The organism is Nicoliella spurrieriana (genome assembly GCF_023380205.1).
Taxonomy (GTDB): domain Bacteria; phylum Bacillota; class Bacilli; order Lactobacillales; family Lactobacillaceae; genus Nicoliella; species Nicoliella spurrieriana.
This window is the reverse complement of record NZ_CP093360.1, coordinates 115,343-230,685: the sequence shown is the minus strand read 5'-3', so window position 1 is coordinate 230,685 and position 115,343 is coordinate 115,343. Positions and strand designations below refer to the sequence as shown.

The 115,343-nt window shown below is 39.2% G+C and carries 112 protein-coding genes, 1 pseudogene and 2 other annotated features (2 of these 115 running past the window's edge); of the genes and pseudogenes, 43 read left to right on the top strand and 70 right to left on the bottom strand.

Going from position 1 to position 115,343, the window contains the following annotated elements; genetic code table 11:
- The 12 genes from MOO44_RS01145 to MOO44_RS01090 form a co-directional block, all read left to right on the top strand.
- Positions 1-477, top strand: the 3' portion of a protein-coding gene (locus MOO44_RS01145) for a PhzF family phenazine biosynthesis protein (RefSeq protein WP_260115765.1). The gene continues 312 nt to the left of window position 1, outside the view; only the last 477 of its 789 coding nucleotides appear in the window; its start codon lies off the left edge, out of view; it ends in the stop codon at positions 475-477.
- 307 nt (positions 478-784) lie between these two features.
- On the top strand, positions 785-1,285 hold the full coding sequence (locus MOO44_RS01140; protein ID WP_260115764.1) for a hypothetical protein: 501 nt from the start codon (positions 785-787) through the stop codon (positions 1,283-1,285).
- 108 nt (positions 1,286-1,393) lie between these two features.
- A complete protein-coding gene (locus MOO44_RS01135; protein WP_260115763.1) occupies positions 1,394-2,374 on the top strand; it encodes an ABC transporter ATP-binding protein in 981 nt (326 codons plus the stop codon).
- Positions 2,374-3,165 carry an ABC transporter permease gene (locus tag MOO44_RS01130; RefSeq protein ID WP_260115762.1) on the top strand — a complete coding sequence of 264 codons (792 nt, stop codon included), beginning with the start codon at positions 2,374-2,376 and terminating at the stop codon, positions 3,163-3,165. The genes MOO44_RS01135 and MOO44_RS01130 overlap by 1 nt, the downstream gene beginning before the upstream one ends.
- The gene (locus MOO44_RS01125) at positions 3,155-3,928 is read left to right on the top strand and encodes an ABC transporter permease (RefSeq protein ID WP_260115761.1); all 774 of its coding nucleotides are present in this window, start codon (positions 3,155-3,157) and stop codon (positions 3,926-3,928) included. Before MOO44_RS01130 ends, MOO44_RS01125 begins: the two co-directional genes overlap by 11 nt.
- Positions 3,929-4,335: 407 nt before the next feature.
- Complete coding sequence (locus tag MOO44_RS01120; RefSeq protein ID WP_260115760.1) at positions 4,336-5,229, top strand: hypothetical protein; 894 nt, start codon at positions 4,336-4,338, stop codon at positions 5,227-5,229.
- 489 nt (positions 5,230-5,718) lie between these two features.
- The gene (locus MOO44_RS01115; RefSeq protein WP_260115759.1) at positions 5,719-6,291 is read left to right on the top strand and encodes an isocitrate lyase/phosphoenolpyruvate mutase family protein; all 573 of its coding nucleotides are present in this window, start codon (positions 5,719-5,721) and stop codon (positions 6,289-6,291) included.
- 20 nt (positions 6,292-6,311) lie between these two features.
- Positions 6,312-7,241, top strand: coding sequence for an isocitrate lyase/PEP mutase family protein (locus MOO44_RS01110; RefSeq protein WP_260115758.1), 930 nt, complete (start codon positions 6,312-6,314; stop codon positions 7,239-7,241).
- Positions 7,242-7,257: 16 nt separating this feature from the next.
- On the top strand, positions 7,258-8,547 hold the full coding sequence (locus tag MOO44_RS01105) for an MFS transporter (RefSeq protein ID WP_260115757.1): 1,290 nt from the start codon (positions 7,258-7,260) through the stop codon (positions 8,545-8,547).
- A gap of 120 nt (positions 8,548-8,667) precedes the next feature.
- Positions 8,668-8,991, top strand: a complete 324-nt coding sequence (locus tag MOO44_RS01100; protein ID WP_260115756.1) for a hypothetical protein — start codon at positions 8,668-8,670, stop codon at positions 8,989-8,991.
- Positions 8,982-9,221: a hypothetical protein gene (locus tag MOO44_RS01095; protein ID WP_260115755.1), complete on the top strand. Its 240-nt coding sequence runs from the start codon at positions 8,982-8,984 to the stop codon at positions 9,219-9,221. The genes MOO44_RS01100 and MOO44_RS01095 overlap by 10 nt, the downstream gene beginning before the upstream one ends.
- 120 nt (positions 9,222-9,341) lie before the next feature.
- Positions 9,342-11,063, top strand: coding sequence for a glycosyltransferase family 2 protein (locus MOO44_RS01090; RefSeq protein ID WP_260115754.1), 1,722 nt, complete (start codon positions 9,342-9,344; stop codon positions 11,061-11,063).
- A gap of 69 nt (positions 11,064-11,132) precedes the next feature.
- Here MOO44_RS01090 and MOO44_RS01085 read toward each other — a convergent pair whose 3' ends face one another.
- From MOO44_RS01085 to MOO44_RS01050, 8 genes are all read right to left on the bottom strand, one after another.
- Positions 11,133-19,268 carry a DUF5776 domain-containing protein gene (locus MOO44_RS01085; protein ID WP_260115753.1) on the bottom strand — a complete coding sequence of 2,712 codons (8,136 nt, stop codon included), beginning with the start codon at positions 19,266-19,268 and terminating at the stop codon, positions 11,133-11,135.
- A gap of 12 nt (positions 19,269-19,280) precedes the next feature.
- Positions 19,281-20,951, bottom strand: coding sequence for a hypothetical protein (locus tag MOO44_RS01080; protein ID WP_260115752.1), 1,671 nt, complete (start codon positions 20,949-20,951; stop codon positions 19,281-19,283).
- 213 nt (positions 20,952-21,164) lie between these two features.
- Positions 21,165-23,111, bottom strand: coding sequence for a S53 family peptidase (locus tag MOO44_RS01075; protein WP_260115751.1), 1,947 nt, complete (start codon positions 23,109-23,111; stop codon positions 21,165-21,167).
- A 174-nt stretch (positions 23,112-23,285) separates the two neighbouring features.
- Positions 23,286-24,521 (bottom strand): ABC transporter permease, encoded by a 1,236-nt coding sequence (locus tag MOO44_RS01070; protein ID WP_260115750.1) that lies wholly within the window; start codon positions 24,519-24,521, stop codon positions 23,286-23,288.
- The gene (locus tag MOO44_RS01065) at positions 24,514-25,410 is read right to left on the bottom strand and encodes an ABC transporter ATP-binding protein (RefSeq protein ID WP_260116042.1); all 897 of its coding nucleotides are present in this window, start codon (positions 25,408-25,410) and stop codon (positions 24,514-24,516) included. The genes MOO44_RS01070 and MOO44_RS01065 overlap by 8 nt, the downstream gene beginning before the upstream one ends.
- Positions 25,411-25,431: 21 nt before the next feature.
- On the bottom strand, positions 25,432-25,974 hold the full coding sequence (locus tag MOO44_RS01060) for a DUF3278 domain-containing protein (RefSeq protein ID WP_260115749.1): 543 nt from the start codon (positions 25,972-25,974) through the stop codon (positions 25,432-25,434).
- On the bottom strand, positions 25,971-26,171 hold the full coding sequence (locus MOO44_RS01055) for a helix-turn-helix transcriptional regulator (RefSeq protein ID WP_260115748.1): 201 nt from the start codon (positions 26,169-26,171) through the stop codon (positions 25,971-25,973). Before MOO44_RS01055 ends, MOO44_RS01060 begins: the two co-directional genes overlap by 4 nt.
- Positions 26,172-26,273: 102 nt before the next feature.
- On the bottom strand, positions 26,274-27,674 hold the full coding sequence (locus MOO44_RS01050) for an aminotransferase-like domain-containing protein (RefSeq protein ID WP_260115747.1): 1,401 nt from the start codon (positions 27,672-27,674) through the stop codon (positions 26,274-26,276).
- A 107-nt stretch (positions 27,675-27,781) separates the two neighbouring features.
- Between MOO44_RS01050 and MOO44_RS01045 the strand changes: the two genes are divergently transcribed.
- Positions 27,782-28,465, top strand: a complete 684-nt coding sequence (locus MOO44_RS01045) for an AzlC family ABC transporter permease (RefSeq protein ID WP_260115746.1) — start codon at positions 27,782-27,784, stop codon at positions 28,463-28,465.
- Positions 28,462-28,785 (top strand): branched-chain amino acid transporter permease, encoded by a 324-nt coding sequence (locus MOO44_RS01040; RefSeq protein ID WP_260115745.1) that lies wholly within the window; start codon positions 28,462-28,464, stop codon positions 28,783-28,785. Before MOO44_RS01045 ends, MOO44_RS01040 begins: the two co-directional genes overlap by 4 nt.
- A gap of 41 nt (positions 28,786-28,826) precedes the next feature.
- Here MOO44_RS01040 and MOO44_RS01035 read toward each other — a convergent pair whose 3' ends face one another.
- The 13 genes from MOO44_RS01035 to hisJ form a co-directional block, all read right to left on the bottom strand.
- Positions 28,827-29,426, bottom strand: coding sequence for an NAD(P)H-binding protein (locus MOO44_RS01035; protein WP_260115744.1), 600 nt, complete (start codon positions 29,424-29,426; stop codon positions 28,827-28,829).
- 124 nt (positions 29,427-29,550) lie between these two features.
- Positions 29,551-30,951 carry an amino acid permease gene (locus MOO44_RS01030; RefSeq protein WP_260115743.1) on the bottom strand — a complete coding sequence of 467 codons (1,401 nt, stop codon included), beginning with the start codon at positions 30,949-30,951 and terminating at the stop codon, positions 29,551-29,553.
- A gap of 264 nt (positions 30,952-31,215) precedes the next feature.
- A complete protein-coding gene (gene hisC, locus MOO44_RS01025; RefSeq protein WP_260115742.1) occupies positions 31,216-32,295 on the bottom strand; it encodes a histidinol-phosphate transaminase in 1,080 nt (359 codons plus the stop codon).
- Positions 32,296-32,305: 10 nt separating this feature from the next.
- The gene (gene hisE, locus MOO44_RS01020) at positions 32,306-32,632 is read right to left on the bottom strand and encodes a phosphoribosyl-ATP diphosphatase (RefSeq protein ID WP_260115741.1); all 327 of its coding nucleotides are present in this window, start codon (positions 32,630-32,632) and stop codon (positions 32,306-32,308) included.
- The gene (gene hisI / locus MOO44_RS01015) at positions 32,632-32,964 is read right to left on the bottom strand and encodes a phosphoribosyl-AMP cyclohydrolase (protein WP_260115740.1); all 333 of its coding nucleotides are present in this window, start codon (positions 32,962-32,964) and stop codon (positions 32,632-32,634) included. The genes hisE and hisI overlap by 1 nt, the downstream gene beginning before the upstream one ends.
- On the bottom strand, positions 32,961-33,722 hold the full coding sequence (gene hisF / locus MOO44_RS01010; protein ID WP_260115739.1) for an imidazole glycerol phosphate synthase subunit HisF: 762 nt from the start codon (positions 33,720-33,722) through the stop codon (positions 32,961-32,963). The genes hisI and hisF overlap by 4 nt, the downstream gene beginning before the upstream one ends.
- Positions 33,716-34,435 carry a HisA/HisF-related TIM barrel protein gene (locus tag MOO44_RS01005; protein ID WP_260115738.1) on the bottom strand — a complete coding sequence of 240 codons (720 nt, stop codon included), beginning with the start codon at positions 34,433-34,435 and terminating at the stop codon, positions 33,716-33,718. The genes hisF and MOO44_RS01005 overlap by 7 nt, the downstream gene beginning before the upstream one ends.
- Positions 34,432-35,046: an imidazole glycerol phosphate synthase subunit HisH gene (gene hisH, locus MOO44_RS01000; protein WP_260115737.1), complete on the bottom strand. Its 615-nt coding sequence runs from the start codon at positions 35,044-35,046 to the stop codon at positions 34,432-34,434. Before hisH ends, MOO44_RS01005 begins: the two co-directional genes overlap by 4 nt.
- Entirely contained in the window at positions 35,046-35,630 is a 585-nt protein-coding gene (gene hisB / locus MOO44_RS00995; RefSeq protein ID WP_260115736.1) for an imidazoleglycerol-phosphate dehydratase HisB, read from the bottom strand. The genes hisH and hisB overlap by 1 nt, the downstream gene beginning before the upstream one ends.
- Positions 35,631-35,633: 3 nt before the next feature.
- Positions 35,634-36,920: a histidinol dehydrogenase gene (hisD, locus tag MOO44_RS00990; RefSeq protein WP_260115735.1), complete on the bottom strand. Its 1,287-nt coding sequence runs from the start codon at positions 36,918-36,920 to the stop codon at positions 35,634-35,636.
- Positions 36,907-37,551 carry an ATP phosphoribosyltransferase gene (gene hisG / locus MOO44_RS00985; RefSeq protein WP_260115734.1) on the bottom strand — a complete coding sequence of 215 codons (645 nt, stop codon included), beginning with the start codon at positions 37,549-37,551 and terminating at the stop codon, positions 36,907-36,909. Before hisG ends, hisD begins: the two co-directional genes overlap by 14 nt.
- Entirely contained in the window at positions 37,545-38,699 is a 1,155-nt protein-coding gene (locus tag MOO44_RS00980) for an ATP phosphoribosyltransferase regulatory subunit (RefSeq protein WP_260115733.1), read from the bottom strand. The genes hisG and MOO44_RS00980 overlap by 7 nt, the downstream gene beginning before the upstream one ends.
- 64 nt (positions 38,700-38,763) lie before the next feature.
- Positions 38,764-38,994 (bottom strand) — a binding site (T-box leader).
- A 39-nt stretch (positions 38,995-39,033) separates the two neighbouring features.
- Positions 39,034-39,891: a histidinol-phosphatase HisJ gene (hisJ, locus tag MOO44_RS00975; RefSeq protein ID WP_260115732.1), complete on the bottom strand. Its 858-nt coding sequence runs from the start codon at positions 39,889-39,891 to the stop codon at positions 39,034-39,036.
- Positions 39,892-40,045: 154 nt separating this feature from the next.
- Between hisJ and MOO44_RS00970 the strand changes: the two genes are divergently transcribed.
- Entirely contained in the window at positions 40,046-41,404 is a 1,359-nt protein-coding gene (locus MOO44_RS00970; RefSeq protein ID WP_260115731.1) for a glutamate--cysteine ligase, read from the top strand.
- 82 nt (positions 41,405-41,486) lie between these two features.
- Positions 41,487-42,437: an alpha/beta hydrolase gene (locus tag MOO44_RS00965; RefSeq protein ID WP_260115730.1), complete on the top strand. Its 951-nt coding sequence runs from the start codon at positions 41,487-41,489 to the stop codon at positions 42,435-42,437.
- Positions 42,438-42,480: 43 nt separating this feature from the next.
- Here the strand turns inward: MOO44_RS00965 and MOO44_RS00960 are convergent, their stop codons facing one another.
- Positions 42,481-43,056: a TetR/AcrR family transcriptional regulator gene (locus MOO44_RS00960; protein WP_260115729.1), complete on the bottom strand. Its 576-nt coding sequence runs from the start codon at positions 43,054-43,056 to the stop codon at positions 42,481-42,483.
- A 102-nt stretch (positions 43,057-43,158) separates the two neighbouring features.
- On the opposite strand from MOO44_RS00960, the gene budA reads away from it, so the two are divergent.
- Positions 43,159-43,878 (top strand): acetolactate decarboxylase, encoded by a 720-nt coding sequence (gene budA, locus MOO44_RS00955; protein WP_260115728.1) that lies wholly within the window; start codon positions 43,159-43,161, stop codon positions 43,876-43,878.
- Between the two features lie 73 nt (positions 43,879-43,951).
- Here budA and MOO44_RS00950 read toward each other — a convergent pair whose 3' ends face one another.
- From MOO44_RS00950 to MOO44_RS00915, 8 genes are all read right to left on the bottom strand, one after another.
- A complete protein-coding gene (locus MOO44_RS00950) occupies positions 43,952-45,871 on the bottom strand; it encodes a copper-translocating P-type ATPase (protein ID WP_260115727.1) in 1,920 nt (639 codons plus the stop codon).
- Positions 45,871-46,143 carry a cupredoxin domain-containing protein gene (locus MOO44_RS00945; protein ID WP_260115726.1) on the bottom strand — a complete coding sequence of 91 codons (273 nt, stop codon included), beginning with the start codon at positions 46,141-46,143 and terminating at the stop codon, positions 45,871-45,873. The genes MOO44_RS00950 and MOO44_RS00945 overlap by 1 nt, the downstream gene beginning before the upstream one ends.
- Before the next feature lie 15 nt (positions 46,144-46,158).
- On the bottom strand, positions 46,159-46,512 hold the full coding sequence (locus tag MOO44_RS00940; RefSeq protein WP_260115725.1) for a cupredoxin domain-containing protein: 354 nt from the start codon (positions 46,510-46,512) through the stop codon (positions 46,159-46,161).
- Between the two features lie 153 nt (positions 46,513-46,665).
- Positions 46,666-47,823, bottom strand: coding sequence for an aminotransferase class V-fold PLP-dependent enzyme (locus tag MOO44_RS00935; RefSeq protein ID WP_260115724.1), 1,158 nt, complete (start codon positions 47,821-47,823; stop codon positions 46,666-46,668).
- Positions 47,813-48,961, bottom strand: a complete 1,149-nt coding sequence (locus MOO44_RS00930; RefSeq protein ID WP_260115723.1) for a PLP-dependent transferase — start codon at positions 48,959-48,961, stop codon at positions 47,813-47,815. Before MOO44_RS00930 ends, MOO44_RS00935 begins: the two co-directional genes overlap by 11 nt.
- Before the next feature lie 30 nt (positions 48,962-48,991).
- Positions 48,992-50,269, bottom strand: coding sequence for an O-acetylhomoserine aminocarboxypropyltransferase/cysteine synthase family protein (locus MOO44_RS00925; protein WP_260115722.1), 1,278 nt, complete (start codon positions 50,267-50,269; stop codon positions 48,992-48,994).
- A complete protein-coding gene (locus MOO44_RS00920) occupies positions 50,244-51,119 on the bottom strand; it encodes a homoserine O-acetyltransferase/O-succinyltransferase family protein (RefSeq protein ID WP_260115721.1) in 876 nt (291 codons plus the stop codon). The genes MOO44_RS00925 and MOO44_RS00920 overlap by 26 nt, the downstream gene beginning before the upstream one ends.
- 1,519 nt (positions 51,120-52,638) lie before the next feature.
- Complete coding sequence (locus MOO44_RS00915) at positions 52,639-52,995, bottom strand: winged helix-turn-helix transcriptional regulator (protein ID WP_260115720.1); 357 nt, start codon at positions 52,993-52,995, stop codon at positions 52,639-52,641.
- A gap of 679 nt (positions 52,996-53,674) precedes the next feature.
- Here MOO44_RS00915 and MOO44_RS00910 point away from each other — a divergent pair.
- The 4 genes from MOO44_RS00910 to MOO44_RS00895 all read left to right on the top strand — a co-directional run bounded on the left by MOO44_RS00910 (position 53,675) and on the right by MOO44_RS00895 (position 58,034).
- On the top strand, positions 53,675-54,835 hold the full coding sequence (locus MOO44_RS00910; RefSeq protein ID WP_260115719.1) for an MFS transporter: 1,161 nt from the start codon (positions 53,675-53,677) through the stop codon (positions 54,833-54,835).
- Positions 54,836-54,969: 134 nt separating this feature from the next.
- Positions 54,970-55,182, top strand: coding sequence for a transposase (locus MOO44_RS00905; RefSeq protein ID WP_260116041.1), 213 nt, complete (start codon positions 54,970-54,972; stop codon positions 55,180-55,182).
- A gap of 726 nt (positions 55,183-55,908) precedes the next feature.
- Positions 55,909-56,244, top strand: coding sequence for a hypothetical protein (locus MOO44_RS00900; RefSeq protein ID WP_260115718.1), 336 nt, complete (start codon positions 55,909-55,911; stop codon positions 56,242-56,244).
- 497 nt (positions 56,245-56,741) lie between these two features.
- The gene (locus MOO44_RS00895) at positions 56,742-58,034 is read left to right on the top strand and encodes an IS3 family transposase (RefSeq protein WP_260115717.1); all 1,293 of its coding nucleotides are present in this window, start codon (positions 56,742-56,744) and stop codon (positions 58,032-58,034) included.
- A gap of 168 nt (positions 58,035-58,202) precedes the next feature.
- Here MOO44_RS00895 and MOO44_RS00890 read toward each other — a convergent pair whose 3' ends face one another.
- The 7 genes from MOO44_RS00890 to MOO44_RS00860 form a co-directional block, all read right to left on the bottom strand.
- Positions 58,203-58,868 (bottom strand): hypothetical protein, encoded by a 666-nt coding sequence (locus MOO44_RS00890; protein ID WP_260116036.1) that lies wholly within the window; start codon positions 58,866-58,868, stop codon positions 58,203-58,205.
- A gap of 1,683 nt (positions 58,869-60,551) precedes the next feature.
- Positions 60,552-60,809, bottom strand: a complete 258-nt coding sequence (locus MOO44_RS00885; protein WP_260116035.1) for a hypothetical protein — start codon at positions 60,807-60,809, stop codon at positions 60,552-60,554.
- A gap of 15 nt (positions 60,810-60,824) precedes the next feature.
- A complete protein-coding gene (locus MOO44_RS00880; protein WP_260116034.1) occupies positions 60,825-61,043 on the bottom strand; it encodes a hypothetical protein in 219 nt (72 codons plus the stop codon).
- Positions 61,044-61,645: 602 nt separating this feature from the next.
- A complete protein-coding gene (locus MOO44_RS00875; protein ID WP_260116033.1) occupies positions 61,646-61,975 on the bottom strand; it encodes a hypothetical protein in 330 nt (109 codons plus the stop codon).
- 663 nt (positions 61,976-62,638) lie between these two features.
- A complete protein-coding gene (locus MOO44_RS00870; RefSeq protein ID WP_260116032.1) occupies positions 62,639-62,950 on the bottom strand; it encodes a hypothetical protein in 312 nt (103 codons plus the stop codon).
- Complete coding sequence (locus tag MOO44_RS00865) at positions 62,943-63,716, bottom strand: lantibiotic ABC transporter permease (protein ID WP_260116031.1); 774 nt, start codon at positions 63,714-63,716, stop codon at positions 62,943-62,945. The genes MOO44_RS00870 and MOO44_RS00865 overlap by 8 nt, the downstream gene beginning before the upstream one ends.
- Positions 63,717-63,725: 9 nt before the next feature.
- Entirely contained in the window at positions 63,726-64,607 is an 882-nt protein-coding gene (locus MOO44_RS00860; protein WP_260116030.1) for an XRE family transcriptional regulator, read from the bottom strand.
- Between the two features lie 638 nt (positions 64,608-65,245).
- On the opposite strand from MOO44_RS00860, the gene MOO44_RS00855 reads away from it, so the two are divergent.
- Together MOO44_RS00855 and MOO44_RS00850 are read left to right on the top strand one after the other, a co-directional pair.
- Positions 65,246-65,530, top strand: a complete 285-nt coding sequence (locus MOO44_RS00855; protein WP_260116029.1) for a type II toxin-antitoxin system RelB/DinJ family antitoxin — start codon at positions 65,246-65,248, stop codon at positions 65,528-65,530.
- The gene (locus tag MOO44_RS00850) at positions 65,520-65,684 is read left to right on the top strand and encodes a type II toxin-antitoxin system YafQ family toxin (RefSeq protein WP_260116028.1); all 165 of its coding nucleotides are present in this window, start codon (positions 65,520-65,522) and stop codon (positions 65,682-65,684) included. Before MOO44_RS00855 ends, MOO44_RS00850 begins: the two co-directional genes overlap by 11 nt.
- 506 nt (positions 65,685-66,190) lie before the next feature.
- Here the strand turns inward: MOO44_RS00850 and MOO44_RS00845 are convergent.
- The 14 genes and pseudogenes from MOO44_RS00845 to MOO44_RS00780 all read right to left on the bottom strand — a co-directional run bounded on the left by MOO44_RS00845 (position 66,191) and on the right by MOO44_RS00780 (position 83,830).
- A complete protein-coding gene (locus tag MOO44_RS00845; RefSeq protein WP_260116027.1) occupies positions 66,191-67,156 on the bottom strand; it encodes a ketopantoate reductase family protein in 966 nt (321 codons plus the stop codon).
- A 355-nt stretch (positions 67,157-67,511) separates the two neighbouring features.
- Positions 67,512-68,357 carry an oxidoreductase gene (locus MOO44_RS00840; RefSeq protein WP_260116026.1) on the bottom strand — a complete coding sequence of 282 codons (846 nt, stop codon included), beginning with the start codon at positions 68,355-68,357 and terminating at the stop codon, positions 67,512-67,514.
- Between the two features lie 145 nt (positions 68,358-68,502).
- Positions 68,503-69,405 carry a methylenetetrahydrofolate reductase [NAD(P)H] gene (gene metF / locus MOO44_RS00835; RefSeq protein ID WP_260116025.1) on the bottom strand — a complete coding sequence of 301 codons (903 nt, stop codon included), beginning with the start codon at positions 69,403-69,405 and terminating at the stop codon, positions 68,503-68,505.
- Positions 69,392-71,668, bottom strand: coding sequence for a 5-methyltetrahydropteroyltriglutamate--homocysteine S-methyltransferase (metE, locus tag MOO44_RS00830; RefSeq protein ID WP_260116024.1), 2,277 nt, complete (start codon positions 71,666-71,668; stop codon positions 69,392-69,394). The genes metF and metE overlap by 14 nt, the downstream gene beginning before the upstream one ends.
- Before the next feature lie 91 nt (positions 71,669-71,759).
- Positions 71,760-72,015: a binding site (T-box leader), on the bottom strand.
- Positions 72,016-72,122: 107 nt separating this feature from the next.
- Complete coding sequence (locus tag MOO44_RS00825) at positions 72,123-73,262, bottom strand: PTS sugar transporter subunit IIC (RefSeq protein WP_260116023.1); 1,140 nt, start codon at positions 73,260-73,262, stop codon at positions 72,123-72,125.
- Positions 73,263-73,514: 252 nt separating this feature from the next.
- A pseudogene (locus MOO44_RS00820) lies at positions 73,515-74,405 on the bottom strand (DNA/RNA non-specific endonuclease); the annotation flags it as partial.
- Positions 74,406-74,527: 122 nt separating this feature from the next.
- Entirely contained in the window at positions 74,528-75,553 is a 1,026-nt protein-coding gene (locus MOO44_RS00815; protein WP_260116022.1) for a hypothetical protein, read from the bottom strand.
- 182 nt (positions 75,554-75,735) lie between these two features.
- Entirely contained in the window at positions 75,736-76,512 is a 777-nt protein-coding gene (locus tag MOO44_RS00810; protein WP_260116021.1) for a (S)-acetoin forming diacetyl reductase, read from the bottom strand.
- Positions 76,513-76,578: 66 nt separating this feature from the next.
- On the bottom strand, positions 76,579-77,145 hold the full coding sequence (locus tag MOO44_RS00805; protein ID WP_260116020.1) for an NAD(P)H-dependent oxidoreductase: 567 nt from the start codon (positions 77,143-77,145) through the stop codon (positions 76,579-76,581).
- Between the two features lie 47 nt (positions 77,146-77,192).
- A complete protein-coding gene (locus MOO44_RS00800) occupies positions 77,193-77,513 on the bottom strand; it encodes a hypothetical protein (RefSeq protein ID WP_260116019.1) in 321 nt (106 codons plus the stop codon).
- A gap of 84 nt (positions 77,514-77,597) precedes the next feature.
- Positions 77,598-80,129, bottom strand: coding sequence for a M1 family metallopeptidase (locus MOO44_RS00795; RefSeq protein WP_260116018.1), 2,532 nt, complete (start codon positions 80,127-80,129; stop codon positions 77,598-77,600).
- Between the two features lie 82 nt (positions 80,130-80,211).
- A complete protein-coding gene (locus MOO44_RS00790) occupies positions 80,212-81,042 on the bottom strand; it encodes a methylenetetrahydrofolate reductase (protein WP_260116017.1) in 831 nt (276 codons plus the stop codon).
- Between the two features lie 272 nt (positions 81,043-81,314).
- Positions 81,315-82,652 carry an aspartate kinase gene (locus MOO44_RS00785; RefSeq protein ID WP_260116016.1) on the bottom strand — a complete coding sequence of 446 codons (1,338 nt, stop codon included), beginning with the start codon at positions 82,650-82,652 and terminating at the stop codon, positions 81,315-81,317.
- The gene (locus MOO44_RS00780) at positions 82,652-83,830 is read right to left on the bottom strand and encodes a homoserine dehydrogenase (RefSeq protein WP_260116015.1); all 1,179 of its coding nucleotides are present in this window, start codon (positions 83,828-83,830) and stop codon (positions 82,652-82,654) included. Before MOO44_RS00780 ends, MOO44_RS00785 begins: the two co-directional genes overlap by 1 nt.
- 121 nt (positions 83,831-83,951) lie before the next feature.
- On the opposite strand from MOO44_RS00780, the gene thrC reads away from it, so the two are divergent.
- Genes thrC through MOO44_RS00765 form a run of 3 tightly spaced genes read left to right on the top strand, consistent with a single transcriptional unit; the run spans position 83,952 to position 86,752 of the window.
- A complete protein-coding gene (thrC, locus tag MOO44_RS00775; RefSeq protein WP_260116014.1) occupies positions 83,952-85,439 on the top strand; it encodes a threonine synthase in 1,488 nt (495 codons plus the stop codon).
- A complete protein-coding gene (thrB, locus tag MOO44_RS00770) occupies positions 85,432-86,340 on the top strand; it encodes a homoserine kinase (RefSeq protein WP_260116013.1) in 909 nt (302 codons plus the stop codon). The genes thrC and thrB overlap by 8 nt, the downstream gene beginning before the upstream one ends.
- The gene (locus MOO44_RS00765) at positions 86,318-86,752 is read left to right on the top strand and encodes an ACT domain-containing protein (RefSeq protein ID WP_260116040.1); all 435 of its coding nucleotides are present in this window, start codon (positions 86,318-86,320) and stop codon (positions 86,750-86,752) included. The genes thrB and MOO44_RS00765 overlap by 23 nt, the downstream gene beginning before the upstream one ends.
- Before the next feature lie 35 nt (positions 86,753-86,787).
- Here the strand turns inward: MOO44_RS00765 and MOO44_RS00760 are convergent, their stop codons facing one another.
- The 4 genes from MOO44_RS00760 to MOO44_RS00745 form a co-directional block, all read right to left on the bottom strand.
- A complete protein-coding gene (locus MOO44_RS00760; protein WP_260116012.1) occupies positions 86,788-87,360 on the bottom strand; it encodes a metal-dependent hydrolase in 573 nt (190 codons plus the stop codon).
- A 17-nt stretch (positions 87,361-87,377) separates the two neighbouring features.
- Positions 87,378-87,854 (bottom strand): glutathione peroxidase, encoded by a 477-nt coding sequence (locus MOO44_RS00755; protein ID WP_260116011.1) that lies wholly within the window; start codon positions 87,852-87,854, stop codon positions 87,378-87,380.
- Positions 87,855-87,987: 133 nt separating this feature from the next.
- Positions 87,988-89,331, bottom strand: coding sequence for an FAD-dependent oxidoreductase (locus tag MOO44_RS00750; RefSeq protein ID WP_260116010.1), 1,344 nt, complete (start codon positions 89,329-89,331; stop codon positions 87,988-87,990).
- A gap of 188 nt (positions 89,332-89,519) precedes the next feature.
- The gene (locus MOO44_RS00745; RefSeq protein WP_260116009.1) at positions 89,520-90,881 is read right to left on the bottom strand and encodes an FAD-dependent oxidoreductase; all 1,362 of its coding nucleotides are present in this window, start codon (positions 90,879-90,881) and stop codon (positions 89,520-89,522) included.
- Positions 90,882-91,152: 271 nt separating this feature from the next.
- Between MOO44_RS00745 and MOO44_RS00740 the strand changes: the two genes are divergently transcribed.
- Complete coding sequence (locus MOO44_RS00740; protein ID WP_341482919.1) at positions 91,153-91,536, top strand: tautomerase family protein; 384 nt, start codon at positions 91,153-91,155, stop codon at positions 91,534-91,536.
- A 44-nt stretch (positions 91,537-91,580) separates the two neighbouring features.
- The gene (locus MOO44_RS00735) at positions 91,581-92,141 is read left to right on the top strand and encodes a hypothetical protein (protein WP_260116007.1); all 561 of its coding nucleotides are present in this window, start codon (positions 91,581-91,583) and stop codon (positions 92,139-92,141) included.
- A gap of 8 nt (positions 92,142-92,149) precedes the next feature.
- On the opposite strand, the gene MOO44_RS00730 is transcribed toward MOO44_RS00735, so the two are convergent.
- Positions 92,150-92,779: a carbonic anhydrase family protein gene (locus tag MOO44_RS00730; RefSeq protein ID WP_260116006.1), complete on the bottom strand. Its 630-nt coding sequence runs from the start codon at positions 92,777-92,779 to the stop codon at positions 92,150-92,152.
- A gap of 171 nt (positions 92,780-92,950) precedes the next feature.
- Here MOO44_RS00730 and MOO44_RS00725 point away from each other — a divergent pair, with 171 nt between their 5' ends.
- The 3 genes from MOO44_RS00725 to MOO44_RS00715 all read left to right on the top strand — a co-directional run bounded on the left by MOO44_RS00725 (position 92,951) and on the right by MOO44_RS00715 (position 94,967).
- A complete protein-coding gene (locus MOO44_RS00725; RefSeq protein WP_260116005.1) occupies positions 92,951-93,529 on the top strand; it encodes a TetR/AcrR family transcriptional regulator in 579 nt (192 codons plus the stop codon).
- Positions 93,530-93,568: 39 nt separating this feature from the next.
- Positions 93,569-94,531, top strand: coding sequence for an ADP-ribosyltransferase (locus tag MOO44_RS00720; RefSeq protein ID WP_260116004.1), 963 nt, complete (start codon positions 93,569-93,571; stop codon positions 94,529-94,531).
- Positions 94,532-94,688: 157 nt separating this feature from the next.
- Positions 94,689-94,967 carry a hypothetical protein gene (locus MOO44_RS00715; RefSeq protein ID WP_260116003.1) on the top strand — a complete coding sequence of 93 codons (279 nt, stop codon included), beginning with the start codon at positions 94,689-94,691 and terminating at the stop codon, positions 94,965-94,967.
- Here the strand turns inward: MOO44_RS00715 and MOO44_RS00710 are convergent, their stop codons facing one another.
- The 4 genes from MOO44_RS00710 to MOO44_RS00695 form a co-directional block, all read right to left on the bottom strand.
- On the bottom strand, positions 94,968-95,459 hold the full coding sequence (locus MOO44_RS00710; RefSeq protein ID WP_260116002.1) for an O-acetyl-ADP-ribose deacetylase: 492 nt from the start codon (positions 95,457-95,459) through the stop codon (positions 94,968-94,970).
- A 23-nt stretch (positions 95,460-95,482) separates the two neighbouring features.
- Positions 95,483-96,352: a LysR family transcriptional regulator gene (locus tag MOO44_RS00705; protein WP_260116001.1), complete on the bottom strand. Its 870-nt coding sequence runs from the start codon at positions 96,350-96,352 to the stop codon at positions 95,483-95,485.
- Between the two features lie 218 nt (positions 96,353-96,570).
- Complete coding sequence (locus MOO44_RS00700; protein ID WP_260116000.1) at positions 96,571-98,211, bottom strand: peptide ABC transporter substrate-binding protein; 1,641 nt, start codon at positions 98,209-98,211, stop codon at positions 96,571-96,573.
- A 40-nt stretch (positions 98,212-98,251) separates the two neighbouring features.
- The gene (locus MOO44_RS00695) at positions 98,252-98,974 is read right to left on the bottom strand and encodes a gamma-glutamyl-gamma-aminobutyrate hydrolase family protein (RefSeq protein WP_260115999.1); all 723 of its coding nucleotides are present in this window, start codon (positions 98,972-98,974) and stop codon (positions 98,252-98,254) included.
- A 365-nt stretch (positions 98,975-99,339) separates the two neighbouring features.
- Between MOO44_RS00695 and MOO44_RS00690 the strand changes: the two genes are divergently transcribed.
- Both MOO44_RS00690 and MOO44_RS00685 read left to right on the top strand, forming a co-directional pair.
- Positions 99,340-100,677: a dihydrolipoyl dehydrogenase family protein gene (locus tag MOO44_RS00690; protein WP_260115998.1), complete on the top strand. Its 1,338-nt coding sequence runs from the start codon at positions 99,340-99,342 to the stop codon at positions 100,675-100,677.
- Between the two features lie 104 nt (positions 100,678-100,781).
- A complete protein-coding gene (locus MOO44_RS00685) occupies positions 100,782-101,270 on the top strand; it encodes a hypothetical protein (RefSeq protein ID WP_260115997.1) in 489 nt (162 codons plus the stop codon).
- Between the two features lie 29 nt (positions 101,271-101,299).
- Here MOO44_RS00685 and MOO44_RS00680 read toward each other — a convergent pair whose 3' ends face one another.
- Positions 101,300-101,830, bottom strand: a complete 531-nt coding sequence (locus MOO44_RS00680; protein ID WP_260115996.1) for a hypothetical protein — start codon at positions 101,828-101,830, stop codon at positions 101,300-101,302.
- A 677-nt stretch (positions 101,831-102,507) separates the two neighbouring features.
- On the opposite strand from MOO44_RS00680, the gene nhaC reads away from it, so the two are divergent.
- Positions 102,508-103,908 (top strand): Na+/H+ antiporter NhaC, encoded by a 1,401-nt coding sequence (gene nhaC, locus MOO44_RS00675; RefSeq protein WP_260115995.1) that lies wholly within the window; start codon positions 102,508-102,510, stop codon positions 103,906-103,908.
- Between the two features lie 52 nt (positions 103,909-103,960).
- Here nhaC and MOO44_RS00670 read toward each other — a convergent pair whose 3' ends face one another.
- Positions 103,961-104,896 carry an L-lactate dehydrogenase gene (locus MOO44_RS00670; protein ID WP_260115994.1) on the bottom strand — a complete coding sequence of 312 codons (936 nt, stop codon included), beginning with the start codon at positions 104,894-104,896 and terminating at the stop codon, positions 103,961-103,963.
- Between the two features lie 177 nt (positions 104,897-105,073).
- On the bottom strand, positions 105,074-105,520 hold the full coding sequence (locus MOO44_RS00665; RefSeq protein ID WP_260115993.1) for a hypothetical protein: 447 nt from the start codon (positions 105,518-105,520) through the stop codon (positions 105,074-105,076).
- Between the two features lie 184 nt (positions 105,521-105,704).
- Between MOO44_RS00665 and MOO44_RS00660 the strand changes: the two genes are divergently transcribed.
- The gene (locus MOO44_RS00660) at positions 105,705-106,163 is read left to right on the top strand and encodes a hypothetical protein (protein WP_260115992.1); all 459 of its coding nucleotides are present in this window, start codon (positions 105,705-105,707) and stop codon (positions 106,161-106,163) included.
- 74 nt (positions 106,164-106,237) lie between these two features.
- On the opposite strand, the gene MOO44_RS00655 is transcribed toward MOO44_RS00660, so the two are convergent.
- From MOO44_RS00655 to MOO44_RS00640, 4 genes are all read right to left on the bottom strand, one after another.
- Complete coding sequence (locus tag MOO44_RS00655) at positions 106,238-106,705, bottom strand: Lreu_0056 family protein (protein WP_260115991.1); 468 nt, start codon at positions 106,703-106,705, stop codon at positions 106,238-106,240.
- A 65-nt stretch (positions 106,706-106,770) separates the two neighbouring features.
- Positions 106,771-107,259 carry a DsbA family protein gene (locus MOO44_RS00650; RefSeq protein ID WP_260115990.1) on the bottom strand — a complete coding sequence of 163 codons (489 nt, stop codon included), beginning with the start codon at positions 107,257-107,259 and terminating at the stop codon, positions 106,771-106,773.
- Positions 107,260-107,271: 12 nt separating this feature from the next.
- Complete coding sequence (locus MOO44_RS00645) at positions 107,272-107,919, bottom strand: NAD(P)-dependent oxidoreductase (protein WP_260115989.1); 648 nt, start codon at positions 107,917-107,919, stop codon at positions 107,272-107,274.
- 131 nt (positions 107,920-108,050) lie between these two features.
- Entirely contained in the window at positions 108,051-109,085 is a 1,035-nt protein-coding gene (locus tag MOO44_RS00640) for an NADH:flavin oxidoreductase/NADH oxidase (protein ID WP_260115988.1), read from the bottom strand.
- Between the two features lie 550 nt (positions 109,086-109,635).
- Here MOO44_RS00640 and MOO44_RS08700 point away from each other — a divergent pair.
- Genes MOO44_RS08700 through MOO44_RS08690 form a run of 3 tightly spaced genes read left to right on the top strand, consistent with a single transcriptional unit; the run spans position 109,636 to position 110,375 of the window.
- The gene (locus tag MOO44_RS08700; RefSeq protein ID WP_423802896.1) at positions 109,636-109,926 is read left to right on the top strand and encodes an IS3 family transposase; all 291 of its coding nucleotides are present in this window, start codon (positions 109,636-109,638) and stop codon (positions 109,924-109,926) included.
- Positions 109,910-110,272: a DDE-type integrase/transposase/recombinase gene (locus tag MOO44_RS08695; RefSeq protein ID WP_423802897.1), complete on the top strand. Its 363-nt coding sequence runs from the start codon at positions 109,910-109,912 to the stop codon at positions 110,270-110,272. Before MOO44_RS08700 ends, MOO44_RS08695 begins: the two co-directional genes overlap by 17 nt.
- Positions 110,241-110,375 carry an IS3 family transposase gene (locus tag MOO44_RS08690; protein WP_423802895.1) on the top strand — a complete coding sequence of 45 codons (135 nt, stop codon included), beginning with the start codon at positions 110,241-110,243 and terminating at the stop codon, positions 110,373-110,375. Before MOO44_RS08695 ends, MOO44_RS08690 begins: the two co-directional genes overlap by 32 nt.
- Here MOO44_RS08690 and MOO44_RS00630 read toward each other — a convergent pair whose 3' ends face one another.
- On the bottom strand, positions 110,376-110,540 hold the full coding sequence (locus tag MOO44_RS00630) for a hypothetical protein (RefSeq protein ID WP_260115987.1): 165 nt from the start codon (positions 110,538-110,540) through the stop codon (positions 110,376-110,378).
- Between the two features lie 58 nt (positions 110,541-110,598).
- On the opposite strand from MOO44_RS00630, the gene MOO44_RS00625 reads away from it, so the two are divergent.
- Positions 110,599-110,742, top strand: coding sequence for a hypothetical protein (locus tag MOO44_RS00625; RefSeq protein WP_260115986.1), 144 nt, complete (start codon positions 110,599-110,601; stop codon positions 110,740-110,742).
- A 118-nt stretch (positions 110,743-110,860) separates the two neighbouring features.
- On the opposite strand, the gene MOO44_RS00620 is transcribed toward MOO44_RS00625, so the two are convergent.
- Together MOO44_RS00620 and MOO44_RS00615 are read right to left on the bottom strand one after the other, a co-directional pair.
- The gene (locus MOO44_RS00620; protein WP_260115985.1) at positions 110,861-111,064 is read right to left on the bottom strand and encodes a hypothetical protein; all 204 of its coding nucleotides are present in this window, start codon (positions 111,062-111,064) and stop codon (positions 110,861-110,863) included.
- A 63-nt stretch (positions 111,065-111,127) separates the two neighbouring features.
- Positions 111,128-111,388 carry a helix-turn-helix domain-containing protein gene (locus MOO44_RS00615; protein ID WP_260115984.1) on the bottom strand — a complete coding sequence of 87 codons (261 nt, stop codon included), beginning with the start codon at positions 111,386-111,388 and terminating at the stop codon, positions 111,128-111,130.
- A gap of 150 nt (positions 111,389-111,538) precedes the next feature.
- On the opposite strand from MOO44_RS00615, the gene MOO44_RS00610 reads away from it, so the two are divergent.
- The 4 genes from MOO44_RS00610 to MOO44_RS00595 form a co-directional block, all read left to right on the top strand.
- Positions 111,539-111,880, top strand: coding sequence for a helix-turn-helix domain-containing protein (locus tag MOO44_RS00610; RefSeq protein WP_260115983.1), 342 nt, complete (start codon positions 111,539-111,541; stop codon positions 111,878-111,880).
- A gap of 436 nt (positions 111,881-112,316) precedes the next feature.
- A complete protein-coding gene (locus tag MOO44_RS00605; RefSeq protein ID WP_260115982.1) occupies positions 112,317-114,098 on the top strand; it encodes an AAA family ATPase in 1,782 nt (593 codons plus the stop codon).
- Between the two features lie 52 nt (positions 114,099-114,150).
- Positions 114,151-115,056 (top strand): DNA adenine methylase, encoded by a 906-nt coding sequence (locus MOO44_RS00600; RefSeq protein WP_260115981.1) that lies wholly within the window; start codon positions 114,151-114,153, stop codon positions 115,054-115,056.
- A 55-nt stretch (positions 115,057-115,111) separates the two neighbouring features.
- A protein-coding gene (locus MOO44_RS00595; protein ID WP_260115980.1) for a PH domain-containing protein crosses the window boundary here: on the top strand, positions 115,112-115,343 show its 5' portion. Its footprint extends 362 nt past the window's final position; only the first 232 of its 594 coding nucleotides appear in the window; the start codon lies at positions 115,112-115,114; the stop codon falls past the right edge of the window.

Here is a 115,343-nt window from a genome sequence, read left to right as displayed (position 1 = left end):
ACGAAAAAAGATGATTTATATGAAATGGAATTTCCTTCGTATGAACTCAAATCAGTCCCAGTAACCGACCAAATGACAGCAGCTTTCGGCGTAAGGCCAACGGAAGCTTACCTAGGGCGGGATTTATTAGCAGTCTTTGAAAATGAAGAACAGATAAGGGCGATGCAACCCGACTTAGAGAAGTTAAAGAGCTTAGATGGTCTATTGCAAAACGTAACTGCTCTTGGAAAGGACTATGATTGCGTCTCACGCTCCTTTGCCCCTAAGCTAAACGTCCCCGAGGACCCGGTTTGCGGAAGTGGTCATTGTCATATCATTCCATATTGGGCCAAGCGACTCGGTAAGGATGAATTAACTGCTTTTCAAGCATCACAACGCTCCGGAGTACTGTATTGTAACTACCAGGGCACTACCACTAAGTTGGCTGGTAAGGCGGTAATTTACTCGACCGGTGATTTAAATTCAAGTTTAAATTAGTGGACAGTTGATATTAATATGTTAAAAAGCTCCCCCTAAGTTGTTTGCTTAGGGGGATTTTAGTATCTTTAAGAAACATAACTTTTTTAAATTTTTTCTTAGCTAGTTAAAATCTGCTTTGATTAAATTATGTACAAAATTTTTAAATTCGGTATAATCTAATCAGATCCTATGTTAAATAATGAAACAGCAAATCTATTGGATTTATGAGACAGCATGTTAATATGCACAATAACAAAGTGCTAGCTTACGGAATTTTTAGGTCAATATACTACTTCTCATCTTAATAATATTGGGGGGATTTTATATGAAAATAAGTAAATTAATGACCGCATCAATGGTCGGAGTGATGATATTAACTACCGAAGCTTCATTTGCATCTGCAAATGCTAGTAAATGGTATAAGGGGATACCAAGTTTTGCCAAGGTAAACCCATATAAGCCATGGATGAGTACGAAAAAATTTGATAAAAAGAATGGATATTATTATAGACAAATTATATTTGCTGATAATAATGGAGTTGGTAACGGATTTTATAAATTTCATAATAATGGTAAAGGCGTTGTTACCATTGGTGGTGGAGCACCAATTATTGGTTATCCTTATTACAAAAAAATTGGTAGTAATACTTATGAGGTTAAATCCACTAAAAATATCCAAGATACGGGTAAAAATCTAGTTAAATTTCAAAAAAGTGGTAAAAAGGTCAAGGCATGGGTCAAGTATAGTGATAAATCTTGGGAATACGTTGGTCCACTCAAACGTGTTAAATTGGAAAATGTATACAAGACGGATCCTCTAAAGTAAAAATTTATACAACAAAGCGATTTCCATCCCTCAATCATCCTTATGCGAAGTAGAAGATTTCAATCTGGATGCATATATGCTGAAGTTTACAAAATGGAGTGTCTGTAAATGGATAATATTCAGTTAAAAAGTATCTCAAAGAAATATAAACGCAATGTTGTTTCAGGTAATTCATTAGAATATATAAAATCGTTATTCAAACGAAAATATGAAACAGTTACAGCTGTAAGCAAAGTTTCTCTAACGATTCATAGTGGAGAAATTATTGGGTTATTAGGTGAAAATGGTGCAGGAAAATCAACATTAATCAAACTTATGAATGGAACAATTAAACCAACAAATGGAAGTGTAAATGTACTTGGTTATAATCCATTTTTGAAAGATAAACAATTTTTAAGTCAAATTGGAGTCGTTATGGGACAAAAAAGTCAATTATGGTGGGATTTATCCCCTCGTGAAACTTTTATACTGTATAAATCAATTTATAATTTATCAGATGTAGATTTTAATAATTCTTTAAACAGATTATTAAAAACTTTGAAGATTAATAATATCATTGATTCTCCTACTAGAAATTTATCTTTAGGAGAACGTATGAAATGCGAACTTATTTGTGCATTAATTCATCACCCAAAAATTCTTTTTTTAGATGAGCCTACAATTGGTTTAGATTTTATTGCGCAAAATGATATTCACAGATTCCTATTGCAGTATAAGCAAAAGCATGACACTACAATCATATTAACCAGTCATTATATGAATGATATTTCGTATCTTGCTGATCGCGTTGTAATTATGTCACACGGTAATAAAATATATGATAATCCAATTGACGATTTAGAAAAAATTACTAAAGAAAACATTTATTTGAATTTTGAATTAAATAATGTTAAAGCAGTTGTCAAAGATTTCAATAAAAACGTATATAGTTCCAGTAACCATCGCTTATCATTAAAAGTTCCTACTAATGAAGTAAATAAATACATTCAACTAGTAGGTAAATTAAATAATATTCATAGTTATGCATTAAAAGAACTAACAATCCAAGATATCTTAGAAGAAATTTATGTAAGTGGTGTTAAGAAATAATGAAAGTATATAATGATTTTTTTCAATTAAAATTAAAAACTAATATACAATATCGAGGTGCTCTAATATTGAATATTTTATTTGGAGTTATTCCCTTAATAGGTTATATAATCTTGTGGAATTCCATTTATAATACTAAGAACACCTTTGGTGGTTTTACAGAAAATCAAATGATTACATATTACCTAATTAGTCGTATTATGATCATTTGCATTACTCCAGATTTTCAGTGGGAGATGAATTCTGATATTAGAAATGGAGATATTATTAAATTTTTAGTTATGCCTATCTCATACTTCTTTTATCGTTTTTCTTCCCATTTAGCAGATGTTTTAATAAAACTATTAATGACAATACCAGTAATATTAATCGTTTATCTTTTTATGTTCAAACGCTTATTTTTCAGTAGTTGGAGTTGTGTTTTAATGTTTGTGATTTTTCTTTCTATAGCAATTATTTTATCATTTCTATCTTTTTACCTAATAATGATTGCTTCGTTTTTCATTGTTGAAATTGCTTCATTATCTTATACGTTTGATATGATCGTTCAATTTTTATCAGGCGCTATTTTACCAATTAGTATTTTTCCAAACTCAATTTATAATATTATTCAATACACTCCTTTTCCTTATATTGCATACTTTCCATTAAAGGTATTTCTAAAACCACTACCATCATTCGAATATATTACTGCATTTATTATCTCAATTATTTGGATATTCATTTTTCTGATTTTAATAAGATTATTTTGGTTGCTAGGATTAAAGAGGTTTGAAGGTAATGAATCATAATTTAAAAATACTAAAATCTATTTGGAAAATCAATATAGCAAAATTCTTAATTTATCGTACAGAATTTTTTTTGAATCTATTTGATAATCTTGTGTGGTTCGTTATAACAATTTATTTTTATAAATACATCTATGCTAGTGCGTATAGCATTCCAGGCGTCTCTATTAAACAAATCTATTTAATTATTTGTACTAGTGAAATTATAAAGTCACTATTATTTACTTTTTGTATTAATAATTTAGCGGCAATTCCAAGTCTGGTTCGCAATGGTACATTAGACGGATTGCTACTAAAACCGATAAATAGTCAACTATTAGTTTCTTTCCGTGAGATTAGTTTTGGGAATTTAGCTGGTATTGTTCCTTCAATTATTTTGTTAATGATTAATACTAAATTCTCAGTAATTAACGGGTTACTTTATATCCTTTTGGTTTTGTTCAGCTTTGTTTTAGGTTATAGTTTATGGTTCATAATTATGACAATTTCAATTTGGTTAGTTAACCTTAATGAAATTCATGAATTATTTTTATCATTATTGACTTTAAATCAATTTCCAGCAAAATCATTTAAAATTAGTAGTAAATTTTTTTATTATTTATTTTTACCAATTATTATTACTACCAGTGTTCCAACTGAAGCTTTATTAAGAAGTGGAGTAAGCTTAACTGATATATTATTACTATCTGTAGGATCAATTATTGCATTAATTGCCAGCAAAATTTTTTGGAATATCAGCATAAATTATTATTCTAGCACTAATTAGAAAGGGAGATTTTTATGAATGAAGATTCAGCATTAGTTGTTTTTAGTGGGGGGGCAAGATAGTACCACTTGTTTATTTGCTCTTATGTCAATAACTTGGACTAATTTTATGTAGTTTGGATCAAGCTGATTCTGTCATGATTGTACCATCTTACATATCATTCAATGCTGGCAATCATTTCTTCTGAACATATTTTTCATATAAAATCTGATTTTCATCAACACTAATGGAAGAAATTTGCTTCAAAAAATGACTGATTATGTTAGATTAAATAATTTAATTTTTAGTTATGACTTAATCCTATGGCCTTGCTTAGCTAATTAAATAATAGCAGTGGACTTGATCCACATTTATCTATATCATAAACATTGATATCAATTATTAAAAAAGCAAAGGGATGATATTCTATGAAAAAAACACTTTTATATCTTGCGACCCTAGCCACCCTAACTACATGTGGTGCCGTTGCATTAAACACCGTTAATAATAATTTCTTTGGAGCTACTATTGCGCATGCTAATGGGACATGGGTTTTGCTGCATCCTTTAGATCCAAATACTGCTCAATATGTAAAATATGATCCAGTTGAGGGCGTCATTCTAACTGATGCTGGAGATAAACTATATAATGCAGGTATAGGTACTAAGAGCCAGTACATATTCACTACTGCCCCATACATAAGGGATGAAAGCCAGGTAACTCAAACCGGTCCTAATGCGGGTGGTTGGTTCGGTCAACTTGATACGATTACATTCACCCCTAAGGATAGCTCGGTGCAACCAATCAGTGTTCAAATCGCTAGTCCATTTGGTGACGCCGATGTCAAAATTGGAACTAGCTTACTATCAGACAGTATTTCACAGATTGAAGACTACTACAACCGTGACCCTCAGACTGTAGATGTTGATTATACCGCAATGCAAGCGGCATTGGGGCTTGAACGAGCCGGGCTCATCCCCAAAGATAGTAAAATTCAAGCCACCGTTGATGCAATGAGAAATGGTTTGGGCAAAATAAATCATAGTGATTCCTCAACGAACAGCGCTAGTACCCCAGATTCAAGCACAGCTACAAGTAGTCCTACTGCAAACACTAATGGATCCAATCCTTCTAATCAGGTTTCTGATGCAAAGCATCATGTGCAGTTAGCTCAAACAGCCGTTAAAAAAGCGGCCCAAAATGTAAAGGCTAATAAACATAAATCCAAGCAGGCTCTAAAACATGCGAAGAAGCAATATAAGCAGGCTAAAGCAGCCCTAAAAAAGGCCAATGCAGCACTAAAGAAGCTAACAGATAAATAACTAATTCAATATCAAAACTGACCTATCTTTTGTAATTAGTTAACCTGGATTTAACTACTGATTAACCACAGTTAAATCGGTCACCTTTAAATTGTAAATAACGTTAATTAAAAATATTTTTTATAATTATCTTGCAATTCATTTCTAACCGTAATATAATTTAAAACATCAAATCAAGAAGGAGATTGATCTTATGATAAAAGCTAATTATATGTTAACTACTAATAATTATCCTACCTCACTACTAGTGAGCTCAGTCGCAGTTCAAGTCGTCGTGACGAACGAATTGTGATCTGAGCGCAATGATAGTAAGGTCCTTTTATCGTACCTGAATCTCATCCGCATGGGTCATCAAGTGAGCCTGTGCGGAGTAAATCTAATATTGAAATGAATTCATATTAAAACTCCATTAGAGAATCCGCACAGTCATTGTTATGACTTGTGCGGATTTTTTGTTTTTATTAATCACCATTGAAAGGATGTTGCCCCATGCAAATTAAAACGATCTTATCCGCTCCCGAATTACAGGAAGCTAATCCCCCCGCTGGCTACTTTCTATCCGGAAATGCATTATCATACCAGCTAATTGGTAAACATAATGAGGGACTCCTCTCATTATCCGAATACCTTCACTACTTCGATTACCTTAGAATGTTGACTGACCAACCATTTATTTTAGATGGACAAGCCGGCTTTGGTAATCCGCTGAACACATATTATTCAATCACCGAAATGGAAAATCATGGTGCTGACGTTATTTTACTAAATGACCAGACGCACCCATCACATAGCAACAAGGAACAACAAACACCGGCAGCATTAACTGAATTTGCGGGCCGTTTAAAATCAGCAATGGATGCCCACCACGAAGAATATTCACAGATTTGGTTAAAGCTAGACTGCATTAACACATATGATGCCAAGCAAATGCAAGCAAGACTAATGATTGCAAAGCAACTGGGAATCACTGATATCATCATTGATCAAAACCATTCAATTCCGGACATCCCCGATTTAAAATTTCACCGTTTTAACTACGAAGATCAATCCATTTTAGACTAACCCTTAGGAGGCGCGTTACTATGCGTAATTACAATCAACAACGAAATGAGTTCCAACGATTAATTAATGACCACCAGATTTTAAGCATGGCGGTGGCCCCAGATGCATTATCAGCCAAGATTGCTGAACAAGTCGGTTTTAAAGCCATCTTTGTGGCGGGATATGCCACCGCAGCGAGTAGTCGCTCACTCCCAGACCGTGGCATTCTAGACTTCGGTGAAATGCTTAGCAAGCTCCGTGAGATCATTGCAGCAGTTAACATCCCCGTCTTCGTGGATGGTGACACTGGCTACGGTGATTGCGAAAACGTTGCCCGCACCATTCGCGCATATGAATCCGCTGGTGCCGCCGGCATTTTCTTAGAAGATCAGGTCTGGCCTAAGCGATGTGGCCATATGGCTGGCAAGAGCGTGGTGCCCGCTAGTGAATTGATTGCCAAAATTGAAACGGCAGTGGCCACTAGACGGCATGCTAACTTTACGATTATGTCCAGAACGGATGCGCGTCAGGTATACGGACTGGAAAATGCAATTGAGCGCAGTCGGAGTTATCAAGCCGCTGGTGCGGACATGATTTTCATTGAGGCCCCTAAGAGCACTGCGGAATTAGAAACGATTGCTAAGGCGTTTCCCAATACCCCACTAATGGCGAACATGATCGAAGATGGTGCAACGCCAATGACCTCAGTAAATGAATTAGAGGAAATGGGCTATAGCATGGTCGTTCACCCAACCGCCCTTACATATGCTCATGCATACGCTGACCGGGATTTTTTAACCGAACTATATCAACTAGGCAAGACTGAACAAACTAAGGAGCACATGGTCACATTCAATGATTTTAATCAATTTGTGGGGCTGGATAAGTTGAACCAGATTGAACATGAGTATTCAAAGGCCCCCATGCAAGCAATGATTGATCAAATGTTGAACCAACAAATCAAATTATAATAAGGATGTGGCTAATATGATGAATAATAAATCAATCTCATTAAGTCAACGAATGGATACCGCTAAGGAATCACCACTCTTTTATAATATTTTCATGCTCGTGGGAGCAGGATTATTATTAGACAGTTCCGATGTCTACATGGCGAGTAATGTTAACTCCAGTATGATTGCAACTAAGTTTGCGACCCTGTCACAGGGCTCCGCATTCTTATCAGCTGGTTTTTTGGGCCTCTTTTTAGGCTCAATCATTGCCGGATACCTAGGTGATTTCTACGGGCGTAGTAAAACGTTCCAATGGAACCTACTCATCTTTGGTATCGCAACCCTAATTGCTGCGTTCGCTCCTAACATTTACTTCTTAATCGCAATGCGCTTCATTGCTGCGATTGGACTAGGGGCTGAAGTCGTAACCGGCTTTTCAATGATCAATGAATTTGCTCCAGTCCAAAACCGGGGAAAGTGGAGCGGCACGATTTCCGTATTTGCTAACCTAGGGGCGCCATTCGGGTTCTTACTATCCACCCTTTTAATTACCAATACTGGCTGGCGGTCCATGTTTTTAGTTCTCGGCTTTTTAGCCATTATTCTCTGGTTCGCTAGAAGACACCTTCCAGAATCTCCACGGTGGTTAATGATTCACGGCCAAGAGGAACAAGCGCAAATGATCATTGAAAAACTAGAAACAATTGGCCACTACGACGCGCAAAACATTTCAAAGGAAGCAAAACCAATGGTCAGCCGTAAGCGCGGCCTAATGATTGCCATAATTGCAATTTCTGCAACGTTACTCTGTCAATACATGTTTACGTCATGGGTCCCCACCCTATTGCTCGGAAAGGGGCTAAACATCATTCACTCCATGTGGTTCTCAACCATTATGATGATTGGTGCTCCATTCGGTGCCTTCATCGGAATGCTGTTAGTTGATCGAATCGGCCGTAAAAAAACAATCGTTCCTAGCTTTATTTTAATTGCTATCGCTGGGATTGCATACGCTTTTGAAACCACCAGCAATGGAATTCTCATCAATGGATTCATCCTAACCGCATTAATGTATGTATCCATGGCTAGTACGATTTCCGTATACGCTCCCGAACTATTTTCAACTGACTTCCGTTTCCGTGGCACCGGCTACGCGAACGGCATCGCCAAGCTACTAATTACCATTTCACCATACTTAGTTTTATTTACGGTCTCAGCATTTGGCCAAACAACGCTATTCATTATGATTGCCGCAATTGCCATCATCGCTGCAATTATCATTGCCATCTTTGGACCAGAAACTAAAAACCAACGAATTGAATAGTCATTTTAGAGCCATTCTGATGTAAAAATCAGGATGGCTCTTGCTTTTTAAATCCGTAATCATGGTATAATTTATGATAGTTATTATACATAATTATTTTTATAATTGGAGTTGAGTAAAATGAAAAAAGTAATAATTGGACTATTAACCACCATCACTATTGCACTAAGTGGCGTTGCTATGATTAATCATTCCTGGAATTCAGTGACGGTGCATGCAGACACCGCTGGACTACCGGTGCAAAGCACTGATAAGGCCATTTACTTGGGATTTGATAAGCATCCCGAAAAATTAACGTCGCTTAAGAAGGTCATTAACCAAGTTAAAAATGCCCCCGCGCGGAATGAAGTCAAAATACGGGCTTCAATGTTGATAGCTATCACATGGTTTGGTTCCGGAATTACAATATTAATGAGTCCAAAGACCGGGTCATTTTGGACTTAAAGGAGGAGTTTGCGTTATTCGATAAGTTAAAAAAGAGCCCCATCCAACAAAAATACGGCCAGACCGCAAACAAACTTAGTCGCAAAATCTTTAAATTACAACAGGCCCACGGTAGTCAGACTGAAATTGACGCCCTTCAGAAACAGTTAGATCCAATTACTAAAAAAATGGATGCTAATTTGACCCGCCTAGTCAAACAGGTCCGCAAACAATTTAATGATAACGTTTAAATAATCCAAATCCATTAATAGCCACAACTAGATACGAACCTAGTTGTGGCTATTAATTTAAAATTAGGTCCACATTTGTAGTATACTAATTATAATTGAGTGAATAGAGGTGAATTAAGCTTGCAAAAATCAAATCATTTAAATTCTAATCAATTAGGTTCATCCCCTAAGCCCATTAATTTATCTTTAATTGTAATCGCCATCTGGAGCATTACCATGATCATGTTTGAATACTATACCATCACGGGTGGCATCATCCCTGACTTTAGAAATCATAAAGTATTCACCGGATCATTATTAATTTTTAACCAGGTATTTGTGGGTTTGTTTTTTTATTATGGCATTATTAACTATGTGATTCCATTTGCATATTTAAAAATCAGGGCCCGGGCCATTGAACGTGAAAAAAAGATTCAAGCGATTTCCCTCCCAAAGAACTTTCAACCACGAGTCCAATTGCTATACACAACTTATAATGATTTTATTCCATATGCATTTAATGAATGCCTCCAACAAACGTATCAAAACGTTCAGGGGGTGATCTTAGATAATTCGACCGATCAAAAATATATTGATATGATCGTTCAATTCGTTAAGGTCCATCCCGATGTTAAGTTGGTCCGTGACGTCCCTAATTATCATGCCAAGGCGGGGAATTTAGATAATTACCTATGTAAAAGCGGTAAGGATACTTATGATTATTTTGTGATTTTAGATAGCGATGAGCTATTAGAACCCGACTTTGTCGAAAAGGCATTAAAGTATTTTATTAATAACCCTAATCTAGGGGTGTTACAAGCTAATCACATTAGTGGCTGTAATACAAATGCATTTATGCGTTTATTTTCTGGGACTGGAAATACCTTTTGGCCCGTTCAAAACACCGTTAGAAGCTTAGGCGCTGGATTTCGTTTACCGGGCCGCTTTAGTAAGGATGGCCAGCCGAAGTTACTCCATCCGGGTGACTCCGTCTGCATTGAACTAGGCCATGGCGTCATGTTTAAACGGGAGTGTTTTGATGATATTGGGAAGATGCCATTCATGGTTGCCGAAGATCTATGCACCTCCGTTGAAGTATTACTACGGGGATGGGATATTGAATTTGGCATTAGTATCTATGGTAATGAACAGTTTCCAGTGAACGCAATTGCCCTATTAATTCGTTCATCCAAATTTTGTTCTGCTAATTTTGAATTTATCAAGGTATATTGGGAACGGTTATTCAAAACGGACCTATTGACCAAGCGGCAAAAATTAGATTTATTAACCTTTACCATGTCGACGCCCATTTTTGCATTCGAATACATTAGTTTATTGATCTGTGGAATTATCTTACCCATTAGTAACACTCAAATGGGTTATGAATGGTTTATGGCATTTCCCGCACTGCTATGTTATTTTAGTCAAACCTTTCCGGATGCGATTTTTCAATTTCAAGAGGGTAAATCCATTCGCTACATCATTAGCTATGAAGTCCAAATTTCCATTTTATATGGTTCTCAATACTATGCTAGCGTTAAATGTACATTATTCGCACTAATCGGCATTCCAGCTAAATTCAATGTTACTCCCAAAAGTGACACCCATGTTACGTTTTTAGAAGCATTACATACATGTGCAGGTAGCGTTGTTTTTTCAACGATTACCATTTTAGCTTGTATAATTGCTTCTGGCAGTTCTTGGGTCTTACTATCATTTTTCCCTGGGTGTATCGGATATCTAATGATTCCAATGGCAAACCGGGTTAATAGTACGGACCTGCAAAAAAGGCACCTCTTAAAGCAAGCCAACTTAGACGCCTTAACCGATGGTAGTTTAAAGGCCATTGACTGGCGAACATAATATATAAAAAAGCAATTCTAATCGTGTTTCATAGCGATTAGAATTGCTTTTTTTAATGGTGCATTAATTTTAGATGAACTTCACAAACCGTTTGTTTGCAGTAATGTACTTATGAGCACCCAAGTAGAAACGGGTGTGCCCACGGTAATTAACGATTCGACTTACATTGAACTTAGCTCCAATGCGGTAGTAATGTTTACGATCACTGAATTTCGCATTACTATGGGTCCAAATCCCCTTCGAACTAACTACCCGCACTTGCGAATGGCTTTTGACATCCTTGTTTTGATAGTAAACATTCGCAACATACTTCGGATCGCTAGTTACGTAGCCTCGATAAGCCTTCCCCTTAATTTTAGCGGTGACGTAATACCTTACTAAGCCGTTTTTAGCGACCCGCACCCGAGTTGCCAATAACTTGGTCTTATCACCAGTTGAGTGGCGCTCAAATCGGATTCGCCGGTTGGCAGTATTAAAGGTTGCTGATTTAGCATAGAGGTAAATCGGCTTCAAGTTATATAAGTACTGTGGCTGCTTAGCCAACTTTTGATCATACGCACTTACATAGCCATCCACGTAGCCACTGGAACGACCCTTTAATGATGCCACAGCTAAGCTAGTCTTATCCGCACGCTTAGCCCCTAGCTTAAACTCGCTTTGATATTGCTTATCAGTTGCTGTTGGCTTCGTGACGGTGGTCGTCGTGCTCCGTGCCAAACTAGTCACCGTACTATCCGATGCACTCGTTGCCAGTGAATCAGTGGAGCTACTGGATTGACTGGTAACGCTACTACTATCGCTTGAAACCTGGCTCGCAGTCGAAGTGACTGCCGAGCTAGTGGTCGATGAACTAGCCGAAGTCACTGCCGATTGACTAGCGCTAACGCTGGTTGCACTCACCGAACTGACTGCGCTTGAGATTACAGTTGCGGCTCCACTAATCTTTGCCAACACTGAATTGGCTTGTCCGACCAGTGAGTTAACCGTCGTGGCAGCACTTTGGTTGTTTGCAGCAGCGCTACTTGCTGTTGATAGCATTTGACTGACCCCGTTAGCATCCGAATTAGCTAAACTGACGTTCGCACTGGCTGCAGACTGATCGCCCTGTTGAATAGCAAGAATTGCGGCACTCATTGCTAGACTAGCATTAGAACTGATCAGACTGGCCTGACTTTGGGCGCCATGGACTAAGTTGGCATTCGAAATGGCCACTTGATTAACAGAATTAATCGTCGTAACCAAACTAGCATAACTACTCCGGTCAGTGTTCATCCCAGAAGCAATGCTGCTAACTAGTGAATTAACGCTACTATTAGTGCTGTTTTGGTTCAAAATCAAATTAGCACTACTAATGGCAGCATCAGCATTGGATAAAACGGCGTTTTGATTCGTTGAAACTGAACTCATGGTAGCGATGATTGCATTTGTAGCACTATCAACCCTAGTTGCAGTACTGTTCAGTGCACTCATGGATTGACTGATTGAAGCATTAATGCGATTTGTAACAACGGACCCACTAACTACGGCTGAAACAGCTGTTGATAATGAATTTGCACTTGTGGCCAACGAATCGATCTGCGAACCATTAACAGCGGCAGCGCTAACTACGGCAATGTTGCTGCTGCCCGTCGTTGCTAGCGTTTGCAGTTGGTCAATCGATTCCACAAGTGCGTTTACCATTGAATTAGCAAGTGAAGCGGTTGCGCTGAGTGTATCGACCGTCCCATTCTGGGCAGCAGCACTAACAGTTGCGTTCACGCTAGCAATTTGAGTAACCGTAGCACTCGTCATTGATGCAGCCTGATCAGCCACCGCGCTCCCATTGTCAGCCACTTGGTTCGCTGAGCTTGCCATGCTAACTAATGATTGGAATTGCTGGTGGTTAGCCACCGCAGCAGAAAGGATGGTTTGGGCACTATTAGATAGTGAAAGCAACGCCGCATTGGAAGGCGTAGTTGCCAACAATGACGTTAACGAATTAACGTTCGCACTGGCTAATTGAACGGTGGCACTGGCGGTCATTGATTGTTGGTCAACCCGTTGGCTAAGTGAACTAAGCATTGAACGATTGGCTTGCAAACTGGCTGCCAATGATTGGGCAGTGCTTGCGTTGATTGCTGCTGAACTGGTCAATTGCTGGATTTGAGCAGCGCTACTAGTGGCCTGGGCTACCCGCGCCCCCACTGATAATTGTTGTTCGATCATGCTACCTAGGGATTGAATTGCATCCGAACTTAAATCAGTAGTTTGGAATTGCGCCGGCAAGTTAGCAATCGAATCATTAGTGGCTGCAATACCAGCATTAATTGCCGCTACGGCACTTAGGGCATCGTTAGCTTGGCTAATCTCCCCCTGGACGGCTTGATTCAACTGGCTGCCGCTAACGTAATTCCGTGCTGAAATGGCTGCTGCCACTTGACTTGCATTCGCCAATGCTGATGCATGATTAGCACTGGCCGTCGTTGTTGCTGCTTGAGCAGACTGTGCTTGTGCACTAACTACGGCTGAGGCAGAATCAACCCCCTGTAATGCCGCGGTAATACTATTAACCACCGTTGTAAACTGGCTAGTGACGCTATTCAAATTAGCGCTGGCACTTTCAAGCGCTGAATTACTTGGGAATTGGCTAACGTAACTATGCATGGTGGCTTGGGCTTTTGCAACGCTACTTGAAACGCTATTTACCGATGTGCTGACATCACCCGCAAGTGAATTGAACATGGCAAAACTAGCTAAGTTAGCGCTAAGAGCAGTCGATTGGTGATCGATGGCCGAACTGATGGCCACAATTGCATGACTATTTATGCTAGCTGCACTGGCGGCAACGCTTCCCTCACGACTAATAATGGAATCAATCGTTGTTGCAATGCTTTGTGCATCATTGCTAATTGAATTCATTGAATTAACGTTCTCGTTTAGCTGACCAGCGGCAACGCTGACTGTAGCTACTAAGCTAGCTAAGCTGAGTGCTGCTGCACTAGCGCTGGATTGGTACTGTGCTGCCATTGATCCAGCGGATTGAACACTAGTGCTATATTGATTTCCACTGTCATTATCACCGATTAGGTAGGCCGCACTGGCGGCACTCGCAGCACTAGTAACTAGTTGGTTAATCTGCGCTAGAGAGGTTGCCAAATGACTTAAGGTCGTAGATTGGGTCCCCATTTCGGTATTAGCGCTCGTTAAAGTCCTTGCATTGCTCTGTGCAGTGGCATTCGCACTCGCAATTAAACTGTTTAGCCCACTAGTTATACTGTTGACACTACTGATTTCTTGAGCATCCGCATCAAATTGACTGAGCGTAGCCACTGAGCTTGAAAGCAATTGACCACTTTGTAAATTAGCATTCGCAATTGCACTTACTGATGCAATTAACGATTGGCCACTATCGGTATTTACATTCTCCCCGGATAACGCACTGGCAATTGCTGCACTCGCCTTAGCCACTAGCTCAATGGCAGTGCTGTTGTTAGCATTACCAGTCTGAGCGGCACTCAACATGGTGTTTGCAGTGTTCACCGCACTGTTAATTTGTGCAGCAGTTGCATTAATTTGTTGTTGCGCATTAGTAGCCTGGCTAACTTGATCACTAGTCGTTGCTGCGATTGAGCTAAGTTGACCCGCCCCCTGTGAAAGCGATTGTAAATCACTCTGGAGGGCATTTAATGCATCGGTTACACTACTTTGGTAAGTACTACCGGCACTATTGGAACCAGCTTGGTATGCAGAGCTTGCCAATTGATTATTAGCGCTGACCTGACTAGCAGCTGATTGAACCGCATTGTTTAAGGCTGCATTTGATGATTGGATTTGGCGCGCATTAGTCAATGAACTAACGGTCTCATTAATCGCTGTATTGACAGTAGCAATCGCACTCACATTATTATTAACGCTATTTGCAAGGGAGTTAAGCGTAGTGTTCTTAGGGTTAGTCCTTGCTAAACTAGCAACCATAGCAACCAGTGATCCGGCAACTTGGGATGCGGAACTAGCTTGGCTGGCAATGGCGTTGACACTATTGACAGCCTCCCCAATCGTCTGAGCATTGCTCATAGCTGAACTAAACAACGTTGCTGCTGAGCTTAACCCCTGGCTAGCAGCAGTATTCGTGGCGCTAATTGTCGCTGCAACTGAGTTAGCATTATCATTTTCAGCAGCTGCACTAGCTTCATTGGTTAACTGCACAATCATGGTTGCCAATTGGTTCGCATTAATTTGAATTGCACTCGCCGTTGAGACCGCTTGGCTAGCACTGTTCAATTGGTCACTTCCAGTGGTTACTTGATTTGCAACCGCAGATGATGCCTGTTGCAGACTTTGTAATAAGCCAGTGGCCTGTTGACGATTGCCATCCTCAGCACTTTGATCACCCTTTTGGTTGGCACTAGCAAATAGACTCACTAGCGAGCTAATTGAATCCGCAGTAGCGTGGGCCGAACTTTGGTTTTGGACTGCCGTACTAGCAGCTTGACTCACTGCTTGAACCGCCTGACTAAAAATGGTGGCCTGTGATTGTAGATTGGCACTGGTCATGCTTAAAGTGGCAGCTGCACTAGTGGCCCTTTGATTAGCAGAACGAATCAACTGATTGTTCGGATTAGCACTTAGTAACTGGGCTAATTGATCAACATCAGCGCTTGCAGCGCTAGTTGCTAATATCGAATTCATCTGCGCTACTAACGGTGCCACTTGGCTATTGATTCCCGTTAAGTTAGCTACTTGTGATGCAATCGCATTGGTAAGTGCCACTGCTGAACTCTGAAGGTTATCAATGTTCTCACTGGATGGACTATTAAGTGCGGCAGTAGATTGAACGGTCCCGGCCATTGAGTTCAATTGAGCGGTGGCACTTGTGACCGTGTTCATTGCACTATCGAGGGCGTTGCTAGTAGCGCTTACGTCCCCAGCTAAATTAGCCATGTCCGCAATCGTTGCATTTGCCTGCGTCCGTTGCGTGTTCACGGCCGATTGATTAGCTAGCATGCTGTTAAGGGCGTCACTTGCGGTCGATGCATCATTGGCATTCACCGCACTGTCAACATTCTGATAGGCATGTTGATTAACGGCACCTAGTGATTGAATGGTGGTTACTAATCCACTAAACATCGTGGCGTTAGCGCTAATCGATTGCACTGTAGTTTGAGCACTTTGGTAGTTACTTGAAGCAACGCTGCCGACTTGCGATAGATTGGTAGTGATACTTTGGACTGATTGAACCACCCCACTATCCGCATGGTTTTGCGCTGCGAGTGATAAAATCGTCTGCGCAATTTGATCAGCCTCACTAACGGCGGTCGCAATCGAATCGTTCGTACTGGTCAATTGTCCATTCACGACCGCAGTGGAACTGACCATCCCAGTAATCGAATCGGCCTTAGCAGCCACTGAGGTAACGGTGGCACTAACCGCTGCGCTTACGGATGCCGCAACGCTTGCTACCCCGCTAGTGTTACTAGTGCTGCGGTTATTATTTACCAATCCTGCAGCAGCATTTAGCGCAGTGGTCATGGAATCACTAGCCGTATCTAATTGATTTTTTAATGATAACGCCGTTTTCAATGCAAACTGAATTCCTGCATTAGCATTGGTAGCAATGGTACTGGTTGTTTGGGTCGCACTCGCTAAACTATTACTAAGGGCCGCAGTACTAGCTACTGCTGAAGTGTACTGACCCGTAAGCGTATAATTTTGCATCTGACTAGCAGCCTGCGCCTGAGCAATATTAGTTGCAACCAAACTAGCGTTAATGCTAGTCAAGGCACTATTTTGCACTGTGTTACTCATCGCAACGCTCACGGTCGTGCTTTGGCCGCTAGCCTCTTGGAAGACCACCGCGATTTTGGAAACTAAATCATTGAACGTCGCACTGGCACTCGTAAAGTCACTATTCAATGCCACCATGGAGGCATTGGACTGATTCTGGGGGGCACTCGAGTAGCTATTAAATAAAGTCGTTTGTTGATCAGCACTATTGACGGCAGCTGCTAGTTCCGCACTAACGCTAGCTAGTTGTTGATTATTTTGTGAAGCAGCCATAATCGTTTGGTTAGCATAGCTAACTGCCGAACTGGCGGTTGCGTTTGCTTGGGTGGCAACTTGGCTGTTGGTGTTAATATCATTAGCAATGGACTGGTTCGTCTGGGCATTATTAGCAACGACACTGGATAATAAAGTACTCATCACCGCACTAGCGGAAGCCGTGCTTTGTTGATCATCATTTGCCATCGAAACGGCCGCACTAGCGGAACTTAGTAGTGCCGGAAGGGCTGAAATCGCACTTGCCATGATACTCGTTTGCATGCTTGCGAAGCTAACGGCAGATTGGGCATATGCGGTGTGCACGCCACCAGTTTGTAAATCGCCAGTTTGATAAGCTGAGTTAGCCAATTGGGTATTGTCACTTGCGGCCGAATTAGCAGATTGAATGGCGGCGGCAGCGGAATTAATCACGTCATTTTGGGTGCTGACCATGGTGTTGGCGCTATTAGCAGTTGATAGTTGATTACTTGCATCGACGTTCAACATGTTAATGTTAGCTATTTGATCACTTGCGGTACTCATTGCATCCGCAAAGTTACTATTTAACTGGTCATTACTTTGGTAACTAGAAATGACATTTGCGATCGAGTTAACAAATGCGGTCTCATTAGTTACCGCTTGATTAGCTAGCGTTGCTGCACTTTGGTACCCAGTGGCGGCGGTAACGGCCGAACTGCCCTGAGCAGTGTTAGCAGCAATCGAAGCAGTCATGGCACTAACGGCAGTACTGGCGGCTTGGGCACTTTGGATGCCGACACTAGCTACATTGTAATTAGCACTGGCAGCCACAAACGACTTGGCGACGTTGGAAGCAGTATTACTAGTGGATTGCAATACTAAATAGGCGCTAAATGCCGCTTGACTCACAACTGCCGTTTCGGATTGAATCGAATTAGCGTTATTTTGAATTGCAGATACTAATTCGCTAACGTTGCTAAGTGCGGAATTGGCATTACTGGTAAATTGATCCCCAGTTGTTTGATTGCCAGCGGAATATGCAGAATTTGCCGACTGCTCATTAGCAGTTACGATGCTAACTGCACCTTGAAAGCTGGTATATAATTCAGCATTATTACTAGATTGAATGGCGTTGATCGAGTTAGCAAAATTGGAGGCAACGCTGGTTTCAGCATTGGTAACACTAGCTGCACTGCTAAAGGAGGTATTCAATGAATTTGCAGATGCTGCCAAGCTAGCAATCGTCGTGTTCAATGAATTAGCACTAGCTAACTGGTTCAGCTGCTGATTAAGGCTGTTGATGGTGCCCACTAATCCGACGGTTACTTGGTTCGTGTTTGCAGCATCGCTAACGTAAGAATTAGCGCGACTAAGATTAGTCGTGGCTGATGCCATTAAACTATTTACGGCTGATGAATAGCCACTTAAAATAGCTTGCTTCTGGGTAGTCGTATCCCGATTACTAGCTGCGGATAGCCCTAGTGTTTGGAGCTGTTGGAGCGTTGCCATCGCTGAACTAGCGGCGCTTTGATCCGTTGCAATCTGACTAGCTGCACTACTGACCCCACTAATTGCAGTGTCCAATCCGCTTGATTGGTTACTGGTGTTGGCTGCAGCCTGTTTAAACTGCTCATTGACTTGGCTAGCGAGTTGACTATAAGCAGCTCCGGCAGCTAAATCCCCATTCGTAAGGGCGGTGTTTGCCGATGATGATAGTAATGAAAAGATTTGATTATTTAAGTTACCAGCAGTTACATATTCATTTGATACGGCTGAAGCTGCAAACACAGCAGCCAGACTGTTTTGGCCAAGCGTACTAAAGTGTTGGTTAGCATCATTAAGCAAGCTTGTGACCTGTTCTGCAGTTTGAGTGGCCTGATTAGCAGCAGAACTAACCGTCGCGTTATTCCCATTAATTGCCAATAACCCGCTAAGCAGGTTCGCAATTGAATTTGCGACGTCATTGGTGCTACTGATCATTGATACCGTGTTCGATGCTGTAATTGCATTTGAAGCAGCAGCACTCGCATTTGATTCAGCGGCACTACTAGTGGCAATTACCTGGCTCATTTCACTAGTCACCAAACTCAGGACTGCATTATTAGAATTGAAACTACTTGCGGCAAGGTTGATGTTAGATTGCATATCCACCACTGCTTGGCTGGCCACTTGGTTGGCAGAACTAGCCGTCCGCAATGCTGACTGCACATTTGCAGTGATTTAATCCGCACCGATGCTAGTCGCATTTGCACTATCATTAGCCGCACTCGCAATCTCTTGGGCTGAAATGGCCACACTAGCGGTGGAGCTGGCTAGTAATTGTGCAGAAGACGCCGATTCATTATCACCAGCATTTGCATAACTACTTGCTAAGGCAAAGTAACTATTTGCACTAACGGTTGCATTAGAAGCTAAAAAGTCGGCGTGGCTAACTAAATCATTGTAAGAACTAGTTACCGAAAATGCAGTACTGGTCTGTAAATATTCTACACTAGCAACACTTGAGGCCGAACTCATGGTCGATAGTGCCTGAAAAACAACGTTAGCCATTGAATACACAGCCGAGTTACTAGGCACTGCAAATTCCATTGAAGTGGTGGCCGTTTTAAAATCGCTGGCACTGGAGCTTTGTAAGTCCACTTGTTGCGATGCTAATCCCGCTGTTAATTGATCGTCGTTAGTTCCAGCAACCGCAGACTGCGTATTGGTATAGTAATCATTATCAATGATGTTAAATGCAGAAGCAGCTTGATTGGCATGGTCGTTCGCAAGCACTGCATTGATCACAGCCTGACTAGCCGTCACAGCGGCTGCAATCGCCGATGTCATCATTTGATTGACCTGGTTAGCCTGATCGCGAGCACTAATGACATTGCTAATGGCACTGGCAGTTGATTGACTAGCGGTGCTAGCACTCTGTTGGGCAGCAGCTGCTGCACTCGTTAATTGATTGGCAACGGAGGTATAGTGATCAGCAATCGATTGGTACTGACTCTGTTGGGCCGAATCCTTTGCCTGAGCAGCAGAATTAGCCAGACTAGTATTAACGGTAGCCAAACTAGCGTTTAACGTCGCCATTGCACTTGCGTGGTCAGCAACTGATGATTGACTCATTACGACCTGGTTTTGTGAATTGGTAACCGTCAACGCATCACTGGCAACGGATTGCAGCGATGATAGTGCCGAACTAGCGGCATGAAATGAATCGTGGGCGGTGCTCATGGCAGCGTTCCCAGAGTTATTCGGGCTATTAACATAGTCATTCATAACGTAACTTTGTTGATTAGTATTATTTACATAGCTGTCAATATCAGAACTAGCACTATTGGCAGAATCGACATCCGATTGGTTAGCGGTACTGTTAGCATCATTGCCATCCCTAAATAATAATTGTAAATTATCTGAGTCTGACTTTGATAGTGCGCCCCAGTTAATGGTTTGCGACGAACTGCTGGTACTAGTTTCCGATGCAGAGGTCCCCGTTGAAGCTGATTGAGCGGTACTGCTGACTGACTGTTCGCTACTAGTGGAACTCGATTGATTGGATCCACTGCTGGCTGTCGATTCGCTACTAGTAACACCACTACTAGCGGTGTTTAGATCCTGGCTAGCACTATTGGTACCCGTAGCAGCAGTAGTTTCACCACTAGCAACGCTTTGGTTCGTGTCACTTTGATATGTACCATTACTATCAGAGCTACTAGCTGAACTAGTTGAACTTAAAAGCGAGTGGTTTGCTGACGTATCAGCATTGACTGACTGCTGTGAAATAACAGCGGCGCCACCTAACACACTAAGCATCGATATTGATGCTACCACCCATTGTTTCTTAACTTTTTTAAGCACCTTTTTTTCATTTGCTTTATTATATTTATATTTATTGTATATCATTGAATTAGTATCCCCCATCTTAAAATAGCATGCAATTAAGTTCCGCAATCAATTACTAATTCAACGTTGTTAACTACATATTACTAATATTATGCTACTCCTGTATTACAATATCAATACCATATGGGATTAGCTGTTTCATTGATTCAAAAATCAATTAAAAAAACGGTTTCCTCAATAAATTGAAGAAACCGACTTTTAATTATTTCATCACTATTTAGCACGTTTAAATGCCGCGTTTAATTTGGTAAAGTTAACCGTTCCTAAACCCGTAGCCTGGTTATAAAGTTTTCCTGGTTGGCCTACGTAGTATAGGTTGTTATCGGTCGTCTTATCTAACGGTGTGAATGGTGAGTTTGAAAGCTTGGCAAAGCGGTAAATTTGCGGATTCCAAAAGCCCATTCGCTTGCCCTGCGCGCTATTAATGACTGCCGCCATTGCTGCGATTTGGGGTGTGATCACACTCGTTCCGTTTCCATCAAAGGGATGGTTTTTGCCATCCATATAAATGTTGTAGCCGGTAAATGGATCAGCATTCCCAGAAATATCAGGAACGTTTCGCCCGCTGGCATGCCCCTTAATCAGCTGCGGCGCTTGATTTAGCCGACCCGTTTTAAAATTAATATATTGTCTAGCGTAGTAGCTACCCACTCCGCTAACGTTCTTTTGATAATCAGGAAGTGCAAAGTAGGTGCTAAACCCACCACCGCCGGAACCATAAATGTCATTAAGCGTTGCTGGATTGACCGTTAACTTCTTATCCACGCTTTGTTTAAAAGCAGTGGCAATCTTTTGCTTATCCTGTTCATTTTGCGCCTTTGATTCTAGATAATTTAAATATTGCGTACTAACGTAATCATTTCCGAATAGGTAGTTCAAACTAGTCGTAACACTCCAAGGCGCCTCATGATTCAAGGATACGGTCTTATCAGTGGTGGGGGTAAAGTTCGCCACCTCAGCAAAGGTTAAATTCTTAAATGGTAACGTGGTCCCGCCGACCGCAGTAATGTAAGGTGACGCAGCTGGTAAGCCCACCGACTTATCCAAACTGCCATTCGCAAATGCATATGCACCGCTATCACCAGTAGCATTAAAGGTGCTAATTCCCTGAGCAGCAGCCTGTTTTAGGAGTAAATTCATTAATTTAGTTTCACCCTTATTTACCGGGCTGCCCTTCTTAAAGGCAGCTTCCACCGCACCAAAACTACTGCTGATTACGTCCACGTTATCGCGGCCGATGGCAGTTGCAAACGACGGGATAAAGTAATCAGCATCATAATCGTTTCCAATGTAGACGTTGATTTTTGCCTTAGGCGCAATTGCACTTGCCTGTTCGGTATCCATCGTGACCTCTTCTCGATCACCCTTATCCGTTGAGCGGGTTTTACTAACGTAGATTTTTTTAATCCGGCTAGTATCAGCATTGACCCCGGATTGTTTCAAATATGCTTGCACATCGCTCAGCTTAAAATCACCACTAGCCATAATTCCAATCGTCTGCCCCTGACCATAATGACCCTTTCGGTATAGCGAACCGGTCTGATAAGCCCGGCCAAATTTACGATAAGAACGATCACTCACGTTGGCATCCTTAATTTTACTAAGGTCACTTACTTGATTTCCACTGGCATTCACCCGGTCAGAAGTGAGGTGGAGTTTAAGGCCTAATTGATCAATAAATTGAATGTAATTATTAACGCCACCCCGCAACCTGGCATTGCCGGTCGCGACCTGATGATTGGTCTTTTGATTCGTAGTTTGTTTAATTTTAATTCCAAAGGTCTTTTCAATATGCTTAGTTTGCCCAGTTACCGTCATCACGATATTTCCCGGGTACACAGTCGTCTTAAGATGGTGCTTTGCCATGTATTGCTTAACCACTTTGACGTTTTGATTTGAAAGCCCGTATTTCAAACCAAATTGTTTGGGCGTTAAGTACTTACGATAACTCTTGCTCTTGGGATTAACCGTGTTATTAATAAATCGATCCAATTGCTTTTGATTTCGACTCTTTAACCCAAGCGTTAATGTTTGTTCTTTGTCTGCAGCAACCGCTTTGTACTTGATCTTGCTGGCGTTAACATTCGATATTCCTAATGAAAGTGATGCCATGCCCAGCGTTGCTACCGATGCAATTAGCATTCTTTTTAAGTGTTGCATATTTAACCCCACCCATCTGCTTATAATTAAATTACAAGATTATTTATTTTCGTTAGTGAAAGCCCGGTTTAACGGAGTAAACGGTGACCGATCAACAGCAACCGTTTTTCCTTCCCCGTACTAGCATAGGTAATCGAAGCCACGCTAGTCATTAAAAGCACCTATCCATTATCATCATCGGTATCTCAAACCACTCAATAGATTTTTGAACCATCCCTGATCATCAGTTTGTAACATCAATCCCTTATATTTTTTAGCGATCCAATAAGTAATCCCAATTGTAAAGCCAATCAAAATCATTAACGAGATTGTAATCGCCAACCCATTGACCTGGTGATTGATGATTCGAATCGGCATAAAGAACGCCGATGAAACCGGAAAATATGACAAAATAATTGAAGCAATGCCGTTGCTGTTATTTTGCAGCGTAACGGCAGCAAAAAACATAATCATAACTAAAATGGCTACCGGTTGGGCCGCCTTAGAAGCATCTTCTGCTTTACTAACCAAGGCTCCACACATTGCCGATAGAATAATTCCGATCACTAATCCTAGAATAATGAACACTGAATTGATGTTCACAAAATTTGCAAGGACTTTGCCAATGACGGCCTGCCCACCACTATGTTGCATAAATTGTTCAAGAAACGGCGCCGTTTTTAGATAATGATACCCACCGATAAGGATAATGACGTAAAATAGCATCTGCGTTAACATCATCAAAATAACGCCCACCACCTTGCCGATAAAGTAATTCACGGACGAGGTGCTACTAAAGATAATTTCAGTGATTTTGGAACCCTTTTCCTTAGCAATCACACTAGCGGTAATTGTTGAATACATTAGTAAAAATAAGTATAGGACAAAAATCAATGCGTACAATGAAACAAATTTAGCGATATTATTATAACTACCACTACTTTTAGTTACATTGCTCCGATATGTTGGTTGAACTGAAAGCATTTGCAACTGCTCTTTTGTCAAATGGCTATTTTGAATGTTAATTTGATTCTGAATAACCGTGGCCGCTTTGAGAACATCGGTTTTAATATCACTATCAAGTGCAGATGTCCCAACGTAGTTCACCTTAACTTGACCGTTCTTAGCTTGATTGATCTTCACGTAACCATCAAGCTTTCCTGATTTCAAACCATGCTTAGCTTGTTGCTCGGTGTGAATAGAAGGGTCAATCGAATCGCCATCTAATTTATCGACCGCCTTACGCACTGCAGCATTATTAACAATGGCAAAGTGACTATTCCCAGAATTTGCAGCATTATTCCCAGAAATAAACCCAATGCCACCCGTTAATAAAATGAAGATAAACGGCATCAAAAGCATTGCAATAAAACTCTTGGACTTAACTTGACTAGCATAAGTTTCTGAAGCAATCACCATTAATTTATTCATTTTCATCTCCTACCTTTTCCCTGAAAATTTCATCCAACGATGGCGGTTGTTGACTAAATTCTTCAATATACTCACCGTGACTAATTAGATTAAATAATTCCTTTCCAGCAGCCGGATCGGTTAATATTAATTTATATTGATGAATGCCGCGTGTAAAGACATTCTTGACTCCCGGTAGCGCACCTAACTCATCGCTAGTCATCTCGGTAGTCACAAATAGTTCATTTTTACCAAATTGATTACGAACATCTTGCACCGCACCATTTAAGACCACTTGGCCGTTACGCAGCATTACCAAATCATCGCAAATCTCTTCCACGTTTGCCATATTGTGACTAGAAAATATGATTGCGGCACCAGCCTGCTTTGCTGATAAGATGGCTTTTTTCAACAGGTCAGCATTAACGGGGTCAAGCCCACTAAACGGTTCATCCAGGATAATCAGCTGCGGTTCATGAATTAACGTACAAATCAACTGGATCTTTTGTTGATTTCCCTTTGAGAGGGTCTTAATTTTATCCTTGCGGCTCCCCTTAACTTCAAATTGTTGTAACCACTGCTCAATTCGCGGGGTGGTCCACTTAGTGGGCTTCCCCTTTAACCGGGCAAAGTAGGTAATTTGTTTTTGGACCGTTAAATCCGTCATCAAACTCCGTTCTTCCGGTAGGTACCCAATTTGATCAAACGTAGCCTGGGTCACTGGCTGACCGTTCCAATTGATGGTGCCAGTGTAATTGATAAAATTTAAAATACTATGAAACGTTGTTGACTTGCCTGCACCATTTTGGCCAATCAACCCCAAAATGCGTCCGGGAAGAACGTTGAACGACACATTCTGTAATGCTTGCACGTTATTGAAGCGTTTACTTAACTGATTAATTTTTAAAATTACTACCATCCCCTAATAAATTTATTTTTCACGATCAATCTTGCGTTTTAACCCCCGATAAGTTCCAACTGCAAACCCAATTGTAATTACTAACGCTACAGAATTATCATAAATAGAGGTTACATTTTGCCAAAGCGCCCCGTGGTAATCACTAGTGACCGTCTCAAAGATAGTGCTAAAGCCGCGTTCAACCACAAAAAACAAAAGTGCTAACCGAAGCGTTTTTCGTCTAAGGTGCTTCAATGTGATTGCATAATCATTATTACTATCCACATCAATGCGGTCTAGCCGTAAGGACTGCACTTTAAAAGAAGCGTAAAATACAATTATCATAATCACCACCGCATTTGCTATGATCAACCACATCAAAGCATTGAACGAATTACCGTTAAAAGCAAAAATGATAATTAAAAGCGTGGACACCACATTGTAATTAAACAACACTAAAAATAAATGATTGCCAATTTTATTAATTTCATTTTCACGGTATTCATCTAACGGGCCGTTAATGCCATAAAAATACTTTAGGTAGCGTACATACAACGATTCCCTTTCATTTTTCATTGATCTAACTCCTTCCAAAACAACTGGTTTAAATCCGACCCCAATGCGTGGGCAATGTTAATGCAGAGCTTTAACGACGGATTATACTGCCCCTTTTCAATTAAACTGAGGGTCTGGCGCGAAATGCCGACTAGCTTGGCTAGCTCATTTTGCTGCAACCCCCTTGCCATTCGAGTGGCTTTCACATTATTTTGCATTCTAACCGTCCTCATTAAGTAATATATATATTCCATAATGTAATTTATATATTACATTAATTTGATGGAAAGTCAACTGGCAATTTAATCCTTCACAATTCATTACAACCAAAAGTGCTCTTGAATCAGGACTGCTTTTAGGTGCTGTAGGGCCAATTTAAGTGCTGTAAAGTCATCGATCGATGTTAATGAAATCCGTAAAAATGAATCATCTGCAGGTCGCCCCACCAAGAAGCGATCAGAATGAAAGACCCGGATGCCATTTTGCATTAAGATCCGTTCCATTTGGGTTCCATTGATGCTGGAATCGACCCGCACGGTCCTAAAAAAGCGATAATCGTGCTTATGATTTGGCAGTCCAAACACCCGATTAAAAATTCGGTTAGCTTTAATCACCATTTGCAGCTTGCTGTGCATAATTTTGTTCGCAGTTCCATTCTGTAACGCCCTAGTCACAATTTCAGCATCAAGAGCGGATGTTTTGACGTTCGTATTAAACATAGTGTTTTCAATTGCATCCCGAAATTGCGTCGCCATCCGAATAAACCCAATCCGCAATCCAGACACCAACGACTTAGACATACTACAAATGTAAAAACTATGGTCTGGCACCAAATCACTAATCCGGTTTCGCTTGGGGTTTTGATATAGATTTAAAAAATTAAGGTAGCCGTCTTCAATCAAAATCAGTTGGTAACGGTCAATGATTGTTGCTAATTGGTGCTTCCGATGTTCCGTCAGCACGGTGGCAGTCGGATTATTGATGTCCGGCATTAGGTAAATTCCCTTGATCAGTTTATGAATACAGTTAAACTCTAAGTCAGTCGCAAGCATCCCCTGCTCATCACCATTAATCGGGATCAATTCAATCCCGGTCATCTTTGCCAATTCAATAAAATTAGCGTATGTAAACCGGTCTACCGCAATCTTATCGCCATTTTTAAATAGCCCTAGCATTGCGATCATCAATGCATTTTGACTGCCAGAAACAATCATCGTATTTTGGGCATTGGCCCGCATCCCCACTTTGTCAATATAGCTACTAGCAACCATTCGTTGCTTTGCTAACCCGGTCGGTTCGTCATAATTCAAAAATTTAGTGAAATTAACACTAGTGGCCACTTCTTCAATCGTTGCTTTTAAAAGGTGGTTATTAACCTCAAACGAGGAATTAAAACCTAATTCTTGAACGTTGGTCATCCGCTGACTGGAAATCGTTTGTGACCCATTCGCATTCTTAGCAACGTAGGTGCCCCGCCCAACGATTCCATAGGTTAAACCCAACTGTTGGCTTAACTGATAGGCCCTAGTTACCGTTGCAAATCCCAAATCCAAAAAATCCGCCAATTCCCGTTGGGGCGGTAACTTTGTATCTGGGAGAATTTCACCATTATTAATTGCATTTTGGAGTTGCGCGACTAATGAACGATAGTACGGTCGTTTTAATTGGCTGCGATCAGGACGCCAACTTAACGGATAGTTCGTGAATAAATTAACTGACATTGAATTTCCTCCTAATGTTAAAATTGTAATGAGTACAATTATTGTGTTGATTGTACTCATTTTTGACCATATAATCAAATTAACATCAATTCAAGGAGTGATTTAAAATGCAGCGACGCGCTTTTAAACTTGCATTTCAAAAAACCCTACCAATAATGGCGGGGTTTATCTTTTTAGCGGGTACATACGGAATCTACATGCACCAAAATGGGTTCAATTTTTTATACCCAACCCTAATGGCCGCAACCATTTTTGGCGGTTCGGTTGAATTTGTAATCGCGAACCTACTGCTGGGTAAATTCGACCCATGGTTAGTATTATTTCTCACGTTAATCATTAATTCCCGCCACCTGTTCTATGGGATTTCAATGCTAGATAAGTATCGCGGGGCTGGGCTTAAAAAAATATTCCTCATGTTTGGGATGTGCGACGAAACATTCGTTCTAAATTATTCAATCGAGGTGCCTAACTCAGTTGATCGGCGAGCCTTCATGTTTTATGTGACCCTATTAGACTATGCTTACTGGGTATTTGGTGCGTTCTTAGGTGGCGTATTAGGCGGCTTAATTCCATTTAAAATTCCGGGAATTGAATTTGTAATGACCGCATTATTCTTAGTCCTATTCGCCAATCAATTCATGAATGAAAAAAACCACTTTAGTTCCATTGTAGGCATCATTTGGGCCATCCTAGCATTATTCGTATTTGGGGGCCAGTTATTCTTGGTCATCAGTATGACCCTAATGGTGATTACCCTTGCAATTAAGTTCAGACGGGAGGCAGCCAAATGACTTTAACCCAACAAATTATTACGATTGCCATTGCATCAATTGCAACGATGGCAACTCGATTTACCCCGTTTCTTATCTTTCCAGAAAATAGAGAAACACCAGCATTCATTAAGTATTTAGGCGACTACCTCCCACCCGCAATTTTAGGGATTTTAGTGGTGTATTGTTATAAAGATCAAATTTTAACCATTAATCACAACACCCTCATCAGTGTCATTGCCGGAATAATTACACTCGGGCTGCATTTTTGGCGTAAAAACATGATGCTATCCATTTTAGCAGGAACTGCTTCATACGTTTTAATGGTTATCTATATGTAAAAAACACCCCCATTTAATTCATAAATGGGGATGCATTAGTTCTACGGACGATTAATTCCAACACTCGTATTTGAATATAATTTGGGATCATCAATCAACCTAGTTACAAAGTGACCAATTGCGGCTCTAGCAACATCGTGGCCTCCGAATGGTTCATTGCGGCCGGTAATTTCATAATCATCACTGCCGTTATCGAACCACCCTGGCCGAATGACCGTTCCGTTTACATCACTTGCGGTAACGATATCAGCCGCGTCCCGATATTTCTGCATCATTGGTTTTACACTTAAGTTACCCTCAGCCCCCACGGCGGCCGGAATTTCATCATAAATGCCCATTGAAGCAATGAACGCTAATCGTTGAACGTGGGTGGCATCCATCCCTTGAACGATGGCGGTTGCCATTTGGGGAAGGGCCCCGCTAAGGGCAGCAAAAACGAAATCCTGGCCCGCTAATGCGGGGACTAAATCAGCTTGATTTAACACATCCCCATCAATGACCTTCACGTTTGACCCCTGCACATCCAGTTGGGATGCGTGCCGGGCAAACAGCGTTAGTTGATAATCATCATGATTCAACAATTGGTTCGTTAGGGTCCGGCCCAGTGAACCGGTAGCACCAATAATTAATACGTTTTTCATTTATATCACCTCATTATAATTCATAATAACTATTGAAGTGGGCTTTAAGTCAAGCCATTAGCTATAATAACCACTAAAAAAACCATTCATCATCGAACGATGCTAGAATGGTTTTTTAATATAATTAGTTAGATGATGCGTGTGTTTGATCTAATTTCTTTTGGGTTAATACAACGTAACCACCGAAGACTACGGCCCAGATAATTGCACCAACTGCACCAATGATATCTTCTTGGATAAAGAATAAACTAATGAAGATTACCAGGAAGAATGCAATCGTTAATGGACTACTTACGTTGTACCATGGCATCTTGAATCCATTTTCTAGGTAGTCACTAGATTTACGGTACTTGCGGTGTGCAAGCATCGTTAATGCGTATACCAAGATGTACATATCACTAGAAACCCCGGTCACAATCGTAAATACTGATCCAGTAGCGGCACTTAAACTCATAATTGGCGTTACTAATACTAATGCTGCGGTCAATAGAATTGAAGTTGCTGGGACCCCAGTCTTTGAAATCTTAGCAAAGTGCTTCTTAAGCACACCACCTTCACGTGCTTCAGTTGCTAGTTGGTAGAAATGCCGACCGGCTGAGAAAATGGCACTGTTCAATGCGGATGCAGCTGAAGTCAATACCACGAAGTTAATTACGGCAGCAGCGGCTGGTAAGCCAGCTAGTTCGAACACTTGAACGAATGGACTGTTGTCAGGAGTAACCGAAGTCCATGGAATGATTGCCATGATTACGATCAATGCACCAACGTAGAAGAGTAAAATTCTAAGCAACGTTTCGTTAACGGCCTTCTTGATCACGTTCCGTGGGTCCTTAGCTTCACCAATCGTAATACTTACAAATTCAATTCCTTGAAAGGCAAAGAATACCATTGGGAATGATGAGATAAAGTTAAACGCCCCGTGAGGGAATAATTGGTAGTTATGCGAAATGTTCGTAAGTGAAGCATGTCCTAGCGGTGTTGAGGTTTGTCTAAGCACCATGAAGATTCCAGTTACGATCAATGCCACAATTGCAATAATCTTAATCAATGCGAACCAGAATTCTGCTTCACCGAAGAACCGAGCAGCAATTAAGTTCACTCCCGCAAGAACGACCAAGAAAATTAATTCAACGATCCATGACGGGAAATTAGGAAACCAGAACTTAACATAGGTGGCGACCGCTGTTAATTCGGCCATACAAACGAACACTAATCCAATCCAGTATGTCCAGCCGGTAAACCGTCCCGCTGCATTTCCTAAGTACTTAGTAATAAATGAAACGAAGGTATGGTGGGACGGATCCGAATAAAACATTTCACCGATTCCACGCATCATTAGGAAGAAAAATAATCCTAATACTAAGTAAACAATTAACACTGAGGGTCCGGTCTTGGAAATGGTGCTTCCTGAACCTAAGAACAACCCGGTCCCAATCGTTCCACCAATCGCAATCATTTGCACATGCCGGTTACTAAGTGAACGGTAAGTTCCATCTTGGTTTTCCTTAAAATCTGATTTTGCCATTTTAAACACGTCCTTTTTTAAATGTTAGCTAATTTAACGTGATCCCTAATTAAAAGTTATTAGCCCTCCTTTATGCTTGAGTGTTATTAAAACTAAATTAGGTTTCTCATTTAATTTTAACTTATTTTACCATAGTTAATTGGGAAATCAAATCTTTTTTTCAAAAAAGTCGGTTTTTATTCGGTTTTCATCGATAAAAAAGGCTAATTATTCAAGTTTTAAGGGGATTTATGCATGTAATAAAAAATTACAATTTTCTCATTTTTAATTATCATTTAAGCATCGTTCGATAATGGTTTGAATTGCTTGATTATCCTTCGGGGTCCCAATTGTGACCCGCAACCAATTGGGTTCTTGGTGCAAACGGACCTGATAGCCACTTTGAATTAGTTGATCAGTAATTAATTCAGCGTTAGGAACTTGAAAGTAAATAAAATTAGCTGCCGATGGATAATATTTCAAATCGTGTTGATCAAGAAATTGCGCCCAGCGATTCCGCTCGGTGGCATTTTTGGCAACCACATCATTAATAAACGCTTGATCTTGAATTGCAGCCACTGCTGCCACTTGGGACAGCTGGTTTAAATTGTACGGCAGGCGTACCGCTTGCATGTATTTAGCACGGACTGTATCCATTATGATATAGCCAACCCGAAAACTAGCTAGTCCATACGCCTTAGAAAGGGTCCGCATCAACGCTAGGTTATCAAATTGCTTCAATAGTCCTACCGCAGAGGCAGGCCGCTGGTCAGTAACGTAGTCGATATAAGCTTCATCTACGACCACTAACACGTCATTTGGGACTTGCTTCATAAATTGGCTAATCGCATCCACTTCGTTATACCCACCAGTCGGGTTATTCGGATTACAAATCCAGATTAACTTGGTCCGGGACGTTAGCTGCTTTAAAAAGCCATTTAAATCATTTTGCCCCGTTTTGCCATCCACCGGCACCGTCTTTACAACGGCACCTTCAATTTCAGCATTTAACTGGTATTCTGAAAACGTTGGTCCAGCGACTAGCACCTCATCTCCCGGAGTTAGAAAAATCCTTGAAACCATCGTAATGATTTCATCCAATCCACAACCAAAGATGATATTCTGCCCATTTACAGCAAGCTGCTTTACAACCGCCGCCCTTAGTTCAGTTGCGTTCGCATCCGGATAAAAGTTTTCCGCAAGCGGCACCGCCTTACTGACTGCAGTGGCCACTTTTTTAGATGTGCCATACGGATTTTCGTTTGCGGATAATCGAACGATTCGACTTAATCCGTACTTTTGTTTTAGCTGGTCCTCAGGAGTGGGTGGGACATAGCTTGCTAAGTTTTTAACTGAATCCTTCATAGGCATCCCCCTATCGTTTTGTAATCGGTGCACGGTCTTTAAATTGACTCATTTGGCCAACCCGTGAGCCTAATTCAACTTTGATCTGTTCAAATGAGACCCCACTTTCCACTAATAAGACCATTAAGTGGTATAACATATCAGCAGTTTCATACTGCAGTTCCTTTGGATCATTGTTCTTAGCTGCCACAATTACCTCGGTGGTTTCTTCGCCCACTTTCTTTAAAATTTTATCCAACCCCTTAGTGAACAGGTAGTCAGTATACGACCCCTTGACCGGTTCTTGTTTGCGTTGTTTGACCATTTCGTATAGTTGTTCTAAATTTTGTTCTTCCATTATAATTCCCCCGTTTTCTTCATTGGTACTGGATTAAAAAAGCAGCTCCGTGCTCCGGTATGACACGCCGGTCCGTTTGGAATTACGGAGACCAACAGCGTATCACCATCACAATCTAACGTCATTTGCACTACTTGTTGGGTATTTCCACTGGTAGCGCCCTTGTGCCATAATTCCCGTCGTGAACGGGACCAAAACCACGTTTGTCCACTGCTTAACGTTTTTTGATAACTTTGCTCATTCATCCAAGCGACCATTAAGACCTGCTTAGTGTTAGCATCCACGACCACCGTGGTTAGTAGTCCAGCTAATTTCTTAAAATCTGGTTTCATATTCTCACGCTCACTCCTTGCTTTTGCAGTGCTCGTTTTACCTCTGGGATTAATAATTCCCGATAGTGAAACACGGACGCTGCTAAGGCCCCGGTTACCGGGGTGCTTTGAAATAGTTGACTAAAGTCGTCAATGCTGCCAGCCCCACCCGAGGCAATCAACGGCACCGAAACCAGCTGAGCAATTTGATTATATAAGCGAATGTCAAAGCCGTTTTTGGTGCCATCTTGATCCATACTGGTAATCAACAACTCACCAGCTCCCTTGGCAACGGCAGTTTGAGCCCATTGCAATGCTGAAAGACCGGTATTCTTAGTCCCCCCATGGGTATAGACTAAGTATGCATTTGCATCCGGGTGCCATTTGACATCGATTGCCACCACGATTGCCTGACTACCAAACCGTTTGGCCCCACTAGTGATTAAATTGGGATCAGCAATTGCGGCGGAGTTAATCGCAATTTTATCAGCGCCCGCATGTAATAGCGTTTCCATATCAGCTATCGATTGAATACCGCCCCCCACCGTCAGGGGCATAAAGACCTGTTGGGAGACATCTTCGACCACCGTGGCCATTGTTTTACGGTGTTCATTGGTCGCGGTAATGTCCAAAAAAACCAGTTCGTCGGCTCCTTGTTGCTCATAAGCAGCGGCAATCGTAACCGGATCGCCAACGTCCTTTAAGTTTAAAAAATTAACGCCCTTTTTGACCCGCCCATTGGCAATGTCTAGGCATGGAATAATTCGTTTTGCTAACATTGATTCACCTCCGCAATCTCTTGTAATGTCACATTTCCAACAGCTAACGCCTTGCCAACGATGACATCCAATAGCCCCGCTTGCTGCAAGGCCGTGATGTCTGTGGCGTTACTAATCCCACCGGATGCAACGAACGTTAAGGCTGGAAACCGGCTTTGTAAAGCGCTTAGCAGGGGAATGTTGGGCCCCGCTAAGGTGCCATCAGTGGCTGTATCAGTAACGATAAACCGGGTAGCTCCCCCCTGAGCCATCGCATTAATTAACTTCACCATTGGGACTTTCGATTGATTTAACCACCCATCAGTAGCCACCATACCATCACGACCGTCAATGCCAATCGTAATGCGATCACTGCCATACTGATTAATCATCGCAACCGTTAATTCAGGATCATTTAATGCCACGGACCCTAAAATGACCCTAGTTAGGCCATTGCTTAAATATTGGTCAATGGTGGCTGCGTTCCGGATGCCCCCACCGACCTCAGTAACCCTATTAATTCGTTGTGCAATTTGAATCCCTAGTTGTTGATTAACTGGGCGCCCCGCCTTAGCACCATCTAGGTCGACTAAGTGGAGGTAATTAATGCCGGCAGCAGCAATTGCTCGCGCCTGTTCCAGTGGGTCCGCAGCCACCACAGTGGAACGCTTGAAATCACCCTGATACAAACGAACACTATTGCCTGCTTGTAAATCAATTGCTGGATAGATCATGCTCTCACCGCCCGTTCAAAAAATGTTTGTAATAGCTTTAAGCCCACCGGACCACTTTTTTCCGGATGGAATTGAAAACCGTAAATATTATCACGTTGTACAATTGCAGGAATCGAGACCCCGTAATCCACACTCGATACTACGTATTGAGGGTCGCATTGCGCATAATAGGAGTGGGTAAAGTAAGTGTATTGACCGTTAACCCCGTTAAAAATAGAATTTAGTTTAGCCACTTCATTTTGGTTCCACCCTGCTTCGGGGACGATGCGCTTGCCATCATCGTCCGGGATTTTAATGATTTCACCTGGAATCAAGCCTAATCCATTAGCGTTCCCAAATTCATTGGAAGAATCAAACAGTAATTGCATCCCCAAACAGATGCCTAAAAACGGGGTCCCGTTGTTGACCGTTTGTTTAATTACCTCCACTAAGCCCCGGTCCTGCAGTGTATCCATGGCATCCTTAAAGGCACCGACGCCTGGAAACAGGACTGCATCAGCGGTCTTAATTTCTGCTGGATCAGCAGTAAGTTTTGCATCCACTCCGATGCGTTGGCACGCCTTTAACACGTTGTAAACATTGCCAGCATTATAGTCGATGATTGCAATCATTAGATGACCCCCTTAGTTGAGTTAACGCCCTTAATTGCCGGGTTAATCGTTACCGCCTTGCGTAGTGCCCGGCCGGTCGCCTTGAACAGTGCTTCGATTTGGTGGTGCGTGTTTCTTCCATATAATACCCGGGCGTGCAGGTTCATGAAGCCGTTAAATGCAAACGCTTGGAAAAAGTCTTCGGTCACTTCCGTCTCAAAATTACCCAATCGGGGATTAGTTAAATCTGCATTAAAGACAAGGTATGAACGACCGCTTAAATCAATCACGACCTGCGCCAGGGTTTCATCCATCGGTACGAATGCATCCCCGTACCGTTCAATTTGTTTTTTATCGCCTAGCGCTTCACAAAGGGCCGCACCCAGCGCAATTCCCGCATCTTCAACCGAGTGGTGCGAATCGACTTCTAAGTCGCCATTGACCTGAACCACTAACCCGAACCGTCCGTGCTTAGCAAACAGGGTGAGCATGTGATCGATAAAGCCGACCCCCGTGTTGATTTCGATGCCCGTTTGTTCATCCAGGTTCAATTCCACCGTAATATCAGTTTCATTTGTTTTTCTAACAACCTTAGCGCTCCGCATTCTTTATTCCCCCTTTGAACTAAATCGTGCTTCAACCGCACGCGCATGTGCTTCTAATCCTTCAGTCCGTGCTAACTTCGTGATTGCTTTAACGTCGGCCTTTAAGCTAGGCTCGTCAAATTGAATGAACTGGGTCCGCTTCACAAAATCATAAACCCCAAGCGGTGATGCAAATCGAGCGGTCCCACCGGTTGGCAACACATGGTTTGGTCCAGCAACATAATCACCCAGTGGTTCACTGGCGTAACGGCCCAAAAAGACTGAACCAGCGTTTTTAATCATCCCCAGGTATTGAGTGGGATTCGCCAATTGCACCTCCAAGTGTTCCGGAGCAACCGTGTTCATTAGCTCAAACATATCGGCAACGTCATCCATCACGGCAATGAAGCCACGGTCTGAGACGGCCACTGATGCAATCTCCTTCCGGGGTAGTGTAGCTAATTGGCGATCGACCTCATTTGAGACGGCCGTTGCTAACGATTGGCTATCTGTGATCAACATTGGCCGGGCCCGCTTGTCGTGTTCAGCTTGTGACAACAAATCAGCAGCGACTTCGCGTGCATCAGCACTATCATCAGCTAAGATGCCAATTTCAGATGGTCCCGCTACCATATCGATGGCCACCTTCCCAAAGACCTGCTTCTTCGCAGTTGCGACAAAAATATTCCCGGGTCCCATAATCTTATCAACTGGTGCGATCGTTTCAGTCCCGTATGCTAAAGCTGCAATGGCCTGGGCCCCGCCAATTTGATAAACTTCGTCCACGCCCGCCAGCTTAGCAGCTGCTAACACCGCGGGATTCACCCCATCTGGTTGTGGTGGCGTTACCATTACTACCCGTTTGACTCCGGCTAACTTAGCGGGAATTCCACACATCATAATCGTCGATGGGTAAGCAGCGGTCCCACCGGGGACATAGAGGCCCACGCTTGCCATCGGGGTAATTTTTTCTCCCCGCATGATGCCGGGAGTGCTTACGTCAACGAAGCTATTTTCAATTTCTTGTTTGTGGAAACTAGTAATGTTGCGTTTGGCTAATTCGAGCGCCGCCCTTAAGTCAGCATCGATTTCATCCAATGCCTGTTCTAATTGGAACTCTGGAATTGAAAAATCGGCTAGATTAACGTTATCAAATTTGCGTTCATAGTCGCGTAACGCTTCATCACCATCTTTCGCAACGTTTTGAATGATCGTACTAACCGTTTTTTCAATTTCCAAATCAATCGTTTGGCTTGTGTAAGTATCAACAATTTGCTTCATTTTAGCTAAAGATTCATTATATATTTTCATATTCATTTTCCTCCACTACTTGGTTTAATTGATCAACTAATTGAAAAATCTCCCGCCGTTTTTGTTTTAACGCCACCGGGTTAGCGACTAAGCGGCTCGTAATGACATCTAACCAGTCATGAACCACCAGGTGATTGACCCGCAACGTTGTACCGGTCTCAGTCAAGTCCACGATGGCATCCGCTAATCCAGTCAACGGCGCCAATTCCACCGATCCTGAAATTTTAATAATTTCAACATCTTCCCCCAATTGGGTGAAGTAGCGACGTGCAACTTCCGGATACTTAGTCCCAATCACCTTGCGTTGTGGTTGGTTCCAGTCGAAGCCCTGTTTGGAAGCCACGATAAACTGGCAGCGGCCAGTGCCTAGGTCCAATAACTCATCGACTTGTTCTAGGGCATCTTGTTCAGCAAGAATGTCACTGCCCACGACCCCTAGATCAGCGGTCCCGGTTCTTAAATAGGTACAAACATCCTCACCCTTGACCAAGATAAATTGATATTGATCAGCCAGGGTGATAATCAATTTTCGTTTTTTATTGATTAAGGGGGTGCAATCAATCCCGCATTTTTCCAACAATGGGATCAATTTGTCTTCCACCCGGCCCTTAGTCAATGCAATTTTTAACATTCCACTAACCCCTTTCCTGCTTGCCAAACCATCAGCGTTGCGCCAGCAGCCTGTGCCTGTTGCTTAGCCTCCTGCAAACTATCCGCTAATGCTAATGAATAGTTCGAGCGTTGCTCAATTAAATGCGTCACTTGTTGCATTTTATCTAAATTTGCGTATACAAAAACCGGTCGCTGGTTCAGTAATTCTACATCTGCGATTGATACAAGTGCATCGACGTTAATTCCTAATCCAACGGCCGGTTCAGTCTTAGCTGTGAAGTTAGCCAGTAGGTCGTCATAGCGACCGCCGCTAATCACATAAGTACTTGAACGGGCTGTATAGCCCTTAAAAGTAATGCCAGTATAGTATTTTTGCGGAACCGCACTACTGAGATCAATGATGACCTGTTGGTCAGGTAAGCTACTGGCAAATTCTGCCAGGGTCACTAGTTGATCAATCATTGGGCGGGCCGCTTTGGGCACCTTGATTTCAAGAAGCATTTGTCTTAACTCATCAAGGGTTCCAAACATCCTGGGCCACTTTCGAAGGAACGGAAGTTCATCACATGCATCAATTTTACCTAGCAATGAATTGTATGCTGGAAAATTCTTATGGTACAATGCTTGGGCCATTTGCGTATGCAATTGATGGTCGATATCCAGTGAATCTAGTACTTGATCGACCAACTTAGCATGCCCTAATTCAATCGTTAATTGATGTTGATGTAAAAAATGCTGGTTCAATTGATGCATAATGATCACCTCCTCCATTTCTGCCTTTAATGTGTCATAGCCAATCAATTCCACTCCCAATTGAGTTTGTTGATTTTGGCCCCCGGATAACTCCGGTGAAATTTCAAATTTAGTGCCTAAGTAATATAGTCTGCGTGGCAATTCAATATTAGCATTCGATAAGAACCGTGCAACCGGCAGTGTTAAATCCGGTCTTAATACCAGATCATCACCAGCGGGATCAAATACCCGATACGGTGGGTTGGTACTGGTAAAATCATTAAATAGATTGCGTTGTTCGACAATCGGGGTATTGATTCTAGTATAACAACGGTCCCGAAAGTACTTTAACAACCAGTTACTAACGATGTCCTTACGCTCCGCTACAATGCCGACCTCATCTCTTAATCCCGTCGGTAATTTAATTTGGTCCATCTTGCTACCTCCCTTGAACACCATTAATTCTAAATAAAAAAGGCGCCCCCTCTGTCCATTGGACAAAGAGGACGCCTTAGCGTGGTTCCACCTCGATTTAAATTTCCCTCACGAGAAATTCCTCAAGTTGAAGTTTAACTTCAACCCTGGTAACGGGTGGTCCCGAAATCGCCTACTTAAGATTCAACAATTCTGTTCAACGGTGTGGTTCACTAGCAATTCTTTATCCCTTCACAACTTCAGCGGGACTCTCTCAAAAATCATTTCTAGCTACTCTCCGTTTCAAAACAATTAGATTTAGATTAGACTTAAATGATGTTGTCACAATAATATTCTAATTAATTTCATTTGTCAACACTTTTTGAAAAGAATTTAGCATGTGCCAGCCGTGACCGACCTCATCAATTGAATGCGCGTCAGAACCGAATTGAATTGGAATCTTGGCTGCTAATGCGCGTTTTAAGATTTGAACTCCGGGATAAAAATCATTGCCAAATTTTTTATATAGTCCGGCCGCATTGTAGTCTAAGCTTAAATCGTGTTTCTGCATTGCATTAATAATTTGATCAATCAAGTGTTGATTATGTTGATCAAATGCAGCTGGAAATTGAAAATAATCCTGAAATTTTTTAATTAAACTAATGTGGCCTAGTGCTAAGGGCTGTGAACGGTGCCAATCAATTTGGGCACTAGCTAATACTGCTTTTAAATAGCGTTCGTATAGTTGTTGAGGAGCCCGCATCTCCGTGGCAAAACCCGCAAGTAATTCGGCTGGATCATAGTCAATCCCAAAATACTTCCCATTAGCAGCCTTTAAATAGTGAACTGATAGGATGTTACTCTGGGTCTCTTGGCCGTACTGGTCAAAAAAGGCCTGGGTTTGATCGACAAAGTCAGCCAAAAATTCGATTTCAAACCCGACGCTAATTTTAATTTGACCACAATATTCACGTTGTAAGTCAGTGGCTAATTTTAGATACCGCTCTACATCAGCGGGGGCTAGTCCTTCCGACTCAATATCAGCTAATGGTCCCCCGAAGGCGCTCGCAAAGTTCGTCGGCATTGGCGCGTGTTCGGTAATATGATATTCAGAAAAGCCCAGTTGAATCGCACGTTCAACCATTTTTCGAGTGGATTCACCACTGCCATGTGGGCAGAGGTGCGTATGGGTATGGGCATCAATTTTAAGCATTCAAATTCCCCCTTTAAATTTGTAATTTCAGTTTTTAAAATAATAATTAAAGTAAATCATTATACCATCTTTACAAACTTGCTTAAAAATATTATAATAATTTAACCAGATTTTAATTATAACATTGTCTGCAATCTATCGAGGAGGAATGCTTATGTTTAGTAAAATTGGTAACCTCCTATTTGAAAAAGAAGCAGTCGCAAGAACTTCAGACTTTCGAATGGGATTAGAAATTGAAATGGACCGGGCTGATGAAACCGGTCACTTAAGTAAGGAACCATACCCGGACACCATTGGGGATGCCCATAGTAATCCATGGATTACCGAGGACTTTTTAATTGCAATGTCTGAAGTGGTCACACCACCAGCTGATAGCCCATTAGATGCAATGCATTATTTATATCGAATCAATAATGCGTTAAGAAATGCGTTAGCCCCTGGTGAAATCTTATGGCCATTATCAATGCCACCAATCATGCCCAAGAACAAAACTAACGATTTAATTACCGATGCAACCCCTGAAAAACGCGAGTTTTTAGTTAATTGGGTTAAGCTACACCATGGAATGGAAAAGGCCCTTCCGTGTGGCGCTCACATTAATTTAAGTATTCATAACCACGTTATCAAGTTGATTCAGTCTGAGATGAGTGATCAATTCAAGACTGAACAAGATGTAAAGGACTATCTTTACATGCGACTTGGACAAGGATTCGTAAGATATAGATGGATTATTACATACTTATTCGGTGCTAGTCCAATTGCCGAAGCAAACTATTATGACCATGATAAGGGCCCTGATCAACCAATTAGAAGTTTAAGACAGACCAATCGTTACGGATACGGCGCTAAGTTCTTAGTTGATTATACCAGTATCGATAAATACATCGCTTCTATTCACGACGCAGTTAAAAAGAAACTATTAGTTCGCGCTTCTGAGGGACAGGGCCCAATCCGGTTCCGGGGTGGGAAAGACCTTGACGACCTAAGAAACACTGGAATTCAATATCTTGAGTTACGGATGTTAGATCTTGATCCAACCAGTGAAATTGGAATCAAGACCAACACCATCCGCTTTATTCGGGTAATGGCCAGTTACTTTATCATGAACCCACCATTAAAGCAATCCACGGTCAATGAAGCATTAACCGAGGCCAATCGGGTAAATGATGAAGTCGCTAGTGAACATCCAAACCACTTTAACCATCAGGTCCAAGCCCGTTCGTTCCTAAGAAGACTCCAGTTATTTGTGGACCAAATTCAAGCTGGTCCCGAATACGATGAAGTCTTACAGGAAATGGAAATGCGGGTCGAACATCCTGAATTAACGCCTAGTGCCCAGCTAGTCAAACAAATTAAGAATGGTTCACTAGTTGATTATGCTGTCAAAACGGGAATGAAGTACCAACAAAGTGCATTAGTGGCCCTCCGGCCATTCGATGGTTTTGATACCACTAAGCAACCCACGAGTGAGGAATTAAAGAAGTACCTATTTAGAAATTCATTTAAGTCATAATTTAAAGCGAATGCCGAAAACGACATTCGCTTTTTTAATTTGTGTTAAAATAGACATTAAAAATAATGGAAAGTGATGCAAAATGTCTACTAAACGAAAAGTTACCATTGCGATTACCACCATCATCAGTATTATTGTGATCGTTCTTTGTGCGGCGAGTGCTTACCTGTACACCGTTATCTCAGTGCCCGCCAAAAAATCATTTTTATCAAATGCCACCATTTCAAGAAACAACCCGCTCTACCAAAACCAACAGTGGTTTTTACACACTAAAAAGGACCGCTGGTTCGAAACTGCTGCGGGCACGAATTTAAAACTAGATGCATACTACATTCCAGCCCAGACACGCACCAACAAAACCGCAATTATTGCCCATGGTTATATGGGGAATAAAGATACGATGGGCGTATATGCTAGTTTATTCCATCAGCTAGGGTATAACGTATTGATCCCTGATGATCGTGGACAGGGACAAAGTCAGGGTGATTACATCGGTTACGGTTGGCCAGACCGGCGTGACTATGTTAAGTGGATGCACCAGGTGGTCCGTCGTAACAGTAAGCAATCTAAAATTATTATGTTTGGGGTCAGCATGGGGGGCGCCACCACCATGATGACAAGTGGCGAATCAGACGTTCCTAAGCAGGTCAAGGCCTTTATCGAGGATTGCGGCTATGATAGTATTACAAACGAATTAAAGCATGAAGCCAAGCAACTCTACCACATGCCCACGATTCCATTTTATCCAATCGAACCAATGGTCAGCGTCATCAATAAGGTTAAGAACGGCTTCTTTTACGGGGATGGTAACTCAGTCAAACAGGTTGCTAAAAACCATCGGCCCATGCTATTCATCCACGGCAGTAATGATCATTTTGTCCCGACTAAGATGGTCTATCCAGTCTACCGTGCAAGCAAGGGGCCCAAGCAGTTATTAATTGTTAAGGGGGCTGGGCACGCATCATCCTACCAACATAATAAGCGCCTTTACGAAAAAACGGTTCAACAATTTTTAAATCGATATGTAAAATAACCAACAAAGCGGCTAGTGAGTTAATCACCAGCCGCTTGTTTGATTACAGTTTGTGAATTAAATTATCACGAATTAATTCATAACTAGCTTTTGCAATATCATCAGCTGTATAGTCTTTGGGATGAAAAAGGGACAGTTTTAGTAAATTTAGGACTGCACCGGTTAAAAAAGTTGCGATCATCATTTTCTGCTTTTTATTGATGGTGAAGTTTAACTTGCCAATCGTTTTATAATTCATCTGGGTAAAGAAAAATTCTAGCTTATTGTTAAAATTAATATCACCCTTGTCACTTAACAAAAGGGTAAGCACTTCCCGATGCATATCAAAAAGTTGCAAAATATAATTAATAAATGCACCTGAAATAATTTGCTTTCTAATTGCATGGATATTCATATTCATTAATCGGGATTGAAACTTATCAATATGATTTAAAATTTGATTTTCAACCGTCTCAATCACATCATTTTTATCATTAAAATAGCGATAAAAGGTGCCACGATTAATGCCCACTTCATTTACAATTTGACTAACGGTTACTCTGTTAAATCCATGGGTTTTAGATAAAGTGAGCGTGCCATTAACAATTCGCTTAATCGTTTCATTTCGTTTTGCATACATTTAAGCATCCCCTTAAAATTGAACAATTCTGCCATTTTGTTCATTTAATATTGGTAACTTTACCTTAATATTATCATTATTAACAAATTAGGAGGATTTTAAATGACAAGCAAAATAACTTTATTTCAACATGGCACCGGTGCAATGATCGTCCCGGGATTATTCGATGGGACCATCGACATTCAAGAATTATTAACGCATGGTGATACTGGGATTGGTAGTGGAGACGGCCTTGATGGTGAATCAATCATCAACAACGGAACCCCGCTTTTAATCCGGGGCGACGGTAGTGTTACAATTGCTGATGATCACTTCACAGTTCCGTTCGTTAACGCTCACTTCGCAGCCTATTCAACTATTAATAATATACAAATTAACGATTTCCAATCACTAGGGAATTATATTTTCAAGCACCACCAATACCAAAACATCTTATTTTCTGTCAAACTGCATGGTCAATTCGAATGGGTTAAAACCAGATCCGTATTTAAACAAAGCAAGCCTTATCCATCATTAGTCGCAACTGCTAAATCAGAGAAACGATTTGAAAGTCAGCATCTTTCTGGGACCGTTATTGCATACTATTATCCAGATGCATTCAGTAAGTTTGCAGTCGGTGGCTTTCACGCTCACTTTATCTCAGATGATCAAAGCATTGGTGGACACTTGATGAACTTTTCAGGGTTCAATGGTGATTTAGGGATTCAAAAGTTTAAAAAGCTTGATTTGGAACTGCCGATTGATAATGCAGACTATCTAAACCATGACTTTAAAAATGATGATATTGAAGCTGCAATCAATCAAGCTGAACGAGAATCATAAAATCATTACTAATAAATAAAAATAAATAAAAACACGCACCCGATTGGACAATTGCCAACCGGGTGCGTATTTTTTATGATTTAAGGTGATGCGGCGTGACGTTCACGTAGTTCAGCATTAATGAACTCGCTACCACTGAGACCGAGCTCAACGCCATTGCTAGCCCAGCCAGTTCAGGACTTAACATTAATCCCACTCCGGAAAATAAACCCGCGGCAATTGGAATGCCAATCAAGTTATAAATAAATGCCCAAAATAGGTTTAATTTAATTCGATTAAACGTTTTACCACTTAGTAATAACGCCCGATTCACATCTTGAAGATCATTACGCATTAGCACAATTCCACCAGCTTCAATTGCAACGTCGGTTCCAGAACCCATTGCAATGCCCACATCAGCAGTGGATAGCGCCGGTGCATCATTAATTCCGTCGCCCACAAATGCAACTTGATTGGTTTGCTTAATCTGCTGAACGTAATCCGCCTTTTGCTCTGGCAACACATTGGCAATGACCGCATCGATTCCCACTTGGTTTCCGATGGCATTAGCAACCTGTTGATTATCACCAGTCAGCATTACCGTTGTTAACCCCCGCTTCCTTAATTCAGTAATTGCAGCTCGCGAGGTCGGCTTAGGGCCATCCTGAATGCCAATTAAACCAAACACATTGTGAGCATCCCCCACGTAAACGACCGTTTGGGCAGCTTGTTGCATCGCATTTGCTTGTTGCTGTAAATCCGGACTGATGCTGCGTGAGCCCAACTTACCAACCACAAACTGTTGGGCATTGAGTTGAGCAGTCACCCCATAACCATCCAGTGATTTAAATTGACTTACCGGCAATGGTTCAATCCCCCGTTGATTGCCGAATTGGACAATTGCACTTGCCAACGGATGTTGTGAGTCGGCTTCTAAACTAGCGGCGATTCTCACCACCCGGTGTAAATCACCCCGAACGCTAGTCACTTGTGGCTTTCCTACGGTAATCGTTCCGGTCTTATCAAACACAACGGTTTGGACGCCATTGACGGCTTCAAGAACCTCACCATTCTTAATTAAAATCCCTAACTTAGCACCACGACCAATTCCAACCATTAGTGCAGTGGGGGTTGCTAACCCCAGTGCACACGGGCATGCAATCACGACTACCGACACTGCAAAGATTAACGCTTGGGCCACGGTGGCATTTAATCCCACGTACCAGATCAAAAACGTAATGATTGCAATTATCAAAACCACCGGTACGAACAGATTAGAGACCTGATCCGTTAGACTTTGAATCGGGGCATGGCTATTTTGCGCTCGCTTGACCATTGCCACAATTTGGGAGAGCATGGTATCATTGCCGACCTTTTGAGCCCGGTATTCCATGGTCCCGTCAACGTTAATGGTCGCACCGATCACTGAATCACCAGCTCCCTTTTCAACCGGGATGCTTTCACCAGTTACCATCGACTCATCAACTGTGGATTGACCCTTTACAATCACGCCATCCACCGCAATTTTTGCACCCGGTTTAACCTTAATGATGTCGCCCGTGACCACTTCATCAATTGCTAATTTTTGAAAGTGGCCATTTCTGAACACGATTGCATCCTTAGCCTGTAAATTAAGTAACTTTTCAATTGCATTTGATGCCTGCTTACGCATTTTGACTTCCAACACCTGACCCAACAGGATGAACGTCGTTACGAACGCTGCGGTTTCAAAGAACACTGGTTGGTGGTTAAACATCGCATATAGACTAAATCCATACGCAGTCATGGTCCCAATCGCAACGAGCGTATCCATGTTGGAATGGTGCTTTTTAAATGATGCCCACGCACTTTGTAAAAACGGCCGTGCTGAAACGATCATTATTAGGGTTGCTAAAACTAACGATGTCAAATCACCACCGGGTAACATCCACCCGGTCATTGGCATTAAAATCATTTGAACTAACATTGGTACTGATAGCACCAGTGAAATCCAAAAGCGCTGGGACGTGGTCATTATTTAACGACGACCTTTCCGCTCACCATGTTCATCCCACAACTAAACGTAAATTCACCAGCTTGGGCAGTATCCACACTAACCGTCTTCGTTTGATTTAGTGGCAATTCAGTATTAAATCCTAAATCCGTAGACTGAACGGTATCTAGGCATCCCTGCTCACTCTTTCGTACGAACGCTAATTTAGCTGGTACCCCCTGCTTTAAATTTACAACGGCTGGTTGATAGCCACCATCAACAGTTACAGTTACCACTTGTTCTTTTTCACTCATTTTTAATGCCCCCAATTATGCTTTAATAATGACCTTTCCGTGAAACATATCCATTCCACAAGCCCACTGATAAACCCCCGGCTTGCTAGTATCAATATCAATTGACTCGGTTTTGCCCTTCGGTAACTCCTGATTAATCCCAAAATCATTGAACACTACGTGGTCTAAACACCCCGATGGATCCCGTCTGGTAAAATTCAGGGTTGCTGGCACTCCCGCCTGCAATTCTACGGTTTCCGGAGCATAACCACCGTTAACATCAATTGCTACCGTTTGATGGTTTGCGACCACTGCCGATTGCTTGCGATCTTCAGGGCGCGGTGCAAAAAACCACCACCCAATGAATGCAATCAAGCCAATTCCAATCATTAATCCGATTATTCTAATCAGCGTTCTCAGCTCCCTTCATGGCTGTGTTTACATATGTAAACTTTACAACTAACATCCTAAACCGTCTGTTTACGTTTGTCAACACAAAGCATAAAAAAAGAGTGAATTCTAAAAATTCACCCGATTGATGGATTATTTAATTTGCTCAAAGGCTTGCTTTAAATCCGCTTTTAAATCTTCAACATCCTCAAGCCCAACGGAATAGCGGAGTAATCCGTCGGTAATGCCACGAGCATGCCGTTCTGCCGGATTCATTTCAGCATGTGACATTTTAGGTGGGTAGGAGAGGATCGATTCGACCGCCCCTAGTGAAACGGAAAAGACGGGAATTTTGACTAATTCGACCAGCTTTCTGACGTTATCCTCACTGCCAATGTCAAAAGACAGAACTGCACCACCGGAAGCTGCCTGCTTCGATTGAACTGGGTAGTCCGGTGAATCTGATAGCCCCGGATAGTTCACCTTGGTCACCAGTGGTTGTTGCTCTAGCCAGGTCGCTAATGCTAATGCATTCGCTGATTCCTTTTCCATGCGAACGGCTAGCGTCTTGATGCCCCGTAGTAATAACCAGCAATCAGAAACCCCTAACGTTGCCCCCATTGCATTTTGCAAGAAGTACACCTGATCACCTAAGTCCTGGTCCTTAGTGACAATTAACCCGGCTAAGATATCACTGTGCCCGGCCAAAAACTTGGTCCCACTATGCAGCACTAAATCAGCGCCTAAATCGAGTGGTTTTTGAAGGATTGGGGTCATGAACGTATTATCAACGAAGGCTAACGCCCCATGGGCATGCGCAATTTGGGCAACGTCTGCAATGTTGGTTACTTGGAGGGTGGGGTTGGAAGGCGTTTCGATGTAGACGACCTTTGTATTTGACTGAAAGGCCTGCTTTAAAGCCGCTTCATCGCCCAGGTCAACGAAGGTGTATTCAATCCCGTATTTAACCAACACCTGAGTCACTAGGCGAAACGTGCCGCCGTAGACATTTTTAGTTAAAATCACGTGATCGCCTTGGTTTAAAGTCAACAGGGCCGTGGAAATCGCCGCCATCCCAGTGGCGAATGCAAATCCGCGGGTCCCGTGCTCAAGGGTGGCGATGCTGGCTTCTAAAACGTCCCGGGTTGGATTACCACTCCGCGAGTAGTCCCACTTACCAAAGTGATCAAAATCACGTTGTTCAAACGTTGACGATAATTGAATTGGTGGGTTAATCGCGCCAGTGGCTGGGTCCGGTTTAGTGGTACTTTTAATGACCTTTGTCCAATCTGAAAACTGATTATTTGCCATCGTGATCCACCCCCACTTTATCACTAGCAGCCAGTAGTGACTGTTTTAAATCCCTTAATAAATCGTCAGAATCCTCAATTCCGCATGAAATTCGGAGGAGATTATTAGTAATGCCTGCCCGTTGCCGTTCCGCTTCACTAAGGTTGGCATGGGTCTGAATAGCAGGGACGGTGACTAAACTTTCGGTCCCCCCAAGGCTTTCAGCGAAGGAAATGACCTGCAGGTGCTGAAGGAATTGATCCACATTGACCGCGTCCTTAACGTAGACGCTGACCATCCCACCGCGACCGGGATACCGGACGGAATCCACCAGGTCGGATTTTTGCAATGCAGCTACAATCGCTTGCGCATTGGCTTCTTGTTTGCGTAACCGTAGTGGTAACGTCTTCAAGCTGCGGATTAATAACCATGAATCAAATGGTGCCAAATTCGACCCGATCGTAATTAGGTTGTTCCCAATTTCAGTTGCGGTGGCTTCGTCCTTACAAATTACGACGCCCGCTAATAAATCATTATGCCCGGATAGGTACTTAGTAGCACTGTGAACGACAATGTCGGCACCGTGGTTCAACGGTTGTTGAATTAACGGCGTGAAAAAGGTATTATCAACGATTAATTGGGCATCCACTTGGTGGGCATGCTTAGCAGTGGCATCGATATCGATCACCTTCATGGTTGGATTCGATGGGGTTTCAATCCACACCGCCTTTGCATCATCTGCTAATAGGCGGTCCAATTCAGCGTAATCCTTGCCATCCCACTTACTAAATCTAAGGTGGTAATGTTGTTCTAATAAATCAAAGAAGCGAAACGAACCGCCATATAAATCATCTGAAACCACAATGTGATCATTAGTGTTGAACTGGGTAAAGACTAGTTGAATCGCAGCCATCCCCGATGAGACAGCAAATGCTTTACAGCCATTTTCCAATTGTGCTAAGACATCTTCTAAAACGTCCCGCGTCGGTTCGGTCATCCGTGAATAATCATACCCCGTCGACTTGCCCAACCCTTCGTGTCGATAAGCCGTTGAAAAGTAAAGCGGCATTGAAATTGCACCCGTTACATTATCAACGCGGTTCCCCGCTTGTGCTAAAATCGTATCAATCTTTTTTTGCCATTTACAATCACTACTCATACCTATCACTCCACTTTCTAATTAATCGTTTTAAATTTGATCAAGAGCCTGCTTTAAATCAGCAATCAAGTCGTCAGCGTTTTCCACCCCGATTGAAATCCGAATTAAGTCTGGGGTGACTCCCGCTTCACGTAACTGTTCATCGTTCAACTGCGCGTGGGTCGTCGAAGCAGGATGGATAATCAATGATTTTGCATCAGCCACGTTGGCTAGCAACGAAAATAGTTGTAAGTGACTAATCAATTCCTTTCCAGCCTTTTCACCACCGGTCAAGCCCAGCGTAAAGATCGAACCCACGCCCTTAGGGAAGTACTTTTCCGCTAACGCATGGTACGGGCTATCCTTTAGGCCTGGATATTTAATCCAAGCTACCTTAGGATGGTGTGATAAGAATTCGACAATTTTTTGGGTGTTTTCAACGTGGCGTTGGACCCGTAATGACAATGATTCTAATCCCTGTAATAGGAGGAAGGAGTTAAATGGACTGATGGTCGCCCCTAAGTCACGCAGCGTTTCTGCACGCACCTTAGTGGTAAAGGCAGCACCCTTTAAGTCAGCAAACACTAATCCGTCGTATTGGTCGTTCGGTTCGGTAAAGCCCGGGTATTTGCCACTCGCCTTGTAGTCGAACTTGCCATTTTCCACGATGACCCCACCCATTGTGGTCCCATGACCGCCAATGAACTTAGTTGCGGAATGAACGACAACGTCTGCACCGTGGTCTAGTGGTTGAACTAGGTATGGAGTCCCAAAGGTGTTATCAACGATGAACAAAATGTTATTAGCATGGGCCACCTTCGCAATCGCTTCAAAATCAACGAGGTTAATGTTAGGATTCCCAATACTTTCAACGTACACCGCCTTAGTTTTAGGTGTAATCGCCTTTGCAAAGTTTTCGGGATCATCGGGATCAACAAAGTGGGTCGTAATCCCCAACTTAGGCAGAGTCACCGCGAATAAATCATAGGTTCCACCATAAAGGGTACTAGCAGCCACAATTTCGTCACCCTGACCAGCAATGTTCAAGATGGCGGCAGTAATGGCAGCAGACCCAGTGGCAAGGGTTACCCCGGCGGTCCCATCTTCCAGGGCTGCGACCCGCTTGTCCACAACGTCGGTCGTTGGGTTTGTTAACCGGGTATAAATATTACCGGGATCCTTTAAGCCAAACCGATTGGCTGCTTGTTTGGCATCCTTAAATACATATGAAGTCGTTTGATAAATTGGGACCGCCCGAGCGCCAGTTTCATCAACAACTTGGCCTGCGTGGACCTGAAGGGTTTCAAAGTGCAATTTGTTTTTTGTCATAATTAAGTTCCTCACTTTCAATTAAATCAATCCAATTTTGGTACAACTGAATGCTGCTAGCTTGCCAAGTGTTTTCAACCTGGTGTTCACGGTTGTAGTAGTTTGCTGGAGCAGCCACCCCTTCATTTTTGACTAGATCACGATGGTATTCTAAGTCCAAGGTGTCAGCATCATATTCAGGGTGTCCGGTAAAGTATGTTTGGCGTTTTGTTCCGGAATGCAAAACTAATGGACCGGTGAACAAATTATCAGCAACGATCGATAACCCACTTGGTAGTGCACTCCGGTTAATTACCGATTGTGAATGCCGTGATTGTGGATTAGTAAACCGTGGTAACTTGAAGCTTAACTGACAATTTGAATCAATCCAACTGGCTTGATAAATGCCAAATAATTTATGTTTGAGCACCACCTTTGGAATCGCAAAGTCAGTGTACAGCGCTGCTTGGGCAGCCCAACATTCATTGACTGTTTGTCCCACATGGGTGGTCGCCCAATCCTTAATTGCTAAGAACTCATCCCAATAATCAACGGCTGAAAAATCAATTTGTTCAACCGGGGCCCCGGTAATGATCAATCCATCATAGTAGTTGTCATAAATCTGCTGCAGACTACAGTAACACTTGGCAACCTGATCTTGATCAGTAGTTTTAAAATGGTGGGTCTTAGTATATAAGAACGTTATTTCAACGTCTTGATGGACTTGACTCAAAAGGTTAATAAATTGTTGTTCCGTCGTTTGTTTAGTTGGCATTAAATTTAAAATTAAAATTTTAACTGGGTTCAGCAGCTTTTGAGCTGGTAATTGATGCTGACTCTTTACAAACCCGTTCTTAACGTTTACTGTCATTGCGATGTCCTCCTTGGTTCCAAAAGATTGAAAAATAAAAAAGCGCCCCTAGAAATGGAAAAATTAATTCCAATTCTAGGGGCGCTCTATGTACGCGGTACCACCCTATCTTAGCCGTCAATATCTTAACGGCCATCTCCGGACACTCACTTAGCTATCCTTCAACACGGTAACGGGTGTTAATTCGTAAACGGCTCATCTGACGACTCACCATTTAAAATTACTCCAAGACCATCTTCAGCACCAACCAAAATACCCGTTCTCATCAGCTCAGGCTCTCTGTTAAAATCAGCTTAATGCTTACTCATCTTTTCTCAGTAACTTCTAATTAATATGTTATGGATATAATAATCCGTTTCATTTTGAATGTCAACACAAAATTGATCAAATTTATGCTTTTTCTGTTTATAAATGAAGTTAACTGAATGATGAAATGAAACGAATGCAAAATTAGGCGCGCTGTTAAGTAATAATTAAGAATGCATACTCCTATGATTAAATCTGATGTAATTTTAATCATAGGAGCAGATCATCGTGCAATAGCCAGGACGCAAATTAATTAAAATTTTTTGTCTGGAATTTAATCATAGGAACAATTCTATTATTTCATTATCTAAGCAAGACCACAGTATTAAATCTCTAGCTAAGGACTACGATGTTTCAACTAACACAATCAGTTGCTGGTTAAAACAGAGTTCTTCCATTAATGTTAATGGAAAGCAGATTTCATATGAAAAATACGTTCAAATGGAAAAAAATTAGCTCAAGTTAATGAGGAAATGGAAATTTTAAAACGAGCTACGAAGTTACCTAGTAAACGTTAACCGTTAAAGAAGACTTGGGTTTTATCAAGAGTTTATAACATGGAAAACTGCTTAGCGATTACGCTACATGCTTTTAAAATACCAAAAAAACTACCATTACCGAATCAAACACGAACCAACAGTTCGAGACTAGCAAAATATTATTTTAAAACAGACCATTTTAGTTGCTTGACAGCAGAGTCGTATGTCTATGGGTATCCAAAAATTTACCAAGTCCTTTTGAATCAAGGCCTTAAAGTTAGTTCCAGAGCGATTTAGCAGTTAATTCCATCATGAATAAAAAATACAGAAAGCCAACTACGCACAACGATTATTAACAACGAGCCAATTTAGTTAATAAAGCTTGGCACATCAAATGGTAGGCAATGAAATGACTGACGAACTAGTGACTAAAACGATGCAAGCAGCAGTAGCTGATAAGCCAGTCTTCTTACTCATTAAAGGGCCATCCTTATGATAATACCCACATCGAAAACTTTCATTCGATGCTGAAACGATAGATTGTTCATCAAACAAAGTTGGAAACAATTGAAGAAGTAATCGCAAGCATTGACTGGTATATAAGATGTTAAATCATGACAGAATTAGTCTGGTCAAAACTACATAAAATTAGTTCAAGTTATTGACATAGAAACAGGTGAAAATTTTCTGCCCTCCCTATGGGGATTCTTCATCGATTTAATTTTAAATTTAAGTTAATTATTTTTTTGTTCTTCTTCTATATATTTTTCTCCCCATTTATCCATTTCTTTAATTAACGGTACCAATGATCTACCTAAATGTGTCAGTGAATAACAAATAATTACATTTGTGTGATTTTTAATCATAATGTTTTTTTTAACTACATCATCATTAATTAATTGCCTTAATTGTATTGCTAGCATTCTACGTGAACATTGATTAATACTGCGACTCAATTCATTAAAATGAAAATTTTTATTCATTAACCTACATAATATGATAGATTTCCATTTTCCAGATAGTATTGATAATGTGCTATCTAATGGACAAATTTCATTGTGCCTAAATTCACTTTTAGTAGCGTTATTCATTAAAAACACCTCCTCAAGTTAGAATTTATATTAATATAATTAATTATAATATGTCAAGAATCCAGACAAAAATTTATAACTAATTCTAATTTTATCTATATCGTGGTAGCTAGCTGATATATTGACTAAAAATATCACTATTGATAATTAAAATACTAGGTAAAGCCCAGTGGGTCTGAACAATCGGTTCAGTTGCTAGTTGACCAATCACTTTTGCATGATACTATATGAAATAATTTAATTAAGTTTATCATCAAAGCCACTAGCTAAATAAGCTCATTGATGTTCATTGATGGGACCGTAAGGAATATCATTATAGAGCAACAGTTTAATCCAAGTCTGAGGTATGATAATTAGGTGATGTGCACCTTTATACTTGTACATTAATTGTTTTGTCACACTCATCAAAATTTATGCTATTTTCAGATTCATGATTTCAGTAAAGAATATTTTGATAGCGAGAACTATCGAAAGGTAGTAAGCGTTAGCTCCATCCCTCATTCCTTCATCATTTTGATAATTTAGCCTTAAATTCTTTTATCGACATAGGAACATCTTTATTTTTAGATTTTATAGTTATTCTTAATAGACAATAAAATGTTACCTAGTAATTGTTTATTCAATTGAATGAATTTTATTTAAGATTTAAACTTTAGGAAATGAAGGGAGAATCATCAGTATGTTAGAAAAGAAAAAATTTTTGACTATTTTGGGATTATTTTTCGGAGTATTTGTAACTGGAGCTGATTCTTTTATTATCTCACCAATACTTCCAGAAATTGCTCGAAGTTTTAATGCATCAATTGCGCTTTCTGCTTATGGAGTCACTATATATGCAATTTTTTTTGCAGTTGGATCTCCATTATTTGGTCCATTAGGTGATAGATATAATAAAAAAACATTGTTGATTATAGGTATTTTAATATTTTTTGTAGGGTCTCTTCTATGTGGATTTTCTCATACCTTAATAGAGTTTTATATATATCGTACAATTGCTGGAATTGGAGCTTCATTGTTTGTTCCTAATGTTTGGGCATTTATTGGAAGTAACTTTAATGGTAAAAAGTTGAATCAAGTTATGGGAATTGTAATGTCGGGATTATCACTTTCAATTGCAATTGGAGTTCCATTAGGGACCCTATTAGCGCAACTAAGCAATTGGCATATGGCATTTTGGGGATCAGCAGTATTAACCTTAGTAGCCCTTTTGTTTATTTTATTCGCTCCAAAACAAAATATTATTAATAGTAAATCAGTTTCTTATTTAGCTTCATTCAAAAATGTATTTTTAACAAAAAACGCTGTCCCGGCATTAATGATTACTTTAAGTTGGATGATTGGATTTTACGGAATTTACACTTTCTTAGGAACTTATATTCAAAATAATTTTAAGTTTAACGTTGCCATGACAGGATATGTTTTCATTGCTTATGGTTTATCCAATTTTATTGCTAGTTTTTTTGGTGGAAAAGTAATGAATATTACAGGTAAGAAAAGATCTATTAATTTAAATGCTATTTTTTCTATCGTATTTATTTTAGGTTTCATTATTTCTAAAAATAATATTTGGGGAATTATTATTTTACTTATTTTATTAGCTTTTGCTCAAGGTTTTGGAGTTACGTCTTTGAATTCGTATATCGTTAATGTCGTTCCATCAAATAGATCAACTTTAATGTCATTTAATAGTTCGTTTTTGTATTTGGGATTAACAATTGGTTCCGGAATTGGTGGAATTATCTATGATTCATTTGGATTTGCAGGGGTATGTTTAATGGCTTCGTTAGGATTATTTTTTGCAATTATTATTACAAATTTACTAAAGGGGGAAACACAATAATAAATAACTCCCCTTAATATAAAATTCCAACACAAAATGCTCCTATACTAAATAATGGCACAGCAAAGCCTACGGTTTTGTGAGATAATATTATTTAAGATGGGAGTTTTTAATTTGTCCAATTATTCAAAAAGATATTCAAAGGTAGCATTGTGAAGATGCATAATGACGAAAATCGTTCTATGATCTCACTTTCAAGAGAACATGGCATGACTGTAGCCTCTATCTCTAAGTGGGTCAAGGATCGAGAAGTAATTTCAACTGAAGACGGTAATGTCACGAATTCAGAATTTAGAGCCCTTAAAAAGAAATTAGCGCAAGTTGAAGATAAACATGATATTTTATAATTCTTGGCAAAAAATAACCAGAGTTAAAGGGTTGAAGCTCATTGAACAGCTCCAAAAGAAGGATTATCGCATTACTAGCATTTTAAGAGCAATTGGGTTGCCTAGGCGAACCTACTATAACTGGAAGCATTATCAGGCAAGTAGTCTCCGCAAGCAAGACGAAATAATTAAGCCTAAAATTAATGCAATTTGGCAAAACAACTATAAAGTTTATGGCGCACCGCGTTTAAGGGTTGCCCTAATGGCAACTTGTTGAATCAAGATTTGGATGCGGAGAGTAAAACGATTGATGAATGAATTAAATATTAACTCATTAATGATCAGACGATTTAAGAAACCAGGTACGTACGTGTATGCCCAACGGCCTAATTTAATCAAAAGTTAACCCGTTTCAATAGTTATGAAGATCTAGTAGTTAAAAAGCGAACTATATTCATTGGTACAATCCGAATTGAATCAGTATGAAAGTTTAATTATTTTTGTGCCATAGCTTTACATAGGAGCAGTTTATAAAAAAGGGATTCTATTTAACAGATTGGCTAAAATTAATAAAAATAAAGTTGATTTATTTTCAATATTTCCTCTTTATTAATTTTTATTTTATGCTAGTATGGTACCATACTCATTGGTCAATTGTTTAAGACGCTGCTTATAAGAGCAGAATTATAGGTTAGAATCCTGCACGGGTAATTTTTTAAAATGTGTGTTGCTTAAGGAGTTGTATGTATGAATTTACTGAATTTACATGACTTTGTCAAAAAAAATTATGAAAACGGAAACTATGATTTTGCAAAGAAAAATTATGAGAATTATAATTTTTCTGGCGGAATCCCCCAAAGTGTAAACTACAACATGTTTCGCCGTCAAAGTAAAGATTTCCAATTAGGATATAATCAAGCATTAAATGATTATAAAATTCGTAACAAATTTAAGCACTACCCTGTAAAACTAATTTATTTAATTAATATGTTATTCAATAACAGAGCAATAGAAATTTATAATTTTGTAAAAGGATACTCGCTAGCAAAAAATACATTAAGAAGAAAAAAAGCTCACTTATAATGTTTAAATAATTTTGATTCCAATTATTTAATAAACGATTATAACCAAATACAACACACCTGATAAAAGAAGAACTTCATCACAACTAATCATAAAAAAGCCCACAGAGGAGAGAACACTAATGTTCAATTCTGTGGGCTTTAAATTCATCCAAAGGATTGTCAGATCATTCAACTTTATCTAACCATATATAACCACTCCTACCAATATAGTTAGACATCCTCTTATATGGATTCTTTGCGTCTTATTCAATCTAATTATTTAACCGATTCAACAAACACTAATGTAATTATAGATCATTTTGATATAGACAACAGCGACGTTACAACTGATGCTAGACTATATTTAACATGGTATTGTGATATTACAATTCCTTCAAACAGAATTATATCTAACTATAAGTTCTAAAAAGGCAAAACAAAAAGGACACTCTAGCGAGTGTTGAAGAGACCCCCATAGGTTGGACAAAAAATGTTCAGTCTATGGGGGTCTTTATTTTGGCAAAATATAGTAGTGCATTGAAATTAAAAGTGGTTTTAGAGTATCTCTCTGGAATTGGCTCAACTACGTTGAACCGTAAATATGATATCAAAGGATCAGCAACAATTTATTCATGGGTAACTGCTTATAAAAACTTTGGTAAATCAGGACTTATTGCAAAACATTTTGATCAAGAATATTCTTATATGTATAAATTAAAAGTGCTGAAATGGATGCACCTCTACCAAAAGTCGTATCCAGAAACAGCACTTCATTTTAATATTGCATCTCCGTCAAGCATCTTCACATGGCAACGGAGATTAGAGAATGGAAGCCTATATTTAATGAATAAACATAAGTCCCATCAAAAGAATGTTCTCACAAATAGTGTTGTAAAGCAAATCAAAATATTGAAAAAGCAAAATTTAACCTTATCAATTAAACTTGAATACGAAAAGTTACTTAGGAATAATGATCGATACGAAAGTGTTGAATTATTAATACAGAAATTCAGTAATGTTGCACTTTCTAAGATATTATCATCAATTTCATTTCCTAAAAGTAGTTATTATTACCACAAGAAAGCTTCGCTTTCTAAAAGAAACAATGAACTTGATAATAAGGTTAAACAAGCAGTTAAATCCCATCCGGCTTATGGATATAGAAGAATAACCGCCCTGTTCAATAACAATGGGAATCATGTTAACCATAAAAGAATTCAAAGAATTATGCAGAAATATAGCTTACAGTGTCAGTTATTTGGAAAGCGAAAACGTAAATATAATTCTTACAGAGGTCAAGTAGGCCATATTGCTGATAACGTTTTAAATGGCGTTTTTTCATCTAACAATTTTGGTGAAAAGATAACAACAGATGTAAGTGAATTTAGATATGGCAATGAAGATATAAACCATCGGGTTTATTTATCACCAGTGATGGACTTATATTCTGATAAAATCATTGCATATGGAATCAATAGCCACCCAACGGTAGCATTAACATTAAAGCCATTAATTCGAACTTTAGATAACATTCAAGACACTTTTGATCATCCGATTGTGCATAGTGATCAAGGCATTCAATACCAGAGTCATGTTTGGGTTCAAACGTTGAAGAAATATGGAGCTATTCAATCAATGTCCCGTAAGGGAACGTGTTTAGATAATGCTCAAATGGAATCATTCTTTCATATTATGAAAATTGAAATGATGAATAAGCATTATGATACCAAAAAATCCTTAATCCATGCGATGAAATCATGGATTAAGGATTACAATGATAATAGAATAAAAGCAAAACTAGGATATTAATCACCAAATCAATATTTGGGATTGATATCCTAGCAAAAATTACTAGTCCAACTTATTGGGGTCAGATCATATGAGATGAAAAAATCTCATAAGCTAGATAATTACCTAATATTTATTTACAAATTAGCTTTGTGGTTATAAAAAAGAATGCAGTTAATGAAAATAATATTATTGCCATCCATATCTAGTAATTTTATGAGTGAAAACATTATAATCAACATAAGTACCGTTCTTGATATGAATATGGTTACCCACAACAGCAGAAACCGCAGATACAACAGCAGCAGCTCCAGGGCCACTAGCTATATAGCTAAGATATCCAGCAACACCAGAAACACCAGCCGTAACAATATCTTTAGTTAGTCCAGCATCAAAACCAATCCTAGCATAATTCCAACCATATTTTATTACCCCATTTTTTCCATAAGAACGAAAAGATATACCATCATCATCATTTGAATTATTATCATCAACAGTGAAGTTATCAGTAGCAATAAGCGTTTTAGGATCAATTTTTAAATTTTGATTTTTAATTATACTATTTGTAACAGATATTTCAGATAAGGCTTTGTTTTTTAAATCATTGGAAATTTTAAGATTAGTAGGTAATTTTAAAACAAATTGGTTATTTTCAACACTTATATATTTATTTAAAACGCTAGTATCTAAATCTTGACTAATAGATGGAGACATGCCATCATTATTATTTGTAGATTTAGATTCAACATAATTCACATTAGAATCTGAATTAGCTCTAACTACAATAGGAGACAATGTAGCCCCTAAAAGTGATAAAGACAGTGTGATTAAACTTAATTTATTAATTAATCGCATAATATATAACATCCTTAAAAATTATTTATTATAGATTGAGGTAGATGATATGAAAAAAATAATCAATTGAAAAGCATATTAGTGGGAATAATTAGTGCAATTACAGTACTAATAGTTTTAAAATTAAATTTAAATATATATTTATCCTCAATATTAATTGCAATAATAATATTTATAATCTCAAAAATTATAGACAACTATCACAAATAAATATAATTTTTAATTATACAGATAAAATATATAAATGTCTATACTTTTATAAAATAATCTTAAGTATCATACCTATAGTGGCTTTTATTCTAGACTTAATAATAAAACTAAAGTTTATCAAAAAAATTTAAAAAAATGCCTTCTACTTTGTTTAATTGTCATTATCTCTAACATTATTTGACTTGATGCTATATTTATTATTTTCTTTAACTTTTGTTTTTCTTTTTGTAATTCATTTTGTTGAGTGAGATGTAGTTGTTTTGATTGATCTAGTAATTTATGTAGTTCTTCAATCTGTCTATCGTTCGCCTTTAATTGTTCTACAAAAAATGAATAATTCTCTTTTTCTTTTTTTTCATGTTTATAATCATGTGTATTAGAGCTTAGTAACGATACACCTTAATCATTAGTTATAAAGTTTCTTTTCTTTTTTGTTGTATAGTTTTCCCGAAAATTTGTGATTAAATTCATTCTAGCACGATAACAGTGAGATATCCCGAATTCTATTTATTGATTTATCAATTTAAAGTAAAAAATTTTCTAAAAGTTATGTTGATACCCATTAATATAATAAAATTAATTAATACTGCTTTGGCTTATTCTTCTAATTATAATATTAATGCCATAAGTTTTGTATAATTCCATCTATACCACCTAGTACAGCAGCAATTCGTGGATAACCATAAATAATAAAATTATCGCGGCTGATTTTAAAATATCATTTTCACGTTTTAAAGCCATTAATTGTTTTTGTAATTTTTTGATGTATCGCTCATTAGGATTGATAACTCTTTCATCTTAACTATACCAGCGAATAATAGTTTGATAGTTGGGCCCGTATTCATCCGAAAGATCACGAGCGTTAGCTCCGTCTCTCATTCGTATTATCATTTATAGTGATTTATTATTAATACATAATATGTCTATTTGCTAACATAGATGCATACGTTCTTTCTGCCTCGCAGAGCGCCGTATTTTTGCGCAAGCGCAAAAATACTTAAGGCGCTAGCTCTTTCTGCGCGTAACTCAGCGCTCCGCTCTTTCTTATTTTAAATGGATTTAATTACAAAGGAGAAGTAATATGAAACCACTCGGAGCTACAGACACAGTTGACCTTCAAAATGGTAAACCATGGTGTGCTATGTATAGACATGCTAAGCATAACAAAGATATAAAACATTCCAACAAAGATATTAATTTCGACCTCAGTTATCTAAATAGCAAGGGTCATCCGATTAATTATGATAATGGAAATCTGTCTCAACAAACTACTAATAATTTTAGCTGAAACATCATAGTATTTAGCTAAAGATTTAGTAATGTGGCCCTTCTTTAATAGTGAAATAATTAAATCTATAAATTCTTTTGAATAATTAGACAAAATAAAAACTCCCATCTTAAATAACATTATCTCACAAAACCGTAGGCTTTGCTGTTCCATTATTTAGTATAGGAGCATTTTCATTATAATAATTAATCATCAGTTGATAACTTATATGTTTTATCATCAACTTGTTCAATACATACATTCCATAGAGGATGAAACTTAATATAACTATCGCATTTCTGAATAATTATATTAGCACCATCATAAAAATTTATTTTATTTTTTTTAATATGATTATTATTAATCTTTTTGACAAATAGAATATTCTGATATCTTTCATCTAAAAAATACGTCAGGCTGTCTTCGTAGAGAAATGTGTAATTATTAAAAAACATTTTTTGCATATTAATTCCCCAATTTTAATAAAACGATTCAATTCGATATGAATTATCATCAATTTCATAAATATTCACCCTAACATCAGGGTGAAAAACAACTTCATGATCAACCAAATCAATAATTAATTGAATTTCATCACCCCTGATAAAAGCTGCCCGTTTATTACCATTATCAAAAAAACAAGTCATATCATCCTCGTTATATTCAAAATTTGTTTTTTCTATTTTAATTTTTTTCAATTTATAAACCTCTATAATCTACAACGAGATTATTTTGTATTTTAAATCTGACTGTGCAACAATTTTAATGTTCTGTAAATCTAAATGTTCTGTCGGGATAAAACTAACCTCATTATTGGATGATACAATAATTTTTAAAAGGATATTAGAATAATCATCATCAAGAAATAACAATGTCCATTTGTTATCTGTCATTAGGTGAATTTTTTTTTCATCATACGAAAATGAATATTTACCTACATTTATACTATTCATTAATTCCTCCATAATTTTCATTTGATAATAACATATACACTTTATTTCTAACTTTTTGGATCGTAATGCCATTTCTTGGCCTGAATATGAGTATATTATTATTTATTGAAATATTAACCCTAACATCATTATTACTTTTAACTAAGGTAATGCTGTTATTATCCATAATGCAGTCAGATAGTGAAGGGTCATAATAAAATACGTACTGTTTAAATTTTATTTTTTTCATAATATAAATTACCAAACATTAATTAGATAAAATTTTACCATCATCAGAAAGCGAAGCTTTTCTTTTACCATCATTATCTTTTAGTTTCCATTTTCTCCCACCATGATTACTCATATCCTTATCTATTGAATATCCAGTTTTTTGGGTCCTTATAAGCAGTTTTTCCTTTAATTTTTTGAGAAAAACTACCAATTTTCACATTTCCATCACTATCTATTAACTTTTTAGGAATATCATACTTTTTAGAATAGTATGTAGATATGCTCTCTTTAGGAGTACTATGTGATGATATATATGATACTATTTTATCATATAACCAATTTCCTGCAATAATCGTTCCAACACTAGCTAGCGTAATTACACCACCAGCAATTACAACTTCACCGATTCCAGGAATTAAAAAAACTCCTGCTGCTGGAGCGAATCTATAAGATAAATCATCATTCATTTGATTATCTTGAACTAATTGAACAGTATTTTGAAGAGATTTATCAATTTCATCTTTGCTAAAAGTTTTCCATTGATATTTATAGAATTATTTGTTGTACTTAAATATTCATTATTATCAGTAGAATCCCCCTTTACTACCAAATTATCAACAGATATACTAAATATTGATAGTATAAATATTAGTAAAACAATAGGTATAATTTTCTTAATAATAATTAACTACTTTATAATTAATTTAAAAGCTAGTTATATTAAATAATAATGAGAGTGTCAAATATATTATGTAAATTAAAAACTCCCATCTTAAATAATATTATCTCACAAAACCGTAGGCTTTGCTGTGCCATTATTTAGTATAGGAGCAGTGCAATTGATAACAACAAACGTGCCTTAAAAGATCGATAATCAATCTGTTTTAGATAAGGAAAATAAATATTAAAACGACTAACAAATGATTTTAAATTGTTTTTTGAGTATTTTGGGAATAATAAAATGATATAATTATTCCTCCAAAAAGGATAATTGCTAATCTTATGTAACTAATTATTAATCCAGCAATGTGAATCTCCCCCTATGTATTTCTATATTTGGTATTATATCATACTAAAACAACATCCCCTAAGTTAAGGTTAATTACCAGCTTAAGGGATGTTTTGCGTTTTTAATTATTTTTATATTTCCTTTTCTCATCATTATAACCATGGATAAAGTTTACAACCTCTGCAGCTCTTCCATGAAATACAATATTAATTATTTCAAGACTTATTTTAGGATATTTTCTGAAGTGCTTACCTGTTTTAAAATCATTTATTGCCTGTAATCTTCCTCTTTCATAATCACCAATATTTTTTGCATTATCATTATGATTAGCATACGGTCCATTATATTCATATTTTCCGTTTCGGTAATTGCCATATTTTCCATGTTCATAATTTTGTTTAATCTGATCATGGATCAATTTAAAATTAATCATCTGAATCCCCCGTTTTCATCATATTTCGATTATTAGGTAGTTTCAAAGCTAAAATAATCAGAAATGGTAATGCTGTAAGTACCATGCTCACAAAGAATGCCATCACATCACCATTATTTACAGCGATGGTATCCGATAAGTGCGAAAGAATGTTATAGGTATAATAACCTGGAAATACTTTTTGGGCTAAAGTTATCCAATCAACGAATGATCCAGTCGTAAAATGATTGAATGGAATTAGTAAAAAGGCCATCAAAATCATAATTGGAAAACCACTAGCATCTAATGTTTTACCATCAACTAAAATTCCGAGGGCAAAACCAATCAAACTTAGGTAAATTCCAACTATATTGATCAATAGCATTAGCATTAAGATTGTCCAATTGAATGTCGTCACATGGAGGAATATCCCCACAATAAATAGTATGATACTAATCATCAGGTTCAAAATCAACTGGGTTAATAGAGAATCAGTTAGCCAATTCCATACCGAATAATGTGAAATTTTAAATTGAAGTAAATAGTATTCTCTAGATGTATTAATTCTTTTACTAAAGGTAACTAAAGAATTACCAGCAATCCCCGTCAAACAACAAGTAGCGAAGATAATATATTTATAGCTGATTTTAGAACCAAAATAATCATGAGTCCCAGTATGAAAAAGCATCATATCAAGAGAAATTAACCAAAAGCTCGGGATAAGGATTGTGAAAAAGATAAAGTTTTTATTTCTGAGGACCGGTTTAATCTGTAATAATTTAATCATGTTTTCCTCCTAATCATTGAAGTGGCGATACCACTGTTCAATCGTTTGATTATGGCTATGGATAGTGTCAACCGATACGTTTTGATCAATTATGCCATTCTTTAATAGAACGACACGTGAAAAGAATTTATCAATTTGGTTAAAATCATGGGTCACGGTAACGACGCTTCCGCTGACATGGTCTAAATAGTTCCAAAAGAAATCAATTGTTTCTAAATCCATCCCCACCGTGGGTTCATCCAACAATAATAATTTAGACGGTCTAAGTAGACTCAACAATAAGGATAACCGTCGTTTTTGGCCACCAGATAATTTACTAACATTGGTGTTGATATATGGTGTCAAACTAAATTTCTTAATCATATCTTGAATAAACGTTTTCGATGTGATTTTATTGATGGCTGCGGTCAATTGTACCTGCTCGTTTAATTTGAAACTATCGATCAAAACGTTATCTTGAGGCATAACGTTCAATGAATCCAAATTATTAATATGATTTTCGATCCTGCCGCTATCTGCTTTCATTAAACCAATGATAATTTTAAACAATGTTGATTTACCGGAACCGTTACTTCCTAATAGTGCAATCCGGTCGCGACTATATATTTCTAAATCAACACCTTTTAAAACCGGTTGATAGAATGATTTTTGGATTTGACTCAATTTAAGAACTAAATTATCGGCATTATTTGTACCAAATACCAAATAGTCTAAATCCACATTGAAGATTTCTGCTAAGTTAATTAAATTTTCAATACTAGGGTCTGAATCACCGTTTTCCCATTTTGAAATGGATTGTCTTGCTACATATAATTTATTTGCTAGTGAACTTTGTGATAATTTCTTTTGTCTTCTCAGTGTAATTAACTGATGGCTAAAAATATTTTTCATAAGTCCGCCTCCCGTCGTTTGATTTAATTTCATTATCCGAATTGGCTTAATAGTTGTAAATATAATTCGATTAAAAAGCCGCTCTATATACTAACATAGCCCGCACCCTATGGTTGCATCGTTGATATATCAATGTTTTAAATGGTTAATCAAAGCATAAGCTAATGTCAGAGTAAATTCAATGATGATTATATTTTGATAAATGAGGACAAAATAAATAGCACCTTGTTGATTTGAAGGTGCTATTTTATCCAATCATCTTAAGTTACGTTAAAACTATATTGAAATATGATAAAATTAATTATAGAAGGTGTTTAAAATGAAAAGTAACTCTGAAAAGATTATTGAACTAAGAATCCTAGAAGTTTTCTTGGCAGTTATACTAGACATGGTATTTTATAGTTTTACAAATATAGAAAATCGACTACTAAATGTGGTTATATATGCCTTTATTTTTTGTATCTATGAATATATATTTGAAAAAATTGAGACTATGTAAAGAATCCAGATAAAAAAATTTAACTTAATCCTTTTTAACTATAAAGATGTTATCAGTGACAGTTATTTCTTTTGCTCCTATAATTTGCCTATGAATAATTGTATGACAAGAGTCATACGTAATTAAGGAGGAAGTTATTATGCCTAAAAGTTCAGTTCAAAAACAAGATCGCATCAGTGTACGTATTGCACCAGATATAAAACGTGCTGCTACATCTGAATTAGAAAAGCGCGGTCTTAGCCTTTCAAATTATATCCAATTTGCATTAGCTAATATCGCTAGTGGAGAAAGTGATTATTTAAACACCCCTTCAGCACTAGCTGCTAAGGAAGCTGCAGAACATGACCAAAATAAACAAATCGGTGATGGGACTATTCAATCTTTCAACAAATATCTAGAAACAATCAAACGTAATGAAAATTAAGCAAACTCAACAATTTGAACGGAGTTTAAAGAAACTATCTAAAAAACACTATCCAATCGAATTAATCTCAACCGTCTTATCAGCAATCATTAACCTTGATAAGGTCATCTTGTTAAAATCTAAGGACCACTCGCTATCAAATAACTGGCAATGATATCGATTTTTTCATCCTGGCAGACTTTCTAAACGTGGTAACAAAAGCTTAGACAATTGGATCGTGATTTATAAAATCGATCAAGATGAGCTAGTCTTAACATTAATTGATACTGGTGACCACGATAAACTATATAGGCACTAATAACGATAATGTTAATTATCGTTATTACTGTTCCAAAAATAAATTTATTATATGTCATCGACTTCAAATATTATTAAAATTTGAATCACTTACTCAATCATCCAACAATTAAACCCCTTAAAAGGTATGCTTATCGGTTAAGCATACAAAATAACCTCCAAACAGATATAATCTGATCGGAGGTTATTTATTACAACTAATTATTTATAATCTTAAACATACGGTGGTAATCATTATCCTTATCAATTTCAATCAAGCTATGTGGGTATTGCTATGGGTTAATCGTTAACTGACGATTAGTTCAATCATTATGTGGGTTATGTGGGTAAAACTATGTGTTGTTACTATGGATGAGGATTAAATTAATTATTATGTTTGTACTTCCGCATTAATTCAACCATGTGGACTTCGTTTACTATAAACTCGTGGGTCCGACAAACGTAGTCGTGTTCACGACCGATTTTAGCAATGTAGCCGTTAATGTAGTCCACTTCAGTTGGCCGGCCCTTCGAGAAGTCTTGATACATTGAAGGGTAGTGATACTTAAATTGATGGCTCGTGGTGGTAACGGAATCAATTTGTTCCTGGCGAGTCTCGATCATTTCGATTCCAGCCCGTTCACAGGCATCGAAGGATTCGTTAAATAATTGGGTCGCCATTTCAGGGACCTTGGGATATTCGATGAATTGACCCATTTGTAATTCAAACATGGTACAAAGGGTGTTCACCACGGCGTTGTAAACGACCTTGGACATGCACATGCCCTTCCATTCCTTTGCCATTACTGGGCCTAACTTAGCCTGCTTAAAATCTGCAAAGACTTGCTTAGTCACTTCATCGGCGGGCTTATTATTGTATGGGGCCATATGCATGACTTCACCATTTTCAGCTCCCATGAAGTCAACGTCAGCGGGGCCATCCATCCGGGTCGCAATCATTGCGGTCCCACAAATGATTTTATCTGGATCAAAGTATTTTTCGATCTTTTCAAAGTGCCCCATTCCATTCATTGCAGAAAAGGCATATTGATCAGGATGAAAAATCCCTGCTGCTTTATCCCGCTCTAATTCATCTGCTAACTGCATCTGCTTTTTGAAGATAATCCAAACATCTGGATGCCCAGTGTATTCTTCAGGGTAGTAAATATTAATTGGTACAATGTGTTGGTTTTTATGATCCCGTGCGACTTTGACCCCGCCTTGTTCACGGACTTTTTCAACGTTGGGTTCCCAGGTATCGATAAAATCAACATCGATTCCAGCATTTTCCTGCATCATAACTCCGTAACGATAACCCATTGCACCTGCACCGATAAATCCATATTTCATATCTCATCAATCCCCTTTATTATGTATGAACCAAAAAACGCCCCCCAGCAAAATGCTGAAGGACGTTTATAACGTGGTACCACCTATTTTCGGGTCACAAGGACCCCTCTTTACGGACTATCATCATAGTCCTTATCACAGTAATGGGTGATCACCAGGTGGCCTCGAATAGCACACCGTGTTATCAATTCAATCTTTAAGGACTTAGCATTTAATGCCCTTGCATCTAACGGCACTCGCTTAGTAAATCTAAACCCCGACTCCATCGAATCGATTCAGTTCATTTATTGAATGACATTAGTATACATGATGCTAAATTAGAATGTCAACGTTTTTTTTCATAATTTTCTAATTATTATTTTGCGGGCCGATCAGCAGACCGGGCTAAATCCGCATTCTTTTGGTATTCAGCTAGGGTCGCCTTTAACTCTTTTTCACCAGAATCAATGGCAGCATTCCCTAGTGGCAAGTGGAACGGTAGTTCGTTCCCATGATTTTCCACCTGGTCAATGATGATCTCGGCTGCCGCCTTTGGATCTCCTGATTGACCGTGGTCACTATCACTCCGCCCAGCAATTCGTTGGTCAGATAGCTGCTGATAATCATTAATTTGACTAACCGCCTTTAATGATGAACGGCCTGCCCAGTCGGTTCTAAATGCGCTGGGTTCAACTAACATCAATTTAATGCCAAATGGAGCTACTTCTAATTGTAATCCCTTGCTAACCCCTTCTACGGCATGCTTAGTTGCATTGTAAAACGATAGTGCGGTCGTTCCCTTAATTCCAGCAATCGATGATAGATTCACAATAATGCCAGACCGTTGCTTCCGCATTGTTGGTAACACTGCTTTGGTCATATCAACCAGCCCCCAGAAGTTCACATCGAACATGGCGCGGGTCTGGTGTTCATCACTTTCCTCAAAGGTTGCAAAATATCCAAACCCGGCATTATTGACCAATACATCAATTGATCCAAATTTATTAACTGCCTGATCCACGGTCGCTTTAATTTCAGATTCATTGGTCACGTCTAATTGCGTTTTTAGGATTTGTCCATGGTCATATTGATCCAGGTAATCTAATTCGGCTGGTTTCCTTGCGCTCGCTACCAAGTTAACGCGTCCCTGTGTAGCCAACTGCACTGCTAGTTCACGGCCAAAGCCAGTCGAGGTTCCGGTAATTAACCAAGTTTTTGTCATTTGAATCCTCCTAATTATAAATAATTTGTTATTAATAATTTATTTTTTAAAATATCTAACTAATATTATCGTAATTATTTTTAAGTGGGAATGCAACTATCTTGCCCCACTAAAAAATGGGTCCATTAGCGACCCATTTTTAAGCTTATTTTATCGTTAGCCGACCGTCATCATGCAGTTCGGTAGCCCCAAAGATGTTTTTGGTGGCATCCCAAATGCGTTGTGCCACTTCCGGCTTATTCATTGTGTAGAGATGAATCCCGTCGACCCCCTGTGATACTAAATCCACAATTTGATCAATGGCGTAGGCAATTCCAGCATCACGAAGTGCGATTTTATTGTCTGCGTACCGATTCATCATCTTTTTAAATTTATCCGGCACCGGAATCCCAGAAATTTCGGTAATCCGCTCAATTTGCTTTTTACTCGTGCATGGCATAATTCCAGCTTCCACCGGCACGTTAATCCCAGCCAGAGCTAATTTTTCTTGGAAGTCATAGAAGTGACGATTATCAAAAAATAGTTGCGAAATCAAGTGGTCACTGCCGGCATCAATTTTTTGCTTCAAATGTTCAATGTCATCAACAAATGAAGTCGCTTCCTGGTGGCATTCTGGATAACATGCACTGGCGATGTGGACGTCTGGATACTTGGAATGCACGTAGGTAATTAAATCACTGGCGTGGTTAAACACACCCCGTGGCGCTAATCCAGGAATCCGGTCTCCACGAAGGGCTAAGATATTATCTACATTAATTGATTGGAGGCGTTGAATTAACTGATCTACTTGTTCCTCGTCTTGATACAGACCGGGCACGTGGGCCACTGCAGGAATCTTAAGATGATTTTGGATTAAGTTAACTACCGCCACCGTTCCATCGCTTTGTGCAGAGCCCCCGGCACCTAACGTGACCGATATAAAATCTGGGTTCACGTTCTTTAAGGCCGTCAAGGTCGGTAGAATCGTTTCCACCGATGAATACTTCTTTGGTGGAAAGACTTCAAGTGAAAACACTGTTTTGTGTTTAAAAAGATCAGCTATGTTCATAAATGCTCCCCCTTACTACTTTCGTGGCTTCAACCATGTTCTTTAGGCTATCGAACGATTCTTGTTCAGAACGAGTCTTAAGCCCACAATCTGGGTTGATCCAGATCTTATCAACTGGTAATTTACTAATAATTTGTTGGATTAAATCTTGAATTTCGGCTTCTGATGGAATCCGTGGTGAATGAATATCGTACACTCCGGGGCCCACTTCGGTCTGGAAGTGATCATCAACTAGTTCGTCGATTAAGGTAAAGTCCGCCCGTGATGCTTCGAATGAAATGACATCGGCATCCAAGTTATCAATCGCCTTTAGAATGTCGCCGAATTCGCTATAACACATGTGCGTATGAATTTGGGTCGATTCTTGGACACCACTGTGGACCAATCTAAATGCTGGCACTGCCCAATCCAGGTATTCCTTGTACCAATCAGACTTCCGCAGTGGTAGGTTTTCGCGGAGTGCTGGTTCATCAATTTGAATGATCTTAATGTCATTCTTTTCCAAATCAAGTACTTCATCGCGGAGTGCCAATGAAATCTGCGTAACGGTTTCCTTTCTAGCAATATCTTCACGTGGGAAGGACCAGTTGAAGATGGTCACCGGACCGGTCAGCATTCCCTTGACCCACTTATCAGTTAGGTTGTTAGCGTAAACCGATGCATCAACGGTGATGGGTGCGGTTCTACTAATGTCCCCCCAGATAATTGGTGGCTTCACGCCCCGGGTTCCGTATGATTGAACCCAACCATTTTGGGTGAAGACAAATCCATCTAACTTTTCACCGAAGTATTCGACCATGTCGTTGCGTTCGTATTCACCATGCACCAATACGTCCAAGCCCAAATCTTCTTGAATCTTAATGATGCGCGCAATCTTTTCACGGTTAAACTCATCATATTGGTCGCGGGTAATTTCATGGTGTCTAAACTTCCGCCGGTTAGCACGAACATCAGCGGTTTGTGGGAATGATCCAATCGTAGTGGTTGGTAATGTTGGTAACTTAAATTCATCTTTTTGGACCTTTTCACGTTCGCTGCGTTCTGGTAAGCGGGTGTAATCAGCATCGGTCAATGCATTGATGCGATTATGAACAGTTGAGTTAACGGGATGCTTAACGTTCTTAAATAGCGCTTCGTTCTTTGCTAATAAGTCGGCTCCTGCATCATCATGATTGACGATGTGGTCTAGATCAACTAACTCACCTAATTTTTCAATTGCAAATGCTAAGTGTTGCTTAACGTCACTAGCCAATCCATCTTCATTGGCTGCTGAATATGGCACATGGAGGAGTGAACAGGAAGTGCTCAGCACGATTGGTGCATCCGTCTTAATTTTTGCTAATAAGTTTAGCGTATGGTCATATTCATTCCGCCAGATATTTTTACCATTAACGACGCCGGCAAAGAGGTGCTTATCTGCTGGGAAGCCCTTTTCGTTGATTAACTCAAGGTTGTGTGCACCTTCCAAGAAGTCTAATCCAATTCCATAAAATGGCTTGTTAGTAACGTCTTCATACACATCCCGAATGTCACCAAAGTAACTTTGTAAGATGACCTTTACCCCGTGATCATTAGCCAAGATGGCATCATATAGTTGATCAAAGATTGCTTTTTCATTCCCGTCAACATCGAATGATAACGCTGGTTCGTCAATTTGGAGGTATTCAACTCCCGCTTGGTTCAACTTAGCAAGTAGTTCTTGGTAGGCCGCAATGAGTGGTTGTACAAATTTGGCTGGCTTAGTACCATCTAAGAAGCGTGATAGTTTTAGCAGCGTGTATGGTCCAACGATGACCGCCTTTGGATCAACTCCAGCATTCTGGGCTTCCTTGATTTCATCAAATAACTTGTGACCAATCAACTTAACGTCGGTCTCATTAGTAAATTCTGGAACGATGTAGTGGTAGTTCGTATTGAACCACTTCTTCATTGGTAGTGCACGCACGGTTTCACCATCTGCTTGATACCCCCGGGCTTGTGCAAAATATTCATCTAATTCTGAAACGTTCAAGTCACGGTAACGCTTGGAAACAACGTTTAATGCAACTGCGGTATCCAATAGGTTATCAAAGAATGAAAAATCACCGACGGGAATTAAATCAATTCCGGCATCCTTTTGAGCTTGCCAATGGGCAACCTTAATGTCATGTGCGTTTGCTAATAGTTCTGATTGATCGATTTGGTGCTTCCAGTAATGTTCAGTTGCAAATTTTAATTCACGATGTTCACCAATTCTTGGAAATCCGATAATTGTCTTTGTCATATGCTAAAACCCCTTAAATTATTATTTGCATAAATTAATTAGAATGAGGGTACAAAAAAACGCCCCTAGATGACAACTTTAATGTTGTTCATCTAGGGGCGCATTATGTACGCGGTACCACCCTAATTCAGTTAGCCAAAAATCGGACCAACTCTCATAAGTACACTCATGATAGCTATACTCAAACGCAGTAACGGGCGTTAATCGTAGCCGGCTAATTATTTCTAACTCACCCACTATGTGGTTACTCCAAGACCATCTTCACCAATTGCGTACATACCATTTCTCAACAACCATGGCTTTCTGTGATGCTTACAATAGGTTACTCATCTTTTCTCAGTAACTTCTAATAATTTATGTTGACACTATCATATTCCATTTATTTTGATTTGTCAAACTAAATTTCAAAAAAAATAAAAAAAGTCACGAATTTAATCGTAACTTCAATTGAACCCTATTTAATTTCCTGTTGTAAATCGCTTGGTTGATATAATTTCAAGACCTTAGTAAAGATAAAATTAACGATTACCCCGGCAATAATTGGAATCACTAACCAGGTGATTAAGGACGGGAATATCCCAACCGTATGGGTAATAAATTTACGTTCACTTTCATTTACAATCATCGATTGAATTGGCGAAACTAATCCAATCCATCCAAATCCAGCTGAAGTGGGGGTTCCCTGAACATTAAAGAGCGCGACTGGCACTGCAGAAATGGCGGCCGTTACCATAAACGCCAAAATCATGATTGGCTTCTTGAAAACGGAGGGCATCATCCCCTTCATTGCCCCTAATAAGATGGCAACGGAAGTTCCGCGTTTATTCACGATCATCGAATTAATCAATAAGACCACGGTGGTAGCAACGACGCCCACCCCAGCAGCTCCGGATCCCAACCCAGATAGTGCGATCGCTAGTGAAATTCCAACGGTCGACACCGGCGTAATGATGATGAAGGAATACGCCATTGCAATGAGAATACTCATCAACAGCGGTTGCAGGGTGGTAAACGTTTCGACCATCACACCCAATTCATTGGTAATCAGAGCAACTCCCGGTGCGATGTTTAAACCGATCAAGCCGACTAAACCACCCACTAGCAATGGCGTAAAGATAATTGCCACCGCCCCGAACCCGGCGAGGTATTTATCCACTAATTGAATAATGATCACCGCAAGTGCTGAAACGATCATTGCATTAATCACATCCCCAGCTCCGTTGGCAATGTAGATGGTACTAGCGACCGTATTTTTAACGTCGGAAATGGGATTCACAAATCCTGGATTGACCGTCGCCCATTTAATTGAGCCGGAGGCCACCCCGGTCGCAATCATAATCGTCCCAATGTTAAGTGGTTTCATTTTAAATTGACAGGCCACTGACATCCCAATTAATAGTGGAATGAACGATCCGAATAATACCAGTAGCGAATTAAGCTGCAATGCCCAGGTCACTTTGTCCTGGACCAACGAAGCGAGCAGGTACTTTACAATTGCAGATGGTAACACCCCAATTAAAATTCCCTGTGCGGAACCGTTTAACACTTTGAAAATGAAATCCCGAATCGGATGTTGAACGTTTTGCTGATTCAATTGAAATCCCCCTAATATAAATTACCATCTAGTGTGGCGACTAAAGTGGTAGCGTGGATGGTAGTAGTAATGATGCGTGTAGTTACGATGTGCATAGTGGCGGTCTCGATAATGCTGATAGATTTTATGGGCCGCATAGGCACCAGCAGCGTATTCAAATGCAGAATGCCTACGGTGATGTTTTAAATCACCATCTTGATAGCGATCAGTCGAACGATCGTCATCACTAAATGTCGGTGCGCCAGCTGGAGTTGGGACCGTCATTGAATTATCAATCGTCGAACGCCCGGTGGCATAGTCAAACCTCACTCCGGGTTGAACATTGAACAAATAGACGTTAAAGTTTAAAGTCCCATCGGTCGAAAGGGCCTGTAAATGAACCCCGCGTGCCATTAACTCATTGCCACGAAAAACGGGTTGCACTTGGTAAATCACCTTTTTACCATTCCGCAAAGCATCCCGCACCCGTGATTCATAAATGGTTTGCACCCGTTGGTTACTAAATGCAGTTTGGGTAAACAGGTTTTTAGGGTTATTTTGGTCTCCCGATTGATCACTCGGATTATAAACACCGTCAATGGAAATCCCCTTTGACAAACTATAAGCAATCAGATGGCCCCGGTTAATGATCGCAGTATTGTTAATGAATTTTTGGTGCCAACCGGTCGGATAAACCGTTTGGGTGGTTCGCAATGAAACATCAGCTACGTTACGACTTTCTAAATCAGCGGTGTTTGCAGCAGCAGTTCGGTTCAAAGCATCTAAATTAGCATAATGAATATGATTACTGGTCCAGTCACTGGCCTTTAATGTACTTTGACCACCATTCACATCTATGTATGCTGCTTGCCCACTTTGGTAGTTTTTCGCTGCTAACTTCTCAGTTAGATCATTATTCGTAGTATTCGATTGAGCCGCTTTAACCTGCTTAACAGTGTGGTGAGTAGGCTTTTGCTGGTGCTCACTGCTAGCTTGGTCGCTAGTAACGGAGCTTCGTTCGACCTTATTGTCATGGTGACTACTTGAATGTTCATCTCCATTCGAAAGGTTTCCAATCATCCCGACTACCACTAAAAATGCGAAGACCGTCTCGAAAATCGTCCATGAGCCCTTTGTTTTTTTCGTTCGGCGTTTCCGTTTCACTTTTAACCACCCTCATTTTAAATGCATTTATTCTTAATTATTAAATATTTTTAAATATTAAGCAATAAAAAATAGCAGTCAAATTAATTTTGACTGCTATTTTCTGTTTAATGATTAATGAATTAGAATGAACCCTTCATCGTCATCATTTCATCAGGACGGAGTGAGATTAAGTATCCCTTTCCGCTCTTAGTGAAGACCATGCTTTCAAATTCACGGTTCGTATTTGCACGAACGTACTTAATATCTGATTTTGAAAGGTTGTTCAACTTACCGGATGGTGCTGAAATGATAACCCCATCGGAGATAAAGTAGAGCCGACCGTTCTTAGGATTGTAACTAAATCCTTGTGGAATTGAACCAGCAGAATATCTGATTGCACTACGCATTAGGGTAAAGTGAACGCCCTTAGTACTAATGCTCCCACGGTAAATCTTGTAGGCACCTTGAGGAACACTACCACCACCACTCTTAACGTAAGTATAAGCACGACCGTACTTATCGAAAGTTAAGTTGTTATCAATTGAGCTCCCGTTTTGTGAGAACTTGAATTGAACTTTGTTAGTAGGTTTCAATGAACTTTGGCTAACTAATTCAGCTGCGGCACTTTCAGCAGAACCACGAGCAATGTTTAAGAACCATAGTTGCTTCGTCTTAGGGTTGTAAGATAGTGATTGACCGTGGCCACCATTGAATGTTGGTCCTACCTTAATTGCATCAGTAGGGAATTGGTTATTCTGTAACTTGCTAGTATCGTAACGAACGATGTAATCTTGAAGATCGTTATCACTTTCACTCCGGTTAGCATTGTACATGGTGTATAGGTACTTCCCAACTTGAACCGCACTTTGTGGGGAACCAGCACTGGTCATTAAGAACGCATGGGTCGTAAAACTAACGTTCGTTGCCCCTCTACCAACCGTAATGTGGTTAAGGTTACCTTGGTTGTTGGATTGGTACTTACCACCACTATATGGTTGTAGCTTCTTGAAGACGTTCGTATTATCTACGACCTTCACTGAGGGAATGCTAGTGACTGCAGTTTGTTTTTGGTTGTATGTAGACATTGCATTTGCGGAGGTCACTCCAACGCTTGAGAATAAAGCTGCCGCTGCTACTGCAGTGACCACTTTCTTTGAAAAGTTCATATTCAACACATCCTAATTAAAATTTTAATAAACTTAATAATTACTTACATTTTACCATGTTTTTGAAACGATGTTAAATATATTCAATAAATTTGTACCAAAAAAGCTCCACAACTATTAAAATAATTTAATAATTATAGAGCAGTGAATTGGGTTAATAATTAGCGTTTATTTTGTAACTTTTATCTATAAACCATTCCACCATCAACCAAAATGGATTGACCAGTAATGTAGTTTGAATCAGAACTAGCTAAAAATGAAACTAGGTTCGATACGTCACTAGGTTCTGATAAGCGCTTCATGGAAATGTTTTTAGCAAATTGATCCATTCCCCATGATTCAGGCTTGCCAGCTTCCTTAGCCACACTTTTGGCAATATCTTCCATCATTGGCGTTTTAACAATTCCTGGGCAATAAGCATTAACGGTGATTCCACGTTCTGCTAATTCCTTAGAAGTGGTCTGGGTGATGCCCCGAATGGCAAACTTAGTCGATCCATAAACGGTTAAGTTAGGATTCCCTTCCTGGCCGGCTTGGGATGATCCATTAATCACCTTACCACCATGGCCAAGTTCTTTAAAGGCTTGCACGGCAGCTTGGGTTCCCCAAATCACACCACCCACGTTAATCTTAAATGTAAATTCAAGGTCTTCTGGGGTCACATCTTCGATTGGACTGGATGGTGCTACCCCTGCATTATTAACGATTACGTTAAAATCACCAAAATGATCCTTAGTGGCTTTAACAGCAGCAAAAACATCATCCCGATTAGCAACGTCAGCTTTAACGGCAAATGCATCCCCACCAGCTTGATTCAATTCATCAGCCACTGCTTGCACCTTATCCAAATGACGCCCTACCAAGGCAACTGAAAAACCGTCCTTGCTTAACCGTTCAGCAATCGACTTACCAATTCCCTGTCCTGCACCAGTAACCAGTGCCACTTTCTTATCTGCCATACAATTATTCCTCCTACATCGCTTTTAATTATTTAATCGTTCACAATTGTATATTATAAAACGAAACTAACTTTTAATCAGGGTATTTGCACACTTTTTAATGAATTGTTTCCTTTTAACGTCTGTATCACTGGTTTTATCCATGTTCCCTAAAATTAACTTATGGGTCAACTTAACACCACAAAAGCCCAGCAGCATGTGCTTCCACCTACTAATGACCCCACCGTAGAGTCCATAAAAGAACGTTGGGGCATGCGATGTGATAAAGAGCGAAGCCGTTTTGCCCTTCAAAAGTTTAATGGTTTTCCCATTATCATAATGATAAGCGAACCCCGGAGTGAATACCCGATCGAACCAGCCCTTTAGAACCGCTGGTTCAGCTGACCACCAAACCGGAAAAAAGAAGGCTAAGTGATCAGCAGTTTGAATTAACGTTTGCATTTGGTTCGGGTATGCTTCGTCTTCCATGTGCTTGCGATATCCATATCGTAACACCGGATCAAATTGATCCTTAGCTAGATCCACCATTTGAACATCGAGCCCGAGTTTCTTTGCCCGCTGGTAATAATTTTCTGCATTGGCATGCGATAGCGAACCCGCATCCGGACTCCCTTGAATAATCAATATTTTCATTGTTTCCACCCATTTTCCATTAATTAAGTTAATTATACATCAATTTACTAATCAATTACCCGGGCTTTACTCATGTAATAACGCCGCTCTAACAACTTAATGGTCCAATCAATCACTTCGCATGAACTAACCGCAAAATTAGTGTTGTGGGAAGTCACAACTAGTCGATAACCATGGTTAATAGCGGCCAAAATTACTTTGAGTAACTCATGGGGCTCCGCTACTTGGACATCAATCACTGGCAATCGCCATGTACTAGCAGCGTCCCCAATAATCACATCACGATCGATTTCATTAATCGCAACAAAGTCACGCGGTCCATAAATTTCAGAAATAAATTGTAACATATATACTTGATTATTAAGCATTTTCATTCCCCCGTTTATGCATACATACGCAAAAAAATGGCTTCTTCAACGTTCATTGTTGAAAAAGCCATTTTAATTTTAAGATTAATTATTTTTCAAAGCCTCAGCCACCGAATCCTTTTCAGATTCAATTAATGCGACCTTAGTTTCAATCGTCTTAACATCCATCTTAATTTCACGGGTCAATCCAGGGGTGGCTAACTTAGGTTCAAAGAACGCTTTAAATTCAGCTAACCGTTGGGCAGTATGGAATGCCCTAGCAGTCACGGTAATGAAGGTCGCAAATTCCATATCACCACCCACAGTATCTTCAAGCCATTGCCAGTCATTTCTGATCCAGTCCCATGCAGCTTGTTGTCCCTCATTGTTCATTACGGTCCCAAAATACCACGCTCTTAAGTCCTGTGGCTTGATGGTATCGCTATCTTCAAACTTAGCGACCAATTCCGCTACTAATTCAGGTTGCTTAACGTGCGTTACCGCCCGGGATAGGTCACTCTTATAGCTAGCATCCGAAGTTTTACGGTACTCGGTCAATAAATGATCGAATAATGCTTGGTTGCCGTAGTTTTCCACTTCGTTAATTAACACCAGGGCCCGAACATCTGCTGAAATATGGAACAGATCATGTTGATTAGCAGTAAATAGTTCGTGAGCAGCTTGAATGGACTGAGCATTCTTCCCGTACAAGGCGGCACTTAAAATGGTCGGCCGACTGAGTTGGTCATCATTAGACTCCCCAGCTTGTGGTTGCCAACCTAATCTAGCAGCCTGATCAGCACTTAATTGATTAAAGAAACGCCGTAAGTCCCCTTCAGCGGCAGAGTCTGGGGTAACAAAGTCCTTAAACTTAGCTGCTAACCGGTATAATCCATCAATTACGACTGCCGATTGGCTATCAGCAAACCGCTTTAAGACCGGGAAGACAGAGCCATACTTGACTTGGTCTGCCTCCGATAATAACCGGAGGTCTTGTAAAATTTGCATTTGGTCGATGGGACCCAAATCAGCAGCCGATTTCAAAATGTCACCCAATAGTGTATCATCATACTTCACAATAAAGTGAGAATTATTCCCAACGTTCACCCGGAATGGCTTTCCAGCATGCTTCCGTAATGCATTGTAGTCACCGAGGGCCACCTTTGGTTCCGCCAGAATCGTGGGTGCAGCACTGTAGTTACTATTGAGTGGAATTTGCCAGAGCCGGTTCTGATCCTCACCCTCACCAATAAAGAATTGCTTTTGGGTCAAAGTTAGTTGACCATTATTATCCACCTCAGCAGTTACCACTGGATAGCCAGGTTGTTCCAACCAGGTCTTCATGATTTTGGCTAAGTCGATTCCAGATGCTTTCCCGAGTGCGTTCCAAAGGTCATCACCCTTAGCATTACCGTACTTATGGGCAGCAAAGTATTGCTTTAAGCCCTCGCGCAATGCATCGTCGCCGATCAATGCTCGGACCATCACTAACATCCGGGCCCCCTTAGCGTATACAATTGCCCCATCGAATAATGCATCGATTTCAGCTGGGTGGTTCACTTCGACGTGAACTGATTGAACCCCATCGGTTGCATCACGTTGTAACGCAGCTGGGACTTCAGAAGTTTGGAAGCTTTCCCAGATGTTCCACTTGGGTTCGATTGCAGCCACAGCTACATACTCCATCATGTTAGCAAAACTTTCGTTCAACCAGAGATCATCCCACCATTGCATTGTTACTAAGTCCCCGAACCATTGGTGCGCTAATTCATGGGCGATTACGGTCGCTACTAGTTGCTTGGTCGAAAGGGAGGTATTGTCAGGATCTAATAACAGGTATGCCTCCCGGTAGGTAACTAGTCCCCAGTTCTCCATTGCACCCGCTGAAAAGTCAGGCAATGCTAACTGCCATGAATGGGGAAGTGGATATGGCGTTTGGTAAAAATCTTCATAAAATTCAATTGAACGTTTTGCAATATCAACGGCAAAGTCCAATTCCTTTGGCTGATGCGCCTTGGTTGCAAATACCCCGACTTTAACACCACTCTTGGTAGTGGTGAACTTACTTTGGAGGTCACCAAACCCAAATGCCACTAAGTAGGTCGACATCCGAACGGTTGGTTCGAAGTAGTGAACGCCATCTTCTTGCTTTACTTCTGGCATGTTACTAATTACAGTTTCGCCAGGTTGTTCATCGAACTTAATCGCTAGGCTAAAGGTCGCCTTTGCTTCCGGTTCATCAACACATGGGAATGCCTGCCGGGCAAAGTTGGTTTCAAATTGAGTCCCAACTAGTTGTTTTTTGACCCCATCAACCTCGTAGTATGACGGATAAATCCCCATCATCGTATCAGTTAATGGAGCAGTGTATTCAATCGTAATGGTTGTATTGCCAGTGTTTGGCAATGTAATGTTGATCAATTCCGCCTCATTATCGACACTAAAATCAACCTCTTGCCCGTCAACAATCACTGCTGAAACGGTCAGATCCTTTTGATGAACTGCCACTGCGGGTTGCTTAGCGTTTGCAGTGATCGTTGTCTTACCACTAATTAACTTCTTTCCTCGATCCACGTCGATTAATAAATCATAATGCTCTGGTTGTAACACCGGGTATAATCGCTTAAATTCGCTCATGCTGACTTCTCCTTTAACCCATTTTATTATTTAAAATTAATTGTTTTTTTATATTAGTCTCATTATACAAGTTCTGAAGCAACTATTCCACTTTTACATCTTGTACTAATCGTTGTAAAAAAGCACGGTGATTTAAAGTATACAGATGAATATTCGTAATTCCCAGTCGCACTAGTGCATTCATTTGATCACTAGTAAATTGCAACCCCGCCCGTTGGAATTCATCCGGATCGGTAATGTTTAAAATAGCCGCAAGCCGCTTTGGGACCGTCACTCCAGTTAGTCGAATCATTTTCAAGACGCGGTCTCGATCAATCACCGGTAAAATGCCCACTCGAATTGGCACCTGGATTCCGATTGAACGGACCTGCTTCAAAAATGATTGGATGATGTGATTGTCAAAGCCAACCTGGGTCACAAGCTCTTCACAGCCGGCAGCTACCTTGAATTTAAGGTTCATAATGTCAGTAGTTAAATCGGGAGCTTGGTAATGCCCCTCCGGATAGCACGCACCCATCATTTGAAAATCGGGGGCGACTGCCCTAATCAACTCCATCAAGTCACTTGCGTGGGGAAATGCACTTTGAATCGGGCGGCCCTTAATATCATCGCCACGTAACACGAGTAAGTGATTAATGTTAATCGCTTGGAGCTGCTTTAGAATCATCTGGACCCCGGTCTTAGTTTGATAACGACCAGTTAGGTGCGGCACTACCGGGATCCCCAGTTGATTTTGAATGTGGGCTGCAAATTGATGTTGATCACCTAGTTGTTGATTGCCACCCGCATTGAACGGAACAAAGACGGCCTTAGGATGAATCTCTTTTAACAACTGCCAGTTCATTTCATTATCAACCTGCGATGCACTGGACTGAATTTCTAACGTTAAATTAATTGCTGAATTGATTTCCATTTGGATTTAACCCCCCAAAAATAAACGAAGCCCAACATACAACACCTGAGGTTGAATGCTGGGCTTCGCTTAGGATAAAGTTATCAGTCATTTTTAAGAAAGGAATATTCATTATAATCTATGTCTAATATTAGGAAGAATGGAATTTAGTGATTTCAATAAGGCTTGAAAACATTGAATCTCAGATAACTATCCTTAATCATTATAGATTTAAATCAATGAAGATGTCAACAATAAAATTAGGATTGCCTAAACATTTATTTTGACATTAATTAATAATTCATGATCATTCGCGCATCAACTTGTGAAGAACGAAAAAATTGTTGATATAAGCACTTAATTGCCCGTTGATAATCCTGATTAGCAATTCCAAAGACGACCTTGATATCAGTACTGGTCTGAATTACTTGTTGGACCCGAATCCCATTGGATTCTAATAGGTCAATCATCTTACCAACTAATTTGGGGCGCCCATAAAATGACTCAGAAACCACCGCAATCTTAGCTACCCCAGTTTTTAAGCTAATTGCATCCGGAGCAATATCATTTTTAATTTGCGTAACCAGCTGATCGAGTGTTGACTGATCGATGTGGCCAGACAAAACAAAATTAATCGAGTCCCCAGATAGTGAATAAGTGGACTTGAAGTGAAACGCATTTACGACCTTGATCAAGTCAATAATTGCATTCACGCTATTCGAAAGTTGGTACTTTTTAACGGTCAAAATGACTTGATTTTGCTTCCCAGCCACCCCAGCAATTGTAGATGCGTCCGCAACATTCTTTTTATTCGTTACCACGAAAGTACCGCCTAGTTGCGGCTGGTTCGTATTCATGATGCGAATGGGAATTTGTTTCATTCGGACCGGTTGGATTGCCTCCTCATTGAATACCTTAACCCCTAAGTACGATAGTTCTTGAAGTTCATCGTACGATAAGACATCAATTTTATCAGGATTAGCAACGATTCTAGGATCAACCGCTAAAATTCCGTTCGTGTCAGTCCAATTTTCATAACAATTAGCATTAACTAAATTAGCAACGACTGCTCCGGAGGTGTCACCACCACCACGGGGCAACAAAGTAATGTTATTTTCAGCATCGACCCCGTAGAAACCGGAAATCACACAGTGTTCAATGTGCTTGCCCAGCTCCAGTAATCGTTGTCTGGATTGTTGATAGTCAACCTGACCAGCATTTAAAACTAAAAAATCAGCAGAATCAATCATTGGCCACCCTAAGTAATTAGCTAATAACTTAGCAGTTAAGTATTCCCCACGTGACACTAATTCAGCATAGGTCATATGTTGAACGTTTTGTGCAATTGCTGCCAGTTCTTCATGAATTGACAATGAGAGATCCAGTTCATTAACGATGGTTTCGATTCTGTGCCACACTTCATTTAACTGGTCGGCGTAATCCTCACCCGCTTGAATTAAATTATAAATTTGAATTAATTGATCAGTTAACTTAACGGGATTATTTACTCCCTTACCAGCGGCACTAACGACCGCAATTCGCCGCTTTGGATTTTGATTTAAAATCTGGCGGACCTTTTTAAACTGGTCCGCATCTGCCATCGAGCTTCCACCAAATTTAGCAACAATCATTATTCAACACCTCCTGCGACCCGTGCCATAAATGCTTCACTATCATCTGCTAATACTTTTTTCATAATCGAATGCATTGATTGGGCGTCAATATCTACTACCGTCCTGTACTCGCCATCGCTAGTAACCTGCCAGTCGCTAGTCAATGAATCAAATTGAGTGCTGGTGGTTCTTACAATGTAATTTCCCTTATCAAAGCGGTTTTCTAGTTTTAACTTAGTATCTAAGGTCCGCTTCAAATGCTTGACCTGACCGTTAATATCTAAAATATCTTGAACAACGGCCTGTCCCGTTGGCATCATTCCAGCTCCCTGACCGATAAAGCCGAGGTCACCGACTGAAGCCCCATGGAAACTAGCGCAATTAAAGTTATCACTGATACTAGCTTCAAATTCACCGGCCTTGTATAATACCGGTTCAATTACGTAGCTAAAATGATCCCCATTAAGCTTACTGCGGCCCATTAACTTAACTACTAACCCCAGTTGCTTGAAATATTCAATGTCTTTGGCCTGCACCGTCCGGATACCGAACTTAGGTAGGTATTCCCCAGGATGAACCAACGTATCATATGCTACGTCAACGCTAATGCACAACTTATTTTCAATATCATAGCCATCAATATCAGCACTCGGGTCTGCTTCAGCATAGCCAAGGTCTTGTGCCTGTTTTAGTACGGATTCAAACGATTCACCAGTCTTCGTCATTCGATCTAAGATGAAGTTACTGGTCCCGTTAAAGATTCCGTGGACAGAATCAACGGCGTCGATGCGTAATCCCCGCTCGAGGTTCACGATCCATGGAATCCCACCACCGACACTGGCTTCAAACCGAAACTGGACGTTATTTTCACGAGCAAGTTGCTTAAATTCTTCAATATAACAGGCAACCACCGCCTTATTAGCAGTTACAACGTTCTTATGATGCTTCAATGCCTGTGTAATCATCGTATGAGCCGGTTCAATGCCACCTAAAACCTCGACCACCGTCTCAACACTTTGATCATTTAAAATTACATTATAATCAGAAACTAACTTGTCCCCCTGATCGACGCGATCTGGACGAACGAAAATGTGGGAAATATGGAGATCTGCTGTCATCGCTGTTGGATTAGCACCTTCAATTATCTTGGTAATTCCCGTACCAACGGTCCCTAACCCTAAAATCGCAATATTCATAAAATCCATCCCCCTAATTAATTATGTAAATCTGTTTATTTTTGATAAACACTTGTTTTTTATTCAAAAACATATTATCATGGTTATAAATTAAATGCAAGTTTATGGGGGAATAAAAATTATGGCTAACCAGTACATAAGCACACGAAACGCTAACATTAAAATTGATGCAAAGCAGGCGATCATCAAGGGGTTCTCTGATGATAAGGGATTATTCGTTCTACCAGACCTATCTAACCGCCACGTTGAGCTTTCGACATTAATTAAAAAAGATTATCTAGGAATGGCGGCGGAGATTTTAAAAGTGCTCCTTCCTGACTTCTCTAATGAAGAAATTAATCAGTGTTTGCATAATGCATACGATCATTCATTCAGTGATCAACGGATTACACCGGTGAAATCCGTTGATAATTTTCATGTTTTAGAGCTATTTCACGGTCCAACCAGCGCCTTTAAGGACGTCGGACTCCAGCTCTTACCAGAATTAATGCGAACTGCCCTCACCCCAAATCAGCGGGTAATGATTCTTGCAGCTACCAGTGGTGATACCGGAACTGCTGCCCTTGCTGGGTTCAAGGATACCGATCAAATGGGGATTAGCGTTTTCTTCCCAGATGGTGGTGTGAGTCCCATTCAAAAGCAACAAATGTTGACGACTAAGGGTAATAACACTAATGTAGCAGCTATCAATGGTAATTTCGACGATGCGCAAACAAACGTCAAGCACATCTTTAATGATCAACAATTAAAAGCCAAGTTAGGTGATCACATTAGCCTTTCCAGTGCCAATTCAATTAATATCGGCCGGTTAATTCCCCAGATTGTTTACTACTTTAACGCTTACAAGCAACTAGTCGAAAATGGCCAAGTTGCGGTGGGCCACCCGGTTAGTTTCACAGTCCCTACCGGTAATTTCGGGGATGTATTAGCCGGCTACTATGCTAAATTGTTGGGACTCCCGGTTAAAAAACTAGTGGTTGCATGTAATTCTAATAAGGTCCTAGCTGACTTCTTTGCAAACGGGGTTTATGACCGTAACCGGCCCTTCTTCAAGACGGTAGCGCCTAGCATGGACATTCAAATCTCTAGTAACTTTGAAAGATTACTCTTCTATAAGAGTGGTGAAGATTCAAACATGATCAAAGCATTAATGGATCAGCTAGAATCAACCGGGAAGTACCAAGTTAGTGCAGAACTATTAGCTGCCATTCAGGAAGACTTTGCTTGTGGCTATAGCGACGATGCCCAAATCGAAAAGTCAATTAAGACCGTTTTCGAGCAGTACCACTACTTAATGGATCCCCACACCGCATCTGGTTACTCGGTCATGCGTCGTGAACAGGCCAAAGATCCAGATACGCCAATGGTCCTACTTAGCACCGCTAGTCCTTACAAGTTTGTGGATGCCGTAGCGGATGCGGTAATTGGCCACCACGAAGAAAATGCAATCGATACGACTAAGGAACTAGCTGATTTCACTAACGTAGCGGTCCCTAAAAATTTGGCACAGGTATGGTCACTACCGGAAGCTAAGGCACCGGTAATTAACCCTAGTCAAATGGCAGAATTTGTTTACCAACGTTCAATGGAGGTGTTCAATCATGATTAAAGTAACCGTTCCAGCAACCAGTGCGAACCTAGCAGTCGGTTTTGACTGTGTCGGGATTGCAGTTACCATGCATTCATCATTTTTATTTAGCGAAAACGAGACTGAACATTTAAGCATCAGTGGTTGTCCCGCAGAATTTCAAAATGAGGATAATTTAGTGTACCAGGGGTTCAAAGCCGCTTGTGACTTCTTAGGCGAGCCAGTTCCAAACGTCCACATTGAAATCAACAGCAAGGTGCCCGTTTCCAGAGGACTAGGTAGTTCAGCCGTTTGTATTGTTGGGGGCCTTGCGGGCGCTAACCAATGGTTCGATAATCCCCTCACTGACCAACAACTGTTAGAAATTGCCACTGAAATGGAGGGCCACCCCGATAACGTGGCCCCAGCAATTTACGGTGGCCTCTGCATGGCATTCATTGATTCGCATTCACAAGTTCAAGTGGTCAAATATCCCGTTAATCGGCATTATCAATTTACGGCAATCATCCCTGACTTTAAAATTAGTACCGCTGATGCCAGACGGGTGCTTCCAAAACAGATGAGTTACGCTGATGTTACCCATCAAGTTAGCCATAGTTTATTAATGACGCGGGCAATTGAAACTGGTAATATCGATCAACTGCACACGGCGATGAACGATCGAATGCACGAACCATACCGTCAGCAGTTAATTCATCATTTTCCAGAAGTAAAATCACTCTGTAACCACTCTGACGCAGTGTTATACGTTAGCGGCAGTGGTTCGACCATGATGGCAATCACTAACGATTCGGATAACCAAGAGCAGTTAATCTCATCGATCCAATCTAAATTCCCCCAATGGTCAGTCCACGCAGTTAGCGTTGATAACAACGGGTTTAAAAGTGAGGTGCTTTCCGATCGAGAAATATTACATTATTGATCAATCACTACTGCCGGAAACGTTCGGTAAGGTGATTCAAGCACGGCATATGCTTGACACGGGTAAAGTGCAAAAAATCAGTGATGCCGTTAAAACCGTAGGCATCAGTCGTGGTAGTTATTATAAGTATAAGGACTTAGTCTACGAAGCTAACAATTCATCGTGGGACCGCAAGGCATTAATTTCATTCATGCTTGATAACCGGAGTGGTTTATTATCAAGGGTACTGGCCACCATTTCTAAGAGTAACGCTAGCATCCTAACCATTAATCAAAATATCCCCATCCATAACGTTGCAAGCGTGGTGATTTCATTAGACTTAACCCACATGGAGCACACCATTAACGATTTATTAGCTAATATTAAAACGATCGATGGAACTAGCAAGGTGAATTTAATTTCAATTGAATAATTAAAATAGGGAATTGACAGTGAAATGTCAATTCCCTATTTGATTAAATAATTGCTGTAAAAAATCATGATTGATAGATAAATAATTGCTAATGTTGCAAATAAATAGAATAACCGTTCGGCAGGGCCACCAGTTTGATAAAAATACCACTTACTACGGCGGCTCCCAGCGCGACGATGCTTATTATACGTCCCCTTGACTGAAATGGGATAAAGCCACCGCACCCCCTGTTTGGAAAAGCTATCTTCTAGTAAGTGAAGCAAATAACCAGCAAAAATAGCCCAATAAAAGACCCGTTGAAAGTTAATTGCTGCAAAATTAGCATTCATCATTTGCAATACCGGGAGGTAATTAGCAGCGCCTCCCATCAATAAGACCGCCCAGATGCTATGCGTCCAGGTCCGGTGTTTTTGCATTGCAAAAATAAATCCAAACACACCAAAGAAACGGTTTATTCTGGTATTTTTAACATCAATATCCGGCATTTGAGCGCCAATCCAGACCCCCAAGACACTGATCATTTCAACTGAAATGGGTTGGTTAGTAAAATACAATCCACCTAGTACCAATGCCTCTGAAACGGCGATGTGCGTCCTACGAAGTGCCATCGCTTGTTCTCTTCTTCCTAATTTTTAGAATATAGCGCTTCAACTATTTCAGGTTCCATTTTTGAAGGTTTAGTAATTGGTGCATACCGATGAATTAACTTCCCATCCCGGCCAATCAAAAATTTAGTATAGTTAAACTTAATGCGGCCATGCCCGGACTCATCCTTTAAGTAGGTAAAGACCGGGGTCTCATCGTTCCCATTGACCCGGACTTGATTAGTCATTGGGAACGTCACCCCGTAGTGCATTTGACAATATTCACTAATTTGATCATCATCCGCTAGTTCCTGTTTAAACTGGTTAGAAGGAAAGCCCACGACTTCTAAGCCATCTTGATGATATTTTTTATAAAGGGTCTCAAGTTCAGCTAGTTGACCCGCTAGGCCACACTTACTAGCGGTGTTAACAATTATCATCACCTTCCCCTTGTATTGACTAAGTGGTAGCGTTTGGCCACTCATTTCAGTTTCAGTAAAATCATAAATCGAACTCATTAATAACACCCTTTCATTAATTATTCATACTATTATTACATATAATAATTTTGAATACTATTCAATTGTTTAGAACTTTAATTAAAAATAAAAAGACCCTTCCGGAGAAGGATCCCTTAAGCAGCTTTAATTATTATTGATTATCAGCTTGGGCCTGAGCAGCTTGGCCTAAAATATTCAAGTAATTAAATGGCCGGTCAAAGTTTGGTTGGAATAACATATCAACCATTGCTAGGTCATCAATCGTGTTCCGATTTTGAATACATACAGATAAAGTATTTGCAGATTGTGAAATATCGTACTTACTCATTAATGCACCACCTAAAATCCGGCGGGTGTCTGGATCATAGACTAATGACATTAAAACAGGCGTGGTCGTTGGCATAAATTCAGGACGGTAGTTATCTTCGATGATTACTTCGCTGGCCTTAACCCCTTGCCGTTTAGCATTTTCCATCGTTAATCCAGTCGAAACAATTGCATTACCGTAGAGTTCCAGTCCGGAAGATGATTGGGTCCCCATGTACTTAACCGTTGGTTTTTCAAGGTTTTTACCCACTAGGATTCCTTGACGAACGGCATTAGTAGCCAATGGAATATAAGCATCCGTATTCGTTGGATTGTAATGAACTGCAACACTATCTCCGGCACCGAAAACATCTGGATTAGAAGTTTGCATGTAGTCGTTAGTCTTAATGGCACCATTTGGTAACATATCAACTTGGCCCTTTAAAAGATCGGTATTGGGTTTAAAACCAACACATAGAATTGCCATATCGGATTTAATTTCACCCTTATCAGTGGTAATTGTCAATTCATCATCACCAGCAAACTTAGCAACCCGTTGGCCTAAAAATAGTTTAACCCCGTGTTGTTTGTAGCTGTCCTCAATTTCATCAGTGAATTTCTTATCAAAGTACTTGGACATTACCCGGTCGTTAGTATCGACTAAGTTAACGGCATGGCCATGGTTAGAATAAGCTTCAGCTAATTCGGCACCAATGTAACCACTCCCAACGATGGTAATCCGTTGATCCTTGCCGCGCGCCTTTTCGAATAGCACTTGGGCATCATGCCAGTTCTTACAAAAGTAGACGTTCTTGTTGTCAACCCCTTCAATTGGCGGGAGTACTGGACGTGAACCAGTCGTTACCACCAATTTATCGTAACTTTCAGTGGTAACTTTCTTCGAATCTAAATCTTCCACTTCGATCTGCTTAGCAGTAGTGTCTACTGATTTCACATCGTGTAACATTTGCACATTAGCACCTAATTCACTTAATTCCTTAGGATTCGAATAGAATAAGCCTTGTGGATCAGAAACCTTTCCATCAAGATAGAGTGCAATTCCACAAGAGAGAAATGAAATATTATCATTTCTTTCATAAACCGTTACTTGAGCATCTGGATGCTCCTTCAAAATTTCTTTAACAGCAAATGTTCCTGCGTGAGTACAACCGATAACGATTACCTTCATAATTAATACCCCTTTAAATTTAATTCATTTTCAATTTGAATGTCTTTTATTTATATGATTATAATAACCGTTTGTGAAGATGATAACAAGTAAAATAATCTAGAATTACCCACTTCTTAATATTTATTTAAACATAAAAATCCGCCGTCCCTTTTAAAGGGGATGGTGGATTTTAAATTATTAATTAATTATTTTTTTAAGTCTTCAAGTGCTTGTTGAGCTGCAACGTTCACGACGTTCCATGGACGGTCAAATCCTGGTTGGAAGAAGAAGTCAGCATATGCTAAATCTTCAACGGTCATTTTAGCTTGAATTGCTAATGAAATGACGTTCATATTTTGAGTTGCGTCTTGAGTAGACATTACTTGACCACCTAATACAACGTGACTTTCAGGATCATAAGTTAACTTGAAGAGCACCTCAGCATTTCCGGCAGCATCAGGTACAAATGGTGGTCTAAAAGTATCCTTCACTACTGTTGACATGGTCTTAACGCCAAACTTACCAGCAGTCCCTTCCTTTAAACCGGTAGATGCAAACTTATAATCAAATACTGACAATGCACTAGAGCCTGAAACTGGGACCATTGCATGCTTTTGACCTAGAGCGTTCATTGCAGCATTGCGACCTTGCCGTCTAGCGTTAGTAGCAAGCGCAATTCTTGACTTACCACCAGTAGGTGCGAATGGGACTAAGGTTGCATCCCCCACCGCATAGATATCTGGTTCGCTTGTTTGGTTAGCATCGTTTACCTTAACTAGTCCGTGATCGTCTAATTCGACAACTCCGTCTAACCACTTTGTATTAGGACGAATCCCAGCAGCTTCAACTACTAGGTCAGCTGGTAGTTCAACTCCCTTTGAGGTAACGGCTGCAGTGACTTTACCATTTTCACCCTTATAAGCGGAAACAGCTTGACTACCATAGAAATCAACATTATGTGCCTTCATTACCTGAGTCAAGGTATCGGTAAATTCTTGGTCTAAGTAAAGACCCAATAGTCGTTCATTAAATTCAACGATGGAAACGTGCATCCCAGCCTTAGCAAACACTTCGGCTGCCTCAATCCCAATGTATCCAGAACCAATTACGACCACGTCTTTAACCGATGGGTCAACCGTCTTTTCCTTGAGCTTAATTGCCCAGTCACGGCCACGCATCTTATAAATATTATCCAAGCCTTCGCCATCAACTGGTAAATCAGCTGGAACGGCACCCGGACTCATAATTAACTTGTCATAGCTTTCATCACGTTCTGAACCATCATTATGGTTTACAACGTGAACGGTATGGTCAGCAGGATTAATGGCAGTAATTTCCTGTTTTACAAAAACATCGACTCCATCTTTTCTAGCTTGATCAGGCTTGGCATAACTAACATCATTAACGTGCTTTACAACCCCTTCAAGGTATAATTGCATCCCACATGATAAGAATGAAATAAAATCACCCTTTTCATACCATTGAATTTCAGTATCTGGTGCATCCATTAAAATTTGACGAACGGCTTCATAGCCACCATGAGAAGAACCTAGTACAATAACCTTCATAAGTTATAACCTGCCTTTCAGAGCTTAAATAATTTTTGAATTACTTTATAATGATTATCAACTAATATTAATTATATCAAAATGATTTTAATTTACAAGTAAAGTATAACACTTAATATGAGATTATCATCGGGATTGCAGTCCTACCGGTTAAAACAATAGTAATTTTTAAATAATTTAGTTCTTAAGTAATGTAATATAATTCACAATGATTAATCATTATTATATAATGGTTCTAATAATAGATAAGGATGTGATTAATTTGCCACTTATGCGAATTGATGTAATTAAGGGTCATGATGAACAATATCTAAAGGACTTATTAGAAGTCTCATACCAAACCATGTTGGATACCTTTGGCATTCCAAATGGTGATCGGTATCAAGTACTAACCCAACACGAACCATTTGAAATGAATATCTTGGATTCAGGACTTGGAATCGAAAGAAGTAGGGATGTTGTTGTATTCCAAATTACCACCCGTTCCAGAAACGTTTCTCAAAAACGTGCTTACTATGATTTATTAGCAAAGGGCCTTCAAGAAAAAATTGGATTAGACCCTAAAAACCTATTAGTGAGTCTATCTACCAATGGTGATGCAGACTGGAGTTTTGGATACGGTAAAGCTCAATTTGTTGATGGACCGCTTCATTAATTCATTTTAAACTAGCCTCGGCTAGTTTTTTAATTTATCAGAGGATGGTGGTTAACATTACCGAGCTCAAAATAATTATCAAGATGCTATTAAACGTCAACTTAATATTAATTATGATCGAATTCATCCGCTTAGGGACCCTTAAACGGGCGTATCTTCAACTCATCAAGAAACGTTGGCCCAAGATTTCAACTAATCAACTAATTATTAGGCGCCAGTTAATTGATACATATAAACTTCAGCAAGATCCTTCAAGAATCAAAAACAAACAAATCAAACAAATAATCAGTGGCAGCCTTTGCATCACAATTGGAATTGCGCTCGGTGGCTATCTAATCAGTAACTTCTATCTGGGATTTATTCCACTGACCATTATGTTTTTTGAGGCTGCTTTAATTTTTCTCGCTAGTGTCCAAACCGAGGCCCGTGATAATTTAATCTATCAACAATACATCCGAACACATCTGGATAATGATTTAAAAATCGTTTTAATGCCAGACCAAATGGTGCAAGCGCACAGTCGGTTAAGACTAATCATTTGGACCACATTAATGGTCGAATCGGTGTTACTAGTGGGATGGATACTACTATATTACATCCACTAAAAATAGCATTAAAAGGAGTATCCTTTTCGATCATTAAGTGGTTGTAAGTGCCTAGCATTTTCCTTAAATAGCTTCCGGTAACGCTGAAGTTGCTCATCACTAATCGTAATCGGAGCATTATTTAAAACTAACCACTCCACGCCCTCTGTTAAGGGCGGAGTAGTCAATGACCCTAGGTAATGAAACCCGTGTTTTGCACTAAAGTTAATCCAATCAGTAATTTTAATTGCTACGTGATTGATGCTTTTGGGGGCAAACGAGTTCAAAATTTGCTCAAATTGAGAATTGGCATCCCCTATCGTTGCCATTAGAGCAGTCACTAGCTTTTGCCCAATCGCATTTTGATGGACCAGGTGAATTTCAAACGGAAACCGCGCTCCAGCAATTAAATGCTCAGCGGGAATGTGAAAGTGGACCTGTTGAAATTGAAAGGTGCGTTGAAAAATGTTGGCCTGACCACTACCAGTTAGTCTAATCGTCGTGCCATCATCAATCACTTGGTTTAAAATGTAATCTGTTTGAACATCGTAATTAAACCGTTGTGGATCATTTGAAAATTGATTAGGAACAATATTAATTGGTGATTGGAGTTTTCCTAAATCACCCGTCCATTCGGACTGTTGATGATAATTTAACATTTATTCATCCCCTGTATCTAAAAATTAAAGCTATTATAATTAAGGTCTAACGATTCTAACACTAACACTCGACATTAAACTGAAATACTATATATTTATAAGCCGATTTATGTTAATATCAGTATTATATTTTAGCACAGATTCTACCGCTAAATTCTAGAGGGTGAGTAAATGAATGTAAAAGATGCCAGGGTTGTTAAGACTCAAAAAGCATTGACCGATGCATTTCTTCGGTTAAGAACACTAAAATCATTTGAAAAAATTTCAGTTAATGATTTATGTAAGGAATCAAATATTGGACGTGCAACTTTTTACCGTCATTTTAAAAATAAGGACGAATTTATTAGTTTTGCTTCTAAGGAGTGGCTGGATCGATACCTTAAAACCGCGTTCGACAATTTAAATTATTTTAATCCATATCGATTAGAGCTACTTACTAAAATTGCACTACCGTTTTTTCAATTTATCAAGGACAACAACAAAACGTTAGATCCCAAAACCGGTGCCAATCTATCAAACATTTTTTATAACATGTTCCAAGAGCAAATCCAAAAAATTATCGATTCTTATTGTGAAATGCACGGGTTAATCTTCAATGGTAATTCCGAGTTACTTTCCGCTGAAATTGCTGGTAGCGTGGTATATGCTAGTCGGTGGTACCGTAAACACCTTGATGCAGATATTAACGAAACGGTGAACTCAGTGGTCGTCCCACTAGACAAGGTATTAAATATTTACTTCCCACAATAATCAATCACAGAGAGGTAATTCAATTAGGAGCTAATTATTATGAAACTTATTAAACCAACCATTATCGCTAGCGTTCTGTTGGGGACCATTGGAATTTATCCCACAGTTAACGCTAGCGATAATTTTAATCAATCATTGATCGAATATAACAACACTAGCTCGTACGTTACTGATTTATCAAGTAACACATGGGTGTTAAATCAATCCGTAGATGCATATCCATTGGTTAATAAATTCCCTGATTATAATCAACCGGTTGAAATGCCTAAATTTGCCAGTGGTAGTATCATTAAATCATACTTGGACGGTTACTTAGTGCTATTCGCTAATCAAAACCAACCCCTTTATGTACAAGACTTTAAACGTTTTACCTACTCGTTTCACTCAACGAACGTTAATAAAAGTCGTACCAAGGAGTTAACCAAAATTGAACAAAAATGGCGTAAATCACTAACGAACCAGCAGGTCAAAGCAATTGGTAACTATACCAATAACGGTTATAAGAGCATTAATAAGTACCTGCGCTATCCCGAAAAGCCGGTTAGTGATAAGGTGAAACAACAAAGTGAACTAATTAAATCGGCCATTATGAAGTTTAAAACCCCCTTCAAAATGACCATCTACCGGGGAATTAATGAAGCTGGTTTAAAGGATAATATTAATAACCAACCACTAAAGGTAGGTCAAATATACCAAGATGCAGCATTTTCATCATCTAGTATTTCACATAAAATCGCCACCGGATTTCAAAGCTCAATTCTCTTAAAAATTAATATTCCAGCAGGATATAATGGAGCATATGTGGCCCCCATTTCGATTAATAGTCCGGAGAAGGAATTTCTATTAAAGCCCAATGCACAGTTAGTAATTTCCAAAATTCAACACGTTACTACTTACTTTTCAATGCATGGTAAGGTGGGAACTGCCAAACATTCTAAAAAAATCAAAGCAAAACCCACTAAAATTAAGTATAAATTGATCACTATGAACCTAGTGGAATAAAAAGACTGACGAAATCGTCAGTCTTTTTATTTTCAAATATCAAACTAATTTAATTCAAAATTACAAATAAAAGCACTTACAAATTCTTAAATTTGTTTTATAATAAAGTAAAGAAAAAGTTAAGAAAACCATATAGCAATCGAAAGGAGGAATCACCATGTCAAACCGCGGTTATTTAATTGGCCTCTACATCGGATTATCTGCACTAACAATCGGCGCATTACTGCTGTTTGGGTCGTTTTTTGCACATGCCAATAATAATCAACCCAAAATATCGCATCATGAAATGAAATTAATCGTAGATGATTATAATTTTGCAACTAACCACCAAAAACAATTCCAAATCCATGGCAACATCCCACATTCATACTTCAATGGGTCAAATGATTCCCATCCAAGTCAGCACTCGAGTAACCCTAAAAATCAGTCTCAATAACTAGCGATTTAAGATGGCTTGATATGCTTGAAATGTTTTCCGATCATAACAAATGATCGTAGCGATTAAGTTGGATGGGTAATTTTGAATGGTCGTAATAGCTATTCGTGCTGCCGCTGACACCGGATAGCCATATGCACCGGTACTAATTGATGGAAATGCTACCGTTTTACAATCATTTTGAATAGCTAACCGCAATGAATTAACATAGCAGCTTTTTAGCTTCTTTGCATCACTGGGTTGTGCATGCCACACCGGGCCCACGGTATGGATAATGTATTTAGCAGGCAATCGATAGGCGGCGGTAATCTTAGCCTCCCCAGTTCGACAGCCGTTTAAGCGTGCACATTCATTGTTTAACTCCGGTCCCGCTGCATAATGAATTGCACCGTCAACGCCCCCACCACCCATTAAGGACTCATTAGCAGCATTCACAATTGCATCACCGTTAAATTTAGTGATGTCACCTAATTTTAATTCGATCGCTGTCATTTAGTTCACTCCTGACGTTAAAATTATTTGAGTTGAGATTGATTATCAATCAAAAATTCAATAAAGTATTGACTAGCAATCGGGAGCGTCTCCTTATCACGATGGACCACTGCCACCGGTCTCTTTACTGCTGGCTCCACCGGTTTACTAACGATATTAAAATCAGTGCGCTGATAAACTAACTCTGATAGAATGCTAATCCCTAGGCCAGCCTCAACCATTGCCATAATGGTATAGTCATCTTGAATTCGGTATCTAACGTCTGGGGTCATGTGCGCCCTACTAAATGCTTCTAATGGCTCACTATACCCACCACCTTCAACTAGGATAAAGGGATCATCACACAGCTTTTCAATGGGGACCCGATCTAAATTAGCCAACGGATGATTAGCCGGTAAGAATGCGTTCATTTCGGTCGTATGGATAATGTGTTTTTCAAACCCATCCCCATACTCAGCGGTCATTAATCCAAAATCAATTAGCCCACTCTTTAGCCAATTTAGAATCATACCATAATCACCCTGTTGTAATACAAATTCAATGTCTGGATATTCTTCACGAAATTGCTTAAAAAGTGTGGGTAGCCAATAGCAACTAACGCTAGTAATGGCACCAATCCTAACGGTCCCTGTCTTTAGCCCTCGAATTGAACTTGCGGTTTCTTTAAGAGCCTGATATTGATGAATCGTTTGAATAATATATGGGTATAATTCCCGGCCTTCTGGGGTTAACTTCACCCCATGTCGAGACCGTTTTAAAATTTGAATATGAAATTCCTTTTCTAAACTAGCCACCATTTGACTAACCGATGATTGGGTATACCCCAGTAGTTGAGCCGCTTTAGTAAAGCTGTTGGTTTTTAAAATTGCTTCAATCACTAATAATCTATTCATCTATTATCACCATTCCTAATCAACACCTTAATTAGCTTCTTTGGACGGATGAATTTATAATTAATTCCTCGACCGCTCCCTAATTAGCGTTTTTGATTACTTTAATAATAACATATTGTAAGACCTATTATGGATCCGAGTCTAAATCAGCCTTAATATTACCAATCAACATTAAAGGAAGCCATTCAGTATGAACGGCTTCCTTTAATGTTTTAATGCTATTTTACATATATTTGTGAAAGATCCCAAGTAGGTCCGTTTGGATAGTACTTAATTCCATGGATATTCGACTTGATCACTTCTGGTTGTACTTGTTGGTAAAGTGGAACCACCCCTTGTTGTGATAACAAGATATTATTAGCCTTAACCATGTCATCCCAACGCTTGGCTTCGTTGTTAGCATCGGCTCCGGTTGCGCGATCCATTAAAGCATCGTATTCCGAATTAGACCACTTACCAAAGTTAAGGGCATTATCACTCACCTTAATATTTAGCGGTGAAGTAGGGTCAGTAACCGATGGTGACCATAGACCAACTAAAATTTGGAATTGATTATTCAATGACCGACTAATTTTGGTTGGGTGTGGTAGATTAACGTTGGTAATCTTTAAGCCCGGCAATTTAGATAGTTCACTTTGTAGAAATTCATTGACTGATTTACCAGTGGGGGTATCATCATTCAATAGTTGTAAACTCAACTTCTTGGTGTTAGTTTCTGCCAATCCCTTCTTCCAAAGCCGCTTAGCTTCAGCTAGGTTTCCGGTCGTAGCACTTCGGTTAGTGGAGTAATCAGTAAAGTCCTTCCCCTTGTAGGAGGCTAAGCCCTTTGGCACGATGCCCTTCGCTGGGTATGAACCATCACCTAAGACGTCCTTAGTCAATTGATTCCGATCAATGGCAAGTGAGATTGCTTTGCGAACGTCTAAATTCTTGAACGCCGGCACTTTGGATTGGTTCAAAGCAAGGTAGTAAACACTATCGGTGTTTCGCAAGTGTAATTGGTTACTATTCTTAAAGTGTTCGACCTGTTGCTTACCAGTCAACTGTAATTCATCTAACTTACCGGCTTGATATTGGTTCAAGCCAGTCGTTGGATCCTTAATTACATTGTATTTGATATTATTAACCTTCGTCTTACTTTCATCCCAATAGTAGTTGTTTTTAGTAAGATTCCAACCATCATTACTTCCAGTCCATCCAGTTACCTTAAATGGACCGTTATAAACCGCCTTATGGCTCTCAGTTCCAAACGCCGAACCATACTTTTTAACCACCGCTTTACTCTGTGGGTAAAAGACTGGCAACGTAACTAAATTCTTAAAGTAACTTTCGGGTTTGCTTAAATTGATCACTAGTTTATAGTCGCCATCCGCCTTAACCCCTAATGCAGAAACGGGTTTAGTCTTATTTTTGACTTCATTATAATTTTGGATATGATCTAAGTAATATGCAGATTGAGATGCTGTCTTCGGATCAGCACTCCTTTGAATTCCATAAACAAAGTCCTTAGCAGTGACCGGGGTCCCATTACTCCACTTAGAATGGCGAAGATAAAAGGTATACGTCTTCCCACCGTTAGAGACTTTATAGCTAGTCGCTACTCCTGGGGCCACCTTATTTCCACCATCCAGGGTCAAAAGACCGCGGTAAGCATTGTAAACAATCTGATCACTAACACTATCGACCGCCTTAGAAGGGTCCAACGTAGAGATACTAGCATTACTCATCCAGTCCAGATCCTTTTTACTCCCATTCGTTTCTGAACTACTGTTATTCGAACCACAGGCTGCTAACACCAATGATGATAGTGCCGCAACCACCCCAATTTTCCAAAGTGAGTGCTTTGCCAATCTAATCACATCCTTAACTTTTCAATCCAATTAAAACCGAACTAAGCCACTATTCAGTTACGCGATTTTTAGCATGTGCGAAAAAGTTTTCAAATAATTGTTCTTGTTTTGGATCATGTTCCCAAAGATTTTCAGGATGCCATTGAACTCCTTGGATCAAACCATTTTTTCCTTCGATTGATTCAACCACCCCGTCATCAGCACGGGCAACCACCTTTAGGCCGTTGCCAACTTCAGCAACTGCTTGATGATGTCGAGAATTAACCTTCGTTCGAGTTCCAACTGATTTAGCAAGGTAGCTGTTTGGATCAACGTTAATCATATGGGTTGGGAAATAACCCTTATCCCAGTCAGCAGTATGATTAAGTAATTCATCACCGTTTGGTAGTTGTGAATAAATGTCTTGATAAAGACTCCCACCAAAATAAACGTTGATTGCTTGCATCCCGCGGCAAATACCCAAAACTGGCTTACCGTTAGAGGTTGAATCCCGCAATGCAGTAAATTCAGCTGCATCCCGATTATCATCAGGAACATCGGTGGTCGAAAGCGCCATTTGGTGATAAAGCTTTGGATTAACGTCAATGCCACCCTTAATGATTAAACCGTCAACTTCTTCAATTAAGGCATTCGTTTCTGAAACATTCCCAATTGGTACTGCAACGGGTGTAATCCCATGTGATCTTAATAAGTGAATAATGGCCTTAGGAACGCCGCCCAATGGATCAGTATCATTTGAATATGCATCTGAAGTAACTCCGATTTTCATCATATCAATTCCCCCTCTAAAATATAAAAGACCATCATCAACACAAAAAGTGCTGAGGATGGTCTTTCGCTATGCAATTAGTCTATTAGTTTTGACTTAGACTAGTCGCGATTATAGGATAACCATGGACTAACACTTTTAACTTCAAAACACATCATTTGAATTGAGACTAAAATAATAATAATTGCAGCCATGATTATCCCTCCGATTTAATAATTTATAGTAAATTTAAGTTAAATACACTATATAACATAACATTAGAAAAGTCAAATGTTTTTCTAATTAAATTTCAAGCGCAATTGATTTACTTATTAATTGGTTCTGATAAACTTTTAAGTATGAATATTAACGAAAGCGGGGAAATGAAAATGAGTAATCAATACGATTATGATGTTATTTATCTAGGCGGAGGGGTCGGTGCCGTTAACGGGGCCGTTCCACTCGGTAAGCATGGATACAAGGCCGCCATTATTGAATCCACTGCAATTGGTGGGACCTGCCCTAATTTTGGCTGTACCCCTAAATTTACATTAGACGTCCCAGCCGAACTGGCATACCGGACTAGCCAGTTTCAAACCATCTATGGTGGAAATAAATTGAAGGTTGATTGGTATGAGGATATGCAACGAAAGCATCGCAATATCGATGCTGATCCAGCCGGTGGCATGAAAAAACGCCTCAAAGCAGCAGGAGTAGACGTCATCCATGGCTATGGTAAACTGGTCGATAACCACACATTAGCGGTCAATGGTAAGCATCTAACCACTGATAAAATTGTAATCGCCACTGGCTTAACCCCTAACCATATTGACGTTCCTGGCACTGAGTTAACCCATGATAGCACCCATTTTCTATCAATCGACCACCTTCCAAAACGGTTAACGGTAATCGGAAGTGGCTACGTAGCAATCGAGTTAGCAACGATTGCGAATGAAGCTGGCGCTGATGTAACCATTTTAATGCACCGTGACCGCGTCCTACGTGGCTTTGATTCATTCTTGGTTGATAAGCTAGTTAATAGCTTAAAGCAACGAGGAATGCATTTTGTACCTAATTCCGATATTAAAGCAATTGAAACCCACAACGACGAACTAGTGGTTAAATATCAAGATCAAAAATTAGCAACTGATTACATCCTAGATGCTAGTGGTCGTAATCCAGTCGTGCATAATATTGGTCTTGAAGAAGTGGGTGTAGAATATGATGAACATGGGATTAAGGTAAATGACCACCTGCAAACAAGTGTTGATAATATTTATGCGGATGGAGATGTAATTAACCTGGGCAAACCAGAGCTATCACCCGTTGCTACCTTTGAAAGTAAGTATCTAACCAAGCAATTCATCGGTGAAACAACCGCAGCAATTGAATTTCCACCAATGCCAACGAACGTCTTTGCTTCGCCACGGTTGGCATCAGTCGGTGTTAACCCAGAAGCTGTGGAGCAAGACGCCAACTACCGGGTTCAACGATCGGTCCTATCTGGCGAAATGTACTATAAAGCCTCTGGGCAAACCGTGGCCGCTAGAACATTAGTCTTTGATAAAGATGATTTCTTAGTGGGTGCTAGTGAGTTAAGTGACCAGGCTGAAGATGCAATCGAAATTTTAAACATGGTAATTTCGTGGCACATTAGTCGCAAGCAAATCCAAGGATTAATTAACATTTTCCCTTCGTTAGGCAGTAACATCTTAACTAGTTTTTAACAAATTAGCATCAAAATATTAAAAATAGTCATTCTTGGTTTATGTAGACTGCTATTAATGATATGATTATAGTTATCTTGTAATAAAAAGGAATGAATTAATACATGCGTAAATCTAAAATTATGGGTTTAATTATGGTTTTAGCTTCATCGCTCACATTAGCCGCTTGTCAAAATAACAATCACGAAAAGGCCCCTAAGAAGAGTAGCTTACCAGCTACCTACTTCTCATCTGCTAATTCCGAATCCACACAGAATCAAAAACAACAAATTGCCATTAATAACTTCGTAAGTTCATTAAAGAAAAACTACAAGAAGTTATTTAAGGTCTCTTATGATGAGGGGACCGATACTGCTAAGTTAGTTCCGATTAGTAAGGACCTTAAGCAGATCATTAAGTTAAGTAACCAAAACAATTCTGAAGGAATTAAGGCCTGGGATAGTTTTGTTTCGGGACTCCAAAAGACTTCCGCTAATGTGGCTAAGCAGACTAAGGACAAGAACTTTAAGATTAACATGACTGATTACAGCAATCAGGATAAGGTGCTCTACTCAGTTCAAAATGGAAAAGTACTTACAAATGCTTATAAATAATAAAAAAACTAGCCAAATGGCTAGTTTTTTTATTTACCAATTTCAGAACCAACGTTTTTTTGCTTAATGGTATAAGAATAATCCTTAGCAACTGGCTTTTTAGTATAGACCTGGACTTCGCCATAATTTTCATACGCTTTTAAGACCGGTTGCATTTTACCCTTAATCTTCATCTTACTAACCCAATAGGCGGGCAGCTGATCTACAATGTCACTCCCCTGATTAAAAGTATATGTGGTTCCTGCCTGACCATCACCCTTAAGCACCTTTTTAAACAATAGTTTGTTAGACCCAGTGCCCTTAGGTAGATACCCAGTATCGTAATCGTATTTAATTTGATGTGTTTTGGCATTGTACTTAGAATAAGAGCCGGTAATTACATATTGATTTGAGATGTAAATCAATTCACGGCTGTTTTTCAGGTTTGCACCATACCAAGTCCCATGATAAGACGTTGGGACGGTCTTAGTTATCTGCATTTTAGCGGAAGCAGAAATTGATGGAATCGATGAAATTCCCACCACTGCGGCTAAAGCAATCACTACCCACTTAAATTTCAAAGTTAGCCCCCTGTTTAAATTATTTCCAATCAAAGTTAATACCGTTATTCTACATGATGGTGATTTTAATTTAAACACTAGTAATTAAACTTTAATAATTGTATCTAATAATTGAAATATTTTTAATGTTAATGATAAAATGTAAACGTACTTTAGTTTATTAATTAATGCCATATCACCTCAAACCATTTAAAATCTCTTTATAATTAATTATAGTTGTTCAGATTAATAGATTAAAGTATAACGTCAATTACCGTTTGGTAATTGGCGTTTTTAGTTTTGATAAAAGAATCGGTTGCATTTAATCAAAACTGTGATAATATTATAGTTAATTTAATAAATATTTAATTTTAATTAATTAGGTCGTTATCTGGGCGTCAGAAAGTCGGTGGTTGCTGCGAACCGATCAGGGTAGCTGATTCGAAATACATTAAAGCACCATTTAAACCGGATAATAACTAGATCCGTTACCATCTAGTGAGATGACATTTATTATGTCAAAATGGGTGGTACCGCGGTCGTCCACATCGTCCCAATTGCATTTATTGCAATTGGGACTTTTTTGTTTTAAGGAGGAGTTAAAATGTTAAACCTGCATCATTGCGGTGGAATCGTTCGATATCAAAATGATTACTTTCATTAAATTTAGCTTAATCAAATAGAGAGGATCATTTATCATGAAAAATAAAAAACCAGAACTAACCTTAACTGAAAGCATTATTATTCTAATCGGAATCCTTGCCCTCATGGCAGTTGGAATCATTGGATTACATATCTCACCAGAAGTGCCCATCCTATTTGGCATCATGGTCTTAATTTTCTGGGCTAAGTGGCGTGGCTTTTCTTGGGATCACATTAACGAGAGTTTCATTGTTGGTATTAAATCAGGGATTTTACCACTATTTATCTTTTTATTAATTGGATCACTAATCGGACTTTGGATTGCTACCGGCATTATTCCAACCCTAATGGTTTACGGATTTCATTTAATCAACGTGAACTGGTTCCTCCCATCAGTGTTTGTAATCTGTGGTGCAATGGGCGCCGTAATTGGAAGTGCCTTTACAGTTTGTTCAACCCTCGGAATTGCATTCATGGGGATTGGTCTAACCTTAGGCGTGGATCCAGCAATGACTGCTGGTGCCATTTTATCGGGAGCCGTCTTCGGTGACAAAGCATCCCCACTCTCAGTCTCCACGAACGTAGCTGCTTCAGTCGTTCATGCTAATCTAATTGATCACATTAAAAACTTAATGTGGTCAACCATTCCAGCTAGTATCGTTGCATTTATCATGTACACGTTTTTAGGTCGGCATACCGGCCATGCTAACTTTGCTAGTGTGAACCAAACCATCAGTGTGTTACAACACCATTTTATCATTTCACCAGTTGCGCTAATTCCAGTCTTTTTATTGTTCATCTGTGCATGGATTAAGATTCCAACCATTCCGACCCTATTTATTAACCTATTGGTATCAGGAATCATGGGATTACTACGGATGCCTGGACTCAACCTCATTAAAATTAACAACGTAATTCAAAACGGATTCGTTTCACAAACCGGTGACAAGCGGGTAGATATGCTGTTGACCCGGGGTGGCATTGCTGGAATGATGGGGACCGTTGCTTTAATCTTTGTTGCCCTATCAATTGGGGGGCTCCTGATTAACCTAGGGATCATTAAAGCCATCATGGTCCCATTGACCAGTCACTTACGCTCCACCGCTTCGTTGATTATTTCGGTAATCATTACCTGTTTGGGAGTGAACTTCTTCATTGGAGAACAATTTCTTTCATTGATCTTGCCAGGTGAATCATTCGCAAAGGCATTTAAGGAGCATAATTTAGCCCCAGTTGCATTGAGCCGGGCACTAGAAGATGGTGGAACCGCATTAACGTACCTCATTCCATGGGGGGTTGCCGGAAGCTTCGTGACCGCTACTCTAGGGGTTCCAACCATTGCATACCTTCCATTTGTATTTCTAAGTTTATTTTCACCAGTCTTTTCCATTTTAAGTGCCGTAACCGGGTTTCAAATTAAGCACATTCATACCCCTGAAAAAACAACTACTAAGTAATTAAAAGCCCAACCTATCAAGATAATAATAGGTTGGGCTTTTTTAATTACTGCTATTCCATGCTAGCAATGGTGTCATCAAAACGCGTCTTGATGTAGTTTGCAGATGCCTGCAATTTTTTCTTTTCTTCATCCGTTAAATTCAATTTATCTTGTTCCACCACACCATCACGCCCCACAATTGCTGGGTATGATAAGTAGGTTTGATATTCCTCATTCCAATTGGAAACTGGTAGTTCAGCATGGGCATCACTTAAGATAACCTTGGTCAATCGAACTGCAGCAGAAGCAATCCCATAGTTGGTATAATGTTTCCCATGGTAAACGGTGTATCCACCGGCTCTTGCGACCTCATCTAAATCAGCAAGATCCACGTTGCGTTCCTTTGCAACTTCTTCTACTGGCCGGCCTAACGCCTTAACGGTCGACCAAGCGGTAAATTGGGAATTCCCATGTTCACCAAGGTTATAACCACCAACCGAACGGGGATCAATATGTAATTCCGATGAAACCGCACGGCGCATTCGTGATGAATCAAGCAACGTTCCGGTTCCCATCACCCGATGCTTAGGAAACCCAGTGAATTTTTGGTACATCATTGTAATTACATCACAAGGATTAGTAATATCGATTAATACCCCATGAAATCCCGATGCTTTCAGTTTTTCACTTACGTCGCGAACTGCATTCTTCGTAAATGGCAGTTCAATAAACCGATCGTGTTCTTTATTATCCTTTTGTAGTGAAATTTTACCAACTGCTGAAACAACTACGTCAGCATCCTTTAATGCTGAATAATCATTCACCGTAATGTTAGTATGTTCCGGTAAGTTAGAAAGCGCATCTTGAAAATCAGTCGCATCTGCTTGGACCTTGTTTTCATTAGTATCAATTAATACCAAATCATCAGCCACACCATCTACTACCATATGATGGGCAACGGCTGCACCTACGTTCCCCATTCCAATTACGCCTACTTTTCTTGTCATATGTATCCACTCCTTTGTTTAATCACAACAGTGTTCTAAGTATACCATTTCATCTAATAATTTCAACATTAAATTCTAATCTATTTTTAATTAATGAACAATCATATTTTACATTAATAATCACTGAAGCGGATTTAACTAAAAATAGCTTACTATTAACGCTAGTAAGCTATTTGATTAAGCTGGTGAAATCCATAAATTCAGCCAGAAGCACATGATTGTCATTAATTGGAATAAAAGGGCCCACCGGTACCAGTTAGCATTATTTCGTCTTAATGTAAACATTAAATCAACTAGCGTCAAAATGATACTTCCCCATTGAGCAACCATCAAGCTAGCCTGCATCAAATCATTGAATTTCCCCTCATTTACCACTAGGCTAATGCCAACCAGTGCAAATGCAATAAAAATTAGGCCCAACCAGTTAATTCCCCTTAATAGCAACGGGGAATTCCGTTGATCAGTTAGTTGCTTTCCAATGTTGGAATTAAGCAACCAGTTAACCATTAGCCCCATCGCAATTAAACAGCCAATTAACAAAAAATCAGCAATTGGCGCTGGCGGAACCTCGGGGATGTTTCCATGGGTCAAACTAGTTGGCAAACTAACTCGTAAAAAAGTCACAATTACAAAGCTTGCCCCCATATTAACGACTAAACTCAGGATATACCTACCAATAATTTTGAATTTGATGATTATCATTCCATTCTATTGCGTATTATCTTAATATGATACATTTTAGATCTATCTTTTTAATCACTGATCATTTAAAATTATTAATATATTAATAATTAACAGGAATGATCAAATGGCTAAATGGTACTTAGTTTCACAAAATCAAAGCTATCAATACGAGTTTGCAAAGCAAATTTTATGGTCACCACAAAGAAACCGTGATGGTAGTCAATCCAATTCGTACGAATGCATGCAAAACATTAAAACAGGCGACATCATTATAAATGTCCACCACCAACATATCATGGGGATCAGCATTGCAATCAGTGATTCATATGCTGCTGCTAAACCCGCTGAATTTCACAAATATATCTGGGGGCAAGCGGGTTGGCAAGTTGATTTAAAAATGCATCATTTAAAAATCCCCCTCGCTCCGGAACGGGAATTTTTTGCTAACCCTAACCACAAACGAGCTGATCATGATGCCTTTAACAAACATGGTAACATTAATCAAGCCTACCTTTTTGAATTAAGCCCCAGTGAAATTTCCCACATTAAGGATTTAGTTTTGGCATTCTTATTAGATTTTTAACCCAAAATAACCGGTAACCATTTAATCACAAATGGTTACCGGCTATTTTTCAATTAGACCTATCAATAGTGATCCTACCAAGTACTATTCTTAATTATTCGGTCGTAGCGATTTACCTTTGATCGCTGTTTATGATTTCCATAGTAATGCTTCTTCAAATTACTTACGGTTGTATGGTGGGTAAGCACTTTAGCTCCAGCAACTCCACCATTTTTAGTCGGTTCCAAAGAATGATAAGTCACTAGATTACCATGCACCTTAAAATAGGTATCAGCAGTCCCATCACCATTAACCGTTAGCCAATGATCACCGCGGAGCTTTTTAGTAAACTTGGTCTTGTTATAGTAACTCCAAAAGTGAATAAATTGATTATTCATGTAACCATATTTTTGTTTTAACGCAACCATAATGCCAATCTTTTTAGTGGTAACACGATCAGTCCCGTTTGCTGATGCAATCACATCATTATTGGTTAATCCGGTCAATGGAAGCCCCACCAACAAAAGCGCAATCAACGTTAATCGCCCCATATTATTATTCAAGTCTTCCGCCCCCAGTCTAGTTACCAAAAATTCTAGGCGTTCAATCGCTAACTGTCAATTAAAAATTATAACTCAGGTAACCGATAGTGATAACTATCATGCCAATTGCCATCAATGATAATCGTAGGAATTCCACGGACGCCAGCGCTTTTTAATTCGAGGGTCGTATTTATAATGTCGGAATCATCATTGTGCGTTACGACCCCATATTCAGATTGTAAATATTTGGGAACTGCTTCTACTGAATAGCGTTTGAAATCATTTTGATTTTGAATTAATTTTTTTACAAATTCAAAAGCCATCTCCGGATGCTTAAAATCAATGAATTGGTGAGCAATGTTGCCAATTAGCAACGCCGGTTTATTAACAGTCCAAAACTTGATGTGCAAAGCTAACCGTCCAGCATCCATGGCGCTTTGAATCGTTTTGAAATTGCGGCGCCACCACTGTTTACAATAACGACAACTTAAATTCATCACCACCGTTAGTTGGTGCGGTGCATTTGGATTGCCTAAATTCAACGTGTCATGATCATTAATTGGTATTTCAGCCATGTTTATGCCTCCCTATTCCTCTGCCACCGTAAATCTAGCCATATGGTGAGCAGGTTTTTCAACCTCATCAATCACGGCTTTGCCTAACGTTGCATATGAAATCCGTGATTGCCCAGCACTATTCCGTAAGACATGGTTCGCTCCCACTTGATATTTAGTTACCGGACCTTCATAAACATCAATTGCCGGTGAAATACCCAGCCAATTCACGTCTTTAATTGTCCGTAAAAAAAGATACTCGTTCAATTGTTCATTGAATAACGGTAGGTACGGATTCATCATGGGCACGTTTTTTAAGTCCTGCATTAACAAGTGTTCATAACGATGCCCCGTCAACAGACTATTAGCACCCAAGATAAAAATTAATTTTGGTGCATGCGTTTCACGAAACATCGCCACTAACTTAGTGGCTAAATCAACTTGTCGATATGCTTGCTCCGGTTTCGGTAAATAGGCATCAATAATTACATCAAAATGTTCTAATTGTTCCTTAATTAGTTCCATTGGATCACCAGCAATTAACGGTGTGGTCTGCCCAAATAATTGAATTGCCTTATCAGCATCATCATCAATTGCCGTCATTTGATTCCCGGTTTGGGTTCCCTGGCGCATGATTGCATTTCCCGTTAGGGTGGTTGCCCCCATCACTGCAATGTTCATTGTTATCGCTCCTTCATATTATTTGCAATTAAAAATAAATTATAAATAATAAATAATGTATTTTTTATAATTAAAAATAAAAAAGAAAGAATTTATTATTAAATTCCTTCTTTAGTTCAAAAGCAGCCGAACTACTTTTGTCCTCGTTGATAAGAACCATTATAGGCCTTAAAATCATGATCATGTAGCTGCTTAGCAGCGTCACTTAGCCAATTGGTATTTCTGAGTAATGCCCGGCCCTCAAGAATTAAATCAGCCTGATGATTTTGTAAAATATATTCACATAGTCCAGGATTATCTAATAACCCCACCGTCGATACTGGAATCGAAACCGCAGCTTTCAATTCAGTGGCAAACGGAGTTTGATAGCCATCATGAACCGGCAAATTTGGGGCTTTATTAATCAGACCACCCGTGGAGACATCGATTAAATCAATCCCATCAGCTTCAAGCCACTTGCCAACTTGTTTCCAATCATCGATTGTGTTCTGCACTCCGGTCTCATCATAGTCAGTCAGAGACAAGCGAATCCATAACGAGCCGTTAAATCGTGCTCTGATTTCAGTAACGATTTCATGAACTAACCGGTAGCGATTTTTAAGTGAGCCACCATATTCATCGGTCCGGTGATTGGTCAAGGCAGAAAGAAATTGATCTAATAGGTAGCCATGTGCCCCATGAATTTCAAGCATATCAACCCCGGCCCGCTGTGCCCGCTCAGCAGCCTTCACAAACGCAGCTTTAATTTCCTTAATTTCAGGGCGGTCTAATTCATGTGGTTTGGAATAGTCAGCGCTGTATTGCAGTAGACTGGGTGCAGAAACAATTTCAGCATCCTCAGCCTTCCGTCCAGCATGGTTTAATTGCACCCCGACCTTCGTACCAAACGAATGCAGCCAATCCACTAATTCTGATAACTTATCAGCCTGTTCTTCATTCCAAAGCCCCAGGTCCCTGTCCGAAATTCTGCCATTTGGTAACACAGCGGTGGCTTCAGTAATCACCATCCCCACCTTTGCAAGTGCTCTGGCGCCATAGTGAACGAAGTGAAACGGTTCTAACACTCCATCCCTTTTTTGAACAGAATACATGCACATTGGTGACATTACTACCCGGTTATTCAACTCTAGATTAGCAATCTTTACTGGTGATAATAATAAACTCAATCGTATCAGTCCTTTCAAATCCTTACTAAAGTATAGCAAAGGCGAATTATAATTGCTAACATTTAAATAGATTAAAATAAAGGACAGTCAAAGGGACAGTCAATTGCTAGAGAGCAATATACATAATTATTAAACTGATTCTATACTAAATAATGGTACAGCAAATCCTTAGGTTTTGTGAGATAATATCATTTAAAATGGGATTTTTTAATTTGTCTAATTATTCAAAAAGGTATTCAAAAAAATTCAAAGATAGCATCGTAAAGATGCATAATGACGAAAATCGTTCTATGATCTAAATTTCAAGAGAATATGGTATGACCGTAAACTCTATTGCTAAATGATTCAAGGATCAAAAAGTAATTTCAACTGAAGACGGTAACGTCACGAATGCAGAATTTAGAGCCCTTAAAAAGCAATTAGCGCAAGTTGAAGCGGAACGTGATATTTTAAAAGTTGCTGCGATAATTCTTGGCAAAAAATAACCAGAGTTAAAGGACTGAAGCTAATTGAGCAGCTCCAAAAGAATGGTTATCGCATTACTAGCATTTTGAGAGCAATCGGGCTGCCGCGGCGAACCTACTATAACTGGAAGCATTATCAGGCGAGTAGTCGCCGCAAGAAAGACGAAGTAATTAAGCCTAAAATTAATGAAATTTGGCAAAATAACTATAAAGTTTATGGCGCACCGCATTTACGTGTTTCCCTGAGGACAACTTGTGGAATCAAGATTGGGACGTGGAGAGTAAAACGATTAATGAATGAATTAAATATTCACTCGTTAATGATTAGACGGTTTAAGAAACAAGGTACGCAAGTTGATTATGCCCAAACGACCTAATTTAATTAAAAAGTTAACCCGTTCTAAATCAGTTTGGCGAGCAGATATTACTTATCTAGAGCTTAAACCAGGAACATGGGTTTATTTAGGTACGGCCTTTGATGACCAGTCTTCTAACGTGTTAGCTTACAAAATTTCTAAGTCAATGACGAGTGAGTTAGTTAAATCAACTATTATTGATGCACTTAGGGACAAAAAATATTTACATTCAGATATGGGCAGTCAATATACGATTTCTCAATTTGAGAAGGTCCTTAAAGTCAATCATATCCGCCAATCTTATTCTAAGAAGGGCAATCCATACGATAGTCCCATTGAAGCCATTTCAATCGTTACTCAAACGTGAGTTTGCCCTTTTGACCCGTTTCAATAGTTATGAATATGTAGTAGTTAGAACATCGAACTATATTCACTGGTACAATACGAATCGAATCAGCATTAAAGTTTAATTATTTTTGTGCCATAACTTTAAATAAGAGCACGGAGGCTTTTTTTGTTGTATTTTTCTTTATAGGCGAAATAAATAATTCGACATAGTGCCGACCATTTATTTCCATATTAGAAGCTATTCCTATAACTCTTTTTGAATCATTATCCAAATATTTGAAGTCCATAATTGAAATGCTCCTTTTTTATATATAATTTAATTACTCCACGAAGGGAGGTGAAAATATGACATCTGAAGAATTTGATACAAAACTCGATAAGTACTACAAAGAATCACATGATGAATTAAAAGATGAATTTAAGCAAAAGTTAGCAGAACTAGAAAAAATTCACTTTCTAATTTTGATGAATACAGTTCAGAAGCTATAAACACGCAAATAGCAAAACAGTTTTCTAAACTTTCAGATGCATCGTATCAAGCTACCAATATTGAAGCTGAATTCAAGTTCAAACTATTAAAAGAAATCATGAAGAAGTTCTTAGTTGATTAAATTGTTAAATGCACTTTTAACAATTTAATTTGTACTTTCATCGATAGCCCTAGCGATGTTTTCGTTAGAGCTTTTTTATCTAAATATTTAACAATTTCAAGAATTGCCAATGATCTTTCAGCCTCTTTATCAGCGTCATATGCAATACTTTCTCTTCTTAATTTTTTAATTTCATTTTCTAGAATGCTTTTGTATTCCATTCAATTAACCTCCTTTCAATGAATTAGCTGAACGTTTAGTTTTCAAAGAGCGATTGCGATTGCCTATGTTATCATACCATTCCCTTTTGGCAACGATTGGTTAAAAATAAATAAGCGGTTAAAATCTTCGCTTGAAAGATTTAAAGAATTCAATAGTTTGCCAATAGTTGTTGCTGACATTCCTCTCTTACCATTCATAAAATGACAAACCGTTGATACATTAACTCCCATCAATGAATCCAATTCAGCATTGGATAAATTCTTCTTTTTCATTATTGCTTTTAATTCATCACTTTTAGGAACCATCCGTTCTTCTGAATTCATTTGTAATCACCTCTTTTTCTTGATTACAAATTATATTATATACCCTTTTGACAAAAGGCAATATTTTTTGTTGCAAAAAGGCAAAAAATATTGTGAAAATTGCCAATAGGCAATAAAATATAATAAATAAATGTGATAGGAGGCTACGTTATGGAATTTGGTGAAAAGCTGAAACAGCTTAGAAAAGACAATGGATATGGGGTTAATCAATTAGCTATCCAGTCTGGCGTAAGTGCCTCTCAAATATCTAGAATTGAAAATAACAAAAGAAAGCCTAAAATTGATACTCTTAGAAAATTGGCTAAAGGTTTAAGAATTCCAGAAGGTGATATGTTCAAACTTGCAGGAATTAGTAATGATGAACAACTAAACGACAAATTATCATTTGATATTGAAGAAGCCTTAGATAATGATGACTATATGACCTATGGTGGTCGTCCACTTACTGATGATGAAAAGAAGTTGCTAACCAAGATACTGCGAGATGATTAAATGGTTGATGAATTGATACAAGCTATGCTTGACTATGCATGGAATCACAAGATTGGATTTGCGCTTTCTAGAGAGCCAAACAATCAAATGCGATCACTGGCATTTGCAGAAAGTAACCTAATTTTTATTAACTTGAATTGGCACAATCATCAGGAATTGCAATTCTTCATATCCCATGAAATTGGGCATGTATTGAACAGCAACAACTATGCCCTGTATCAATTATAAATCTGCTAAATATTCGCTTAAATAAGAACATGATGCTGATATCAAGGGCGTAGACATACTTCTGCCAGAATATTTTAAATTGCTTGGCGATGACTATTCATCAGATAATATTGATCCAATCATGAAGCAACTATGCATCCCCACTGAATGCGCTGAAGAAGTTGCTAGGATAGCTAAAAATAAAATTTGGTACGAATAAGGAGAAAAAATGAAAATATCATCAGTAAGAATAGATAATTTTAGACAATTAAAAAACATAGAAGATTTTGATATAGGAAATAAATTAACAGTAATATCTGGCCCAAATGGTATTGGAAAATCAAGTATATTATCGTTAATTTCTTCTTCATGCGGAACAAAGGACAAGAGAATTGAAAATGTAGATTTTCAACCAGATTTTAATGACTATTTTTATATTTCTAAAAATGAAAATTATAAAGATTATCGAGTATTTATAAGTTTTACTGAAGAAAATGTTACATTCAAAAAGAAAATTAGAGTTAAAAATGATAGTGGTTCTAAAAGAGGTATAAGAGTACTACCTCAAACATATAAAATGAATGATGATGAAACAATAAAAGCTGCTGGAGAAAATTTATATAATAATCTAGGAATTGGTGCGACAGCAAGGGTTCCTTTACCATCGATATATCTAAGTATGTCAAGACTTTTCCCATTAGGTGAAAGTAATATAACTATAAAAGACATTAATCCTAGAAATAAAATTATGAAGGATGGCTTATCTAATGATTACAGAGATTTATATAACTCTGTAATCCCAAATTCAATAAACAGTGATGCTAGTATGGATTTCATAACAAAAGAGGCTACACAAAAAACTAAGTTAAATATGAAGATAAATAATACAATTGCCAATACACAGTCTGTAGGGCAAGATAATCTATCTTACATCATTTCAGCAATAATTAGTTTTTATAACTTAAAAATGCAAAAGGGAGATGAGTATAAAGGAGGAGTTCTTTGCATTGATGAAATAGATTCATCACTTCATCCTGGAGCTTTGGATTCTTTAATTTCCTTACTAATCGAGATATCTGATAAACTTAATTTACAAATAATACTAACAACACATTCTTTATTGGTACTAAAAAAAATAATCGAACTACAGAATGAGAATAGTGACGATTATAAATTAGTTTATTTTTCTGATACCTCTTTACCAAGTTTATCTAAATACACTGATTACGAGTTGCTTAAATCTGATCTATTTGATAAAAGCACTTTTGAAAGGCCACCACTAAAGGTATACTGTGAGGATTCTTTTGGAGCGGAAGTTTTTGGAATATTCTTCGACATAATTAATAAAGTTGATCCAAAATTATTATCTGAAAACGAAATTCTTCAAAGAACGAAATTGGATATTTTTCCATTGGGTCTTGGTAAAGAACAACTTAAGAACATGCGAAAAAGCGATAAGTATTTTAAAAAAGTATTAATTGTTCTTGATGGTGATGCGAGATTAAAAAACGGAAAGGGATATAATAACATATTGGACGTTAATGATACACAAATGTATCCAAATGATGAAAATACATGTAATCCGCATGCTAATAATATATTATATTTACCATCTTTTTTACCTCCAGAGTTATTTTTATTCGAATTGGTAAAAGACTATGTTGACAACCCAATTAAACACACGCAATTTTGGAATACAGTTAAAAGTAATAGTGACACTGCTTTATTAAATATAAGTCATGTGAAAAAAGATCTTCATATAGATGATGAAAACGTTAGCTTCAAACCGAGTGGAAAAAATAATGGAGGATTAATTAACAGAAGTATCTATTTACATGAAAACAAAGATTTTCAAAAAAATATAATTAATTTTGTTAAAAAGACAAGCATTTTAGTTGATTACTATAAAAATTCTAAAGATGGAAAAAATCAAATTAATGAATATTATAAACATTTAATAATTGCAATAAAAGATTCTTCAAATAAAAAAGTTTCAGATTTTTTTAATTAGTGGCCAAGCTTATATTCATCATGTATAATCGTGGTTAAGGAGGTGTCTTATTATGCCAAGTACAATGTCACCATTAAGATATCCAGGTGGTAAAACGCAATTATACAGCTTTATATGCAATTCACTAGAGCAGAATAATGTTGATGGGACTTATATTGAGCCGTTTGCTGGTGGGGCTGGATTGCCAATTAAATTATTGGTTAACAATAAAGTTAAAAGAGTATGGATCAATGATTTTGATAAGTCTATTTATTCTATTTGGTATTCAATATTACATTATCCAAGTGACTTGAAAAATTTAATTAATTCTGTTCCTTTTGACTATTCAGGAAGTAGTCATAGTGATGATGACAATCTAAAATATTGGAATGAAATTAAATTATTACACGATAAAAAAAAGAGTAACCCTTTGTCCATATTAAATGCATTTTCCACGCTAATGCTAAATAGATTAAATGTTAGTGGTATTATCAATGGGGGCCCAATTGGCGGGAAGTTACAAAATAAAACTAAGATATATGTAAGATTTAATAAGAAAACCTTATGCAAAAAGATTGACGTTATAAATAAATTGAAAGATAGAATAAAGTTAACCAATCTTGATGCTATAAAAATGATTAGCAGCATTCCTAATGAAGTTAGTAATAAATCTAATACCTTTATATTTTTTGATCCCCCTTACTTTAAGCAAGGAAAAAATTTATACATGTCTTTCTTCAATTACAATGATCATAAAACATTAGCCAGTAAAATAATGAGACAAGATTATGAGTTAAATTGGATCGTAACGTATGATAAATCTGATGAAATTTCAATTTTATATAAAAATCTAAAAAATAAATATGAGTATTTTATTTCCTACTCTGCTAATAATAAAAATAGAGGTAAAGCTCCTGAATTCTTATTTGCTAGTGAAAATACTAAAATTGAATCTTACGAAAATATAATCCTCGAATAGCATTAAGTCCAAATCCTGATGACTATAAAAGCTGTACATATAAGGTGGTAACCAAATGAATGCTAGTAAAATTGATGCATTAATAGAAAAGTCTGATAATCCAGCAAAAATGAAGAAAATCATTGATCAACTAAACGCAACTGGTTTCAACGATGCCTTCATGACTGGTCGTGAAATTAAGGAATTACCTAAGCTAATGGCTGATGATGAAGTAATCAAATACGCTACATCAGGTATGATTGGCTATAAAGGTGACAGTGTGCTAGTCGTAGTTACTAACGAACTTG

Bases quoted from the DNA above. Each gene is read 5' to 3' on its own strand.
- MOO44_RS01140 (WP_260115764.1), top strand. From the start codon at position 785: ATGAAAATAAGTAAATTAATGACCGCATCAATGGTCGGAGTGATGATA.
- MOO44_RS01135 (WP_260115763.1), top strand. From the start codon at position 1,394: ATGGATAATATTCAGTTAAAAAGTATCTCAAAGAAATATAAACGCAAT.
- MOO44_RS01130 (WP_260115762.1), top strand. From the start codon at position 2,374: ATGAAAGTATATAATGATTTTTTTCAATTAAAATTAAAAACTAATATA.
- MOO44_RS01125 (WP_260115761.1), top strand. From the start codon at position 3,155: ATGAATCATAATTTAAAAATACTAAAATCTATTTGGAAAATCAATATA.
- MOO44_RS01120 (WP_260115760.1), top strand. From the start codon at position 4,336: ATGAAAAAAACACTTTTATATCTTGCGACCCTAGCCACCCTAACTACA.
- MOO44_RS01115 (WP_260115759.1), top strand. From the start codon at position 5,719: ATGCAAATTAAAACGATCTTATCCGCTCCCGAATTACAGGAAGCTAAT.
- MOO44_RS01110 (WP_260115758.1), top strand. From the start codon at position 6,312: ATGCGTAATTACAATCAACAACGAAATGAGTTCCAACGATTAATTAAT.
- MOO44_RS01105 (WP_260115757.1), top strand. From the start codon at position 7,258: ATGATGAATAATAAATCAATCTCATTAAGTCAACGAATGGATACCGCT.
- MOO44_RS01100 (WP_260115756.1), top strand. From the start codon at position 8,668: ATGAAAAAAGTAATAATTGGACTATTAACCACCATCACTATTGCACTA.
- MOO44_RS01080 (WP_260115752.1), bottom strand. From the start codon at position 20,951: ATGATATACAATAAATATAAATATAATAAAGCAAATGAAAAAAAGGTG.
- MOO44_RS01075 (WP_260115751.1), bottom strand. From the start codon at position 23,111: ATGCAACACTTAAAAAGAATGCTAATTGCATCGGTAGCAACGCTGGGC.
- MOO44_RS01070 (WP_260115750.1), bottom strand. From the start codon at position 24,521: ATGAATAAATTAATGGTGATTGCTTCAGAAACTTATGCTAGTCAAGTT.
- MOO44_RS01060 (WP_260115749.1), bottom strand. From the start codon at position 25,974: ATGAAAAATGAAAGGGAATCGTTGTATGTACGCTACCTAAAGTATTTT.
- MOO44_RS01055 (WP_260115748.1), bottom strand. From the start codon at position 26,171: ATGCAAAATAATGTGAAAGCCACTCGAATGGCAAGGGGGTTGCAGCAA.
- MOO44_RS01050 (WP_260115747.1), bottom strand. From the start codon at position 27,674: ATGTCAGTTAATTTATTCACGAACTATCCGTTAAGTTGGCGTCCTGAT.
- MOO44_RS01045 (WP_260115746.1), top strand. From the start codon at position 27,782: ATGCAGCGACGCGCTTTTAAACTTGCATTTCAAAAAACCCTACCAATA.
- MOO44_RS01040 (WP_260115745.1), top strand. From the start codon at position 28,462: ATGACTTTAACCCAACAAATTATTACGATTGCCATTGCATCAATTGCA.
- MOO44_RS01035 (WP_260115744.1), bottom strand. From the start codon at position 29,426: ATGAAAAACGTATTAATTATTGGTGCTACCGGTTCACTGGGCCGGACC.
- MOO44_RS01030 (WP_260115743.1), bottom strand. From the start codon at position 30,951: ATGGCAAAATCAGATTTTAAGGAAAACCAAGATGGAACTTACCGTTCA.
- hisC (WP_260115742.1), bottom strand. From the start codon at position 32,295: ATGAAGGATTCAGTTAAAAACTTAGCAAGCTATGTCCCACCCACTCCT.
- hisE (WP_260115741.1), bottom strand. From the start codon at position 32,632: ATGGAAGAACAAAATTTAGAACAACTATACGAAATGGTCAAACAACGC.
- hisI (WP_260115740.1), bottom strand. From the start codon at position 32,964: ATGAAACCAGATTTTAAGAAATTAGCTGGACTACTAACCACGGTGGTC.
- hisF (WP_260115739.1), bottom strand. From the start codon at position 33,722: ATGTTAGCAAAACGAATTATTCCATGCCTAGACATTGCCAATGGGCGG.
- MOO44_RS01005 (WP_260115738.1), bottom strand. From the start codon at position 34,435: ATGATCTATCCAGCAATTGATTTACAAGCAGGCAATAGTGTTCGTTTG.
- hisH (WP_260115737.1), bottom strand. From the start codon at position 35,046: ATGATTGCAATCATCGACTATAATGCTGGCAATGTTTACAACGTGTTA.
- hisB (WP_260115736.1), bottom strand. From the start codon at position 35,630: ATGCGGAGCGCTAAGGTTGTTAGAAAAACAAATGAAACTGATATTACG.
- hisD (WP_260115735.1), bottom strand. From the start codon at position 36,920: ATGAAAATATATAATGAATCTTTAGCTAAAATGAAGCAAATTGTTGAT.
- hisG (WP_260115734.1), bottom strand. From the start codon at position 37,551: ATGTTAAAAATTGCATTGACTAAGGGCCGGGTGGAAGACAAATTGATC.
- MOO44_RS00980 (WP_260115733.1), bottom strand. From the start codon at position 38,699: ATGGACCAAATTAAATTACCGACGGGATTAAGAGATGAGGTCGGCATT.
- hisJ (WP_260115732.1), bottom strand. From the start codon at position 39,891: ATGCTTAAAATTGATGCCCATACCCATACGCACCTCTGCCCACATGGC.
- MOO44_RS00970 (WP_260115731.1), top strand. From the start codon at position 40,046: ATGTTTAGTAAAATTGGTAACCTCCTATTTGAAAAAGAAGCAGTCGCA.
- MOO44_RS00965 (WP_260115730.1), top strand. From the start codon at position 41,487: ATGTCTACTAAACGAAAAGTTACCATTGCGATTACCACCATCATCAGT.
- MOO44_RS00960 (WP_260115729.1), bottom strand. From the start codon at position 43,056: ATGTATGCAAAACGAAATGAAACGATTAAGCGAATTGTTAATGGCACG.
- budA (WP_260115728.1), top strand. From the start codon at position 43,159: ATGACAAGCAAAATAACTTTATTTCAACATGGCACCGGTGCAATGATC.
- MOO44_RS00950 (WP_260115727.1), bottom strand. From the start codon at position 45,871: ATGACCACGTCCCAGCGCTTTTGGATTTCACTGGTGCTATCAGTACCA.
- MOO44_RS00945 (WP_260115726.1), bottom strand. From the start codon at position 46,143: ATGAGTGAAAAAGAACAAGTGGTAACTGTAACTGTTGATGGTGGCTAT.
- MOO44_RS00940 (WP_260115725.1), bottom strand. From the start codon at position 46,512: ATGATTGGAATTGGCTTGATTGCATTCATTGGGTGGTGGTTTTTTGCA.
- MOO44_RS00935 (WP_260115724.1), bottom strand. From the start codon at position 47,823: ATGGCAAATAATCAGTTTTCAGATTGGACAAAGGTCATTAAAAGTACC.
- MOO44_RS00930 (WP_260115723.1), bottom strand. From the start codon at position 48,961: ATGAGTAGTGATTGTAAATGGCAAAAAAAGATTGATACGATTTTAGCA.
- MOO44_RS00925 (WP_260115722.1), bottom strand. From the start codon at position 50,269: ATGACAAAAAACAAATTGCACTTTGAAACCCTTCAGGTCCACGCAGGC.
- MOO44_RS00920 (WP_260115721.1), bottom strand. From the start codon at position 51,119: ATGACAGTAAACGTTAAGAACGGGTTTGTAAAGAGTCAGCATCAATTA.
- MOO44_RS00915 (WP_260115720.1), bottom strand. From the start codon at position 52,995: ATGAATAACGCTACTAAAAGTGAATTTAGGCACAATGAAATTTGTCCA.
- MOO44_RS00910 (WP_260115719.1), top strand. From the start codon at position 53,675: ATGTTAGAAAAGAAAAAATTTTTGACTATTTTGGGATTATTTTTCGGA.
- MOO44_RS00900 (WP_260115718.1), top strand. From the start codon at position 55,909: ATGAATTTACTGAATTTACATGACTTTGTCAAAAAAAATTATGAAAAC.
- MOO44_RS00890 (WP_260116036.1), bottom strand. From the start codon at position 58,868: ATGCGATTAATTAATAAATTAAGTTTAATCACACTGTCTTTATCACTT.
- MOO44_RS00885 (WP_260116035.1), bottom strand. From the start codon at position 60,809: ATGCAAAAAATGTTTTTTAATAATTACACATTTCTCTACGAAGACAGC.
- MOO44_RS00875 (WP_260116033.1), bottom strand. From the start codon at position 61,975: ATGAATGATGATTTATCTTATAGATTCGCTCCAGCAGCAGGAGTTTTT.
- MOO44_RS00870 (WP_260116032.1), bottom strand. From the start codon at position 62,950: ATGATTAATTTTAAATTGATCCATGATCAGATTAAACAAAATTATGAA.
- MOO44_RS00865 (WP_260116031.1), bottom strand. From the start codon at position 63,716: ATGATTAAATTATTACAGATTAAACCGGTCCTCAGAAATAAAAACTTT.
- MOO44_RS00860 (WP_260116030.1), bottom strand. From the start codon at position 64,607: ATGAAAAATATTTTTAGCCATCAGTTAATTACACTGAGAAGACAAAAG.
- MOO44_RS00855 (WP_260116029.1), top strand. From the start codon at position 65,246: ATGCCTAAAAGTTCAGTTCAAAAACAAGATCGCATCAGTGTACGTATT.
- MOO44_RS00850 (WP_260116028.1), top strand. From the start codon at position 65,520: ATGAAAATTAAGCAAACTCAACAATTTGAACGGAGTTTAAAGAAACTA.
- MOO44_RS00845 (WP_260116027.1), bottom strand. From the start codon at position 67,156: ATGAAATATGGATTTATCGGTGCAGGTGCAATGGGTTATCGTTACGGA.
- MOO44_RS00840 (WP_260116026.1), bottom strand. From the start codon at position 68,357: ATGACAAAAACTTGGTTAATTACCGGAACCTCGACTGGCTTTGGCCGT.
- metF (WP_260116025.1), bottom strand. From the start codon at position 69,405: ATGAACATAGCTGATCTTTTTAAACACAAAACAGTGTTTTCACTTGAA.
- metE (WP_260116024.1), bottom strand. From the start codon at position 71,668: ATGACAAAGACAATTATCGGATTTCCAAGAATTGGTGAACATCGTGAA.
- MOO44_RS00815 (WP_260116022.1), bottom strand. From the start codon at position 75,553: ATGAACTTTTCAAAGAAAGTGGTCACTGCAGTAGCAGCGGCAGCTTTA.
- MOO44_RS00810 (WP_260116021.1), bottom strand. From the start codon at position 76,512: ATGGCAGATAAGAAAGTGGCACTGGTTACTGGTGCAGGACAGGGAATT.
- MOO44_RS00805 (WP_260116020.1), bottom strand. From the start codon at position 77,145: ATGAAAATATTGATTATTCAAGGGAGTCCGGATGCGGGTTCGCTATCG.
- MOO44_RS00800 (WP_260116019.1), bottom strand. From the start codon at position 77,513: ATGCTTAATAATCAAGTATATATGTTACAATTTATTTCTGAAATTTAT.
- MOO44_RS00795 (WP_260116018.1), bottom strand. From the start codon at position 80,129: ATGAGCGAATTTAAGCGATTATACCCGGTGTTACAACCAGAGCATTAT.
- MOO44_RS00790 (WP_260116017.1), bottom strand. From the start codon at position 81,042: ATGGAAATCAATTCAGCAATTAATTTAACGTTAGAAATTCAGTCCAGT.
- MOO44_RS00785 (WP_260116016.1), bottom strand. From the start codon at position 82,652: ATGATTGTTGCTAAATTTGGTGGAAGCTCGATGGCAGATGCGGACCAG.
- MOO44_RS00780 (WP_260116015.1), bottom strand. From the start codon at position 83,830: ATGAATATTGCGATTTTAGGGTTAGGGACCGTTGGTACGGGAATTACC.
- thrC (WP_260116014.1), top strand. From the start codon at position 83,952: ATGGCTAACCAGTACATAAGCACACGAAACGCTAACATTAAAATTGAT.
- thrB (WP_260116013.1), top strand. From the start codon at position 85,432: ATGATTAAAGTAACCGTTCCAGCAACCAGTGCGAACCTAGCAGTCGGT.
- MOO44_RS00760 (WP_260116012.1), bottom strand. From the start codon at position 87,360: ATGGCACTTCGTAGGACGCACATCGCCGTTTCAGAGGCATTGGTACTA.
- MOO44_RS00755 (WP_260116011.1), bottom strand. From the start codon at position 87,854: ATGAGTTCGATTTATGATTTTACTGAAACTGAAATGAGTGGCCAAACG.
- MOO44_RS00750 (WP_260116010.1), bottom strand. From the start codon at position 89,331: ATGAAGGTAATCGTTATCGGTTGTACTCACGCAGGAACATTTGCTGTT.
- MOO44_RS00745 (WP_260116009.1), bottom strand. From the start codon at position 90,881: ATGAAGGTTATTGTACTAGGTTCTTCTCATGGTGGCTATGAAGCCGTT.
- MOO44_RS00740 (WP_341482919.1), top strand. From the start codon at position 91,153: ATGCGAATTGATGTAATTAAGGGTCATGATGAACAATATCTAAAGGAC.
- MOO44_RS00735 (WP_260116007.1), top strand. From the start codon at position 91,581: ATGGTGGTTAACATTACCGAGCTCAAAATAATTATCAAGATGCTATTA.
- MOO44_RS00730 (WP_260116006.1), bottom strand. From the start codon at position 92,779: ATGTTAAATTATCATCAACAGTCCGAATGGACGGGTGATTTAGGAAAA.
- MOO44_RS00725 (WP_260116005.1), top strand. From the start codon at position 92,951: ATGAATGTAAAAGATGCCAGGGTTGTTAAGACTCAAAAAGCATTGACC.
- MOO44_RS00720 (WP_260116004.1), top strand. From the start codon at position 93,569: ATGAAACTTATTAAACCAACCATTATCGCTAGCGTTCTGTTGGGGACC.
- MOO44_RS00715 (WP_260116003.1), top strand. From the start codon at position 94,689: ATGTCAAACCGCGGTTATTTAATTGGCCTCTACATCGGATTATCTGCA.
- MOO44_RS00710 (WP_260116002.1), bottom strand. From the start codon at position 95,459: ATGACAGCGATCGAATTAAAATTAGGTGACATCACTAAATTTAACGGT.
- MOO44_RS00705 (WP_260116001.1), bottom strand. From the start codon at position 96,352: ATGAATAGATTATTAGTGATTGAAGCAATTTTAAAAACCAACAGCTTT.
- MOO44_RS00695 (WP_260115999.1), bottom strand. From the start codon at position 98,974: ATGATGAAAATCGGAGTTACTTCAGATGCATATTCAAATGATACTGAT.
- MOO44_RS00690 (WP_260115998.1), top strand. From the start codon at position 99,340: ATGAGTAATCAATACGATTATGATGTTATTTATCTAGGCGGAGGGGTC.
- MOO44_RS00685 (WP_260115997.1), top strand. From the start codon at position 100,782: ATGCGTAAATCTAAAATTATGGGTTTAATTATGGTTTTAGCTTCATCG.
- nhaC (WP_260115995.1), top strand. From the start codon at position 102,508: ATGAAAAATAAAAAACCAGAACTAACCTTAACTGAAAGCATTATTATT.
- MOO44_RS00670 (WP_260115994.1), bottom strand. From the start codon at position 104,896: ATGACAAGAAAAGTAGGCGTAATTGGAATGGGGAACGTAGGTGCAGCC.
- MOO44_RS00660 (WP_260115992.1), top strand. From the start codon at position 105,705: ATGGCTAAATGGTACTTAGTTTCACAAAATCAAAGCTATCAATACGAG.
- MOO44_RS00650 (WP_260115990.1), bottom strand. From the start codon at position 107,259: ATGGCTGAAATACCAATTAATGATCATGACACGTTGAATTTAGGCAAT.
- MOO44_RS00645 (WP_260115989.1), bottom strand. From the start codon at position 107,919: ATGAACATTGCAGTGATGGGGGCAACCACCCTAACGGGAAATGCAATC.
- MOO44_RS08695 (WP_423802897.1), top strand. From the start codon at position 109,910: ATGCCCAAACGACCTAATTTAATTAAAAAGTTAACCCGTTCTAAATCA.
- MOO44_RS00630 (WP_260115987.1), bottom strand. From the start codon at position 110,540: ATGGACTTCAAATATTTGGATAATGATTCAAAAAGAGTTATAGGAATA.
- MOO44_RS00625 (WP_260115986.1), top strand. From the start codon at position 110,599: ATGACATCTGAAGAATTTGATACAAAACTCGATAAGTACTACAAAGAA.
- MOO44_RS00620 (WP_260115985.1), bottom strand. From the start codon at position 111,064: ATGGAATACAAAAGCATTCTAGAAAATGAAATTAAAAAATTAAGAAGA.
- MOO44_RS00615 (WP_260115984.1), bottom strand. From the start codon at position 111,388: ATGAATTCAGAAGAACGGATGGTTCCTAAAAGTGATGAATTAAAAGCA.
- MOO44_RS00610 (WP_260115983.1), top strand. From the start codon at position 111,539: ATGGAATTTGGTGAAAAGCTGAAACAGCTTAGAAAAGACAATGGATAT.
- MOO44_RS00605 (WP_260115982.1), top strand. From the start codon at position 112,317: ATGAAAATATCATCAGTAAGAATAGATAATTTTAGACAATTAAAAAAC.
- MOO44_RS00600 (WP_260115981.1), top strand. From the start codon at position 114,151: ATGCCAAGTACAATGTCACCATTAAGATATCCAGGTGGTAAAACGCAA.